The organism is Candidatus Methanogranum gryphiswaldense (assembly GCA_019262145.1).
GTDB lineage: Archaea > Thermoplasmatota > Thermoplasmata > Methanomassiliicoccales > Methanomethylophilaceae > Methanogranum > Methanogranum gryphiswaldense.
Map to the genome: position 1 here is coordinate 1092054 of CP076745.1, position 115343 is coordinate 1207396.

Consider the following 115343-nt stretch of genomic DNA (forward strand, 5'->3'; position numbering starts at 1 on the left):
ACCATTTGTAGCGTTCTCCCAGTCCTCATCACTTCCCATGCTGTTCTCAGGCCTTGTGGAAAGCTCGACATGGTATTTGAACCCGAATTTGGAATAAACCTCGTCCACAAGCCTTACCACACCTTTGATCTCATCTATGATCTGATCTTGCATCATGAAGATGTGCGCATCATCCTGAGTAAAGCATCTGACCCTAAACAATCCGTGGAGTGTTCCTGACCTCTCGTGCCTGTGGACCAATCCGAACTCCCCCATCCTGATGGGCAACTCCCTGTATGAGTGGGGCTCGTTCTTGTAAACCAATATGCAACCAGGACAATTCATCGGCTTCACACAGAACTCCTGATCATCGATGAGCGTCGTGTACATGTTGTCCTTGTAATGGTCCCAGTGACCTGAGGTCTCCCAAAGCTCCTTGCTGAGCATCATGGGGGTGCATATCTCCTTGTACCCTTCCCTTGTGTGAAGTTCTCTCCAATAGCTCATCAAGGTGTTCTTCAGGATCGTTCCTTTAGGAAGGAAGAATGGAAATCCAGGACCTTCATCCATCAATGCAAAGATCCCCAATTCCTTTCCGAGTTTACGGTGGTCCCTCTTCTTTGCCTCTTCAAGCATGTTGAGGTATGCTTCCAATTTATCCTTACTTTCAAATGCCGTACCATATATCCTGGACAGCATCTTGTTCTTCTCGCTTCCACGCCAATATGCGCCTGCGAGTGTCGTAAGTTTGAATGCCTTGACCCCTTTTGTGTACAAAAGATGAGGGCCAGCACAGAGATCGACGAACTCTCCCTGTTTGTAGAATGTTATCCTAGCATCCTCTGGAAGGTCCCTTACAAGCTCCACCTTGTAGATCTCTCCCTTGTCTGCCAGATATTTCAATGCTTCTTCTCTGGGAAGGGGATATGTCTCGATCTTCAAATTCTCTTTGATGATCTTCTTCATCTCTTCCTCTACTGCATCCAGATCCTCCTGTGAGAATCCTCCGTTTTTATCAAAATCGTAGTAAAAACCGTCATCGATGGCGGGTCCGATGGCCAACTTAGTCTCGGGGTAGAGCCTTTTTACTGCCTGTGCTAGGACATGCGCAGTAGTGTGCCTGAGAACCTTAAGTTCATCTTCACATTCCTCTACTCTGCCATCGTTGTATAATGCCTTCATTCGATTACCTCTTACTCTAAGTAAGCACACACTCGATTACTGTTATTTTATAAATAACTTGCAACGGCCAAAGGAAGAACTCAGATCTTCAACTTGATGTTATGATATTTCAAGGTAGAATTATCTCCAGCGGCCATAGCGATAAGTTCTACGATGTGGAGCACGGGGATGCCATTAGAAACCAAATCATATCTGGAAAAACACATTGGACATGCAACAATGACAACATCTGCACCTTCCATCTCCTTTTGTCTCTCCTTCATCAATCCTTCTGAGACCACTGGGATGGACTTCCCACAGCATCCGAACTTATTTTCGATATATTCGACGCCCGTTGCCTTTACGATCTTGACAAGATCGTCATATATTGTATCGTAATGGCATCCTGGTTCGATCGCTACCTTCAATGTTGTACTTTTCAAAACTTGTATCTTATCCGCATGTTTGACCATTAGATTCACAAAATTTATGGCATATACACCGGACCGATTCAATTCTGCGTCACATCCAGGACATATTGTTATTATGTTCTTGCCTGCCGAGGAATTGCCGATCTCATGCTTGTATGCATCCCTCTCTTTCTCAGTGAGCTGTCTGAAAGGAATTGGATATGTACAACATGAATTCTTAGGCAACTCCTGACATCCTTCCCCTACCGAGTTCAAAGCCAATGTGGCCGCATAGATCAAAAAAGGCGCCTTACTTTCAACGGTGCAACCTGACATCAAATAGTTGTTCCCTTCCCATTGTGGTTTAAGCTCAGAACGTGAAACATCTGATTGCGGCAACACAAACCCTGTCCTAAGAAAAATATCAGGAACCTTCGAACCAAGTGCCTTTGACCTCATAAAATGCATCACGTAAGTAGGGTCCGTGAAATCACATGATCTGGAACATTCGCCACAGCCAATGCATTTTACAACATTGCCATCCTCTCCTGACATTACGGCCATGGGATCGCATCCACCATAGCGTAATGATGGACAATTATCTTGACACAAGCCACATTTTATGCACTTTGTCATTAGATCTGAGATCTCAATTGGAACTTCCATAGACGTCAATGGCCTTCTAGATTATTTACACTCATCTCAAAAGTGCGAAATATATCAGACCCAAAATTATAACGACCAGAGCAACTCCCAGAGATACCATCTTGCCTTTGATCGCGCCCATCCGTACGACAGAGTTCGTCGGGACCTTTGAACCTCCCGATGCACCGCACTTGGGACAAAAACGCTCATCATCCGACATGAGAGTGCCGCACTTTTTGCAGAATTTTGCCATATGACAATAATATGTAACGAGATATATAAATTAAAAGCTAAAAACATAAATTTTTCAATTTATACTGGTGTTAAATATGATTCTGGCCAGATACTCTAATCAGAGATAAATATTATATAATGATAAATAAAGTACACAACCCGATGCACAAGGTATTCGCGATAAACGGAAGTCCAAGAAGGAACAAGAACACGGCCTCTATGCTTGACAGTTTCTTAAATGGGGTCAATGACATGGGAGACTTCGAAACCGAAAGGATCGACCTATTCGACTATAACATACGCGGATGCACAAGTTGCTTTGCCTGTAAGAGAAAAGACCCCGACACATATGGCAAATGTGCATTGAATGATGATGTCAGCGAAATAATTGAAAGGACCTGCAACGCAGATGGTCTCGTTTTCGGTTCTCCGATATATTTCAGCAATATAACAGGACAAATGCTTTGCTTTTTGGAACGATTGTTATACCCGCAACTCAGTTATGAACAGGATTACAAGATACTTACCAACAAAAAAATGCCAACAGCGTTCATATACACCATGAACGCCACTGAAGAAGATTCAATAAAATACAACTACCCGCTCGCATGGGAAACCATGGAAAATTACATTGACATCGTATTCTCCAAACCAGAACGCATATGCGCTTATTACACATATCAATTCGACAATTACGGAAGATACCATACCGGCGTATTCGATGAATCTGATAAGGCCAAATACAGAGATACACAATTCCCAGAAGATCTAAAGAAAGCATATTATTCCGGGGCCAAAATGGCAGAGAAGATCAAACTTGGCCCCGATTTCAATGATAAAGATAGATCAAGATTCAACCAGAAGGGTCAGCCTTCAGATCCTCAAGCGAATAATAACTCGCTTTTAGGTTCTTGGCGAATTTTTGGGCGTTGTGGGTCATAGAGTATGAATTCTCCGAATCAATTAGTATCCAATGAACATTGGGGATGTTGATCTTCAAAGCTATTCCCAATGCTTCATCGACTGGGTCTGTGACCTCATCGTCGGGGTCAAGACATACGTTCGAATTGCCATCGGTGACAAGAATGACGTAGCACTTCTCGTCCTTGTGCCTTTTAGTGAAAACTGTCATGTAATTATTCATATACAGTAACGCCGCCGACATTGGGGTCCTTCTGCCAACAGGAAGATTGTCCAAAAGACCGTATATGCACTCAACGGATTTCGTAGGTGGCAGAAGCATCTGTATGGCCGTAGAATTGAATGTCATGAATCCCACACGATCCCTTTTCACATAATGCTGCTTGAGTAAAGACAATATTGCTCCTTTTACAGCCATCATCCTATTACGAATTATCAATGAACCACTTGTATCCACCGCAAAAAGGAAAGTTGATGAGCTTCTTACCTCTCTTACCCTTTCCCTCAGATCCTGTTTTTCGATTATAACTGCCATATCGGCTTCAAGGCCCTGATGGCGCTTGACCTGATACACCGCTGCCGCACGAACGGTAGCATCAAATGCCAGATCTGGATTCTTATCATCGGTCACCCTAGAACCTACATACCTTCCACTTCTGCAATTGCTTTTCATGAAGGATCTTTTTCCCTTATCCTCAGCAGAACCGTGAGCCTTTCCTATTTCATTCTCAAAAAGATCTATGGCATCAAATGTCTCGCCGATCTTTGTTATCACATCTTCTATCTCGATGGGCTTTATCGCCGATCCCTCTGACTCGTCCCCTTCATTATCTGGCTGGGTCTCTGATACGGCCATACGTTCTCTATCTGAGTCATCGTGTATGGCTCTCTTGATGTGCGATTCTCCACAACCTAGAATATCATGTTCCACTTTTTTCTGATTGTCTACCCTGCGACCTTTTTTCACTTTACGTCTGTGGGCGAGACATAGTAATGATGCGTTCTCGATATCCTCTGTATCTACAAATGAGCGTCCTTCGAGGGCCGCCAGGGTCATTGAAACATTCATGACAGAGATGTCTCCGCGAAGACCATCAATATCCATACTGGCACATATTTTGGCTATGTTTGATATATTATCTTCTGTCAACCTTATTCCCTTGAGCAGGACCTTTGCATCCGATATTGTCTTTGAAAGGGTACTCTCTTGCTTAGAATATGTATTTAAAAATGCGTCTGGATCCTTCTCAAAATCCAAATTCCGTCTTAGTACCTCTTGTCTTCCATCCTGATCCTCCGGAAAATCGGCATTGACACATATGTCGAAACAATCCATGACCCTTGGATTCAAATAACAGTCATTGATGTTCATTGTCCCTATGAGCGTCGTATTGCATGCATATGATGTGGAAAGATTCTCTCTTTCCACTTTGACCTTGCCAATCAATACCGAATCCACCACTGAACTCAACATTCTTTGTTCGAATAGATTGACATCGTCCATGTAAAGAAAATTACCATCTGCACGACTCATCAGACCTTCTTCCAATACTATCTTTCCTTCTTTTATGGCCATCTCGATGTTCAAACAACCAAAAAGCTGTTCATCTGTCACATTCAACGGAACATTGACAATGCTCTTACCAGATATGTTCCCGAGAGAACGGGCCACCATGGTCTTACCGGTACCTGAATTTCCCTTGATCAATATTCCTTTGATCCTAGGATTCACTACAGAACACAGTAGAGCTTTTTTCACTTGTTCCATACCGAATACGGCCGAGAATGAAAAATTAGCAGGGCTCAATAGCCCAGACATATATCCAACTCCTTGTGATCGAAGATTACCTCCTCGAATGCACGTCTCTTCAAACGATGGGAAATTACCAGTGATGCTGTTTGACGAATGTCCTCTTTGGTCACTTCTGTCCTTCCCTCGAGAGCCGCATTGGCCTTAGCTGTCCGCATCATGGTTATATCTGCTCTGTGACCTTCCATGCCGAAATGTATCGACACCATGACCACATCGTGCACAAGATCGTCGCTTATCTTTACATTAGGTAATAATTCCCTTGCCTTGATGATCTTGTTGCGGAGTACATCAGTGTCTTTCTGATATTGTGCCAGATATGCCTCAGGATCAAGATCGAACTGCATCCTACGCCTAATGACCTCCATTCTGGTCTGTACGTCCTTCTCACCCTCAACATCAACAGATAACCCAAATCTATCAAGAAGTTGAGGTCTCAGACTTCCTTCTTCAGGATTCATTGTCCCGACCAAAATGAATTTTGCAGGGTGTGAAAAAGAAACCCCCTCTCTCTCAACATAATTCGTTCCCATCGCTGCAGAATCCAAAAGAAGATCCACAATGTGGTCGTCCAATAGATTGACCTCATCGACATAAAGGAGATTACCGTTTGCCTGTGCCAATACACCTGGTTCAAACTTCTTCTCACCGGTCTTCAACACATGTTCCAGATCTAATGTTCCAGATATACGGTCCTCGGTTGCGCTCAATGGAAGTTCGACAACACTCATTGGAAGTACTATTGATTCAAAGACCTCTCCTTTCGCCATTCTTTCACGGCACTGTATACACATCCTCTTTGGATATCTTGGATCGCAGTGGAAAAGACACCCCTTAACTGCTTGGATCGGAGGAAGGATCTGTGCCAATGATCTAACCGCTGTGGATTTTGCCGTCCCCTTCTCTCCTTTGATCAAAACTCCACCTATGCTTGGATCTACGATATTCAGAAGAAGCGCATTCTTCATTTTTTCCTGACCTACTACACGCACGAAAGGAAATAATACTTGCTCGTTTGACATCTTTAACATCTCTGTGCCAGTCAGTTAATATTTTGATTTACTGACTGATTTCTAAATAGCTGTTAAGTTTTCTTACCCTATATATAGATGATATTGTTAAAGAAAATTTTTATGAATTGCATTGACAAAATAAGATATCATACAAATAATTAAATAAAAATGTTATAAAAGAACTATAATAATAAATAAATATAAATACGATAACAGTACACCAGTCTTTTTAAATAGATATATTTAAATATTATTGATTAAACTCAAAAAATACCTATGAACTTTCAGATCATCGGTTAATTCAGGATGGAATGCCGTTACCAATTGATTTTTGAACCTTGCGGCAACGATCTTACCATTATACACAGAAAGAATGGTGACACCCTCACCTACCGATTCTATGACTGGTGCTCTAATGAACTCCATAGGTATCATTCCCAGATCGTCAAAATTAGATACTGTGAAAAAGCTCCCGAGTTGCCTACCAAATGCATTGCGCCTAACACTCATTGGAAACGTACCAAGATACCTTCTGTCATCATTGATGATGGTATCAGAAAGAAGGATCAGACCCGCACATGTACCAAAGACCGGTAGTCCGTCGATGATCCTCTGTCTGATGTCATCCAGCATCCCAAGGTCAGTAAGGAGTTTTCCGATCACTGTGCTCTCGCCGCCAGGTATTATGAGGCCGTCCATGTTTTTTTCTAGATCCGAAGGTTTCCTGATCTGGAAATGCTCTTGATCCAATCTATCGAGCATGGATTCGTGCTCTGCAAATGCACCCTGGACGGCAAGAACACCGATCCTCATTGTCCACGTTCCGCCATTATCGTTTTTATCTCTTGCTCGTTGATGCCGACCATGGCCTGTCCGAGGTCTTCAGAAAGTTCTGCCAGGATCGCAGGGTCATTATAATTCGTGACCGCTTTCACGATAGCGGATGCGCGCTTGGCCGGATCCCCTGATTTGAATATACCTGAACCGACGAAAACTCCCTCTGCTCCTAATTGCATCATCAATGCCGCATCGGCAGGGGTCGCAATTCCTCCAGCTGCAAAATTTACAACTGGAAGTCTGCCATTCTGATGAACATATCTCACAAGGTCCAACGGTACCTGTAATTGTTTTGCAGACTCGTAGAGCTCATCCTCAGATGTGCCCACCACTCTCCTGATCTCAGAATTCATGGCCCTCATGTGCCTGACGGCCTGAATTATGTCTCCCGTACCTGGTTCTCCTTTCGTCCTGATCATGGATGCGCCCTCGGATATGCGCCTTAAGGCTTCTCCTAGATCCCTTGCACCGCATACGAATGGAACCTTGAATTTTGTTTTGTCGATATGATACACATCATCAGCTGGAGAAAGAACCTCGCTCTCATCTATGTAGTCTATCTCGATAGCTTCAAGGATCTGGGCCTCAACAAAATGACCTATGCGTACCTTTGCCATCACGGGTATGGAGACCGCTTCCTGTATGCCTTTGATCATTTTGGGATCGCTCATTCTAGAGACCCCTCCTGCAGCACGGATATCGGCAGGTATCCTCTCAAGTGCCATGACAGCGCAAGCCCCCGCTTTCTCTGCGATCTTTGCCTGTTCAGGATTTGTCACATCCATTATCACGCCACCTTTCAACATCTGGGCCAATTCCTTGTTCAATCCATATCTTTCATCGGTCATATTCAACACATGATGTTAGTACAGACCAAGTATATGTATTTAATTGGATATTGATGTATAATAAAATACATTCAAAAACATAAAAACATCAAAAAATGAATTTTAAAAAGAAAAATAAGAAAATTAATTAAAAAGAGGGTTTCCCCTCAGTTTACTGACATTGAATCTCTTATTTTCTTATCCTTCAAGAACGTGGAGATCAAGAATGCACATAGGCATAACAAACATGCAACGAAGAATGCTGGCTTGAAAGCATCAACTATACTTCCGGGCAGCACCATCGGCAAGATTATACCTGCGGCGAATATCGACTCGATGATCGCAACACCGACAGAACTCCCTGCCTGTCTGAATGTATTGATTATCGAAGACATCAAACCCTCCTCATTGGTTTGAGAATAGCTCAAACTGAGATTGGTGGAAGCGACCAAACTGGTTCCTACACCTGCACCCATTATGAACAATGTTATCAGGATAAACATTAATGATGTCCCTTCATTGAAATGGATCATCATGAGGAAGCCTAAAGCTGATACAAGACATCCGATCGATAACATCTTGTTATTTATGCCAGTCTTGTCTGAGATCTTCCCTACAGTTGGACCGACGACCATCATTCCTATTGAGTTGGCCACAAGTATAAGGCCCATGTCCACTGTTGAATAACCCTTTACATATTCCAGATAATAAGGCAACAGTAAATAGGATCCAGCAACAGCAGCGAAGATCAACAGATTGACCAAGTTGCTACCAACGACATCCTTGATCCTCATGATCCTGAGAGATATGAGCGGGTCTTTTGCCCTCTGCTCCCACCATACCAACAATCCTGCAAATATAAATGCAGAAGCAAGAAGGGCAAGATTTCCATTAGAGAACCATCCGCCATTGGTACGAGCTGTGTTGAGATAATAGATCAGTGAGAACATCATTATGACCATTAAGATCACACCGACGACGTCCGACTTCTGCTTATTATCGCGTACCTCATTAACATTGGCCATACTCTTCAAAGACATCAGAATACAAACGATTCCGACAGGAACGTTTATGAAGAATATATAGGACCAATCGAACTGACAGAGAATCCCCCCTATTACTGGGCCGCAGGCTGTTCCAACTGATGAGGCTAAAGTGATCGCACCCACAGCTTTCCCTCTTATACCGGGCAGATATGATGTGATCATTGCCAATCCCATTGCCATTATCATACCTGCACCCAGACCTTGTATGATCCTTAGGGCGATCAATATGAACAATGTGGTTTGTCCATCACCACCTATCTTCATAGTCCCTGTTAGACCGATTATCAAAGACATTCCTGCAAATATGCCAATACCTAAAATGAACAGTTTCTTGTATCCAAGATTGGTCCCTAATTTCCCCCAAAGAAGTATGAAACAACATAATGAGAGCGTATATCCAATCAAAATCCAAGAGACATCACTGGACAGATTACCAAGATTCAGATCGGACCTTATCGTTGGCAAAGCCACCGAGACAATCGTAGCATCCAAAGATGCCATGAACGTTCCTAATACTATACTGATCAAAATCCATTTTTCTTTGGATGAGATCTTGGAAATGTTTGGATCACTGCCCATAATGTGATAACAGATTTGAATGGATTTAATTATATTGTACAATGAGGAAAATAATCGACACTGAATCATCACTAATATGACCTAAAAGTGTTAAGATCAAAAATAGAAATAATGCTTTTCTTGGTTTTAATGATTAAAAGAGCATAAAATTATAATCATCTCTCTAAGTACTTTACTCGTTTGTATAAGATATGCTTCTTGTTTCCAGCATCATTTCGTAGACTCTGCGTCCCTGACCTTCTTATCTTTTAAGACCATCGAAAACACAAATGCGAGGAAACACAGTACACATGCAACAAAGAATGCCGGTTTGAATGCACTGACCATACTGCCATTCAATACAAATGACGCAGCTATGCTTGCAGTGAATACCGCACCAAGAACTGCGACACCGACTGAACTTCCTGCTTGCCTGAACATATTGATTATTGATGACATGGAACCTTCTTCGTTATGTTCTGAATACCCCAATATAAGATTGGTGGTGGCAACCAACCCCATTCCGATACCCACTCCCATCAAAAATAATGTAAAAATAATGTATAAAAGCGATGTATATTCATCAAAACGGATCATCAATAAGAAACTGAATGCCGATATCAAACAACCTATCGACGACATCCTGTTATTGATACCTGTCTTATCTGAGATCTTTCCTACTGTTGGACCGACCACCATCATCCCTATCGATGTCGCCACCAGAATCAGACCCATGTCCACTGTTGAATATCCTCTTACTGTCTCAAGATAATAAGGTAACAGGAAATACGACCCTGAGAACGCAGCACAGATCAACAGATTGACCGCGTTACTGCCAACCACATCCTTTATCTTCATTATCCTGACCGATATGATTGGACTGTCTACTCTCTGTTCCCACCATATCAACAATCCAGTGAATATGAACGCTGTTGATAGGATGACAACATTCTCATCAGAAAACCACCCACTGTTATTCGCCGTATTTAGATAATAAATGAACGAGAACAACATTATGACCATGAAAACGACACCCAAACCGTCCAGTTTCTGCTTCTCCCCGCGTTCCTCCTTGACATTGGCCATACTTTTTACGGACAAAAGAATGCAAAGCAAACCTATCGGAACATTGATGAAGAATATGAACGACCAATGGAATTGACAAAGAAAACCACCTATTACTGGGCCGAAGGCCAACCCGACTGAGGATGCTAATGTTATCGTTCCGACCGCTTTTCCTCGTATGTTGGGAAGATATGATGATACCATGGCAAGTCCCATCGCCGTGATCATGCCTGCGCCTAGGCCTTGCAACATTCTCAGCAGTATGATGATGTTGAGGCCACCTATTTTCAAAACACCGAAAACTCCTATGGTCAACGACATTCCAGCAAAAATGATTACACCAAAAAGAAAAAGTCTCTTGTAACCATAATTAGTCCCTAACTTTCCCCACAACAAAATAAAACAACACAATGACAAAGTGTATCCGATCAATATCCATGATACATCGCTAGCCGGACCGGAGACCGTAAAATCGTGTTCTATCGTGGGCAAAGCTACAGCGACTATCGTGACATCCAAAGAAGCCATGAACGTTCCCAATACAATACTGATCAGGATCCATCTTTCTTTGGATGAACTTTTTGAAACGCTAGGATCGTTACCCACATTGTGATAACAACTGTGAATTGTTTTAATACTATTGTACAAAAAGGATTGGGGGTGGCCCCCAATTTGAATCAACCAGGTATTGTGAAATATCTAAGATTTAGAACCCCTTGTTTACACGCTCTTTCACAACGTCTGCAAGCAGTGCCCGCACATCTGTCGGACTTGACCTTAGCATATACCTTTCCTTCCTCACGGATTATGGACAGGGCATTTTCAGGACAAGCCTTGATACAGTGTCCGCATAATGTGCAATCCTTGACCTCGCCCATGATGATCGTCCCCGAATCCTCGAGTATGTTCACCTTGCGATTCTCGGTATCCGGAAGATCGGTACGTGCAAGCCTCTCTACAACGAGCTTCTTGGTCGGTTCAGACAGAGGAGGCAGATTGTAAATGTCCAACATGTTGTTGTATTCGGATGCTGGCATCCCGGTGCACCAAAGGGAGTATTCTATCGAATAGATATTTTTGAATGTTTCCGAGGTTGCGAACATGACATGAGTGGCCCTGAGTTTCTTGGCGAATTCGCGTAGATCGTCGAGATCCATCTTTCCCATCGCGATCTCTCTCGCCATTTCAATGGAGGTATTACCGAACTGCACGATGTGCTCAGCACCGGGTACTACCATTCCGATCTTCATTGCCTTAGCGGCATCCACATAGAGACCTGATGCTCCCGACATGTACGCTTTCTTAACATCGCCTGTCCATAATCCAGCCTCATGCAAGAGCGTAAGGAATCCAGCACGTAAGGCACCTATTGCCTTGCCTGCCTCGTCCACATCGGCCGATGATATGCAGATGTCATCCTGAAGATGGATCTTCCCATCAGGTGTGAGTATCTTAGGAGTATCGATGAGCCCTGTCTCCATACCACAATACAGAGTCGCTACGACCCCTGTTCCGGTGACACCTATTGCCCGACAGTTCATCTTTCCCTTCTCTACGGGTTTACCTGTTTTAGGATCGACAGTATCTCCTATCCTCTCTACCATGGCATCATCCAGGACCGTGCATTTCCATCCATCTTTGGTTATGTCCACATCACATATGGCTCCCGGAGCGGCCAACATACCTTTCTCTATCTGCTGTCCTTCAAGAGCGGGCCCTGCTGCTGCAGAACCTGTGAATATCTTTCCATTCACTATGAGCGCCATCTCTGCATTGGTACCGTAGTCCACTACAATGACAGGCTCCTTCTCACTGAGGATGTTGGTCATCTTCAGCATTGCAATGGCATCCGCACCAATCTCATGCGTCACGGCCGGGGGTATTACAAGTTCCGCATCCGGCATACCGACTATACCGAGATCGGATGCTTTAAGGACCTTTCCATTTCTTTCCGGAGGAACGACCCCGAGGTCCTTCAGCATATTCTTTCCCGCGTATGCAAGGTCCCTGATCTCTATATTTTCAAAAAGCGACAATTGGAATGTGTTGCCGCTTACACCGACCCTCCTTACTTTGGAGAGATCGATACCGAGTGTCGAGAAGAGTTGATTCACCGCACCGATTATCAATCCGTTCGCGACATCCTCTCCGGATTGGATCGCGAAATTCACATGGTCTATGACGTTCATGCCAGGTATCGGATGACGCTGTGTGATCGATGTCGCAAGTGTCTCTCCTGTGCCCATATCAATGGCCTGACACCGAAGACCGCTTGTCCCTATATCCAATGCAATACAATAGTCTGTCATGTTTTCATCTCCTACACTTCTTCTTGTCAGGGCATGAGAATGATGCACTTTGCACTGCCATGACCGATACTCCAATGTCCAAAGGATCGTGAATTATCGTTGCCTTTGAATAAGCCTCATCATCAAATGTATGTGGCACTCCGGGAGACGATATGATCGCCCCCTTTCTGATATTCCGACTGTCGATATGGGCCGGGGATGCGTTGAATATCAGATCGTGCGATGAGATCGCACTTTCTATATTGTCTGCGACCGTGATACCAGGATTGGATCTGGCGACCTTACCTGCTTTCTCCCCATCTATGTCCGCCACGACAACATTGGCACCTCTTGCCAAAAGCAAACCTGCGGCCCTGCTTCCTACTCTTCCGGCCCCCAACACAAGGACGGTCTTTCCCATCAGTCCCTTGGAAGCTCCATTCAGGGCAGCAACGTATCCCGCTGCTGTACAGAACGAATTGTTGGAATATTTCCTTGCTTTTGTATTATACGCGATAAATTCGTAATCGTCCGCAAGAAATACTATATTGGCATCTTTGGCCAATGCTTCTGCCAATCCCGTTACATCATAACCGGATGTAACGAATGCATCCATTCCCAGAGCACGGCATATATCTGCCACAGATTCCGAGAACCTTGTTATGACGCCCATTCCTGAGGTTATAGGCACCACACCGATGTTATAATCCTGCAGATCTATGGAATCAGGTGTTATCGCGACCGCGTCACATGCCATCTCCTTCGTTGTCATATTAGAACAGCGTACCAACATCTGGCTAACGCTTTCCAATGACTCTGATATGCCCCTCACGTCATCATCTGTAAGTCTGGTCATCAGATCATCTCCGGAGACCTGTCCACATATTCATCGAGTTCGCATTCGCTCATGACCTTGTTGATGAATTCCTTCCTCTTGACCAATACATCTGAGGAATTCTTACCGTGATTTATCACTGTGGCCCTCCACTCGTTCCTTCCAGGCATGTAATCGGTTATCACATCATCGGCACCGAACATCCCCTCGACGATATACGGCATATCAACATGACCGAATTCCTTCTCACCGCACGTGTAGAGATTGCCATCGCGAATGACATAATGCTCATAGACAGAACATCCGCCAGAATTGTATCTGCCTGTTTTTTCTCCAAGGGCCGAATGGACAAGCTCCTCCAACAGATTGATACCTGTGGCCGCCTGAATGGCAGCTGGCGTCTGACTTGGTATCCTGGCATCGATCTCCAGTACGCGGAGTCCTTTCTTTGTGTATATGGCCTCTACATCCATCAATGCACGGAGACCTATATTGTCCGCAATATCTGTGCCGATCCTATCAAAAATGATATTGTCCTCGTCGCTAAGGATATTAGGTTCGCATACTACCATCTTGCAATCGTAGTTGTAGTCTAGGACCACTTCGGTCGTGACATATGCCCTGGAAGAACTCCCGTTTCCTATGACCTCTATCGAAACGCTCTTCCCGGATACGAACTCCTGTTGTATCGGAGTATCGTTCAACTTCTCGACGACCTTCAATGCCTTGTGTCTCTCATCCTCGTTATTTGCAACATTTACACCGATACTGCCACTCTGTGAGGAGGGCTTGACAACTATTGGATAACCGCACTCGGGCCATGGTTGGGGAAGAGGCACTCCCAACTCAGCCATAATTTGATTGGACCTTTCCTTGGAGCATGATATCTCGTATGAATGCATATCGAAGAGAAATGGTTTCCCTGTCTCGGGAACGATCTTATTCAAAAGCTGTAATCCATCCAACTCTTCGAACGCTGGTATTACCACATCACAATCCGAGAATGTTCTCTTGGCCTGTTCTGGGTCCTTCAAAATATTACAATGAACAAACTCATCGGCCAACGAAGACGCTGGTGCCGATGTTTTCCTATCTAGGACCACAGTCTCAAATCCTGCCTTCTTGGAAAGGAATACTGCTTCCATCCCCTGAAGGGCCCCCCCAACAATGCCGATCTTCATCCTACTCTCTCCTCAGCTTCGATTCGTGTTCTGTAAGGAACGATCTATACTCCGAATTACTGGCAACATGTCTTCCCATGTTCTCTAGCATTTCGATGACATAATCGACGGAACGATGTCCGTCGTCGATATTCAGTTCTGGTTGTGCAACACCGGCCAATTCCTGGTGCGGTGGAATGATGGAAGTGATCACGTTAGCCCCTGCATCTATCCTTGTCTTCAGACCAGCTATGCCCTCGACATCCAAACTGGCCGGTATCAAACGATCCTGGAAGAGCAATCTCATGACCGCTATAGCCTTCAATTCCTCTGTGGAATCCTGAGGGACCAACCCCTGCATCGGAGTGCCTGCCTGAGGAACAAAGGTCATCGCACGTATCTGCTCACAACCCAATCCGCCCATGCAAAGGATCGCTTCCGCTCTATCACGAGGTGTCTCGCCCATTCCGACAAGCATACCGTCCTCGGTGAGAATTCCTGCTTGTTTTGCCCAGATCCTTTGATCTATCCTGTTCTGATAGTCCTGTTCCAATCTCAGATTTTGGAACAGATCCCTGTTGTATGTTTCCTGATAGCATGCAAACCAATCTGCACCAGCATCTCTCAGTTTGGGAAATGCCTCCTTATCGATGGCCCCGGGGGATATCATTATGCCTGTATCCACGGTATCCCTTACGCTCTGGACAAGATCTATCAGGTTCTCGTGGCCATTGACGTACATCCTCGGATCCTCGCCCATCGTCAGATCGACCAGATTGACACCGGCATCCTCTAAACTTGCGGATAATTCCAATACCTCTTCCTTGGTCTTCCTGTATCTTGGAAGCTCATTGGTACTCCTGTAATAGCAGAAAGCACAATTATTTTTACAGTAAGTAGAAAAGTATACGAATCCGTAGATGTAAACCTTGTTCCCGAAACGCCTATCCCTGACCCTTCTGGCAGCTGAGAATAAGGCATCAACCTCCTCTTTATCGGATGCTGAGATCAGCGCAATGACCTCGTTAAGATCTAACTGCTTCCCTTTCTCTGCATCATTGATCAGTTGAAAAACGTTCAAACCCTCACCTCAACTTATCTTGTAACCATTAAGATAATTCAGACTCCTGCCTGTCTTCTTCACACTTCCGTCCCCGTCCCTCATCATGACGAGACGCTCCAGACCGAATCCTACACCGCACCATGGTTCGTGTACATCGTGTGCAGGGTCCAGAACATGAGGCCCTACGGCCCCAGAAGATACTTCCTCCCCATCGACCAGGACATCGATCGTCTCTTTGTAGACATCGGATTCCTCTCTGGAAAGGGTGTAATCGATGCCGACCGTTCTCATCACAACATCGATGTAACCCTTGAGTTTCTCGGTCGCATCGCCTTGTGGACCCATATCCACCAGATTAAGCATGGTGAATTCTTCCAGATGATCATTGCTATGCGATTCGGCCCTGAAACAGGACCCTATCTCGAAGATCTTCACCGGACCATCCGTATGGTCCCTGAGTTTCCTCATGACATAGTACAGATTTGGTGCAAGCATGGGCCTGAGACACCTCTTATCATCGATGAAGAACACTTGTTTGTAGAGCGGATGATCTTCAGTTATTGTCATTTTAGCCAAAGCGGCCTTCGACATCATACATGGCGTACGTACTTCTATGAACCCCTCAGCTATAAGCGCCGCTGCGAGATCGTTCTCTAGTTGGACCAATCTGTTCTTACGAGGATTGATGACCATTTCTTTGATCCCTTTCTCGTTCTTTACGGTCAACTGTGACATTACCTTCGAGAAGACTCTGTCTCTCTCCGACTCGCTTTCAAATGTCGAATTATCACGGGGATCGTCACCGAATTCCCTTAGACGCTGGATCTGTGGGTCTGTAAATTTGTACTCCATGGTGATCACTTCAAGAATCGCTGACAATAACAAATGGCGAGAGACCGGGGTGTCGACCCCCGCTGGCTAGGTTCTAGAGACCCGCTGCTCGCCGGAGCGTCCCCCATTGTTCTATGCGAACGACGATATCGTTGATACAAGTGCCTTAAGCGACTCGTATCATCAATGCCTAGGCAGCCATATACATCTCCTCAGATATCGAGACCGCATTTTCTAAGCGTAGCAAGCGCTCTGTCGTAGACCTTCAGGTACTCGTTGGAAGGCACGACCTCTTTCACATCATAACAATCTTGGAATCTCTTCCCTGCCGGGGGATGGGGAACTCCTTCTCGTAGATACTGACCACATTGTTCAAGACCTTGTTGGTATCGGCGGTTCCCATACCAGCCGCTGCTGTGGCAGCCTCTCCCAACATCCTTGCCTCCATTCCTGTGGTCTTGTCCTTTACCACACCTTTAGAAGATGCAGCACCCGATACAAGCTCTCTTCCTGATACGGTGTCAGTGATCGCTTGGGCCGCGACCTCCAGCAGGCACATCTCCGTACATGGACCAGCCAGTGTGTAATATTGATTTCCCAACAATAGATTCGTATTCGCATCTATCGCACAGGCGGCATGAGCAGCTACCTGAAGGGTCTCCCTTGTAGTGGTAGTGCCCCACCTTATGTGAATGGGACCGTCCAAATGCAGATCACAGTTGAACAGCACGAAAGATGCGACCATGGTTGCAACATCGCATATTGCGGTCTCCTCGATACCTCCGCTGTATCCTCCAAATATAGGCATTTGTTCGATCATAATAGTATCATTGTTTGATACCCATCCTGCAAGCATGTTGAGCCCTCCCATGTCCATCTTCATCTCATTCAACTGAGATGCCTCGTGGAGATCGTAGGGGTTCAGACCGTAATCGGTCAATTCAGAAGAAAGACGCCCCGCTGCGGACAGCGGTGTCTGTGGACCCTATATGGACATACCAGGTCTCCCGACCATTGCACATGCCTCTCTGACATGCCTGATCTCTGCAAGTGTAGCTCTTATCTCCCAAGGTGTGTTGGTGGTGGCAGGATTACCGTTAACAGTGTTCAATACACCGCTTACCAAAGTGTCCACTCCCCTTTCCTGAGCATAACTCTGCATCATGTAGGGGAATATCTCCTCAGATACAGGTGCCCCGGTAGGTCCACCCTGAATGATCGGTCTCTTCTTTGAATCTCTGTGTCTGGATTTACAGACAACCCTGTCCTTACCCTTTCCAAGCTTAAGTTTGGTGGGAGCCGTCTTGAGACCGTCAAATACTTCATCCTCACTCAAAGTAAGGACTTTACCCAGATTCGTATTGTAAAAGCCAGTGGTTATGAGCATATCGACACCGGCCATGAATAGCCTGTCGATAAGGTCCTCATCCTCAGGAATTATGCCCGGTCCGAATTTGATGTTGTACTTCTCTTTCATCACCATGGCATTGGTTGGAACTGTAACATAGTCCCAGGTATCCTCACGGACCTTTTTGCCAGAGTTGAATCTGTTGAATGCTTCGAAGACATCAATAGTCCTGGCTGCTGTCATAATCAGAATATGGATTAGTTAAATATATAAGCTTTATGCATATAAAATCAGAAGTATTAAATATGTATTTCTAATACTAAACCACTTTAAGCAATTAGTATTTAAAACAATGGTATTAAAAATGATTAGGTCCCGGGAAACCCACTCGATCTATGTTATCTTGGAGGAAATTACATGCCTTCAGAGCAGATTTTTTGAGGGGCCGAAGCCCCCCAAATGTCCTCCCGGGGTGGACTGTTATTTTGTAAAAAGTTTGAACAAAGCACTCAGTGCTTAATGTGCAGTCCAGCATCACGGAGTGTTGCAAGAGCTGTATCGTAAACAGCCAAATACTCAGCAGTGGGCTTGACGGTCACAACATCATAACACTCGCGGAAGGTCTTACCCTCTGGTGCATCGTTGTAGTGCTTCTCGTAGCCAGAAACGAGGGTGTTGATGATCTCATTGAGATCGGAAACCTTCATTCCGGCAGCTGTCCTTGCTGCTTCTCCCATTACCCTTGCTTCCATTCCAGTTGTCTTGTCCTGAACCACACCCTTTGCGGCTGCGGATCCTGAAAGAAGCTCTCTTCCAGAACCTGTATCTGTGATTGCCTGAGTTGCTGTCTCGATGAGACACATCTCTGTGCAAGGTCCTGCCATCGGATAGTACTGGTTTGCGAGCAAGAGGTCGGTGTTCGCATCGACTGCTGCTGCTGCGTGTGCCGCTATCTGGAGTGTTTCTCTGGAAGTTGTTATTCCCCATCTTATGTGGATGGGTCCATCAAGGTGGAAGTTTCCGCTGAAGAGTGCAAATGATCCCAATGTTGTTGCTACATCGCATATTGCTGTCTCCTCGATACCTCCTGTGTATCCTCCGAAGATTGGCATCTGCTCGATCATTATGGTATCGCCGTTTGCTGTCCATCCAGTGAGCATGTTCAATCCGGACATGTCCATCTTGAGCTCATTGAGCTGGGAGCACTCGTGTGCATCTGTGATCCTGTGTCCTGCATTTACGCTGTCTGCGACGAGACGTCCACCTGTTGTCAGGGGAGTCTCGGGTCCCTATACGCCGAGTCCGGGGCGTCCGGCCCTTATCCTTGCTTCTTTGGTAGCACGGAGTTCTGCCATTGTTGCACGTATCTCGTAAGGGGTTCCTGATTTTGCAGGGTGTCCCTCGATCGTTGTCAATACACCGTTCACAAGGTCATCGACAACTGCCTCTTGGGCGTAAGACTGCATGACCTGCACGAATATGTCCTCTGATATGGGGGATCCAGTAGGTCCTCCCTGTATGATTGGCTTGACAGGACTGTTTCCATGTCTGGGATAGAAACGGGCAATGTCCCTTCCCTCACCGAGTATGAGCTTGGTTGGAGTTTTCTTTATTCCCTCCCAAACTTCCTCCTCGGTGACCTTCATAACACGTCCCAGATCTTGACAGTAATATCCGGTGTTGACAAGCATCTCAAGGCCGGCCTGGAACAGGTCGTTCTTGGTCTTGTTGTCTTCGGGAATTGTTTTCTTTCCGAAGTTGAGTTTGTATTTCTCTTTAAGTGCGGTTGCATTCTGTGGAATGATGGTGTAATCCCAGTCACTCTCAGGAACCCTCTTTCCCTTAACGAATCTGTCGTAAACGTCGTAAACTGTAAGTGGTCTTGTTGCTGCCATAATTAACACCTCACATGAAAGACTTGACAAGATCTACGATCTCACCAGCGGTCTTTGAATATCCATCTGCTCCGATATCATCGCACCACTGCTTGCTGCAAGGTGCACCACCGAAGATTGCCTTGTATGGGGCATCTACTTCTTTGATTGCAAGGACGAGTTCTCTCTGTCCTTCGAGCGTTGTGGTCATAAGTGCAGATCCTCCAATGACCTTTGCATCATTATCTTCTGCAGCATCAAGGAAGTCCTGTGCAGACACGTCTGGTCCGAGATCGATTACATTGAATCCTGCACCGCGAAGCATCGCACAGCAGACGTTCTTTCCAATCTCGTGGATATCTCCCTCGACGGTTCCCATTACTACTGTACCGCGAAGTCCTCCGGTTCCAGCTGTCATCAATGGTTCAAGGATCTTAAGTGCTACTTCCATTGTTTTGGAAGCTGCGACTACCTGAGGTAGGAAGATCTCAGCTCTATCGAATCTAACTCCGATGCTTTCCATACCCCTTCCAAGCCCGAACTCTACGATCTCCTTCACTGGGATCTTCTCATCGACTGCCTTCTGCGTTGCCTCCTGGACCAGCTTGATGTTCCAGGTTTCGACTGCGGTTTTAAGGTCCGCCAGAATCTTCTCTTTTGACATGTTCTTCCTCTCCTTGACCTGAAATGCACAGGCCTTCACCTCTCCAAGCGTCATCTTTTCGAAGTTATAATTTATTATCTTAATACATATATTTAAATTTTTTCTAACATAATTTGACCCTTAAGAATATAGTATATATATTTATGTATTTGATATTCTAATGGGTTTAAATATATGTTTCAAAAATAGCTAAATTCTAAACTGACCAAACATTGATAAAAACAAAAATAGAAAGAAGACGGCGTGAGCCGTCAGTTTATTGCTATTGTCTCAGATCTTAGAGACCATCTTTCTTGCAATGTAGAATCCGAAGATGCTAAACGCAACAATGACAATGATCCAGAGGTATTCCGATCCTGGAATTCCGCCGGAGAAATAGTCAACCAACGCTTGCCAATTCTCAGACATCTTATGCCCCCTTCACTTTTGCACAAAGTTCATCGTACTGTCCCTTTCCGAGTGAAGTGATCTTGTATTTGTTCAACAAGGCACCCTGCCTTAATTTACCACTTTCATCAACTTCAGATTCGACAGCCTCGATGAAACCGGAAGCCTGCAATTCAATCAGATCGAAATTTACATTATCTCTCTGAAAATTTGAGGTCATACCGTACTCATCCATCATCTGCTTTACTATATCGTAGTTCCACATTGTAGAACCGTCTGCGAGAACCTCGAGTAGACGGAACTTCAAAGGACGTCCTTTCATGAGATCCTTCATCATTCAGTCCCCCTTAGAGAATGCATTTCATCTGTCTTTTCAGTGAACAGCATGAATGTACCAGCGATACAAATTATGGCACCTACTATATACACCCATTCAAACGTTCCACAGAATATGAATATGAATATGACGGCCATTAGACCATATAGCGATCCCACTGCCTGTCCTCTTCCGACCCCTATCAATGGGAACGCCTTGTACCATGTGACATAACAGAAACCAAAAGTGATTCCCATCATCAACAATACCAGGAAAGTTGTAGGCTCGAATATTCCTGCAAATCCATCCAGTATCGGTACACCTGCAATGAGCAATATTGGAATCGCAATTACCCACCAGATGATACATTCCATAACGAATCTCAGCGTAAGTGCAACATCTGGCTCAGATACGTCGAGTCCCTTGGCAGCAACTGCTCCCTCAATTCCCCAACCTAAGATGGCCATCAATCCACCGATATAACCGAGTGCATTTGCATTACCGGACTGAAGATCGCTTATCAAACTGGTAGAGTAAACGACAATACCACCGATAAGGATCACGAACAGTCCTGACAACGCACGCTTCGAGATCTTCTGCTTCAACCATATGACCGAGAGTGTAACTCCGATGACTGGATAACAAAGTGCTGCAACTGCAGAAAATCCTGCTCCAATGAAATATGAAGCGATATAACTTCCCATAATTGCCATAGGTCCACCAAAAATGGCTCCCAGGAAGTAATACTTTGTACAACATCTAAGCTCAACGATCGATCTCTTCATTTCCTTAAATTTACCGAGCCCTGCACACCAGAACAACAGCGCAAGAACAACAAACAAAGCATTGATACCAGTGATCAAGACACACAAAAGGAGTCCTGCAACATTGGGGTCGTACATTGTTTCTAATTGCGTCAGAAGTGTAGTGAACGGAGTCAGGCTGAAGGATAGGTTACCAGGTATGTACCAGGCTCCCCAGAACACAGCACAGAGCAGTGCCATGATATATCCTAACTTGACACGCTGTTTCGTGTTATTTCTTTTTATTTCCTCAACATCCATTGTTTTTCCTCCAAACAATAAAAAAATTTGATGAAGGTGCCCGGAGGCACCTTCGATTAACATGTTTATTTTTTCTCGAAGGCAGCCGTGAATTTGGCTGTAGCATCGGATGCATTCTCAGTGTAGAGATCTGCACCGATCTCGTCTGCCCAGTGCTGAGTAACAGGTGCTCCTCCGACATTTGTGAGCAACTTGTTCCTAATACCGGCCTTCTTGAGTTTCTCCTCGAGTGTCTTCTGACCGACCATTGTGGAGGTCATGAGTGCAGATGTACCAACAGCGACTGGCTGGTACTTCTTGCAGGCCTCTACGATCTGGTCGAGGGGGATGTCCCTTCCGATGTTCTGAACATCGAATCCGGATACTTTCAGCATAATGGCGACAATGTCCTTTCCGATGGAGTGGATATCTCCCTCGATAGAACATATGACGACAGTTCCGAGTTCCGATTTGACTGTTTTTCCCCTCTTCTCGAGTTCAGGCGAGAGGATGTCCATCGCAGCGTTCATCGCTGCGGCTGCTGCCATGACGTGAGGCAAGTAGAGTTTCTTTGCTTCGAACAGGACTCCAACCTCGGTCATTCCTTTTGTAAATCCATCCTGGATGACCTCGACTATGTCGACATCGCCCGCAATGGCCCTCTTCGCTACCTCGACCGCCTCTTTATTGTTGTAGGTCATGACAGCGTGTTTTGCTTCCTTGATTATTGCTTCTTTTGACATTCTTATTCCTCCATGGTTCATGTTTACTGGCTAGCAAGGAATGCAGTGTCAGCTTTCTTGACGACAGCTTCCATTGCCTTTGCCTTGTCTGCGGGTATTGGTTCCACCTTGTGGTGTTTCATTACATCGACCACGATGTCATGTGCAACATCAACAGCGGCCTTGGAGCCTGCGGCTTTCCAATCTCCGATCATATATCTGTCGAATAGGAGGGGATCGGATGCGAGCTCAATGTTGTTCATTGTGGAGATATGTCCAATGAAGTCGTTTCCAACTCCGATCTCCTTTATGGCGGGAACAGCGAGTGTCTCATCTGTAACGAGGACACCCTCCATTGCTTTCCTCTCCATAGCTATTATGTCATTGTCTATTACCAGTTGTTCAAGCGAGAACGTTACACCAAGCTCAAGCATTCCAGATCCGTAGATCGTGTTGGCTCCAGCCATTGCGGGGAGAAGAGATGTTATTGTCTTCTCGTGTGCGGCTTGGGAGTCAGGAACCTTGGCGTCAGTCTACATACCGGCAACGTAAACGGGCAGTCCGTAGTACTGTCCGAGTTTCGCAACAGCCGCGCTGATTACACCCAATTCGGGTGATCCAACGGGTGCTGTTCCTCTCTTAAGGTCGAATGTCGTTGTTGAAGATCCGTACCATACGGATGCTCCGGGCTTTGCGATCTGTGCAAGTACGATACCAGCAAGAACTTCAGCGTTGTGTGTGACAAGTGTTCCTGCAAGGAAAACAGAAGATGATCCGCCGGCCATGGCCATTGAAAGGACATTGACTGGAATTCCGTACCTTGCTCCCTGTATGATCACCTGAGCTGCATTGTGGCTAAGTTCCAAAGGTGAGGTAGGACAGACAAGCATGGACATTATTGGTCTTGTGCGTGCAAGGTGTTCGTCTCCACCGTAGTAGGCCTTCAACATCTCCCAGTAGTACTTCACATGTGCAGCGACGGGGTCGATGTGATGGAAGTGCTTGACTGTGTTTGCGAGTGAGATGTACATCTCGTGGACATCCTCTGCTCCTTTTCCTGCCCAGTCCCTTGCGGAGACAGGGAGAGAGAAGTAGCTGATTCCGTCTGCCCAGTCACAAAGCTTTGCGACCTGTGCGAGGTCCGTGCTCGTAGAGTCACGGGTCTCGTATTTGCCATTTCCAAGGTAGTTACATACCTGGATACCTGTTCCGAAACAGGTGTAGTGCACACGGCCCTTCCATGCCTGCTCGATGGTATGATCTTCGTCCCTTCCGTAAAGATAGAACGTTTTTGGTGCAGATGCGAGTGCTTTGTTGATCAGGAAATCGGGGATCTTAACCATCCTCGTTTTGAAATCTACATCGCAACCGGCTTCTTTGAAGAGTTTAAGTCCCTCTTCGTCGGAAACCTGGACACCGTATGTGCCGAGAACATCCCTTGTTGCACGGTCGATTGCCTCAATTCCCTCTTCCGAGAACAACTCAAGTTTTAGTCCCTGCATCATGTTTTTTCCAGGATACTGTATTTGTTTCATTTTTCTTCCTCCTTTTTACTTTTTCTCTTCCCTCAGTTCTTCAGCATGCCTCTGAACTTATCACAGCTGTTGATCTTTATATCGAGAAGTTTCTCGATATTCATCTTGGCTGCGATTCCTCTTGGTGCCCCAGGCAATCCTGTGACCACACCGATCTTGAGCTCTTCTCTGAGCTCTCTCATGATGTATTCATCAGCGATATCCATCGCTGAAAGACTGAGCTTCTTTGCAACGTACTCTTTCGCCTTGTCGACCTTCATGTTCTTGGAATACTCCATCCTGGCGACCAAGTCACCAGCTGTTCTTATTCCACCCATTCCGGATGCCATAAAGTGGGGGACTGCCATACCGGCGGTGTCTCCCACCCCGACCTATATTCCGTCGACGTGAGCAATCTCTACCATTGCTTTGTTACACCTTGTGACTGCGTCAATAGGTGCTGTCTCGCACATCGGAATTCCTCCGACTCCCATTCCCATGTTAGCGTGAACGGGTATGTGTGACTGTTTTACACATTCCTTAGTGAATGTTACTGAACGAGCCAGGTTCCATGCAAGACTCCTGCTCGTGTTTGTGTTGACGACAGCTCCGAAAACGTTGGCTCCTGCCTTCTGTGCCATCTTACACTGCTGGTGAGGATACAATCCTGCAACGATATCCCCTTCGAATTCAATCATTCCGTGAATTCCCATGACGGATTCTCCCGCCATTCCAACGTTGATATACGCGTTAGGACAGGCCTTCCTCAAGGCCTTCACTCCGTTCAATGTACCAACACAGTCTGCGTCACCCGCAGATGCTGTTGTATCAAAGTCGAAACCATCAGCACCTGCTGCCATGATCCTTGTTCCTACGAACTCGATATCTCTTGCAAGGTGCTCTGCGGCTGCCTCGGATGCTGCCATGGATTCCTCTATTTTGTACTCCCTCATCAGGTCGGCGGGATTTCCATACGGTCCATCAGGAGCAAAGTAAAGACCCATGTTTGGCATTGCACCGTAGAAGTAAGGTGCGATGATCTCATTCTGGATCTCTTCCATAGCATGCATCTCGTTGGAGATGACTGGCTTGACTGGCTTGATGCTGTAATCGGCGTGCGCGAGCTCGAATGTATCGGCTCCTAATGCCCTCTCATGGAGAAGTGCTGCCTCCAGTCTTCCCATGTCAACACCGTTTCCGCTGTTTCCATTATCACCTGTGAAATCTAACTGTCCGATATCATAGGTAAGAACGACCTCTTTCCCAGGTTCGACTCCTACGACCCTGTTCTTGTCAGTGATTATCTCAAAAAGCTTCTCAAGCTCATTTGCATCGAGTGCGGGGATGGTTCCCATATCGCATGCATCGGCCATTCCTTCCTGAAGATCGGCCATGATCTCTTGTTTGTTCATGGTGACTCTCTTACCGTCACCCCTTCTTGTGTAGTACTCTATCATTAGATCGCCCCGATTATAATGCTTTGACTTTTCTGGTCGTTTCTGATGCTGTCTCTCCGTAGACGTCTGCTCCGATCTTATCGGCATACGCCTGTGTGACAGGTGCTCCTCCGACCATGACCGTAACTTTGTCACGGATACCCTCTGCCTTCAGCATCTCGATGATGTCCTTTTGTACAGTCATCGTGGTCGTCATTAGTGCAGACATTCCGCAGAATGTGCATCCACCTTTTACTTCATCGACGAATTGATTCTTTGGAACATCACGTCCGAGGTCGTGAACATCAAAACCGGCACACTGGAGCATTGTAGAACAAATTGATTTTCCGATATCATGGACGTCTCCTTCGACTGTTCCCATGACCACGGACGACTTTGCCTTAACGGCTACTCCGGATGCACGCATATCGGGTTCGAGGACCTCCATAGCGCTCTTCATACCGGCAGCCGCACTCAAAACGTGTGGAAGGAATAGTTTTCCTCTTTCGAAGAGGACACCAACATCCGTCATTCCATTTCCAAGTGCATCGATGATGTCATTGGGAGCCATTCCAGACTTCCTTGCTGCATCAACGGCTGCCTGAATTCCAGGTACCTTGTATGCTACCATTGCGTCGTGCAATGCTTTTTTTTCGTTCTCGTATGCCATTTTCTCTCCCTCTTAGCCGGACGGAGCTATACTCTAGTCCGACCGCTGTAAATAAAAAGGTGTTATCAGATATAAAAAGGTAACTTATTGTTTATAGAAATTATTAAATACTGATATACGAAAAATGACTTGGAAAGCAATTCTCTCTGAAACTAATATATAAATATATTGTTTTGGAACAAATTCAATATTGTAAAAAAAACATCCAACTAGGTGTACCATTTATTGTTCATTTGATGCTGGCTATTTTGTACACTAAATGACTGGACGATTAATATAAATATCATGAACTTTGGAAGACAAAATTGAGTTTAGATAGAAAACTATCAAGTACCATATACAAGATTATGGCTCATGGATGATGAAAAAAGCCCGGGCCAGGAGCTTGAAGAGAAATTGTTGGTCAAACCGAAGACCCTCGGCGAGATAGATAATTCACTTTTGGCAGAGGCCCAAAAATTCTGCGAAGGATACAAAGAATTCCTGAACAATAAGACCGAGCGCGAAGTTGTAGATTACACATTACCTATTCTTAAGAAAAAAGGGTACAAGGAATATGAACTAGGTAAAAAATATGCAACTGGAGACAAATTCTACGTCAATAACCGTGGAAAGAATCTGATAATGGTCACAGTAGGTAAAAAACCAGTATCTGACGGTCTAAGAATAGGTGTAGCCCATATTGACAGTCCTAGACTTGACTTCAAACCTAATCCACTCTATGAAGAAAGCAGCATGGCGTACTTCAAAACACATTACTATGGTGGGATCAAAAAATACCAATGGACCGCCATACCTCTTTCCTTACATGGTGTTGTAACACTCAACAACGGTAAGACCGTAAAGGTCACCATAGGTGAAGATGAAAATGACCCTATACTGTGCATTACGGACCTATTGCCTCACTTGGCTAGAGACCAAATGCTGAAACCAGCGACAAAAATCATTGATGCGGAACAGCTGAACATACTCATTGGATGTTGGCCATATAACGATGAAAAAGTATCATCAAAAGTAAAATTGAACATAATGAACATCCTTTCGGAGAAATACGGTATTGTAGAAAGGGATTTCCTTTCCGCAGAACTTTGTGCCGTTCCCGCATTCAAACCTTGCGACATCGGACTCGACAGATCGATGGTGGGGGGATATGGACAGGATGACAGCGTGTGCGCATACGCAGAACTCATGGCTGAACTCGATACTAAAAAACCTGAGTTCACAACGGTGACTGTATTCATTGACAAAGAAGAGACGGGATCCGACGGTGTAACAGGAATGAGGTCATTCATGTTCAGAGATTTCATTGAGGACTTCGTATCTGCATATGGTATGCAGGTCCGTCATGTATTGAAAAGGTCCATGTGCCTATCATGTGATGTCAATGCCGCCGTAGACCCCGCGTGGCCGGAAGTATTTGAGATGAATAATTGTTCATTCCTGAATCGTGGACCTGTCGTGTCCAAATACACTGGAAGCGGAGGGAAACATTCAACAAATGATGCTTCCGCAGAAACAATGGGTTTCCTTAAGAAGATACTCGATGAATCCAATATCCCCTGGCAAGTAGGAGAGCTTGGAAAGACCGATGTCGGAGGAGGAGGCACAATCGCCTCAGAGATCTCCATGCATAATCTGGACACGGTGGACATGGGCGTCCCCGTACTATCCATGCATGCACCGATGGAAATAACATCCAAAGCGGACGTGCTAATGCTGTACAAGGCGATATTCGCATTCTATAACAGCAAGAACATTAAACCTTGAACTTAAAAACCGCCGCAGAAATGCGGCGGTAAATATTAAAATTATTTCTCTCCATAGTAAATATTCACGGCGCTGAAATTCTTACTATAATATCTAGCATTTTTAAATCCTGCCTTTTTGAATTTCTCTACCATGACATTTCCATGAGGAAATCCTTCGACTGAAGAAGTTAACCAATCATAGGCAGGTTGCTTTCCGTCAATGCTCTTTCCCCTATCATATCTGCGAGCAATTCTAGTGACCCTGTGTTTGATATAAAACTCATAAAAATAACGTATGACCCTATTATCGGGTTTTGCCAGATCGGCAACAATGACTTTTCCGCCTGGAGCAAGCACCCTATACATCTCATCGATTGCCTTTTGGACATCGCAGACATTCCTTAACATATATCCTGATGTGACAATATCAAAAGAATTATCGTCATATTTGAGATCCAATGCATCGCCAACTTCAAAAACGACCTGCTTGGGAAGGCTCTTATCCTTCATTTTGATCTCTGCCAGCTCCAGCATCCTCGGCGTGATATCTACTCCGATCACATTGCCTTCAGCACCGGTTCTCTCAGCGACCATGAACGCGATCTCGCCGGTTCCAGTACCGATGTCGACGCATCTCTTACCTTCTAATGGCTCGACCTTTTTTAACATGAACTTATGCCATCCAGTGACCATTCCCATGGTCATGATGTCATTCATTTCGTCATAGTAGTCCGCGATCTCCGTGAATACATCTTTTACGTACTCCTCCTTCCCCTCGAATTGCGTTCCATTTGACTTTACTTCTTCGTTCATCAGATCGTCCCCGTGATTGCAATATATTCTAATAAATATCCTATGACCAATAATAATCCAAAATGCCAATTCAATTTGAATGACATCGGCACAAGAAGCCTGCTATTTTTTTCATTCTGAGGGGCCTTTTTACTATTTAAGAAAAGCAAATAGAGATCATATAGGGTTATGAATGCCAAAGCACATCCCCAAGGAACAACCCCTGTTAGAATTATCAACGCAAGTATCGGGAAAGATATCATGTTTAAAAAAATGTACAGACGCATACTGTTTTGATAAGATAAACGTCCAGATAATGTTCCCACTTTGGACTTCTTATCCTCATAGTAATCTCTGGTCTCATTACCACTTAGAACCGCGGTTATCATGAAGGCGTTCGGTAATGACATTATAATAACTTCCCATGAGTATCCACCTGTAAGTACCAGATACGTACCCACTGGCATTAACAGACCCATGAGTATGAAAACACCAAAAAGCCCCATTGAATGATATTTATACGAAACACCTATCGTATATAGAGCGGCCCCCCCGATACCGAGGATCCCAATCAATAGGATCTGCCAGCCCGCATACCATATGAACACAAGACCCAGTAAAGCAGTGATACCCAAACAGACGAGCCCCATGAGTAATATCTGCTTCGGTCTCATGATCCCTGAAACAAGTTCTGGGGACCTGGTATGATTCTCTTCAGTATCCGTGCCTTTCACATAATCCCCATATGTGTTCAACAGGTTCGCTGCAGATTGCAAAAGACAACCCCCTACCAGTATGAGAACGAATATCCACCAGCAGAACGAACCGTCCTTCCAAGCTACTGCCCCTCCAATGAGTATGGGTATTACTGCCCCGTGAAGCGTCCATGGCCTGAATGCATTGTACCATCCTGCCCTCACAGGCTTGATGTCTTCCATGCTTCCTTAAAGTCTAAGGTATTCTTATAATATACCAATCGTTTAACTATCGATTCGGATATTACCGCACCATGAAGATAAAGACACTACTTTGCAGCAGTGCTTTCATGATGAGCTTGGCCCTCATCATTTCACTTATAACCAATTTTGCTGGATGGTTCCCAGCAGATGTTCTGAATTCGACAATGAGGAGCAACATAACCATCTTGTTATTGGCAATAATGATGACGGTATCCCTTTCCAGGATCCCGACACAGAACCTAAAACCTGATAAGGCCATAATAAGGGCACTGTTTCTTGGATTGCTGGTTGCCTCAGCGATTCCAATTGTCGGATATATGTTACTTAAAAACGGGCAATATTCAAATTATGCTGTAGGCTGGGTCTTTATCGCTGCAACCCCTTTTGCTGCTTCTGTAGCACCACTTTCATTCATACTCCGCGGAGATATGGAGCATGCGTGCAGGTCCACCATATACGTTTACATTACAGCACTTGTCTGGATACCTCTTGTGATCTATCTCCTCATAGGCGAATACGTAAACATGGAGAATGTCATCCTGACCGTTATCGAGATAATAGGCGTACCGCTTGTACTTTCAAGACTGCTTACCAAGGTTCAGATACCCAAAGATGTTATGGCCATAACCTTGAATTGTATCATAGGTTTCCTTGTATGGTTATCCGTAAGTTCTACAAATTTCAAAGGACTGGGTATATCTATTTTCATAATATTCGCAATTATCGCGATATGCAGAACCTTCGTTCTTGGTAATGCTGTGGAATATGTTGAAAAGAAGAACGGTCTACATTGGAATCAAAGGGTCACAGATATCTTAATGACCTCATACAAGAACAAAGGTATCGCTATTGCACTTTGTGTCTCCGTATTATCGGGCCCTATGATCGGCTATGCGATGGTGGCGATCACAGTATCGATAGTGGTCGAGATATGCTGGGTCATATTCATGGATTCTGTACTTTTCTCCAGAAAGAGGATGAGACGTGAACTAAAACAAGAAGGCTCAGAAGTCGTCGATCTTTGATACATTCCTCGTTGACAGCTCGACGATCTTATCGTCCTTATCAACAGATCCCCAGAGCATCTCACTCTGGGGGTCATAAATCCTTTCAATCCTTACTTCCGGATTGCTGCTATTGGCGTAGCAATAGACGCAATTGTGAGAACATGTGTTATATGCACCTATGTCGACATTCTTGACACATCTGCAGCCTGCCCTAAGGGGCATGGACATATCTTCAAATGGAATGTTCAATGCACGCATTGTCTCTCTGTCTATGCATCCTCTCGGCTCGATACCAAACCTTCTAAGATCGCGGTCAGCACAACAATAGCTGAGTGTCATTCCGCATTTTGAAGCCATTGAGGACATCATCTGAGCCATGGCATCCTTCTCATCATTGGTAACGCCTCTTAAAATACCGGAATCGGTAAATCTTCCAAATTTACCATACATATCCAAAAAACTGAAAGTACACCTGTTTGTGTACCCTTCCAATTCCTTACAAAGAAGTTCAAATTTTTTCCTATGATATTCGAGACCCATCCGATCATTGAATATCACTGGATCGTACCTCCAAACCATACGATCCCTGCCTATCTTATCCGAGATCTTTTTGAAAGCATCGGCAATATCGGCCTTGAATGGAACACCTGGCTCTAACTCTCTACCATATGGTGTCATAGTTATCTGAAAGGTATACATATAGCCCATTGAACCTATCTCTTTCAAATAAGGTATTATCGGCCTTGGATCTTTGCTTATAAAAACTATGCAATCTATGTTCTTACGAGTTAGGTCTAACTTGTATACAACATTGTTAGCGACTGGATTGCGTACTAGGACATATCCCGCGCGAAGTCTGTTCATCATCCATTCCGCATGAAAAGCCGGAACATCGGTCCTTCTACTTGCACAGATGATCATATCTTGTAGGTTATCGATCTTTTCTTAAAATCATTTGCTAACATGTATCTAGACATCATCCTTCGTAAGGTACCAAATCATAATAAGAAAGGTCTAACTGAAGATTAAGATCTGAATATTCGTATATCACCCTATATGTGAGGCCATCATTGACACCCTGATAGATGTAAATGTCATAATCATCTTCTATTTGGTAAAAGATGTACACGTCCACTGTTCCATATATGTCGTTAGCTATTGATGCAGTTCCCGTTAGCGTATAATCTCCACTGTCATAATCATCATTGATAACAACAACATCGGTACTACTTTGGCTACTGTACTCATCATAAAACACACATGTACATATCACTGTCATGGAATGAGCAGTTGTAGACGATATCGTCTCGGAATATGTTCCGGTTATCTGATTACCGTATGTATCTTCTCCGGTCATAATGTATGAAAAAACGGTTCCTGCATCATAACTTGGCACATAATTGCCACTTTCTTCATCATCTTTGTCAATAAATGCAACTATAGCAAAAGCGACAATTATTATGGCCACTACAAATATTACAAAGATTACAATCCTATTATGGGATTTATTTGATGGCTGAGTAGACCTATCTGTTGATGTGGCCTCCTGAGGAACATTGTCCTGTTTTGCACCACAAATTGCACAAAACTTTTCAGAATCGTCAATATCTGCCCCACAATTGACACAGTGTCTTATCATATTCGGCCCGGCTATCGAATGACGTTGTCATTTATAATACATTATTGAATCCGCAACAGCAGAAAATAAGTATCGCAGTCTCCTTTCCACCAATCATGGTCTGCGGTATCCATACTTACATGACCGTGATCGGGATGATTAGCATCTCCGACGACGGGGAAGGAAACATCAATGGACTCTATCTTCCAAACTGCAATCTCCCTACTATGGCTGATAGAGTATCCGATATACTGGACGAGGCAGCAGGACAAATAGAAGAATATTTTTCTGGAAAAAGAAAATATTTTGAACTCCCTATCACGTATGACGGCACGGAATTTCAGAAAAAAGTATGGGTAGAATTATTGAAGATACCCTACAGTGAGACAAGAACATACTCCGAGGTCGCTATCTCAATAGGAAATAAGAACTCATATAGGGCCGTAGGTACCGCTTGCAACGCCAATCCTATGCCTATCATCATACCTTGCCATCGTGTCATAAGCTCCAGCGGGGTGGGTATGGGGTATGTCGGCGGTTCAATATTGAAAAAGAGACTTTTGAATCTGGAGTCTAATATATGATCGATGTTCAAGCCGAGATACAAAAAAGGGCTGATCCGAAATACAAAGAATTCAACACTAAGCTCGTGCCCGGGATCAAAAACTCATATGGGGTCAGGGTGCCACAGCTAAGAGAGATCACAAAAGAGATCTTAAAAGATGACTGGGAATGTTTCCTTGAATCAGAAAGTAAATGCTTCGAAGAGATCATGCTTCACGGACTTGTGATCGCGAACGCAAAGACCGACATCGAAAAACGCATGTTCTATATCAAAAAATTTGTACCTACGATAGATAATTGGTGCGTTTGTGATATATTTTGCGGAAAATGGAAATTGAATAAACAAGAAAAATCCATAATCTGGAATTATTGCAATGAACAACTAGATTCTGATGAAGAATTCAGAATGAGATTCGCAACAGTGATGATAATGGCGAATTTCATGGATGATCAACACATAGATGAGATCCTTGAATTAATGAGTATAAAATATCATCCTGGTTATTACTATCGTATGGGTGCAGCATGGTGCATATCGAACTGCTACATCAAATACCCAGAAAAGACGGAACCATACATCATATCTGGAAAATTCGATCCAGATATCATGAATAGGTCTGTACAGAAGATCTGCGATTCTTACAGAGTGGGAGAAGAGGAAAAGAAAAAATTAAGATCTGTGAAAAAAGAGATCCTCAACAGATCTCCTCGATCATCCTGAATATCTTTTCAGAATTCTCTTTTCCTATACGAGCGCCCTTACGCTCCAAAAATGCCCAACCTCTCTCTTCGCAATCATTCCTGAAATCAAGACTTGTGACAGCTATTACTTTTTCTTTCTCGAAGGTATTATGCTCCAACATCATTGCGAACATATCTTTCGGAACACACACAACGATCTTATCGAAAGGCTTGGCCACAAATTCCAATTTACCAAGATAATCTTTCGATGTCTGAACTCTTTCATAGTCTTCCTTACAAGACATTGTGTTCTCGTAAGGGGCTATCGTGTAATTACCTGGAACGAACCCGAAGTGTGATGATATGAGTCCGTACGAGACCTCGCACATCTTCTTATCATTCTTCGAAGCAGTATCTAATCTCGCGACCAATTCCTTGACCTCGGTCACACGCCCTCCGAACATCTCAAAAGCATTTGCGAGACCATCTTTAAGGAATACTGTCGAATCATTGGTGATAACAAGTATCAATTTCATATCGGCCTTTACCACTATCACACCTTCCTGAATTTATACGCTATATGACAACTTCCCTCATCGGAGACCATGCAAGGTCCCTTTGGACTCATTGGCTTGCAGGCAACTCCGAACATGGGGCATTCTTCGGATCTTATGATGCCTCTGAGGACCTCGCCGCATCTGCATCCTTTTGCTTCGGCCTCGACCTCTGGGGTCCCTGCCAAAATTTCCGCATGGATCTTTGTGGCATCATGTGCAGCATACTTCTCCCTTATCGCAAGAGCACTCTTGGGAATTATCGGGAACCCTCTCCATGCCCTGTCGACAGGTTCAAACGCGTCATCCATGAGTCTCCTGGCAATAGGATTACCATCGGGTTTTACCAACCTGGTATACTCGTTCTCCACATCGACGCGTCCCTCGTAGATCTGTTTTGTCAACATATAACAAGACATCAGTATATCCAAAGGTTCGAATCCTGCCACTACCTGCGGCATATGATATTTCATCGCGAACGGTTTGAAACATTCGTAGCCTGTTATCACAGCTACATGACCTGGCATTATCAGGCCGTTGACCTTTGTCTCCCCCATATTGAATATAGTGTCCAACACTGGAGGGCATATCCTGTGGCAACTGTAGATACTAAAATTAGCAGGTAATTTCTTCTGAAGGGGAACGGCCGTTGAGGGGGCCGTCGTCTCAAAACCAACGGAAACGAACACCAGTGGCTTGGTCTGCTCCAAGGCCATCTTAACAGCGTCCTCTATGGAATATACGATCCTTACATCGGCACCTTCTGCCTTTGCATCGAACAAAGAACCTATCGTGGTCGGAACACGCATCATATCTCCGAATGCTGTTATCGTCACCCCGCTCCGAGCAAGCGTGATCGCATCCGCGATTTCTTTGCTGGTCGTAACACACACAGGACATCCGGGACCTTGTTGGATAGTGATCCCTACATCCTCCAGCATCTCCTCGAGGCCGAAACGTACTATCGTATCCTGATGTGTTCCACACACATGCATGAACTTGCATTCCATTCCCATGTCCTTGATCGATGCGAGTATTTTTTTCGCTGTCTCTTCATCCCTATATTTGAACATCATTCCGCCTCTTCGATATCCATATTTTTAACGCAACATGTCTGTCCTTTGACGATATTTACCGAACCGCCGCATTTTGGACAGGCTAGTACAGGAATGAAATGTTCATCGGTGTACTCTCCAAAATTCAAAGTCCTTGCAGGACCTCTATAATTGCATATCTTGCATTCTAACTCTATATCCTCATCCTCGATGACGAGATTGGATCCTTCCAATATTGTACCTCTGGTAACGACCTCGTATGCAAATTCCATCTGCTCTTTTCCAAGATTGGTAAGTCTGCCAATAATAAAGGTCACAGAATGGACCGAGACCACGTTGTATTTCTCCAGTTCTTTCAATATCGCTCTGACAAGATCTGAAACAACAGATACTTCATGCACGAACCTGTATCGCACTAACCGTTTTAACCTTATCAGGTAATACAAAGATGAGACTGAGCAAAATCCGATATCTCACAAATAAAAGGTACAAAAACGTAATCAATTACGGCTATTGGATCCTTCATAATGATCGCACATCTCTTTGACAGGACACTTATCGCAACGCGGGTGATTGGGGAGACATACCATCTGCCCATGCCTTACCAAATATCTGTTTATATCTGACCATCTGTCCTCCGGCGTTATGGCCATTAGTTTGAATTCTGTCTCCTCAGGATTCTTGGTATGCACCAATCCCATCAGATTTGATATCCTATGGACGTGCGTATCGACGCATACTGACGGAATGCCCATAGCATAAGACCGCACACATGCTGCCGTCTTCCGTCCGACCATCGGCAAACTCGTTAATTCTTCGGTCGATCTAGGCACCACAGACCCGTATTCTTTCCTTAAGATCTTACAGCAATCCACTATCGCCCTCGCTTTCTGTTGCGGAAATCCTGCAGGACGGACCAGATCGGCGATCTCATCAGGATCTGCATAAGCAATGGCTTCTATCGAGTTGTATCTCTTGAACAGATTGTCCGATGCCTTCCTTGTGTTATCGTCGCGAGTCCTTTGGGAAAGTATTGTGGCCACAAGAACATGGAATGGATCGCATTCCCACTCCGGATTCAATCCCTCTGAGGACCTTCCCGGATAAGCACCACGATCGTATTCCTTAGATAAGATGTTCAAAATGAGGCATATGTCTTTCTCAACCATGTCAATGCTTCCCCCGCCATGTAAAAAGACCCTGTCACAAGGATCATCTCTTCTTCCTTCCTTTCGATCAAAGCCATTTGGATGGCCTCACCTACATTATCGGCATGTTCAACATTTGAAAAATACTCCGTCATTATCGGTAGAACACGGTCCATCGGCGCGGCACGAACAGAATCAGGGACGGTCACTATCACTTTGTCCGCGATACATGCAAGATTCTGAGAGATGTGCTCTATGTCTTTATCGCCGAGTACCCCGAATACCAGCAGGACCTTCCCATATAATTCCGAAATATCACTAACTAGATCTTCCGAACCAGCACGAGTGTGGGTCACATCGACCACCATTGGTAATTTTTTCAATCTCTGCATACGGCACGGCCACTCTACCATTGACAAACCTTTTTTGACATTAGACTTGATGTGCGTGTCGAATGTTCTCAACCTCGCAACAGCCTCGATCGCCAGCGCAGCGTTCCTTGCCTGATGCTTACCTGGTATGGACACTATGTATGACTCATCTTTATATCTGAAACGAAGGACATACTGACCGTTCTCTTCCACGATTATATCCTCCGACCGTATCTTCATCAATTCTACCAGCCGTTCATCTGCGACCCTTGATATCACGCCTAGTGCTGGTTCAGGATTAAGGGTGACACACGGGATGCCTGGTTTGATTATCCCTGCTTTCTCGAATGCGATCTTCTCCACCGTATCTCCTAAGAATTCGGTATGTTCCAAACTTATGTTGCATATCACACAAACATCAGGGATGATCACATTCGTAGCATCGAACCTCCCTCCCATACCTACTTCGATCACTGCGTATTCAACACCTTTCCTTTTGAAATGCAGGAATGCCAAAGCAGTGGTGACCTCGAAGAAGGTACATCTCATACCCTGATCGTCCATATCACGAACGATTGGCATTATCTCGGAGGCTAGATCGGATAATTCTTCGTCCGTTATCATTTGTCCAGATACCTTTATGCGCTCATTGAAATCTGTAAGATGCGGAGAAGTATACAGTCCCGTCCTGTATCCAGAGACACGTAGGATGGAGTCGATACACGCACATGTGGAGCCTTTCCCATCAGTACCGGCCACATGTACGCTGTGAAATTCTCTCTGAGGGTTCCCGAGCCTCCCGAGTAATTCAGTGATGTTCGTAAGGCCCAACTTTATACCGTGTACCTGAAGACCATAAAGCCATTCCAAGACCCCTTTAACGTCCATTTTAGTACCTCGGATAAGATCACAATTCAGAACGGATCTGTTCCACTAATTCTGAATACCTTACACCTTTCTCCTTACAGATCTTGTGTACGGCATCCATCATTCCAGAACCATATTGGGCGGCCTTTTTTCCTTTATTTGAAATGAATGGAAATCCCTGATAGAGTGCCACGTCCTTCAGCAACATCTTCCTGGAATCGGCATCCTTGGGCATTATTGCCTCGACCCCCAGACCTCTAACGGCGGACAATACACTTTCATCCAGGAACGGATACAATATCCTCTTACCAAAATGGTCTGCGACCTTTTTCTCATGTTCTAGTGTAGGTCCTATGAGTTTGGACATGTCCTCTGCCATCATATCAGTTAGCTCGTCCTTTCCTAGACCAACATATTTGGAATAACCTGCGAACAACTCATCTGAGCCCTGACCGCCGATGATCAAATCCTCTTTACAATTCTTGCACACATAAAAAGGCGGGGTCTCAAAGGCCAACATCAGAGGACTGGATGTCCCTGTGATGGATATCATTTCCTTCAAACTGTTTACAAGATCGTCCTCGTATATGGGGATGTATATCCAATCCATACCAAGTTTTTCTGACATCTCTCTGGCCATACGGACATCATATGATTCCCCATATCCCACTGTGTAAAGCACTACTGACTTTGCATATCTTCCGGTAATTGCCGCTACTATGCCTGAATCCAGACCACCGGAGAATGCGACCGCCACATCCTTCCCCTCTGTCAGTCTCTTCACAGCAGATTCCAACGCCGTACTGACCGCTTCGATATTGGATGCCATATCACTCCTAACGTACGTCGAAGATAAAACCCTATCTTCACAGTTTATTGAATGATAATAACGCAGATGCAATATTGGCAGAATTGATATCGACCCCGAATCTCTCCTTTAGAAAGACATCGGTCGTCGTGGCTGGATAGAATATTATTGGATCTCTTACCCCTTCGCCCTCTCCGATACATCTGACCTTCTGAGGATGCATGACGACCTTGGCAATATCTGAATCTGCATTGGTACTGAGTACGAAATCATCAGAAAGCCAGACAATATCAGTCCTGTCGATGTACTCTTCCTGTTTTCCGGCAGGGATATCGAATCCAACGATATTTCCGCGGTCATCCTCCATTGTCATCACATGATCTGTAGGAACCTCAAAATTGTAATCGCAGAACACAACTATGTGCATTGACCGCTCCTTACAGGCTGCCAGTGCCCTGTTATCCATCGGCATTCCAAAGGTTGTATCCTCGATGCAGCCCTCACGATCGAATATCTCCTCAACGACATCTTTGTCAGGGACAATGACCTTACGTATTCCGGATGCACTCGAAAGTGTCACCATGATCTTGTCGATATCCATGTAAGATAATCAAAACCTCAATATATAACATATCGAGCGTCAGTATTATCCGACATATAGATTAGTATACGGTTCGTAACATTCATTAATCTGAATGCTGATGCTATGACATGGACGGAGTAACCCGTATCGGCGTATCGCTGGAACCTGAATTATTGAAGGATTTTGATAAACTCATATCGAAAAAAGGGTATGTAAGCAGATCAGAAGCGATCCGTGATCTTGTGCGTGACTCCCTTGCCGAAAGTGAGTGGAAGAACGATAAAGAGTACATGTCCGGGGTCATAGTGATGATCTACGATCATGAGGTCACAGGCATCGGTGAGAAACTAACTGTACTTCAGCATGAAAAAATGCAGAACATAAATACGTCCATACATGTCCATTTGGACCATGACAGATGTATGGAGGTCATAATTGTAGAGGGAGAATTGGGGCACCTGAAAGAACTTACAAATGAGATCTCTGCCATAAAGGGCGTCCTGAGATGTAAGCTCACGATGGCATCACGTTCCACTGGACATATGCATCACATAGGCACCAGAGGCTGATTCTCAACCTTTTATCGGGACCTTTTCGGTCCCTTACAAGGTTATTTAACCGTTGAGCACGTCGAGGACGATGAATGAGAAAACTGATCATTACGGAAAAGGCTAACGCAGCCAGAAGGATCTCTACTATCCTTTCCGATGGAAAAACACATTCTGAATCCGGTGGTGGTGTCACCGTCCTGACCTTCGAAGCAGAAGGCGACGATTACACGGTGGTTAGTCTTAGAGGACACATTATAGAATTAGATTACCCCGAAGAATATAACGACTGGGGATCTAGTTCCCCCGTCGATTTAGTACGTGCACCCCAAGTCAAAACAGTACGTGTAAAGTCGATCCTGAACAAGATCGGCGAAATGACCAAGCTCTCAGACGAAATAATAATCGCTACCGACTACGATAGAGAAGGGGAACTTATCGGAATGGAGACCGTCAGGGCCGTAGACACTGATATGTCCAAAGTTAAAAGGGCAAAATTCAGCGCATTGACCAAAGGAGAAGTTGAAAAAGCATTCTCTGAACTGACAGACCCCGACACAAAACTATCTGATGCCGCAGAAGCTAGACAGATAGTGGACCTCTCTTGGGGAGCTGTTCTCACAAGATTGATCTCGTTATCCGCTGGACAAGTTGGTAAGAATTTCATGTCCGTCGGAAGGGTCCAAAGCCCGACCCTAAAACTTCTAGTCGAAAGGAACGAAGAGATTGAAAGCTTCATACCAGTTCCGTATTGGAGCATTGTCGGAAAATTCGGAATGCTAGCGTTCAGAGGGGAGCATAGTAAGAATCCTTTTTGGAATGAGAAAGAAGCTCACACGATACTTGCCAATGTAACCAAACACACAAAAGGCACCATCACAGAATACACTGTCACAGAAAAAGAAGAGTATCGTCCAGCACCTTTCGATACAACGATGATGCAGGTTGAGGCCAACAAAATAGGCATACCGCCGACCATGGCCATGAAACTCGCTGAGGACCTCTACACCAGCGGATATATCTCGTACCCGCGTACGGAAAACACAGAATATCCCAAAAGCTTAGGTCTTAAGACTGTCCTCGAAAAATTAAAAGAATCGTCTGATTTCAAAGCGGACGCGGAAGAGATCCTCAAACAAGAGAAGATCTCCCCTTCCAGAGGAAAAAGAAGAACAACGGACCATCCGCCAATATATCCTACGGCTGGAGCATCATCCGATAAAATGAAGGGTGACAAGTGGAAACTTTACGAACTGATCGTCAGAAGATTCCTAGCCACTGTAGGACCTAATGCAAAAGCACAGATAACAGATGTTGTAATAAATGTGGATGGCGAAGAATTCAACTCACAAGGTTACATACAATTGGAATCTGGATGGAAAAAATACTACAAAAAATACATCAAGGTCACAGAAAACCATTTACCAAAAATGAATGTGGGGGACAAAATCGACATTAGATCGATTGGCATCGAAAACTCCGAGACGAAACCACCCTACAGATACAATCAGGGATCGCTGATCCAAGAGATGGATAGACTCCAACTCGGTACCAAGAGTACAAGACACGATATCATCGGAAAACTCTACTCGAGGAATTATGTTCAGGGAAATTATTTAGTGCCCACTGCGAGTGGTACTGCACTTACCAAATCCCTTGAAAAACATGGCGGAGGCATTACAGAATCCGAAATGACCGCTAGACTCGAAGAAGACATGCTGATGATCAGTGAAGGGAAGTACACTCTCGAGGATGTTGTCAAAAAATCCCAAGACATGCTTTACGATGTCGCAGTGAAGATTTCCACTGAAAGCAACGATATTGGAAATGAGATCAAAGCAGCCTTAAGAAGTCAGCAATTTGTTGGTATCTGCCCATCATGCGGTAAGAATATGACCATTAAGAAATCTAAGAATGGCAACTTCATAGGATGCGATGGATACCCTGACTGTACACGTGCTTATCCCCTGCCGAAAGGAGCTATGATTCAAACGGTAGAGACATTGTGTCCTATTTGCGGCCTTTCACAACTAAAGATTGTACGTAAGGGCATGCCGCCCTCCATACAATGTATAGATCCGAAATGCAGCAGCAATACATCGAAGAATCACCTTGGACTGTGTCCTACATGCAAAAAAGGCACAGTGCGCATAATGTATTCAAAAACAGGAAAACGCTTTGCAGGCTGTTCAGAATGGCCAAACTGTACTCAGACATATCCTCTGAGACCCAGAGGCACCATTACTCCCACAGACATAACATGTGAAGCGTGCGGAGCACCGATGATACAGTTTGGAGCTATTGCAGAATGTATAAATCCAGATTGTACAACGAAAAAGAGGAGTGCACGTTCAAAAACTGTCTCTACAGCAGACAAGAATGAACGTATCGGCAAAGTTGTTGTGGTCAAGAAAAGCTCTGACGCTAAAAAACCTAAAACCACAACAAAAAAATCTGTTGTTAAAAAATCTGTAACTGAAGAATGAATATTATTTCTTCTTTTATAGGCAACATTTTTTTCATATTATTGAGTATAGACCAGATTTTTTGTACATACGAATAAATATATTCGTAATAATTAATTGTTACAAAAAAATTGAATTTGAAAGAATCACGGCATCAAATGAGACCATGCTTCATTTTCCTCGGAGGTCCCATCGAAATGACTGTTCATTTCATCGATCTCCGCAGATATCCTAAGGTTCCTGCAAGACACGCACTCAAGGTCCTTACCTAGTTTTTTCTTGAGTTGCATCTCGCTTTTATCGAGACCGACGATACGTCCGCAAGGACAATAGATCTTCATGAAGGATCTGGCGCCAACACTATCCAACGTGCAAACACAGCATGTTTTTGATTTTGAAGAACGACCAGACGGGACATCATTATTGACGATAGTTTCACTTCCTTCATTCATCGTAATATGGCGTAAATTCCCATCAAGACGCCTACCACAACCGACCTTCCTCTCAATCCACAGTAGGGATATAAGCTTTCTGTTACCACAGAAAATAGAGGTTCCTAAAACAGTACAAAGAGTACATAAATAAAAAAAATAAGACAATAATTCTTATATATTAGATATGAGGAGGTTTTGTATGTCTTCGGCGGATATTTTTTTCCGCCGAAGACTTGGAACTCAGATCCTGAATACTTTTGTACCAGGGAAGACTGCCTTGGCGTCGAGGTCTTCCTCTATCCTTAAAAGACGATTATACTTAGCCGTCCTTTCTCCACGCGCGGGAGCCCCTGTCTTTATCTCACCAGAACCCCACCCAACGGAGAGATCGGCAATGGTAGTATCCTCAGATTCACCGGAACGGTGGGAGACTATGACATTGTATCCGTTATCAAAACTCATCTTGGCCGCATCTCCGGCTTCGGATATCGTTCCTATCTGATTGACCTTAAGCAACAATGCATTGGCTGCACCGTTCTCTATACCCTTACAAAGACGCTTTGTATTTGTAACAAAGAGATCGTCTCCAACGATCTGCACTCTCTTACCAATCATTTTAGTAAGTTCTGATGTCGTCTCAAAATCATCCTCGAAAAATGGGTCCTCTATACTTATCAGAGGGAACTCCTCCGTGAGGTCCTTATAATGATCTGCAAGTTCTCCAGCAGAGAGCTTCATTGCATCAACATCATAAATGCCATTATTATAGAACTCCGAAGACGCTGCATCTATGGCCAAGAACACATCTTGCCCAGGAACGTATCCCGCACCAGAGATCGCCCCGACAATGGTCTCAAGAGCTTCAGAAACAGTGTTTAATGGCGGAGCGAATCCTCCTTCGTCACCTATGTTTATAGCGCCCGCACCATATTTTTTCTTGAGTATGGTTTTTAATTCCATGTATATTTCAGAAGATATCCTGAGACACTCAGAAAAAGAAGGCGCACCTGCAGGAATGATCATACATTCCTGTATCTTAAGATCTCCACCGGCGTGCTTTCCGCCGTTAATTATATTGAACATGGGAACGGGAAGCGTCACATGATCCTTTCCAATGTACTCGTATATTTGTTTGCCTTCGGCCATCGCCCCTGCCCTGACCGCGGCAAGAGACACAGCGACCGTGGCATTACCACCCAAACGAGATTTATTGTCTGTACCGTCGAGATCGATCATTGCATCGTCGATTGCCCTCTGATCTGTTACATCCATCCCGACTAATGTTCTAGCGATCTCACCACGCACATTTCCCACAGCTTTCATGACGCCTTTACCGCCGTATCTGCTTCCTCCATCACGGAGTTCGTGGGCCTCCCATGTTCCTGTTGACGCCCCTGAGGGTGCGATAGCACTTATCCTATGACCCTTAATGGTTATCTCAGCCTCAACTGTAGGATTTCCTCTCGAATCCAAAACTTCCCTTGCCCATACTTTCTCGATCTTCGTCATTTCTTTACCTCTGTAGGCTTGATTTCTTTAGGCGCGTAGTACTCCAAATGACTCTTCAGAATGTACTTGTCATTATCGGTAAATTCACGTGCATTAACTGATATCACCAGTGAAAAAGGCTTACCATACCTGGCCGATATTACCTCGTGAATCAACATAAATGTGGAATTTGTTCCATTTTTGTAGATCAAAGTATTCAAATTATCAAAAACTACCACAGGTTTTTTTGACTTGCTTATGAAATCGTTTATCTGATTGAGCATGGTCCCCAAATGGTACACATCGGAAAACTCATCGAAAGAAGATATCACCAGACCTATTGTCTCAACCTTAGAGCCTCTGAACCTTTCCTGCATCGTTTTCTCTTTTGCAGTTGTTATTATAAGCAGATTACAATCATCTGCTCCAAATGATGCAGTGACTCTGTAAACTTCTCTCGTATTGTCTTGAAAAAGAACATAGGATTTTCCAAATTCCAACCCCATTTCCTCAAGGGACTTGCCTAACTCTGGTTCGGCCTTTCTTCTGAATTTTCTTGATTCCTTTTTGTCGGGTTTAACGTTCTCCGCCTTGTCCTCTTCTATGTTGTTGATATCTTCTATCGCATCCAAAATATCAGACGACAGGAATGGCTTCGTTACTATTGCTTTTACATAATTATTATCGGAAGGGACCTTCTCTCCAGCACTTCTTAAAATAATTACTCTCGCCTTCTTTTCAGTTTGAATGTCACACATGGAATCGATGATCTTGAGGCCATTATTACCTTCAAAGTCAGCATCTATTATTACAAAATCATACCTTGGATCAAGGGCCATTCTAGCAGCGGTCTCAGAATTATCTTTGATCTGGACGTCATAATTAGCATCACTGAGTATTTCTTTTACGATCTGCCCGATTGCCAAATTATCTTCGATCACCAATATCTTCATAGATTGCCTCCTGACAGGCCATTACGTGAACCACCATCGAACTATAAAACAAATAGGTGATTGACAGAGTTGTTCATTACACATATACAGCATCCGCTCTAACAAAGAAAAACGGCCATTCGGCCGGAAATAAAATGAAACAGCTCTCACTGCTTCCTGCTCTCTTTTGCCTTGGGCCTGAGATTGCTGTAACCACACTTACGACATTTAGCTGCCTTTGGAGGGTTGGTCGCATAGCAATTCATGCAAACCGATTTGTCAAGGAGCCTGTGTTCGGCCTCTTTGAAACGCGCCATCTTAAATTCCTCTGGAAGGACGATTATATGTAAGTCTTATATAAGGTTTCTTAAACTTAATAGAACAAAGAACGCTGCTTTTTAAAATCAGATATCACATCTTTGCCATTACCAGATAACATTTCATGAGTCACAAAATCAGGATTTATTGAATTCACAAGTTCCAAACATCTTCTGTCTGTGAAAGGTCTATGCTGATCTATCATACTGACGTGCTGATATGAATCTCCCATTATCTTTTCGAATCCTTCGTCAATAGAAATGTCCTTCTCATCGAATGTATTCCTGTAATCCGCAGATGCACTGTAATGTAAATGCATCACCCTTATACGGTCTCTCATCTCCTGAGGGTACCTGTCTATTATCTTCATGGCTCCATCGATGGCCGAAGTCTCGTCTATGGCATCTGAAAGCCCGTTCATCAAGTGTCCGGTATCCAAACAGAAACACCAATTCTCGAACTCCATCTTATCCTCGATCAACCTATATTCCCAAGGTTCTCTCAATTTCAACCCTGACCACCATAGATTCTCAAAAGCAAGCCTGAATGGCGGTTCCCCGTTCTTATATCCAGAAACCACGGTGTTCATCATCTCTGCGAAAGCATAAAGGACCTTCCTGTCATCAGCGACGTATTTACGATGACATACCTGCTCAAGGTCTGTGCTTCCGGCATGTAATATACCGTATGCTGGGTCTACCAATGTGGCCTTACCGATCATCTTACGTATGTTGGATACCATCTCTTCCCGGTCTATTCCAAAAGTTATATAATCCAGATCTCCCCGAGAATACTTTTCCTTGTCCACATTACCTGTCCATCCCCTATACCAATCAACGGCATACGGAAGATGGACAGATGCTGAGTACGGGAGATAACACTCTGGTACATCATCATATAAGGTGAACAGTTCCAATCCGTCACACCCGACACTTTTCAAAAATTCGCCCACATCTACTTTTGAAAGCTCATCGAGGGGCTGAAATACAGAATAACTCAAAAGGTGTTTCATGATCTCTCTGGTCAGATCAACTCGAACGCTGCGTTCAAAGCCGCTTCTACGGCCACAGCCTTTGAATACCCTGCACCGATGATCAAAACATCGCTCTGTGTGATGCCTGTGTCCTTACGTATGGTATATGCGATCGCTGGGTCCCTTTCATCCAATATCCAATCCGGAGGGATCATCAGATTTCCGTCCCTGATTATTATAGTTGTACAACCGGCCGCACCTACCTTTATGCCGGCATCACGTTGTTGCATGCCGTTACCGATCTTATCGGAAACACCATACACAAGAACACCCTGCCAATAATCCCCTACAACTGACCCAGGGATCGCAGGAACCTCTACGACCTTTACCGGTATCTGGTGCAAGAATGTAAGCCCGGCTTTTGTAATGGAGATCCCTGTCTGTTTGACCAGTATAAAATCCCACTCTTTCAATGTGTCAATTATCCTGCGCATGCTTCCCTCACCGATTCCGATGAGATCTGCAAGACTTTTCCTACCCATCCTCCTTCCGTCGGAAAGAAGATGGAGTGCCCAATAGATGTTCGCGTCGTTAAAACGGAACATTGGACCGAATTGTGGGACCTCCATTATTTTCATTTTCTCAACCCTGACCGGAGAACGTTCTCAGAACGTCCTTACCTTTCCATTGACGATAAGCTCTGTAACTTTATCAACATTGTCAAGCCAGTCATTAGCGATCGCTTCTGCTTCAGATTTCCACTTGCCAAGCTTGGGATTGCTGTCAGCACCAACGGAGACTATGTCGATAGAACAGTTCAAAGGATGTGATACGGGCTTTCCGATCTGAGAAAGGATCCTTACGCGGATCTCTGCCTCGTCTGTGACCTTCTTTGCAATGTCGTCAGCCATTAACTTGGACATTATGTTGTAGATCTTTCCAATATGCGTTATCGGGTTCTTACCAGATGTTGCTTCCATGGACATCGGTCTGTAAGGTGTGATGAGACCGTTGCATCTGTTACCTCTTCCGACAGATCCGTCATCTCCCATCTCCTGGGACATTCCGGTGCATGTAAGGTAATATACGCCTCTCTTGTAATCGTCACCAGTGTTGATGTCCAGTTCTATGCTCACTTTCTCTTTTCCAACAACCTTGAGAGCATTGTCATAGATGGCACTGTGCATCTCTTTGATTATTGATTGGTATGCTGCCGCATCCTCGATGTATTTATCGACCATAGCACATGCGACCGTCAGAGTTATCTTGTTGTTGACCCTGGATGCCATTACTTTAACATCCTGTCCGGATGCTGGAATGGTTTTCTTCATCTTACCGTTGATGAACTCCTCGGTCTTGAGAACAACTGTATCTGTAACTGAGAACGGCGCATATCCTACTCCAAATGATGTGTCGTTTGCAAGGTGACCTGATGCCTTGTATACGCCTGTCAGATCATCGGAACCCATTCCGAGCCTTGCATCAAGGACAACTTCTGAATCAACATCCAGGTTGGGGAAGGTCTTGTCGAGGTATTTCCTTGCCGCTTTCAATGCGACTGGTTTGCATGGAAGGTCGATTACGTCCTTTCCAGTGTCGATCTTTGTTGTAGCGCGTCCTACAAGAAGGATGTACGAAGGGTCGATGATGTGTCCGCCGCCGAACTTGGTCGATGCCTGCCCTGCCGCGATCTGCGTCTCATCGGTATTGTGGTGGAGAACATATCCTACCTCTTTGATGTACATTCTACAAAGGGATTTACTGACTTCCTCTGCTAACGCGTCTGCGACAGAATCGGGATGTCCTATTCCTTTTCTTTCTACTATCTCTATCTGTCTCTGGGGAAGGGGTATCTCATTGACACCGCTCACATAGATATTCTTCTTCTTTTCTGCAGCCATGTTAATTACCTTCTGTACGTCATAATGACGAATAATTTGAAGTAAAGTTTTGTATCTGTTAATAATACATAAATAGAATTGACAATAATAATCATATAGGAATATTTTATACGTCATATATATGAAATTCCCGCCTGCATCCGATATACGGAAAATACGCAAAGGACTAGAAGTCACACAAGTTGAACTTGCACGTGCTTCCGGGATCAGTCAAAGCACCATTGCAAAGATCGAGAGGGGAAAGATCGCTGCAAGTTACGAGACGGTTGTACAATTATTCGAAACCCTAGAACGTATAAACGAAGAGAACAAGAAAGAACTCATGGCAGTAGACGTAGCGTCAAAGAACGTTGTGACGGTCCAGAGCACGGACAAAGTTCATGTGGCTACAGAACTCATGAGGACTACTGGTTTTTCACAACTCCCTGTACTTTTGGGAGAAACACCGGTGGGAAGCGTTTCAGAAAGAGGAATCTTCGATCTACTAAGATCCGGAAGAACAATGGAAGATCTTAAAGATGCAGAAATTTCCAGCATAATGGACGAATCCTTTCCAGTTGTCACAGAGAATACGTCTGTGTCTGCTGTAACAACGATGATGAGCGATTGTAACGCGGTTCTAGTGGCAAAAAAAGGAAAGATCGTGGGACTCATAACCAACGCAGATATGCTCAAACTAATTTGAGCCCACTCTTGTTCAAACGATACAGTTGAAGATCGTCTGCGATATATGAATCCTGGAATATCTCCCGGGCCTCATTCTCCACCACCTTGCGATCCTCGTAACGATTGCTGATGTGTACCAGGATCAGGTTCTTGCATTCTGCTTTTTTTGCGATCAACGCTGCCTGCTTGGAGGTTGAATGAAAATGCTTTGCTGCCAATGCACTCTCGCTCTCACAATATGTGGACTCATGGATGAGAAGATCCGCACCGATGGCTGCATCGATCGACTGATCACATGATGTGGTATCCCCGGAATAAACTACTTTCAAACCAGGCCTGGGCGGACCCATGACCATATCTGGAGTTATGCCGTTGACCTCCTGACCATCTTGAAGTTTCCCATAGTCTGAAGACTTAAGACCGAATCCTATGGCCCTATCCTTATCGAATTTACCTTTCTGGTCCTTCTCTTTTAAGACATAACCCAGAGAAGGAATGTTGTGCATGGTGGAGAAACAGGAAACGGTCAGGTCCTTGAATCCAACAACATCTCCTGCTTCCAGTTCTCTTATGTCCAGAGGGTAGTCTATCTGCCCTTCACATACGCTCAACATCATCTCCAAGGCTTTCTTGAACCCTGACGGACCGCACACTATCAATGGGTCCTTTCTGCCGGAGATGCCCATGGTCTGCAAAAGCCCTGGGAGCCCGAAAACATGATCTCCGTGCAGATGCGTTATGAATATCCCTGTTACCTTCATGAAGGAAAAGGGGGAGATCATCATCTGTCGTTGCGACCCTTCGCCGCAATCGAAAAGGATGATGTCCGAACCACCACGGAGTGCGATACATGGTGGCGACCTATCCCTAGAGGGCAAACTGGCACCTGTACCCAGGAACAGTATGTCCAACATCTTACATCAATACACCGAATCCAATTCCCTTGTGGCCTTGGATTCCTTCTTGTATTCCTTATAATGTTCCTTACAGAGATGAACGTTGCGTAGGTCAGAACTCTTGAGTTTTAGGTTAGTTTCCACAACCAGTTTTATGTTAAGAGACCTCTCAGCCTCTTTATCGCAACCTGCTATATCGCAGACCTTGATGTCAGTGGCGTGCTTTGCTGTTGCCATAACGGTAAATCAATCTACATCAGATATATTACTTTCCTGAAAAATAATATCTGGGTAGTTCGATAATATATGAGTCATGTTTAAATCGGTGTAAAATATACGCAAAAATATGACCAAGATTGCACCTTCCATGCTCTCTGCAGATTTTTCCAAATTCGGAGAAGAACTGCTCCGCATCGATAGAGCTGGTGCGGACTGGGCACACCTTGATGTCATGGACGGTATGTTCGTGCCGAATATCACAATTGGACCGTCTGTTATAAAATCGATCCGCCCACTTTCAAAAATACCCTTTGATGTGCACTTGATGATCGAGGATCCACTCAGGTACATCGATGCATTCGCGGCTGCAGGGTCGGACATGCTGACCGTGCATACTGAATCTAACGGCGATATCATGGCAGCTGTGAAAAAAATAAAAGATAATAACCTCAAAGCAGGCATCACACTGAACCCTCCGACACCGGTGAAAGATCTGGACAAATATCTGGATGAAGTGGATCTTGTACTCATTATGACTGTACAAGCTGGATTCGGCGGACAATGTTTCAAAAACGAATGCCTGAAAAAGATAGAATATGTCAAAGAATGGGCAAATGACCACAATCCAAAACTTGAGATCTCTGTGGACGGCGGCATAAACCGTGAGACCGGAAGAATATGTGTTGATTCGGGAGCGACGGTTTTGGCCGCTGGAAGTTCCCTATTCAAACTTAAGGACATGGCCTCTGAGATCGCACTTTGGAAAGGCTATACGCCAAACATAAAATGAGGTATTCTGATGGGAGTTAACCTGTCAGGGCTTGTGGAGCCCAAAACGATAGAATTATCGGATCTTCGCGGTAAGACCGTCGCGATTGATGCCTACAACATGATATATCAGTTCCTTTCTATAATCAGACAGCCTGACGGCAGCCCTCTCTGTGACAAAGAAGGCCGCGTTACATCTCAATTATCTGGCATCCTATACAGAACATCCAATCTCATCTGTCAAGGCATCGAACCGATATTTGTTTTTGATGGAAAACCCAACGAACTTAAGAAAGCCACATTAGATGAAAGGAAAGAAAGACGTGAAAAGGCCACTGCGGAATGGGAAGAAGCCAAAGAAGCAGGCGATATGAAAAAGGCATTCTCCAAAGCACAACAGACCTCCAGGATGACACCGGAGATCAGAGGGTCTTCGAAGAGCCTCATAAAAGCTCTCGGCCTACCAATGGTGGAAGCCCCATCCGACGGAGAGGCACAGGCGGCATACATGTGCAAAAAAGGTTCTGTATATGCCGCAGCATCACAAGATTTCGATTCGCTTCTCTTCGGTACACCGACACTCGTCAGGAACATGACCATAACCGGAAGGAGAAAGATACCCGGCAAGGAAATGTACAGGGATGTGTTGACCGAGCTGATATCCACTGAGGATTTCCTTACATCTCTGGGTATAACAAGAGAACAGTTAGTGGACATGTGCATACTTATGGGGACGGATTTCAATGAAGGTATCTCTGGAATAGGTCCTAAAAAAGGATTGAAACTGGTCAAAGAAATGAAAGATCTGGAACATATACTCCCACATCTTGACAAAGAGATACCCGAATACGAGGAGATACGCACCATATTCCTGAATGGCGAACATTTTGACGATTATCAACTCAAACCTGTAGAAATAGACAGGGCGGCCGTCTTAGAACTTATGATGCAATACGATTTCTCACCTGATAGAGTTAACGGAACGCTGGATAAGATCGAAAACGCCCGTAATGATGAATGCGCAAGAAAAAAACAAAGATCGCTGGATTGCTGGTTCTGATCCTGAAGCCCACTCTTTTCGCCTAAATTCCCTGGATTAAATATATAATCACGATGAGGATAGCCTATGCTACTGTCAGGCAAGATAGCCCTGGCATAATGGGGACGAGCGATGATAAAGCAGATCCGCGCTAATTATGATGCGCCAACAATAGAGAAAGAGATCCAGAATTACTGGAACTCAGTGAATGCTTACGAAAAAACCAAAGCACTGAGGGCGAACGGGGATAAATTTTATTTTGTCGATGGCCCACCTTATACATCAGGTAACGTCCACCTCGGTACTGCTTTGAACAAGACGATCAAGGACATACTCATCAGATATTGGAGAATGAAGGGATACAATGTTCGCGATCAACCTGGTTTCGACATGCACGGTCTGCCGATTGAGGTACAGGTCGAGAAAAAGATAGGTGTCCACTCAAAGAAAGAGATAGAAGAAGGAGGCATAGACAAGTTCGTAGATGCCTGCAAGAAGCATGCATATGCCCTTCAAGCAGATATGACCGAACAGTTCAAGGACCTCGGTGTGTGGATGGATTGGGACCACCCCTATCAAACACTCAGACTCGATTTCATGGAATCAGCATGGTGGACGGTGCAACGCGCATACGACCGCGGCTTGCTTAAGCCCTCCAACAGGGTCGTTACCTGGTGCCCTAGATGCGAGACCGCGTTAGCTGAGGCAGAAATAGAATATTGGGATGAGACCGACCCTTCGGTCATGGTAAGATTCCCGCTCAAGAACAATAATGACGTCTCGTTGGTCATATGGACGACCACACCGTGGACACTGCCGGCAAATATGGCTGTCGCAGCGCATCCCGAATGCGAATACGCCGAAGTAAGGCTCTCTGGACCCAAAGGAACAGAGACCGTGATCTGTATGGAATCACAGATAACTCACGTCGTTAAGAAAGGAGGATACGAGACCTCGGAGATACTCAGAAAAATGTCGGGCAAGGACCTCAAAGGTCTGGAATACATCCCGCCTTTCGAGATCGATCCCAAATATACAAGGCCTAATGAATGGACATTCAAGGTCGTGAATGCAGATTATGTCGAAAAAGACAACACAGGTCTGGTCCACACCGCACCTGGGTTCGGTCCTGATGATTATGAGACCGGAAAGAAACACAACATTACCCCATTCTGTCCCGTCGGAGAATCTGGAAGATACACTGATGAATTCCCGATGATGTCTGGTCGTAAGGTAAAGACCGTCAACGAGGACGTCATCCTGTATTTGAATGAAAAGGGGATTCTTTTCAACAGCGAAAAGGTGACCCACAGATACGGACATTGCTGGAGATGTAAATCCCCCATAATATACAGGAACACCCGCCAATGGTTCATCAATATCCCTGCTGTCAAAGACACGATGATGAGCGAAATTGATCGCGTAAAATGGACCCCTGAATGGGCCGGAGCCTCCAGAGAGAAGAACTGGGTGGAAGGCGCCAGAGATTGGTGCATAACCCGTCAGAGATATTGGGGAATACCGCTTCCTGTCTGGGAATGTAAATGCGGCGAGGTCAAGATAGCAGGACAGTACAAAGATCTGGAATCAGGAGATGGTTATACTCCAGGAATGGACACTCACAGACCTTGGATCGATAACGTGACATTCAAATGCCCTAAATGCGGCCAAACCATGCACAGGATCCCAGACGTACTTGATGTTTGGTTCGACTCCGGTGTGGCCTCGTGGGCAGAACTTGGATATCCTGCAAAGAAAGAGGAATTCGATGCATGGTGGCCTCCAAGATTCATAGTTGAAGCACACGATCAAACAAGAGGTTGGTTCTACACCCAATTAGGTGCAGGTGTCGTATCCTTCGACAAGGCGCCCTATGATGAGGTGATGATGCACGGTTGGATGCTGGACATGAAGGGTGAGAAACTTTCCAAATCCAAAGGAAACTCCGTCGATCCCTCAGAGATCATACAGAAGGTAGGAAGAGACCCATTGAGACTCTATATGGTGGAAAGCAACGCCCCTTGGGAAGATACGTCATTCCAATGGAATCCCAAGAACTCTAACCCCGAGAAGAACAGTGGGCCCAGCAACTCCAGAAAGACCCTTAACACATTCTGGAATGTGGTCAATTTCGCATCGACCTATATGATGATCGACGATTATGATCCAGATGCCCATACTTTGGGATCAGTGGATAAATATCTGAGGAATGAAGACCGCTGGATGCTTTCTAGAACTGAAAAACTGAAGAAAGCAGTGACGGAAGGCCTTGAAACAAAAGAATTGCACAAGGCGGCTCGTGCCATTGACAACTACATAATGGAGGATCTTTCCAGATGGTATGTACGTCTAGTCAGGGACAGAAGCTGGTCAGAGAATGAAGACGCTGAGAACGATAAGGTCGCATCTTACTTCATACTCCACCATGCTATCATGAACACCGCACTTGTTATGGCACCTTTCGTTCCGCATATCGCAGAAGAGGTATACCTCCATATGGGCGGCAAATTAGAATCTGTGCACATGGAAGATTGGGTCAACTGCAATGAAGAATTGATCAATGACGAACTTGAATACAGCATGTCGCTCATACAGGGTATAATTGAGATCGTGGCCTCAGAAAGAGCAAAGATGGGAAGCAAACTCAGATGGCCGCTGAAAGAGGTCTTCATCAGTGGCAACAACGATAAGGTGAACGATTCTATCAGGATTTTTGATGCTGTTCTTGCACAACAAGGGAATATCAAAACGATCGGATACATAAAACCCCAAGGATTTGCAGAAAGTACTGATATGGAACCTGTGGAATTCACCGAGGGTAGGATATTCATCGACTTTGAAGTGACCCCTGATATCGAGGCAGAGGGATATGCGAGAGAATTGATACGCAGGATCCAGCAGATGCGCAAGGATATGAAGCTCAATGTGGAACAGTACATAAACTGCGACATAAGGGCCGAACCATACTTGGTAGAATTGTTCGAGACCTGGAAGGATCACATCTCAACCGAGGTCAGAGCCAAGAAATTGGTATTCACGGACAGCCCTGACGGACAAGAGGTCAAGACCTGGGACGTTACTGGAAAGGACATCGAGATCGGTATCAGTTCAGCAGAACAATAAAAAACGGGGGGAAATCCCCCAACTTAATTTATTTTATCTCACGGATCAAGAAGTTTGAGAAGAACATCATATGTCTTTACGACCATCTTGGGATCTTTCTTTATCTCTTCTATCGTAAGCCACTCAAACTCTACATTCTCATTGTTCAAAACAGGTTCTGCAGAATCCAATCTGTATATGAATGGCGTGACCTCCCACAGAATGTTGCCTTCTCTCACAAAGAAAGGCTTCATCTCCTTGTCTGGTTTTCCAACAGGTATCTGAGTTTCCTCCATTATCTCTCTTATAGAGGCCTCGATCGGGGACTCCCCTGGTTCTATCTTGCCAGCAACAAGCGAGTGCCCTCCTGGAAACGACCTGGCCGTTTCCGGCCTGTGTAGGACCAGGATCCTCCCATTGACAACAATGGCAGAAGATACCGTCCTTATACAACTGACGCTCTCGATACAAACGGAACCATCGGTACCATTAACAGTAACAATATCTCCCTCCCTCAAAAGGTCTGTATCTATCATATCCACCATAGGGATCGACGAGATTACGGCTCCGGTCGTGACGATCGTCTCCGCCAGTTTATTTATGATCGCAACAGGCGCCTTACCATGAACCATCAGATCATACATTACGAACGAACCCACTGTACTTCCTTTTCCGTTGGTGAAAACAAAAACCTTACCTGAGATGTTGCTGCCTTCCCTGACCCTCAGATCTCCTGTAACGGTATCCACACCGCCAAGAAAACTGAATGCTTCGTCCAATTTTACGACCTTTCCCTTGACAAGTCCCTGAGATATCGCCCTTCCTTTGATCATCATGAGATCACCTTCAGAAGCGATGATATGTCATGGCACATCGCTTTTTGTGAACAGAGTGTGGGTAAATAATTGCCTGCTTTTGCAGAATCTGTTCCTGTACGCTGGAATGTTCCCTCTATCGGAGAAACAACCATGCATGTATCCGCCAATACAGGTCCGAACTTCTCCATTATCCTTACTTCCTCAGGACACTGATCTCTGATGGATGCAGACGTACAGAACCATATCTCAACGTCCTTGTTATTTTTCTTTTTTCCTTTGAGCAATGCAGCGATATCTTTCATCTCTTTGACAGTAAGATGTGGACATCCGAGAGCTATCAACTGAACATCATCTGCCGTATTGAGCTTATCGTATGCCTTCTTCAATTCCTCTTTGCCGATCTTGATGGTCTCCAGACCGGTGATGTCGAATTTGTTGGCCTCAGGCGTAACTCCTTCTACGTGGAACAATGCTACTGAACCAGATGCTGCCATTGCGGCGGCCATGGTCTTAACGTCCTCCAGAACTGGAGATATGCCTTTGAAATATGGTACGCCGCTTCCGATAGCCATACCGACCGCCTGACCAAGCATGGAATGACTGAATACAGATCCATCTATTTCAGCATCGATTATGACCGTGGGTTTCCTGTTCTCATCAAGATGAAGCCCATAATTCGCTGTCTTTCCTATTATTGCCGCGGCCAATGCCCCTGGACCCCCCTCACGGTTTGTCCTTGCTCCAATGTAACTATTTGCGAAAGAAAGAGCAGATGATTCTGCCCATGCGATATGATCCCCGAACTTGGGAACGTTGTCCCCAACATATGGTGTGCAGGAACATGTCGTCTTTATTCCCATACTGCCATAGAGTTCGATTATCTTGAGCTGTTTCTCAGCAAAATCAGACTTTATATGCATCTCTTTCCATCTTTTCCTGTCCATTCCCACAGGATTCAATGTTGACAATACAGATACCTTGGCGCCACTGGCCACAATATCCTCGAGATACTTCAGACCACCATCTCCGATGGTCTTATATGATGCTCCGGATAAATGTGCAGAAGTTATATTCACCAGATTCTTCGCACCATAAACCTTTCCAAGCGCAACGACCAATTCCATGGCCTTTTGCACACCTTCGCCTTTCTCGCCATCAAGAATTGACTGCTCTTCCTTGGTGAGTTCCATGAGACGGTGAATATCTTTCACTGATTAATTTGTTCTTATCAAGATCAAAGACCGCACATTTTGTTAACATGGATATATAATCGCGTTACAGAGACTGTGACGTTCATATCGGTAATAATTGTGGAAAAGGAAAAATAAGAGGTTTGACGAGTTTCCTTCACTTAATGCGAAATCACTCGAATTTGTTTCCAATTCCGCCACCGGCAATGATTGTACCGGCTGTGAGAATTGCTGTTGCGATTGCGAGACTGTCTGCTGAGACATCTCCTACTCCAACGAGCCCGACTCCAAGTTTTATGATGAAGGCGAGGATGATGAAGTAGATGATCGCGAAGATCAAATACAAGATGAACGCAGCTATTGCGTAGAGTATTCCTTTTACATCCATTCTAACACTTTCCTTACCTCAAGTAGAGGCAATAATAATTCAATTGTACAGTATTTAAAACTTTGTCTAAAAAATATGTAGCCAGACTTATAAAAATACTATTACTCCATTAATCCGACCCAAATACACACTCAAAATATTATTCATATTCCATCGTATTTTGATGCGTCTAAATGAACATTGCAGAAACTATTAAATTATTTTAAACCTAAAATATTGTAAAAATTCTCGATCATATTCAAAAATTTTCTTCCCAAAAAAATCAGAAACTATTATCCATTATCATTATACCTCCACAAGATGGACATATGGTCAACGGACAGAAAACAACTTTATCACATTGAGGGCAGAACATGAGTAAGTAATCTAATTTTATAAATTTAAACATTACCAAACACAGGAATATATGCTTACGCGACTCATACAAGTGAGCTCGCCGGGATTCGAACCCGGGTCTAAGGCTCCGGAAGCCCCTATGCTATCCAGGCTATACTACGAGCCCATTAAAAACGATGAAACCAAAAATGATTTTACTGGAAGATAGATAGTTTGCCAGGAGGTTAGATACTCCTCCCGGCGATCCTGAGGCTCCTCTTTGAGAGGGAGGGAGCCGAATGAAGATTCTTCCGATCATTCTTTCTTGCTGAACTCGGTGTAACCGCAGTTCCCGCAAGAAACACGATCCTTGTGCGTCGCCATGAAGACCCCGGGTCCACACTTCGGGCACGAGGGTTTGGTCCTGATTAACTTGATGCCGTCGATCTTGTACGCATCTTTCTTTGCCTTTGATTTTACCGCTTTTTTAGCTGGTGCTTTTGCTTTTGCTGCTGCTGCCATTCAAATCACTCCTTAGCGGGCGCCGCGGGTGCTGCCTCTTTCTCGATTCCATTCCTCTTCAAGAGATATTCACTCTCGAACTCGAGTGCTGCCTCTTTGGAATCGTAAACCTTTGCGTATCCTTCTGATTTCCCGATTCCGTAAACGGACTCGACCGAATCTATGACTACACAGTTTCTCTTTGTCTTGAGCTTCTTTGAAAGCTCTTCCGCGATTACATTCCTGCCGGGAGTTGACTGTCCGACATGCTCTAATGTGAAGTAAACCTCTGCTCTCTTCATCAGAGGGTTCTTTTTCTGCTCTTTAATTTCCATCTTCATTCTAACTCCTCCATTTGTTCTATGAGTAGTTCAATTTCCCTTTGGATGTCTTTGTCCGTGGTGATCAATTTCATCCCCACCCCTGGCCACCCATAGATTATATATGAGCCTAAAGGTGCAACGAGTATACATGGCATCGTAGCCAGATCCTCTTCTCCTTCGACACATATTATCCTTATGTGTTCCTCGAGGGCTTTCTTTATCGCCGATACGAGCTCCGCAGATATTGTACCTGCATCGTTCCTCGCGACGATCTCTTTTAGACCTTTGCTTTTGACAAAGGTCGCGAACTCGGTCATCTCGCGCCTTTCCGTCATCCCATCGTAGATGGAAAGCGTAGGTGTGATCCCGTGTTCCTTCACGACAAGCGATACCACGTCGCCTACCGTGATAAGCATCTGCTTACTGTCAAGTTTTGATAGTTCGTTCTCCAAGATGTCGTCTCCCAAGGATTTTTTGAACAGATCCCTTTTTTCTTCCGGGATCCTCTTACCCTTGGAAATCATCATCTTAACGAACCTTCAGTGCATATCTCCCATTTGCCGTGATTCCCATCTTTTGAGCGATATCGGATTTCTCGTGATCGATGACCGCGATATATCCCTGCCACTCTTTGGATGTGGACCCTCCGCAACGGGGACATGTATCATCCTCTGTGATGAAGTTACACTGTTTACACGCTCTAAGAACTGGCCCGACCATCACTCCTCGCCTCCGAGTCTGCTTTTACGGTCATCCTCAAGCCATTGAAGCTTTCCGAGTCCCGGCTGGCGCATGGTAAGCCCGATCTTACTGTCCTGGGGATTCTTCTCGTTGAGATCTACACTAACGATCCTTGCTTTGACGATATCTCCCACAACAAGCGTTCTTCCTGTATCTTTACCGACAAGCCTCTGGTTGACCTCATCGATGTCCACACGGTCATCCATGACCTGGCTGATGTGCAGAAGTCCATCCAACGGTCCGAACCTAACGAAAGCTCCGAACTTAAGGATCTCGACTACCACACCAACGATGATCTCATTATCCTTTGGCTTAAAGACAATCTGCTCATATTTTACCGTCTGATAGACCGCCCCGTCCCCGTGGACGATACGACCTGGCCCGACGGACCTAACATTCCTTATGAGAACTGTGACCGTCTTCTCCTCCGTTAGCCTACCCTCGTAGGTCTCCCAAGTAAGTGCATCAATCACTTTCGAAATATCCTCATTGAGCTCTACAGGAGGGATACGGACAATCCTCTCGGCCTCTGTTAACATGTACATGGCGGATCCTCTTGAATAATCCGATTATGCCCATCCTATATATAAAATTCGTGCGGAGAACATTTATTCACGCGTAAAAATGTATTGGGGGGAGACCCCCCCCTTAATTTGTTTACGGTACCACGAAGAGGACGGCTGTTACCAAACATATCGTCGATAACAACTTTACCAAGACGTGGATCGAAGGACCGGCTGTATCCTTGAAGGGATCTCCGATCGTATCTCCGACCACGGCTGCTGCATGTGCTGGAGATTTCTTTCCTCCATGAGTGCCGCTCTCGATATATTTCTTCGCGTTGTCCCATGCACCTCCTCCGTTGTTGAGGAAGTTGGCCATGAGTATACCAACGATCGTACCGACCATTATAAGCGCTCCGACCGCCTGATACGGATAGTCCTCGAAACCTTCTATGTTTCCAAAGATGATCCTGTAGATGACACCGAACGCAACTGGAACCACAATGGGCAACAATGCTGGAAGCACCATTGCTCTGAGTGCGCCACGTGTAGCGATATCAACACAATCCGCATAACTTGGTTCCTCTGTTCCTTCCATGATGCCTGGGTGCTCACGGAACTGTCTGCGAACCTCCTCAATCATCTCACCGGCAGCCCTACTGACCGCACGGATCGCAAGTGATGCGAAGAAGAATACCAGAACTGCTCCGACAAGTCCTCCGACAAATATCAAAGGCTGTCCAATGTTGACAACAAAGATTTCCTCACTTAAAGTGGTTCCCTTGATCTCCGCAACTATCTCGAAGAATGCAGCGAAGAGCAGGAATGCAGCAAGGGCTGCAGATGCCATAGCGTAACCTTTAGTAAGGGCCTTTGTGGTATTTCCAGATGAATCGAGCTTGTCGGTCCTTTTCCTTACCTCATCTGGCTGATTTGACATCTCTGAGATGCCCCCTGCATTGTCGGTGATGGGGCCGAAGGTATCCTCTGCAAGTATGAACGCGGAAGATGCGAGCATCGCAATGGTTCCTACCGCTGTTCCATAAAGTCCGAAGATCATCTTATTTTCAGTATCGGGTGCTGCAAAGTATCCAAGAAGATATGTTACCATTATGGCGACCACAATACAAACAACAGGAAGGACAGTAGACTCGAGTCCGACAGATATTCCCTCTATGACATTGGTGGCAGGTCCGGTCTCAGATGCCTGAGCGATATCCTTTACCGGCTTATGGTCACCAGTGTAGTACTGTGTGATGTAAACGATCGCGAGACCGAGGATGATACCAACTACTCCTGCTATCGTGAAGAAGTACCAGTTGTCACATTCTCCATGCAACAGATAATACGTCGTGATTACCAAGAACACGATCACGAGTGCGATCGTTAGGTAGTAACCCTTGTTGAGTGCCTTGCAAACATCTGCGTCCTCGCCAGGTAGCCTTACTACGAGAATTCCTACCAGGGAGGCGATCAATCCGAAGGCCATGAGGACCAATGGAAGATAGACCCAGTTGTTAGAAAGTCCAGCTACGCATGCTACTACTGCGGTACCGATTACCATGGCACCGATTATTTCAGCTGCCGTTGATTCGAATATGTCTGCTCCACGCCCTGCACAATCTCCAACATTGTCTCCTACCAGATCTGCTATCACGGCAGGATTTCTTGGATCGTCCTCAGGTATGCCTGCTTCGACCTTACCAACAAGATCTGCTCCGACATCTGCTGCTTTGGTGTATATGCCTCCGCCGAGCTGTGCAAACAATGCTGCAAATGATGCACCGAATGCATATCCCACAACTGCATGCAAAGTAGGTGTCAAAGACCCGTCTGCCGACTCACCTGAAAGAGCATTGAACAAAAGAACAACAGCAAAAAGTCCAACCAGACTTAATGCAGAAACAGCTATACCTGAAAGGGCACCGCCGCGGAAAGAACATTTGAATGCATCGTTGAGTGAGTTCCTTGCCGCACTTGCCGTCCTTATATTAGCGTTGACGGAGACCCTCATTCCGATAAATCCGGAAAGAATAGAGAATCCTGCTCCTATAAGGAAGGCCACTGCGACCTTTGGTCCGAGATAGTTCTGAAAACTAGGGACTAATCCTGCGACCGCAAGAATGACCGCAAGAATAATGCTCACAATTCCTATCGTTTTATACTGGCGCTTCAAATATGCCATTGCACCGGTCTCGATAGCGTCGGAGATCTTCTGCATCTCGGGGGTACCTTTGTCTTTTGACCAAAGGTCCCTGAAGAAATACAATGCGAAGAATACCGCAACTACCGCTGCGATAGGGATCATGAACAACATATTGTTCGTATCTAATACGTCAATTATCATCGTTTATACCCCATTTGGTTGTTTTTGGGATATGACAAGCTCGTATATAAGGCACACCAACATCACATGAAAGGGCCCTCTGAATGGCCCTTTTTGGACATACCTAATTCCATCTCAGACACTTTGTTATTTCTATCCACAAGGAACAATTCATTGTCTGCACCAATGTACCCTGGTCCCAAGGTTATCACGGGATTGATGACAGGAATATCGAACACTTTACCTGCTAAAAAAGAGCCTACATTACATGTCAACGAAAGTATGATGTCGATGTTTTCAGCGAATCCTTCTTCGGCTTTCTCGATCAGCTTCTTCTCCACACAAGATGCCGAAACAGCCCCTACGCTGACAACATCTATGCCATCCTTCCTAAGTGATTCCGCCAGCCTTTCTGCGGATTCAAGACCTCCAAGACCTTTTGATAATCTGGCACATGTATTGCAGGTCCAAATTGCCACCCTCTTACCTCTAAGATCTTTTATAAGCGCTGGGTAATCGCGATCCCTGACCATCATGATCATGAGATGAGGATAGTCAATTGATTATATAGGGAATAGCATTCGGATTTCGTGAATGTGATCGCTTTCTATTCACCCCTCATCACGAATGGCCTATATTCAAACAGCAGCGCCAATGCAATCATCCCAACCTGGTCGGTATGCATAATTGCAGGTACTGCATCAGCTTTATTGGAGATGACCGTTCCTGGTAACTACGATAATATTGCTGTACCGATAGGTGTCACTTCAATATTGTGCATTCTGGGAATGTGATCTCATGACATGGTATGTAATAGATGGAATGGATGGAAGCGGGAAGACCACTACTGCTTGCCTCCTCAAAGATATTCTCGAATCAAAAGATCATACAGTGAAGATAATAACGCATCCTGAAGAAGAACACATATTCGGAAAATTATCACGTAAGTGTCTTCTTAAAGAGGGCGGACCAGCAAAACTCTTCACCATCGTTTTCTTTATCCTCAACGTATCTGGGTCATTGATAAGAATAAAAAAATCTAGAACAGACGACGTAATATTTGTCAGATACACATTATCTGCATGCTATCTTCCTGAAAAATTGGTACCTTTTACATACAAGGCATTGACCGCTGTGCTTCCAAAACCAGACGTACTGATCTACAAAGATGTCGATGAAGAGATCGCTCTCGGTAGGATAAGAAAAAGAGGAAATAACTTAGAAATGTTTGAAAATATCGAGTCTCTGACAGAGACTAGAAAAAAAATGATCATGGTTTCTAAAGACTGGTACATCATTAATGCAAAGGATACTCCGGATGAGGTCGCAGATCGCCTGCAGACCATCATTCCGAAATGAATGCCCGATAAGTCAACACTTGCTGACCTTCAATGTCTTACGGACCAAAGCTACTATCTCCGAACCATTGGCCGAATATCCATCTGCTCCGATCTCGTCCGCCCACTGTTGACTGCAAGGCGCACCGCCGATCAATACTTTGGCCTTAAGATCCTCATTCCTGACACACTCGACGAGTTCTTTTTGAGCGACCAATGTCGTTGTCATAAGAGCCGATGCCCCGATCGCGATAGCATCTGTCTTCTTTGCTTTCTCAATGAATTCATCGGTCGTCTGGTCAGAACCGATATCGATGACATTGTACCCTGCACCGCGAAGCATGGCACAGCAGACATCCTTTCCGATTTCATGTATGTCTCCCCTGACGGACCCCATTATTATGTTGCCCATTGAAGATGTCTCACCAGCCTCCATGTGTGGCTCTAAGATACCGATGGCCAATTCCATGGCCTTGGAGGCGGCGACCACTTGAGGAAGGAATAACTTAGCCTCATTGAACTGCTTACCGATCGTTTCCATTCCTGCACCCAGGCCGTCCCTGATTATCTCTACAGGAGGAATGTTCATTCTGATAGCTTCGTTGACTGCATCTTCAGTCAATTTCATGTTCCAAGTTTCAACTGACCTGACCAAATCTGCCATTACATCTGCCTTATTCCTCATCACTCCTCCGCCCAACGGCTCAAAAGCACAATGACTGCTCATCTGCTGCATGTTCATACTCTTACAATTCATCGAAGTCACCTCTCTCAATTTATTTTCCATCCCGAGATCTAATTTTGTCATGATCGGATATGCACCCAATTCGTGATTGATTAGACGAATGTCTAATACTATATATATATTTTTGAGTAAATGTCAAAAATTGTTGATTATTTTAGTTAATACCTCGTAAAAAATTAACATAATATATACATATGTACAGTAAGAAATCAAAAAATCCAACGACTGATTTTCAAAACAGGACCGAGTTACAATATATTCGTAGCAGGCGAATTGTATATAATGGAGGAAGACTTGGATAGGCCTATACAGAGTTGACTCTACATGGCCAAGGCAAAATTAGAGCTTATACCAGTTGAAGATATCAAAGTAAGCAAAGGAATGACTGTCGACGATATGCTGAAAGCAATGGGGCACGCAGGCGGATTCACAGCCCAAAAACTTGCTGATGCAACAGATATCGCTGAATCGATGATTAAACAAAAGGATTGTTTGAAGATACTTTCATTCCCTGCATGCATTATGGCTACAGGTACTCGCGGCGTGATCGTTGACATGGTGAAAAACCACATGGTCGATCTTATCATCACAACGTGCGGGACTCTCGATCACGACCTGTCTAGAACCTTCGCCAACTATTACAAAGGCGACTTTATGATGGATGACGCAATGCTGAGAGATGAATACGAGATAAGTAGACTTGGAAATGTCCTTGTACCTGATTCTTGTTATGGGTTGGTCCTTGAAGATAACCTTCTGCCGATGTTCGATGAGATATTCAAAGACACTACTTCACTCACGACCCATGAGATCATCGATCAGGTCGGATCAAGACTCAATAACGAAGACAGTCTGCTGTATCAGTGTCACAAGAACAAGATACCAATTGTTGTCCCTGGTATAACCGACGGATCGTTCGGATGCCAATTATGGATGTATTATCAATTCCACAGAAAACTTAGAATCGATCTCTTCGGCGACGAACAAATGCTGAGCGAGATGACCAATGAAGCAAAGAACACCGGAGCGATCATAATCGGTGGTGGCATTTCCAAACATCACGTAATCTGGTGGAATCAATTCCGTGGCGGACTTGATTACTGCATTTACCTAACCACAGCAGAGGAATATGATGGTTCCTTGTCAGGAGCACGCATAAGGGAAGCGGTCTCTTGGGGCAAAGTAAAAGAAGATGCTAAGAAGATGACCGTAGAGGGAGATGCAACAATAACTCTCCCGCTGATATATGCAGGACTGGCCAACAGACTCCTGTAAGGGAAATTCATATGGCGAAGAGGATCTTAGCTCTCCCCGGTGACGGAGCCGGACCAGAATTGATATCGTCTGCAACATCGGTGATCGGTGCTGCAACGCAGGAAGTAGACATAGTCTTCGGAGATATCGGAACAGCTGCGTACAAAAAAACAGAACGTTACCTCCCTCAGGAAACCATGGACCTTGCTGTTGAGTCTGATGCTATCATCGCCGGAGAAGTAACGAAAAGACCTAACGATATCAGGTATCGCGACCCGTTAAAGGTCCTCAAGAAACAACTTAATCTTTATGCCATCATGAGAAAATTCTATCCACTTTGCGACCGCATAGGAACGAAGGGCGTAGACCTCATGATCATGACAGGCAATCCTGATTCCTTGCTGAATATCATTGAAAAGGAAAATCTGGACGGTGTGGTCGCTGAAAAATTCATTTCCAGTGATAATTGCAAAAATCTTTTCAAACTGACAATGAAGATGGCAGAGATCAAAGGCAGACACAATATAATGTGTGCACACATGTCAGAAATGTTCCCTTTCTCAGATGGGATGTTCGTAGACCTCTTTTACAAGGAATTGGCAGCATCAGAATTCATATTGAACGATGAACATGTAGACAGCATAGCATCGAAATTGATTTTAGATCCAGCATCTTTGGATGTACTGGTCTGCACAGATATCTATGGAACCACTCTTGCAGGTATCGCCGCAGGACTCGTTGGCGGTGCACACCTCACACCTGTGGGCAGCATAGGTAACACCCAGGGAATGTTCGAACCGATGCGCAGACCTGCACTCGATACGGTCGGTGGTATTGTCAATCCGACATCGGCCATTCTTTCAGGGGCCATGGCCATGGATCAGATAGGTATGCCGCGCATAGGTGAGAATATTAGGATCGCGGTAAGGACTGTCTACAAAAATGGTGATGTAACACCAGATGTAGGCGGAAAATCAACCGCCAAAGAATTTACCGATAGCGTGATCAAGGTTCTGAAGAATAATTCTTGACCTATCAAATAGAAAACATTATTTAGGGAAAGACCTAACGGCGTTTTAATGAAATGGAAGCAGGCATGCAAGACAGCAGCAGTGATCCATCAGGTGATCGTGATTGATACAACCTGAATTATACATATGTGTGCTTTTTATTCCTGCGGTCATCGGCGCCGCGATTTCTTTGATACCTTCAAAATCAAAGATCGTTAAAACTTTAAGCATGATATTCTGCGCCATCTCTTGTATCGCAGGTATAGCTGCATTCTTCGTAGCCAGCGAGCTTTCCTCTACCATTTACGTATTCAAACTGCAATCTCTTCTCGGAGTGTACAGCATTCAGTTCGATCAACTTTCTGCTTTGACCATTAGCTTCTCATCTTTGGTATATTTAATGGTCCTCATACACATGTGGAGATCTGGAACATCATACACCAACAAAATGTTCGGATTGGTCTGTATACTTTTCATTGCCTGTTCTGTAGCCATGTGCGCGAACAGCATCATACTCCTGATGATATCCTGGGAATTAGTCACTCTGACAACCTTCCTCATGACCAAAGGAGCAGATGAGAATTTCAGATGGAAATACTTCGTCATCACTCATTTCGGTGGACTCATTATAATGTCCGTATTTGCTGCAATGTGGTACGTATCTGGAACCGAAATACTATCAGATATGAGCATAGGACCTCTTGTAGGTTCCATGACCTCCGCCGTCATGATACTTTTACTCTTCATAGGATTCGGTACAAAACTGGGACTCATGCCTTTCCATGCATGGATGCCAGATCTATACAATTCCGCGCCAGTGCATTCGGTCGCATTCCTTTCTACAGTCTGCTCCAATGTCGCCATACTGCTTCTGATCAAGAGCTCGTTCCTTTGGATAGGGATACCAGATAACATCACGATGATGTTCATGATACTCCTTCTTGCTTCGGTAGGTGCCATATGGGGGGCAATGGAATCACTCATACAAACAGAACCAAGACGCATACTGGCATATTCAAGTATGGAAAATATGTCCATGGTCATCCTTTGTCTTTCCATGGGAATGATATTCGCAGTAACCGACTTCGACAAGAATCTCCTTCCATTGATACTCGTTGCGGCGATACTGCATACGATCAACCACTCTTTCTTCAAATCATTGATGTTGCTGAATGTGGGCACCATAGAAAATTCGACCGGAGAACACTCCATCAACCGTATGGGCGGACTTGCAAAATTCATGCCGTTGCTTTCAGTGTTCGCACTTGTAGGTACCCTTTCGATGGCCGCCATACCTCCTCTTAACGGATTCGTAAGCGAATGGCTAATGATCAAGACCGTCGTAACTGCAGGAACAGGCGAATCGATATTGAATATCGTACTGCCGCTCATAATAGCAGTACTTGGTGTTTGTGGAACTATGGCCGCAGTATCATATGCCAGACTTTATGGTTTTATATTCCTGGGACGCCCCCGTTCTGAAAGTATGAAGAACGCGAAAAAAATGGACAAGGTCACGGCCCTTCCTCTGTTCATCTTGTCTGGTGCATGCATATTACTAGGTGTATTCGCAATGCCTGTCATATACGCTATAATAAACAGCATCTGTAGCACATTGGGTATAGAATATACCACAGGCAGTATTGTATCAGATGCGCTCAAACCAATAATGATCGCGGTGATACTTGCATCGATATGCATAATCCTATACCTATCGTTCAGATTACTGAAGAAAAATAAGAGAAAAACACCAACATGGGATTGCGGTATAGAACTTGACCAAAACATGCAATACTCCTCCGAAGGATTCACCCAGCCTCTCGTAAAAGTATTTCATCCGATATATGGCGACGAGAGCGAGATAAAAGATGTCATTGGAGGAATGGATACATTCAAGATCAGCTTCTTAGAGCCTTTCTCATACTACATACTCAGACCGATAGGAAGATCCGTAGAATGGCTTTCCCTCAAGGTCGGAAAGATACAGACCGGTAACATCCAATCATATCTGGCATATCTAATGATCACTCTTCTCATAATTCTATTGGGGGTCAGATTCTTTTGATGGAATTCATTGTTACAGCTTTGCAGGCGATATTCCTCATCGCAATATCCCCGCTGATAACGGGAATTATAAGGAAATTCAAAGCCTGGATGCAACACCGCGAAGGGTCTGATATATTCCAGCCATACAGGGACCTCATTAAATTGTTCAAAAAAGATGAGACCATCTCTGAAAGTACGACTTGGTTGTTCCGTTTCATACCTTACATCTGCTTCTCAGCTATGACATTTTTGGCATTCATGGTCCCTGTATTCTTTGTAGAGATATTGGCACCATTTGATGACCTAATAACCATGGTATACCTTTTCACAATGTACAGATTCTGCATGGTCTTGGGAGGGCTGGAAGGAGGCTCTGTATTCGGAGGAATGGGAAGTAGCAGGGAAATGATGATGTCCGTACTTATCGAACCGGCACTTTTACTTTCTCTGATGACCGTATGCGTCCTCAGTGGGGCTGGTACCGATATAAGCAACGTACCAACACTTCTGATGTCTATGGGGATTTTAGCATTCTGCCCGGCACTTTTACTCGCCGCTGCATCTTTCATAATAACCCTTGCTGCAGAGAATGCAAGGATCCCGTTCGATAACCCCGCAACACATCTCGAACTTACAATGGTGCATGAAGGAATGCTCCTTGAATATTCGGGAAGGAGCCTGGCACTTATGGAACTCTCTTCGATGATGAGGCTCACAATATTCATGACAATGTTGGGTACCCTGTTCCTGCCTTGGGGCATATCTATAACCACACAACCACTGGACCTTGTTGTAGGTCTTGTCACAATAGTGGCCAAACTTGTGATATTCTCATTTGCATTGGCCCTACTGGAATGCTCTTCGACCAAATTCAGACTGTTCAAAGCACCGAACCTTCTGACAGCATCGTTCGTAATTGCGTTGCTGGCAATAATTTCGCTGTATATACTGTGAGGGAAAAAAATGGATCCGACACTCTACGAGAATCTTATCGATATCTGTGCAATATGCATGCTTGTAATATCGGTCATGGCAATAGCATCCACGCACATGAAGAAACTTGTACAGTTCTTCGCTGTCCACTCTCTTTTCCTATCCATATTGGCATTCGTTGTCGCATACTATACTGGAAACTATCACATCTACATCATATTCGTACTGACACTTGTACTGAAGGTATTCCTTATCCCAAAATTCCTTGACTACACAATAGAAAAGATAAACATGGAAAAGGAAGTGAAATCCCAGATCGGCATTCCGGGAAGCCTACTGGTATGTTTGGTTCTGGTATTTATCGGATATCTTGTAGCCGATCCCATGCTAGACTCCCTTTCAACAGTTGGAAGAAATTGCTTTGCCATATCACTGTCAATAATCTTCATTGGAATGTTCATGATGGTTTCCCGCAGAAATGCACTTACAGAATCGATTGGACTTCTGTTGATGGAGAACGGACTTTTCTTAGGAGCGATGACAATATCCTATGGTATGCCACTCATTGTCGAATTCGGAGTATTCTTCGATGTCATTATAGCGGTCGTAATAATCGGGATATTCGCATACAGGATCAATCGTACTTTCAACTCCATTGACACATCATTCATGAGGAGGCTGAAAGATTGAGCTATGAAATAGAAGCCATCCTCCTGATACCTCTACTGGCAGCGATACTATGCGGTATCGCCCCCAAAGAACGCTTCATATCATGGGTATCAATAATCCTCTCAGCAGCCGATATGATCATTACAATCGTGATATGCGGCCCTATATTCCTAGACGGGACCACCATACAATACAGTATATGGTACGTTGATGGTCTTTCAGCAATCTTCCTAATGGTAACATCCACCGTGGCATTCATGGTGTCGATGTATTCCCATGGCTATCTCGGGTTTGAAAGAGAAGAGAAAAAACTGACCATGAAGTCTGAAAAACTCTACTATCTCTGCCTGAATCTTTTTGTCGCTGCCATGCTTGCGGTGTTCACCGTCTCATCTGTAGGCATAATATGGATCATCATCGAAGCAACCACCTTGATATCGACATTCCTTGTAGGATTCTATCGTGACGAACAATCAACAGAAGCCTCCTGGAAATATCTGATAATCTGTTCTGTGGGCATAACACTCGCACTTGTGGGTATCTCGCTGGTATACGCATCCGCGGTCGGTGTGATAGGAGATGAGTCATCTGCACTCGATTGGCCTGTGCTGGTATCTGTGGCCTCTCAGTTGGATCCTGTATTATTGAAAACGGCCATGGTGATGATAATAGTTGGATTCGGCACAAAAGCAGGATTCGCACCAATGCATACCTGGTTGCCCGATGCACACAGTCAAGCACCGACACCGATAAGCGCGTTATTGTCAGCAACATTGCTGAACTGTGCACTCTTTAGCATTTTGAGATTCTACATCATCTCTGAAATTGCGATACCTGGATTTGCATCGACGCTCTTACTTATTTTCGGATTTGTATCATTATTCATTGCAGCTATGTTCATACTAAATTCCAAAGACATGAAACGCATGCTGGCATATTCAAGTATAGAACATATAGGATTGATATCTATCGGATTCGGCATCGGGACCTCTGCATCGATATTCGCAGCATTGTTCATGGTCGTGGCGCACTCTCTTACAAAGCCAATATTATTTTTCTGCGCAGGGAATATATTGCAAGAATACAAGACAAAAGACATGACTTTGATCCGCGGACTGAACAAAAATATGCCTTTTACTGCGATCATGCTGTCCATAAGTACTCTGGCAATAGTCGGTATGCCTCCATTTGCAGTGTTCATAGGTGAATTCGCATTATTATTATCAATGATGGGTGCAGGCATGTGGTTCCTTGCAATTTTGATGGTCATACTTTTGATAATCATATTTGCTGGTTTTACACTACATATATACCCTATGCTGACCGGAGAAACGGATAAAAAAACACATGACCCCAAAGGTCTGATACGCGCTGCACCGTTTGTCATTCTCACAACAGCCATTGTAATCTTTGGACTCTTTGTTCCAGAAAGTGTAACAAGTGGATTCAACATGGTGGCAGAAAACATATTCGAAGGTGTGATCTGATGGAAGATGTGGACGTCCAAATAAACGATCTTAGCAATGAGATCTACAACATGATGCTGAACGGTTTTGGACTTGTCTGCATGTACGCCACAGAAAAAGAAAGTGAACAACGCTCGATACAGACCATTCTCAGAAAAGGAGGAAATGTTGTACATATGACGACAATCCTAAAATCTGATAGCTATTCTGCTTTATCTCTTGGTATCCCTCAGATCAGACCATATGAACGTGAGATGCAAGAGATGAGCGGACTCGACCCCATAGGCCTTAAAAACCATCACGGACCTCAGAGACTCCAATGGGGTTACGTGAATGCACATCCTCTCCAAAAAGAACCGCTTCCAAATGAAAGATGTGCCTGTCCGATACCTGGTAACAGAATGTCTGGGGACGGTGTGTTCGAAATACCCGTCGGACCGGTCCATGCGGGAATAATAGAACCTGGACACTTTAGATTCTCGGTCGCTGGAGAACCTATATTGAAAATGAGGACCCATCTAGGATACACATATCGCGGTATCGAAAAACTGATGGAATCCTCGGCATCAGTGGATCGCACCAGAATGGTAGAACGGGTTTCCGGAGACACCTGTGTCGCCAACGCTTTGGCATATGCACATGCCATGGAAGGCGATGCAGAGATCCCCTACCGCGCAAAACTTTTAAGGACCATATTCGCAGAACTTGAAAGGATATATTGTCATTTCGGAGATATCGGAGGAATGGCCTTGGATACTGGATTCTCGGTACCTGCTGCGTATGGTGCAGGACTGAAGGAAAAGGTCCTAAGACTTAACGAACACATCGGCGGTCATAGATTCCTAATGGGAACAATAGTGCCCGGAGGAGTTCGCAGGGACATAACGAACGAAAGTTTAGAAGCAATAGAAAACCGTATTCTCAAAATAAGTTTTGATATAGAGGATCTCATGGATATGCTCACAAACTCTTCTTTCTTCCTGGATCGCGCTGAAACCACAGGTATACTCACTCATGATGATGCTTTGAAATATCGTGCACTTGGACCATCTGCCAGAGCGAGTGGCGTCAAGACAGATGTAAGAAAAGAGGTACCGTATGATGCCTACAAGGACATAGGCATGAGGATAATCTCCCATGATTCCGGTGATGTTTATTCCAGGTTATTGGTAAAAGCAGGAGAGATCGTTGAATCGACCAGTATAATAAACCAATGTTTGGACAAAATGGAAGATGGCCCTCTCAGAACAAAAATAAGAATAAAAGATGGATTCGGCCTTGGTCTTGTGGAAGCTCCGAGAGGAGAGCTCGTTCATGCCGTGAATATCATCAACGGAAAGATCTGGAGATACAGGATCAGAGACCCCTCGTTCATAAACTGGCTTGCACTTGAGATCTCATTACCAGGAAACATAATTCCTGATTTCCCGCTTATAAATAAAAGCTTCAATCTTTCCTACAGCGGAAATGACCTATGAGGTTACCATGTACAGAAAAAGCATTGCTAACATGATATCGAATACAAAACCGTGCGAATCATATCAGATAATGGAAAGCAAGAGGTTAGATATGCCTATGCCTGATGATCTGTGCGATTTGTGCGGAAACTGTGCAAAAGCCTGTTCTGGACGCGCGATCAATGTATCTGACAGATGGTCTGTGGATCTTGGTAAATGCGTATTCTGTCGTGACTGTTATGACGTATGTGAACACATTGTTGCCAACCCCGCTCCCCATTATGCACTTAAAAGAGAGGACCTTATTTTCTTTGCGAAAGAAGAAAAGGATGTTGAAGGCCGTTTGAGCGCAGAAAAAACATGTGGCCTAAAGAATTCGGTCGCTATCAGAGAATTAGATACCGGTTCATGTAATGCATGTGAAAATGAAGCGAATGCCATGAGTAACAAATATTATGACATGGCACGTTTCGGTATTGAGATTAAACCCTCACCCAGGCATGCAGATGCCCTCCTTGTCACAGGACCGATGACGCGTAATATGTTGATAGCTGCAAAAAAAACATATGATGCTGTCCCTGAGAACAAACTTGTGATCGCTTGCGGAACGTGCGCTATATCAGGTGGTCTTTTTGTTGAGGGGGATGTTATTGGAAAAGGAATAAATGACACACTACCTGTAGACATCTATGTGGTCGGTTGTCCTCCAACGCCTAATGGCATCATCGTAACACTTATCAAAGCATTAGGGCTTCGTCATTGAACAACAATAACTGTGCATTTTGCGTTACGAACAACAGCGTCAGACACACTACCAAGAACCGCTCTATCGAAGAATGTTTTATCCGAACGTCCTACCACTATGGCATCACATTCAAACCTCTCCGCAGCCTCCAATATTCCTTTTGCCGGAAATCCAGACCCCATAACGACTTGAACATCTGCACCGCGGTCTCTCGCAACTTTCTCAGCATCACTGAGAAATTCTTCAACCTTTGCAACTTCATTGTCATGGTCTAACTTGTCTTTGGACGCTATATCGGAGAAAATGTAGAGCTTTGTCTTATAAACCATCGAATAACCGATGGCGTATTCCAAAGCCTTTTTCGTATGTTCCATTCCATCATATGCTACCAATACTGACATGCAAACAACTCCGGCCGGGACCGATACTCAGTCCATTATATCACAGTATTTACCAATTTCTAATAGCTAAAAAATTAATCTCACAAAAAAAGACCTATTTGATGATTAATATAATATTTTGTAACTCTGGTAGACAATATTGAATGAAGAATGTTTTAGAAAGAGAACAATTTATTTGGATCTCGTTTGCATTAAAACTGAAAAAACAACTTTCATTTTATCTCACATAAGACAACATCCGCTACAATCGCCCCTGTAGCATCAACAAGATCTTTCGAACCCAAGCATATGGTACATCCTATCCTTCCACCACTTACGTAAACCTTATCATGATTAAAAACAGAACAATCTATTACGATCTTACAAGCTTTTTTTATACCTAGCGGACTACACCCCCCACGAACATAGCCTGTAATCTTATTGATATCCTTTACGGGAATCAACTCGATGAATTTTTCATCCAATGCTTTCGCAACCTTTTTAAGATCCACTTCAGAATTTGCAGGCACTACGATTACACAGTATTTCTCACTCTTTCCTTGGCCCACCAATGTCTTATATGTAACTTCTGTAGGTATCCCCGAAATCTCAGAAGCATGTATTGCGTCGATGAATTCTCCGCATTCATATAGAATTACACTGTATTCGACATGTTGCTGATCCAGTATTCTCATTGCGTTGGTCTTTTGTTCACTCATTAAAAGTAAAATGTATCTCAAATATAAAATATTAAAATCGAAGATGAAACATATTCAATAATAAAAAATCTCAAAACTATATCAATAAATCTTGATCGCTATGTTCAAACAAATTATAAGAACATCTTCCTTGCAAGTTCCAGATCTTTCTGTGTGTTCACATTCACAGCGAATTCCTTACTATCTGTCTGATAAAAAGATTCCATGAGATAATCCCCATCAAGGGTCTTCTGCCTATCCATTATAGATATACCTGAAACCGCCCAATTTTCACCATACCTGCTCATTACGAACGAGGGTTTTATTCCTAAACTTTGAACAATTCTACAGCTCACCAATGCAATGAATGATTCCATCTTTACCGGATCAAATGATCCAATAAATGCGTCTAACATAGGCGTGGATATCAACGGTATGTCGGAAGGACATGTCAGAACGAAATCTCCTCCCATATGAGAGAACGATTGATGAAGATCGTCCATAAAACTCTCCCCTGATGTCCTAATTGTCTCTATTCCCAACGTTTTAAGAAACTTTTCTGTCTCAAGAGTGTTGTCGCTGACAGATACCAGAACCCGATCTATGTATCTTGAATTACAGAGGGCCTCTACGACCCTCTGTACTGATGGTTTGCCCCCTATGATCTGCATGGGTTTCTCTACACCGCATACACCCATGCGGGAACCTTTACCACCAGCATTAATCAAAGCTTGCATCAAAACATTCCAAGTCCAAATCCAGCTATCATCATGAAGAACAAGATGACTGCACGAGATATCTCATTGGTAGCTCCAAGAACATCCCCATTCACAAAACCGATCTTTCTATTTGCAATCTCCGCGATACCAATGCCGGCAAGAACGGAGAATACAAGACCAACCACCAACAATACAAGACACTTCCACATCATGTCTGCAGAATATATCTCAAACCCAGTGATCAGCTGACACGCCCCCCCTCCTATGAGCAGGGCCACAACCGCCAATGCAAATGCGAGAACGGATGATATGATGATGGAATTGAAATTCGTCTTGCTTACCTGCTTTGCGGCCATTCCGTTTCCGGGTTCTCCCCATGCCGCTGCCGCGACCATTGCATTCTTTATCAGCACTTCTGCAGGCCAGAACAACACCACAAGCAAAGTACCCATAGAGGTCAGCATGGATACTGTGATAAGTACCACGATCAAAGCTACACCAAATCCTCCAGCACCGATGGCTGTATCTTTGAGCGCCTTGACGCGTTTCTCTCTATCTCCGGTAGCAACCAACGCGTCACCGAAATCGACGAGACCATCGAAATGCAGGAATTTGCTTACAATATAGACTGTTGCCAGCATCATAACAGATACAACAAATGCGTTGAATCCTATGCCCCAAAGTATAAGGCCCACGATGGCGGCAAAAAGGCCCACAAAAAGTCCTGCGATAGGGGCCAACCAGAAATTATTATCCATCGAATCGACATCGTGTTCATTGACATCTACTCTGATGATCGTGAAAAATGATATCATTGCCTTTAAAGAGCCGAATATGGGTCCTATTGACTTCTTACTGCTGCTCTTCTTCTTTTCACTATCATTCGATTCAGATTTTTCCTCTTTATCATCACTAGTTGACGGTGGAACTGTTTTAACAGTATCCTCACTACTTTCTTTACTTTTACCACCGACAACTACTTTTGGTGTACCCAAGGGTAAGCTTCCTTTAGTATCAACAACATCTTCTGGTTGATTATCTTCAATCATAGTAAACACCGTGGAATCACATTTTTTGTATTATAATATTCTTAATTTTGGACAGAACACAATAAAGAACTCTTATCGAATAGATCTGTGTATATTGATGACATTATACCACCGATAAGACCGCATATCATATCGTCCATGAACGGTCCTAACTTTCCAATTATACCTGGTTTGTACCTATCGAAACGATGGAACTCGAATATCCCGCGAGTTCCAGCTATATATTGAGCTATCTGCATGCCGATTATCTCGTCTGCGATCAGATGGATCGGGTCCGTCTTGAACATTCCCCTGGGCATCGAACATATGCAATCCTTATTTCCAAGGTCTTCCAATTCTATGGCTGCAAGTATCAAAGATGACACATTTATGTCCTGACACAAGATATCGAGCTTCTCATCGAACAGACGGCGCAACATCCTATCATCCCATTCAGGATTTGGAACATATATCTCCATCGCGGCATCCCACATACTATCACGTGTTATCCCTGACTTTGCCAATTTATCCACAAAATTCCCGACAACTGGATAATCTCCGCGCTTTACAAGATTGGATATCACTCCAGCCTTCACCGATCTGGCCATTGATATGCCCAATGGGACCCCGGTGCCTGCGAAACTCTCCTTTGCGTCCCCAACCGGTGACACGATAGCTATTGAATCAGAGGTCGTCCCTGTTTCCTTATAACCTAGGGCGTTCAGTGCCGCGGTCTTTGCTTCGATCATGGGCATCATTATGTTTATCTTTCCCTCATCGGTGAGCGAAAGAGGAGATATACCTATGATATTGATGGTTCCTCCAAGCAGTGCTTTGTACCTTTCCATTGATATTTTGAAACGTTCTTCCCAATTCTCAAGGAGGTCGCCGGCTACCACCTGGTTGCTAAGTCCTGCCGTGATCGCGGCGAATGTGTTCACTCCGCCATAATCAGATTCCGTGGTTGTGAAAACATACTTCACCTCAGCGGCCGTCATCATCCCTACCGCATCCTCGGGGAGCCCCAGTTTATCCCTTTGCTGTCTTATCAAAGCCCACGGGTCATCACAATGGAAATGGTGGGGCACTTGCATTATGAAAAGTGTATCGGTGATCGTGTGCCCTCCATTCAGAACTGCGCTGCTGAGTACCTCCATCCTCTCTGTTAGATGAACGACGGCTGTGGCGAGTTCCCCCTCTTCTACGATTTCCGTACCCCTTACATACTTCATATTATCCCTCCAATAAGACCAGAAATGAAATTCTCAAACAATAACTGCACTTGTATGCCTATTACAGCGTACAAAGGCATCATCACTATAACGACAAATAGAATGGATGTCAATTCGACAAGATGATAACACCTAGTGATATCATCGATCGTCGGCATATTTCCCTCACCCATCACATATACTCCCCTTTTCTCCATCGATATCCCCAATGCCGCGGCACAGGCGGTCATCGGATATCCGCTATTGGGGCTGGGTGTCTTTGTATGCTCCTTCTTTGCAGCCTGAAGTATCGAAGGATGGTCCTTAAAACCCATTATCTTTGCAGCTAGAACAACGAAATATGGTGATATCCTAGCAGTTAAAAATCCGAGAACATCATCGAATTTAGCTGGGAAAAATCCAAGATTTCCATACTTTTCATTCAAATAACCCCACATTGCATCCATAAGATTGGCACATCTGAACATTATCGCACCTGGAAGTCCCAAAAGACCACCGAAGAACGTGGGTGACATTGCACTGTCCACTAAATTCTCGGTCACTGTTTCACAGCATGACGACGCTATGTGCTCGGCATCCATTCCTTTCGTATTACGACTGACGATCATCTGTACCTTTGCCGCAGCCTCTTCTACTCTGCCATTGCGAAGGTCCTCTTGAATGGGGATGCAGTGTTTTCTGAAAGAGAATATCGCGAAGGTTATCTTCAAAAATGCTCCGCATAAAACTATCCAAACTATCTCACTGAGCGTGAAGACTATTCCGTCTGTGATTATGAATGTTATATCGAACTTCTCAACTATGAGGCGAACTGCAGTAATGAATGTTATCGTTGAGAATAAGATGAGCAAAAACACAAACATGTAAGAAAAGAACCCCCATAACTTGGCTGTCTTGCCCCTGTTCTTTATGTGTGAATCTATCCATCCCAGTATATTCCCTAACCATCTCAAAGGATGTATCGAGTTCGGAAGTTCTCCTATGAAACGATCTATGAGGAGAGCGACCAATATTATCAATATCGCATCTACCCAGACCTGCATATTAAGACCTCAGCTCTTTCAATGATTTTTCAACCGCTTTCACAAATATCTCATTCCTTTCACGGTCTTTGACACTATATCTGACATACCATTCAAAATATGAACCAAATGAAGCACAATCTCTGACCATGACCTTGTTCTTGAGCATAATTTCCTTGAATTTTGAACATTTTACGCCAAGTGGTCTCAGGGAATTGAAATAAAAGAATGAATCAGAAACATTACCTGCGGGGAATCCGAGATCGTTGAGCTCCCTATTCATTATTTTGGATTCGACACCCATCATTAAAGCTGCTTTGTGAACATAATCCATTCTTTCTCCGATGAGGACATTTGCCACGGTTTGTTCCACTTGTCCAACATTCCACGTCATTCTGACCTTTTCCATCTCAGAAACGAGAGGCTCCGATGCGAACCCGAATCCGATCCTTATGCCTGGTATGGCAAAGGACTTCGTCAAAGAACCTGCAACAACAAGATTATCGTATTCTTTTACCAGTCTGGAACATGTAACATCCTTATAATTGGGAAGCAATTCCAGAAGTGTTTCATCCAAGAATACAAGGACATTATTATCAGAACACTCTTTTATTATGCTGACGATCTTGTCCTTGGATTCAACACGTCCAGTCGGATTATTTGGATTGCATATGTAAACGGCTTTGGCACCATCATTTATACCGTCTGTCAATTTTTGACGGTCCATATAGAAATCATCCTCTTCGCGAAGATCGTTCCACCATATCTTTGCACCGACTATCTTGCATTGCTGTGCATATTCTGCAAAAGATGGTCTGCCTAGTATGACGATATCGCCTGGAGTAAGAAAAGTGTTGGGGAAATTACGTATTATATCTGAAGATCCAGCACCGATCATGACATTATGGTCGCTGACACCGAAGGTGCGTGAAATCGTGGATTTTAACTCTGCACATGAATCATCGGGATAATGACCTATATCTTCCACAGCGGACATCATTATTTCGCCTATATCCTCAGGTGGACCGAAAGGATTTAGGTTATGACTGTAGTCCTCTATATCATTGAGTTTCCAGGCCTGTCCTCCATGAACGGTCTTTGGCAATTGCGCCAACGTCCCCCTTGCCCTTATTGCCCCGTTTCTCATGTTATCCCCTTAACGCTGAAAGTTACCGAGATATACCCTATTGAATATACAAACATTTAGTAAAATAAAATCAGCCTAAATGCATATGTTTGTATTGCTGGCTATTGTTGGATGTAACTGGTGGTTATATCATCCAATATTTGATAGATAACGATAAAAGTATATTATCAACAATTATCATTCCTAAAACATGGCAATATTATCGGACAAAGACATATTGAAAGGAATGGAATCCGGATATCTCGGAATAAGCAACTACCATGAAAGAGGACTTACACCTAACGGATACGATCTAAGGATCGCAGAGATATCGATAAGAGGGGACCTTTCAATAAAAAAAGAAGGTACTGTGAAAATACCTCCCAGAACAATGTTCTATGTTTCAACGATCGAAAGAGTCAAAATGCCAACTGATTGCTGTGCCCAGCTATGGATGAGGACCACATGGATAAGAAAGGGATGCATAGGCGCATTCGGAAAGATCGATGCTGGATTCGAGGGCACTCTGACATTAGGAGCATACAATGCCACAGATGATTTTGTTGAGATCCCCATCGGTGAAAGATTCTGTCAGATGATATTCGAAACACTTACTACCGCCTCGGAGAAGGATTACTCGGAGAGAAGCGGACATTACCAAGGACAGACAGGAATTACACTTAACCCTGTGAATAAAAAATGATCAGCCGCGAATGATGTCTAGAACATAGACACTCATGGTCGGTGAATAGGTCTTAAGCTCAGAAACTCTTTCAACTTCCATTTTCAATCCGTGGTGTTCCATACGATGTGCCAGACCTTCCTTGAAAGATTCGAAATCTACACGTTCTATTATCTTGTATAGATGCACCGTACCTCCTATCTTGGTTTTCATCAGAGCATACTGAAGGAACTGATCGGCCATCTGAGGGAGATTCATTATCACACGGTCCGCATCTGGAAGTGTCATTATGACCTCTTTCGCATCCCCTGTTATCGGCATTAGGTTTGATATGTGATTCAGATCGGCATTCATTTTTGCAAAATGCTCTGCCTCAGGATTGAGGTCTATCGAATAAACCACACCTGGCTTTGCCGTCCTGCATATCACGGTCCCGAACGGTGCGACCCCTGCGAACATGTCTATTATTGTCTCTCCCTCTTTCACAAGAGATGCTATCCTCGATCTTTCCGTACAAAGCCTGGGATTAAAATAAACTTTAGCGGGATCTGTTATCATTCTGACCCCAAATTCCCTGTGCATTGTTTCTGATGTTCCAATACCAGCTATCTGTTCCAGATCTCTGATCCTGAAATCCCCCTTTACACCATGATCCAACATAACGACCCTAATATTCGGCGTAACCGATATCAGAGCTTTTCCTATCTCACATTTGTGATCCATGAGATCATCGGTCAATTTGACTAAAAGAACGTCTCCGATGACATCGTGTGAATTTGGAAGCTGCTCTTTCAACTCATCTGGAATATCAAGAATCTCTCTATAATCTGTCTCATGACGTTCCTGTATCTTCAATTCTGCTTCCACTACCGGAAAATCACCATAGGATCCCGAAAGGATAGGTATCAAAAGACAGTCGCCATCTGGACATATCTTAACATCCAGATTCAAGAGCCCCTTCTCTCTGAGAACAGACCTGACAGATTCTCCGTCCATCTTCGGCACGCGTATGCATCTTACAGTCTGACTCATCTTGATGCCTCGGATCATTCATCCTTTATGATCTCTTTAGGTGCACCGGCGAAATCAACAAGTGCATAGGATTCCATGAAATGGAGATTTCCAGGAAGGACCAGAGTATGTAATGGTGATCCAAGGTCCATTTTTAAAAGATCTTGCGGATATCCAGCAAATATCTTTTCATTTGTGGATCCTACCTGACATGCAACACATAGAAGGGTCTTTTCTGTTATCAGGCCTTCTTTCCATTTCTTCTCTCCTTCTATGAGCCATTCTATTGCCTGATGAGCTGTCATATATCTCAACTCATCAGCACGTATATCGAGAAGTATCATTGTGTGGAGTCCTCTGTCATGATTCTCCTTGATATGGTCATATGGTGATTTCGGTTGATAGTTCATCTCCAAAAAGGGTAACGTAACGGTTCTTCCGAATTTATACGGCTGAAGTCCCAGTGAGGTTGGACACGCCCCGAATATCGATACACCGTGGAATACCTTGACCGGAATTCCTTCTTCAGAAGCTTGTATCCTTAGGTCCACATGAGTTGTTGCCAACATTGTGTCTCCGGCTGTGACGAACCCAACCCTCATCTTCCTTGCATCTGCAAGAATATCCTCTGATTCCTCTACCTGTGATCTGTAGACGACGTTGATCTTCTTACCTAAGACCTCTTCAAGCGCCTTAACGTCTGTGCCTATTAGTGTGGACGTGTAGAATTCAGCGTATATCTTGTCGCATTCTTTGAGCGCATTGAGGGCTTTTACTGTCATACCATCGATACCTGAAAGGCCCAAACCTGCAAAAACGAGTTCAGATGTCATCGGCTCATTATTGACATCATACAATTAAACGATTCGGTAAAGAAAAGATTGATGGTCCGGGTCTCCCCGGACCAATGAAAAGTTTACTTGTTAAGGGTCACAAGAGCATCGACTGCCCAACAGCCCTTGCCCTCCTTCCCTACTATGACTGGGTTGATCTCGAGTTCGTGGATCTCTGGATTCTCTTCAGCTATCGCGACGAGTCTCTTGATCATATCCTTCATAGCATCTATGTCGGCAACTGGTAGTCCTCTGGCACCAGACATGAGCCTGTATGCCTTTGTGGACGTTATCATGTCGTCGAGCTGTTCCTCGGACATCGGAACATGCACCTGTGCGATCTCCCTGAGGATCTCAACATAGATACCTCCCAATCCGAACGAAACGACCGGACCGAACTGTGGGTCGCGGATCATGGAGAGGATTACCTCCTGACCAAAGACCATCTGCTGTATGGAAACTCCGTCGAGCCTCGATGTGGGTTTCGCCTTTCTGCAATTTGTCATGATCTTATTGAACGCCTCCGCGGCCTCCTCTGGTGTCTCCACTCCGACAACCACACCTCCGACATCTGTCTTGTGTGCGATGTCTGGAGAAAGGATCTTCATGACCACTGGGTATCCGATCTTATTGCATGCAGTGACGGCTTCTTCCGAGGATTTGACCGTAGCCTCGCCTGGAACGGGCATTCCGTATGCCTTGAATATCTTCTTACCCTCTGACTCTGAAAGTCCATGCCTTCCTTCTGCAAAGGCAGCATCGATTATCTCCTTGGTCTTCTTCCTTCCGTCGACCTTGGGGACATCGAGGGCCGTTCTCTTCTGTTCCTCCTTAAGCGTGTATTTTCTCAGGATCGACAAAGCACGCACGGCTCTGTCGGGGGACGGATAGGATGGGATCCTTCCTGCTCTGAGGATCTTGTTAGCCTCTTCGCACTTGTTTCCTCCTGCAAAACAGCAGGTGGTGGGTATCGGGATGTCATCTCTCATTTCAACAAGGATCTTGGCAATGTTGTTGAGGTCCGCTGTATCAAGAGGCGATCCCATGACGACGAGCCCACCGACCGATGGGTCCTTTATCACTGCCTCTATCGCGCCCTTGAAGTATTCGGCCTTTGCATCTCCCCTTACATCAATTGGATTGGTGAGTCCTGCGATAGTGGGAACCGCCTTCTTTATTGCCTCGATGGTCTCCGGTGCAAGTTTTGCCGCTTCTATATACGGAGCATCGAATGCTGCGTCTGCGGACATGACCCCAAGTCCACCGGCATTCGTTATGATCGCGATACCGTTCTTCTTCATAGGGCTGCATGTGCTGAAAACCTGCAACGCATCGCAGAATTCATCAAGATCCATTGCTCTGTGTATGTTGAGTTTCTTGAAGATCACGTTGTTCACTGCATCGGAACCTGCAAGGGAACCTGTGTGTGAGGACGCCGCCTTCGAGCCAGCCTCGGTCTTTCCTGACTTGAACATCACTATTGGCTTCTTCTGAGGCATTCCCTCCACAGCCTTTATGAACTGATCGCCTCTGGATATTCCTTCGAGGTACATTCCGATGACCTTCGTTTCTGAGTCATTGGCAATTATGGAGAGCATGTCTGCTTCATCCATATCGCTCTTGTTTCCAAAGGTAACGAACTTAGAAAGCCCCAATCCACTGAGACGGAACCAATCAAGAATAGATGATCCAACAGCTCCGGATTGTGAGAATATCGCCACATTACCAACGGCAGGACGAATATGTGTGAATGTTGTGTTGACACCGGCCTTGGGATTCATCAGACCGAAACTGTTGGGCCCAAGGATCCTCACATTTGCTTTCTTGGCAGCTGCAAGCAACTCCATCTCAAGCTCTGCACCGGCTGGACCTTCCTCCTTGAATCCTGCCGTCAAGATCGATGCGACCTTTATTCCCGCTTTGCCGAGATTCTCCATCTCAGCTATCACCTGTGTATTCTTGACCGCCATGACGGCAAGGTCCACGGGTGCTCCGATATCAAGGACGGACGGATAGGCCTTATATCCCTGTATCTCCCCACCCTTGGGGTTAACGGGATATAATTTTCCCTTAAATCCTGCGTCGATCATGTTCTTTACGAGCATACCGCCTAATTTCGTAGTATCCGAGGAAGCACCAATTATGGCTACCGAATCGGGGGATAAGAAGTTCTTCATGAATAGGGGGAATGAAAATGTGTTTAATAAACTTAACTGTGTCGAAAATCATTTTTAACGAATTTCATAAATATATCTACGAATATCGTATTTTTAACTATTTAATTCCTCGAAATTCGATAAAATTCGACAATAAATAGATTTTTTTTGCCTATATAGCAATTTACGACTTTTAAATACGTCAATTGTCGTAACTATATTAATTGAGAATGTTTGTGTATTTTTTTAAATACTAGATGCATATTGCATACCGCTGAATCGGTCAAGGGACGCGATTTCATGAACGCCATAGACACGATACAGCACAAAGCGATCCTATCCCTATTTATTAGGGCTCTTGCGGTAGCAACGATGAGTCATCGTAGCCATGACCGGAAGCCAACGTAGGATCCGACACACACTCCCGGCGTCAGTCAGTATCTAGAGACCGATGTCATCATCGGACCATGAAAGGATTTGTTAGCGCCCGGGAGACAATTTCATCCCCCGAGCAATTTGTTTTATGAATACCTCCACATGATGATACCATCGATCTGTAGCTTTTTATCGATCCAATAATTGAACAACGGTATTTCTTCAAATGGCATTTTTTAATTATATTTCATCATAAATAAAGACAAATTTTCCTCAGCCACTCCTCTGCTTCACTTTGTTGTGAAAATTTAGATTCCAATGCAGCAAAATCAACACCATGCCCTTTTCCTGTAGGGTCGAATCCAATTATTATATGACACAACTCATGATATAAACAATAGTCCAAAACGAAATCTGGAATCATATCCGTGTCAAGCTGTTTTGATATTGTGATCACTTTCATTAAAACCGAACATGTACCTACCTTGCGTACTGACGGTTCCTTTGTCCACGAAAGACATAATGTGGGGTCTTCTTTCACAAGTCCTATTCCAATGAGTCTTTTATATGAATCTGTGAGGTCCTTGAATTCTCCCTGATGTGACCTCATTATATTCCTACTTCTTCTGATGTATACCGATTGTTTTGACTCGGCAAACCCTGGCGCCGTGACCCATGCACACATCTCTTTAGAATACGAATCCTCCCCTGTACCCATTATTCTGGAAAAAATTGACATGGAAAGTCCCTTTATCACTTCCTCAGGAGCATCGGCCAAATAATCAGATACCTTGAATTCTGCCCATTTGTAACTTCTCTGCCAACGTACCTTGAACTCTTTAAAGGCCATGAATTCTGCCTGAACCTTATCAAATCCAAAACCACTTCCAACTTCCGTGAATATCTTATTCAATGTCTCTTCCGATACCATTTCTGTATATCTCCCAACGGCCTACACCGTATGGCTACAAGATCGGCCAAAATAGAACATTAAAATGGCCCATTACAGTTATAATACGCAAAGTTTCTTTTTATGGAATTATATGAGCCCTCTATGGAAACAGATCAGAAGGACCGTGAGATAACGGACAAGATCCTCAATGCAATAGAAAAGAAATATGGTTTCATACCGATGATCAATCAGATACTTTCCGAACGCCCGGACATGTTCATACCCGCCATAGGTCTTAGCAAAGCTATATTAGAAAATCCGAACTCATCTTTCGAACCTAAATACAGATACCTTTTGGCCATATCGGCCGCCTCAGCACTAGGATCGCAATACTGCATAGATATCCAAATAAAACATGCATTGGATGCTGGAGCCACAAAAGAAGAGATAATGGAAACTCTGATGATCGGATCATATATGACAATGTCACGCTCCCAGTCCATCGCTTTGCGTGAATATGATAAACAATTCAACATAACAAAAAAGTGATTTCCTAGGGGTTACTAAGCGTATTAAATACTTGCGAACTATTCAAAGATTGATAAGTATGGTCACGATTACGCCCGATGCAGAAAAATTCATCGACGAACTCATGGAAAAGAACGGGAAGGTCGGATATGGTATCAGGATCTACCTTTCTGGTTTCGCATGCTCTGGACCTCAGTTCGGAATGTCCTTCCAACAGCAGGCCGGAGAGAATGAGAAGGTCGACAAGTCAGCCCCGAGCTTCGAAATATATTACGACGCCGAAACAGAACAGGCGCTGAAAGATTGTGTCATCGAATTCGTAGATGACCCCAATTTCGGGACTGGTCTTAGTATCCGTAATCCCAACTTCAGCGGTTGCGCCTCATGCGGCGGCGGATGCCACTAAATACTCTTTCGGGGGATTCGGTCATCCCCCAGACAACCTTTTATTGTTTCTTTCATTAACACTTACGATGAGATACATCTCCCACCCTAGGATCGTTCCCGACAAAGTCGAAGAACGCAGATATCAATCTACCATGGCCAAGGGATGTCTGGACAACAATACCTTGATAATCTTGCCCACCGGCCTCGGAAAAACGATTGTGGCACTCTGCGTTACGGCTGATTTACTCGCAAATGGTAAAGTACTGATGCTGGCCCCGACCAAGCCCCTTGTGGAACAACATTCAGAATTCTTTTCAGAAATGCTTGTAGATACACGCATCGGCATAATGACCGGACTTATGAAACCTGATATTAGGGCTGACATAGTGAACAACAATGATGTTATCGTCTCTACTCCGCAATGTATTGCCAATGATCTAGAATCAAAAAAATATGACCTCACGCCATTCAGCCTGATAATATATGATGAGGCACACAGAGGAACCGGGAATTATTCGTACGTGACGATCGCAAAGTATTGCACTTCCAAAATAAGGTGCATAGGCCTCACTGCATCGCCCGGAAGCGATATCAAAAAGGTCGAAGAAGTGTGTGAGAACCTTTCCCTTTCCAAAATAGACATGAGGAATGATGAGGATCCAGACGTATCGCCTTATGTACATGATACTTATGTAAAAAGGATAGAAGTTAACATGCCCAAGGACCTCACAGATGTGGTGTGTATCTTTAAAGACCTTCTTAATCATTATTTCGGAGAGCTTGCATCATTGCATCTAACTGACCCGAACTGGCCGGTTTCTACCAAACATATGCTGGTGGTCGGAGAATCCCTTCAAAAAAGACTCGCAAGAGGAGAGAAAACGGCGATAATATTCAGAGGCCTGACTGTTCAGTCGATGTGTGTCAAACTCCTTCATGCAATAAATCTTGCAGAAACGCAGGGCATGACCGCTTTGAGAACATATATGAACAAACTTAACGAAGATGGCGGCCCGAATGGGTCAAAAGGCGGAAAAGAACTTGTCAGTCGCAAAGAATACACTGATGCCTGGAACATTGTAAGGGATACAAAAGTGGAACATCCAAAGATCTCCAAGGTCATGAGCCTTGTGAGTCAGATACTCAACTCCGAGAATGGTACCAAAGTGATGATATTCACACAATACAGGGATACATGCGAACTTTTGGTAGAAAAGCTATCATCCATACCAGAGGCAAAGGTTGCCAAACTCATCGGCCAATCCAATGGTGGATTAAAGCAGAAGGAACAGATCGGTGTACTAGATGATTTCAGATCTGGAAAATACAATGTCATAATATCCACATCCGTAGGGGAAGAAGGGTTGGATATAACGAGTACCAATGCAGTGATATTCTATGAGCCAGTACCTTCAGAGATAAGAACCATACAAAGACGCGGACGTACAGGAAGAAAGAACGACGGAGAGGTATTCGTCCTTGTGGCCAAGGGAACAATGGACGAAGTATTCGAAGAATCCAGCAAAAAGAAAGAGGCTCTTATGCGTTCCAGACTAGAAACCTTAAATGAAGTTTTAAAAAAGAAGAATCCTAAGCCATTCATTTCCAAAGGTCAGAGGACGATGGGCGAATTCTGATATCTGGAACACAACAGTGTAAAATATTGAGATGTGGATTCGGCCATTATGCTTTATTCTGAACTCGCAGAGCAATTCGACATCCTGGAACAAACAAGCAGTCGTTTGGAAATGACGACTCAGCTTTCGTTGTTCTTCAGGAAGGTCGATCCGAAAGAGATCAGGATAATCATTTATCTCTGTCAAGGAAAACTCCACCCTGATTTTTACGGTATAGAGCTCGGAATGTCCGACAAACTTGTATTGAAAGCGATATCATCTACCACTGGAACATCTCCTGAGAAAACGGAGAAGATGTGGATAGAACAAGGAGACTCAGGCACAGTAGCTGAGGGTCTCATAGGTATCAAAAAACAGATGACGCTATTCTCGGAGTCCCTTACACTTGAAAGAGTTGTGAAAAATCTCCTTGCGATAGAGAACGCAGACGGAAAGGACAGCCAAACAAAAAAGACAAAATATCTGGCACAATTGCTTCATGACTCTTCACCCATAGAGGCAAGATACCTCTGCCGGATAGTAACAGGAAGGATGAGGGTCGGGGCAGGGTCCATGACCCTATTGGACGCACTGGCCGAAGCCTTCGCAACAAAGAATGACCGGTCCGATATCGAGAGAGGATACAATATAACCTGTGATCTGGGACTTGTAGCAGAAAAACTTGCAATAGAAGGTTTGCAAGGCATACAGAAAATGCAGGTCACGATTGGCAATCCTATAAAGGTCATGCTAGCCGAACGTCTACCCTCGATCACACAGGTGATTGAAAAAATGGGCGGAAAATGTGCAATGGAATACAAATACGATGGGATCAGAGTGCAGGCCCACATCAGTAAAGACTCCGTAAAGCTCTATTCACGCAGACTGGAAGATCTGACATCCAACTTTCCTGACATAGCTGAGGCCTTGAGGAACCAATGCAAATGCACAGAGACCATAATAGAAGGAGAATGCGTGGCCATTGACAATAAGACCGGAGATATGCTCCCTTTCCAAACCGTTACCCACAGGCGCAAAAAACATGGCATGGAGGAAGCTATTAAGGAATTCCCTGTCAAGATATTCATGTTCGATATCATTTACGCAGACAACGCCGACATGTCTATGTATCCATATCCAGAAAGAAGAAGGATATTATCTGAATCCTTCGACCTGAAGGAACAAATCGATATGACCACCATGAAGGTCGTGAACTCTCCTGAGGAGGGGGAGGAATTCTTCAACGAAGCACTTGCCGCGAAATGCGAAGGGATAATGGCAAAATCATTGTCTGATGATTCAGTATACCGGGCAGGTTCCAGGGGATTCCTCTGGATAAAATACAAGAAAGATTATGAGGCCGCCCTAACAGATTCGTTCGACCTTGCTGTGGTCGGTGCCTTCTTCGGAATGGGAAAAAGAGCCGGAAAATATGGAGCGCTCCTCATGGCCTCATATGATGACGAGACTGGAAGATTCGGGACCGTCTGTAAATTGGGGACCGGATTTGACGACGAATTCCTGGCTAAAATGCCAGAACTTCTGGATGGATACCTTAGCAATGACAAACCCTCTTCTGTGGATGCAAAGATGATCCCGGATGTGTGGTTCGATCCCACTGTCGTATTGGAGGTAGTTGCAGCAGAGATCAGCGTGAGTCCTATACACACGGCCGCAGAAGGGATTTTCAGCAAAGATTCGGGATTGGGGTTGAGATTCCCGCGTTTCACCGGACGTATAAGGGATGATAAAGGTCCGGAACAATGCACAACTGTCCATGAGATATGCGAGATTTATGAACTTCAAGAGAAGAAGGACACACATATTTCGGAATGAAGACTGATTTCCCGCGAAACGTTTAAAATATAGATAACGTTCAGAGCATCATGCAGACCTACGTTGTCGAGAAAACCGATAAGAGCATTACAGTTGGTTTCAAGGACATCAACCTCACTATCATCGCCCCCCTCATCAAAGCGCTTGATGATGACAAGAATGTCGAGATCGCCAGGTTCATCGATAAACATCCTGAACTGTGCGACAGACAAATCTACGTTAAGGTCAAAAAAGGTAAGCCTGAAGACACACTTAAAAAAGCCTTCAAGACCATCTCCGAGTATTACTCAGACATAAACGAGTGAAACTCATATGCAGTACAGGTACTGCAGGACAGCTGAGGCCAACATCGGCATGAATTTTTACATGACGTCGATGGATGGCACCGGAGGACGTCTAAAGACCCTCCCCGAGGATTTCATCGTTACAGAGATATCTGATCCTCCGGAACCGAAAGAGAACGGTAAATTCGTGATCGCTGAGGTCACTACTAGGAATTGGGAGACGAACAGACTCATCAGACTCATGTCAAGGAACATGGGAATATCTAGAGAACGCATAGGGTTCGCAGGCACGAAGGATAAGAGGGCCATAACCACACAGTTGATGTCCTTTGAGATGCCGATCGAAAAACTCCAGGACGTGAATCTGAAAGATGTCGAGATAAAGAATGCCTATCTCGGAAAAAGGAACATCCAAATAGGCGATCTCATCGGTAATTCTTTCAAAATACGGGTAAAAGAATGCGATGCACCCCCCGAAAAGATCGAAGACACGATAACATCTGTGATTTCTGAGATCAAGAAAATGGGAGGATTTCCAAATTATTTCGGGGTTCAAAGATTTGGAGTGATACGTCCCATAACTCACATCGTTGGAGAATCACTCGTACGTGGCGATATCGAAGGAGCTGTCAGAAGATATCTCTCAGATCCGTCTGAATATGAGGAAGAGGATGTCCGCAATGCGAGGATGGAACTCGTATCAAGAAATGATTGGAAAGAACTTGTCAAAATAATGCCAGACCAACTGTCTTTCGAAAAGATGATGGTGTTTCATCTTGCCGATAACCCTGATGATTGGATAGGGGCCATAGATGTACTTCCAAAAAATCTGCAGATGATGTTCGTTCATGCCTATCAGTCCTATCTTTTCAATATGATGCTCAGCAAAAGAATGGAAATTGGACTCCCGCTCAATGTTCCAGTGGTCGGCGATGTCGTTATACCATTGGACTCCAACAAGATACCTCTGCACGAGAACCCCATCATATCCACAGAAAAGAATATAGATCTTGTAACAAGACAAGTGCGTGCCGGACGGGCATACATAACAATTTCATTGTTCGGCAGTGAGAGCCTGCTGGCAGAAGGCCAGATGGGAGATATAGAAAGGGAGATCATCAAAAAGGAGATGATCAAAGCGGAAGACTTCATAGTTCCGGGACTTAACCATTGCAGTTCAAAAGGCAGCAGAAGGGAAATAATCTGTCCCATCAAAGATATCGGATATGAGCTTAACGACGACGGTTACAGCATATCCTTCTCACTTCCAAAGGGCAATTATGCCACATGCCTCATGAGAGAATTCATGAAATCAGAGATGGAAAGATATTGATCAAAGATTTTCTTTGAAGGCCTTGGCGTGATATATCCCGATATGCATCGTTTTGACCATATCTTCGACGGTCATATCCTTGGTCACCACCGATGTGACCTTGATATCAGCGAGAACACGTTTGTCCGTCTTGGTCTTCATGACCTTATAGATATAAGCAACAAGCAACTTGGCCTCGTCTGAATCCTTAGTACCGCCTGCAACAAAGGCGCACGGGATAGGTATCACAGGATCATTCTCTAGATCATTGCAGTCTCCTTTGATTATGGCATTCATAGAGAGCGTTTCCATACGGTCGAACTCCGGCGTACCAGGAAGGATATCACCGTACTCGGACATGTTAGAAAGATACTTCAGTATGGAATTCGCCATATCCTTTTCAATATCCAAGGCAACAACGAGATCTGGATCGCTGAGAGGTAGTCCGGAAGTATATGCGCGTCTGAGAACACGCTCCGAATGTCTCTTGACTGCATCCGGAACCTTAGCTGTAACTGTTGATTTAACGACCTCTTTTGTCTTTACGTGCTGAGAAAGATTATTTGCATCCTGTTTGAGTCCCACAGAATCCATGGCCTTTACCATTATATCCTGTGATTGCTGGCTCTTATCTGTGCATTTCAGATATTGATCATACATGGACTGTACCTCATTGACGTTCTTTTTTTCCGCAAAAACCTTGGCACGTAATGAGATGGTCATTGCCGATTTATCGGAAACATACAATGTTTCAATGCTTTTTTCTGCAGCCTGCAGATTACCAGTAATAAGTTGACATGCCGTCAAATGTTTATATGCATCAGAATTCTTTGGATCTTTGATGACAGCAGATGTGAAACTGTTTATTGCAAACTCATAATTCCCCAACTTCTCTTGCATCAATCCAAGTTTAGAATATACAATGGATGTTTCTTTCCCACCGTTCAAAGCAGAATTATAACAAACCGATGCGCCGCTAAGGTCCCCCATTCTATATTTGAGATCTCCATTCGCCTCGCATATCTCAGGTAGATTTCCATTTTTCTTAATGACCTCCGATAAGAAAGCATCAGCGCTTCTAAGGTCCCCTGCTTTTTCATATATCTCCGATCTCAACAATATATATTTTGAATTCAAAGGATCCAATGTCAAAGCACGCTCGATTGACCTAGTAGATCCCTGAATATCGCCAGCTTTTAACAAAGAACGAGCTATCTGATATGAGGATTCTCCATCGGATACCTCTTTGACCTTACATTCCACCGTTGCTTGTTCTTTCTTCTTGTTCAACGTATCCTGCATTTCTAGATTCAATCTATTTGCCGAATTGACGTCCCCCACTCTGGTATAAAGGTCGATCAGGTCCGTCTTTATCATACGGTTATCAGACTGTATATTCAATATTGTCTCACAAACATTGATGGCACCCAAAATATCACCGAGTTCTGTCAATATTTCCTTTTTCTCCAAGAGCATAGGTATGGAATAAGGGTCCCTGATAACTGCATTATCAACTGTGGAGATGGCCTTTCCCTTTTCACCTCTAGAGATGTATTTTCTAGCAAGGATCCCAACAGTCTCTGCATCTTTTGGATCTATGCAAATTATCCTTTCTGATATGTTGATCAACTTATCATCCATTGATGCTGCAAGATATATGTCCCTCTCAACTTTCAGAATGTCCTTATTACCTTCATCTGCCATACATGCCAGTTTCAAAAAATATAATGCCTCTTCGAACTTTCCCATAGAAGCGAAGATCATCCCTTTTTTTACCAATGCATAAGAAGAATCTGGAGAAAGCTCTATCACTCTATTGAGAGATTCTACAGCACCATTGAGATCTCCTTTCTTTTCCTGCACAGATGAGCAGGAGATCCAGAATTCCGGTTCATTGAGATCCATAAGAACAGCTTTATTGAACGCTTCCTCTGCAGAATCTAGGTCTCCGATCTTCTCATCAGCCATCCCCTTGGAATGCCATATTATTGGATCTATTGGATCCATTGCAGCTGCAGAAGCATAAGAGGCCGAAGCTTTGAGATACTCACCAGAATGGTATTCGGCATTTCCTTTTAACTTTTTGACCTTGAGATTGTTACCGTATCTCTTCTCGTATTCATTGCATACCTCGATCGTTTCCTTATATCTGCTCTCGATGATAAGAGAACTTGCAAGGTCTATCAGATTCTTGGGACCTACATCCACATGAATGGTTGACTCAACATTGTTTCCATCTTTAACCTTGCTGGACAGTATCAGGGTCTTTGCCATCACCCCTGAAGCCTCTTCGTTCATAGGGTCTATGTTTAAGATCTTCTTGCATATCCTGACCACCCCTTCATTGTCCTTTTTGACTGAAAGTATATTCATCATCGATAACAAGGCGTCCACGTTCTCTGGTTCCGACCTGAGCACTTTTTCTATCTCTTTCTCTGCCCTGTCCATCTTACCAATGTTGATTAGGACATCGGCATACTGTATCCTACATGCGCTTTCTCCCTGATTCTTGCGCAGGACCTCGCTGGCAATATCCAAGGCCGCATTGTAGTTTCCTTTCCCGACCTGTATCTTAGAACTCAGGATATTGGTCTCCATATCGTCAGGGTATATTGTCGATATGCGCGAGACCACTTTCAAAGATTCATTGTAATTCTCCCAATCATAAAGGAGTCTGGCACATTTCTTATAAGAAGAAAGTTCGATACTTTCTGTATCTAGATATCCTACAATGCATTGGACGGCTTCATCTGTCATTCCACATGCATGGTATGTTTGGATCAGCCCCTTGACCACCATATCGGAACATGGATCGAGGGCTTCGGCATCCCTGTACAGTGCGAGCGAACGGTCGTAATTCTTATCACGAGAGTATGAGTCCGCTGCCTCGCACAGAATGTATACACAATTCGGCTTACTGGCCAGAATGCCCTCATACATCATCTGAGCTGAATGCCAATCTCTTTCATCCATCGACATCCTCGCAGATGCAAGCAAGAACTCTGGATTCTTGTCCCTGTATTCTTCAGAAGATATCATTTCACGAGTGGCATCATCTCTGCGGCCTCTGTACCAGTCATGGTAAATGTTATAGAGTTTCTCGGCCACTCCTTTTAGATCTGTGCTTCCGCAAGGTATTGGTTCCTTTCCTGACACCAGCAACTCAATGTTGCGGCGATACATCCAACCGCCAGTAGGGTCTATGATCTCAATGAGCTCATAGAACATCGCATATGTCGGATCACTGCATCTTGCACGTGTCAATTCCTTTCTCGCCTTGGAGAAATCCCCTTCTGCGATTGCAATTCTCGCACGAACACAACATATGAATGGAATGTTTCCTGTCTTGACATGGGATTCCATTTCTTTAGCCGAATCCATGTCGTTTATGCTCAAAAATATCATTGCAGCCGTGAGAGGTGGCATACAATCCTCAGGTCTGCGTTTTGAAACCAGGTCTTTTATGAGTTCTTTACGTTTAGAACATTTACGTTCATTCACAATTTGAATGGCCTTCACCAGTATATGTGAATCAACGGTACCACTGTGTTTTAGGATTATATCCAACCACTCTATGAACTGATCGTCGGTCCTCCAAGACCCAGTCTCCAATGTCTTCCAGACCCCTAACCCATATTTATCCTGGAAGACAGGCATAATTTCCATGGTTCCGTATTATTCAAACTATAAATAAACGTAGCTTTCAAAAGCATTGAATGAAACGATTATATACAATCACTAATTTACGAGTGACATTGCAATCGTAATCTAGCTGGTTAGGATTCGAGCCTTCCAAGCTCGTCGCCCGGGTTCGAATCCCGGCGATTGCACTCATCTTGTTCATCTTTGTTTCGCATGATATCAATTTTGGTTCATTAACGAATTTACAATTTCACTGATAGGGTCGTTCGAATCATCTCAATTCATTCTCAAAAATTTCAGTATATAAACAAATCAATTCATACGCCGTTGGATTATATCCATTAAATATCATTTCGTAATTGTAACGTCATCCAAAAGACAGAGTGTATCGAACACACGGTGGGAATAACCAATTAAAACATTGAAACCCCCTCTTAAGGATACAAGGTGAATGAAATGACAGACAATTTTCCGATAGATGTTGTCGGCCTAAGGAAGGAATACAAAAACTTCGTGGCCGTAGATAACCTCGATCTGAAAGTAGAACGCAATAGCTTTACGGGGCTGTTAGGACCCAACGGTGCAGGTAAAAGTACCACACTTAAGATCCTCACAAATCTGATAAATGCTACCAGTGGAAATGCGTATCTCAATGGAATAGATGTCACAAAGGACCCCAAAGCAGCATTGATAGGTGTAGGAACTGTAGTGGAAACACCAGAATTCTATGGCTATCTCACTCCAAAGGAGACCTTTTCTTACATCGGTGAAATATTCGGAATGACCAGTGAAGCAATATCCTCTGAAACCGACGAGATATTGGAAAAAGTAAAGATGGTAGAGTGGGGCGACAAAAAACTTAGCACATTCTCAAAAGGAATGAGGCAAAGGATAGCTTTGGGATTGTCTTTGATGAACAGTCCCAGTATAATCATTCTTGATGAACCCACTTCCGGACTTGATCCAAGAGGAATGGCCGAGACCAGAGAGATATTGAAGAACATAAGGAACACCTCAAAGGACCTTACAATACTGATGAGCTCACATGTACTGCATGAAGTGAATGATCTGTGCGACCATGTGGCGCTGATCAATCACGGAAAAATGTTGATACAGGACAAGACAGAGGCAGTCACACATCTGAACAAGATCCGTAAACTCAGTTTGAACTTTATCGGAGGTCCGACAAATTCAACTGTGGAAAAGATCTCTGGCCTTCCAAACGTGACAAAGACATCTATCGAAGCAAGAACACTTGTGGTCCTCTTCGAAGGAGATGACAAAGATCAAGCAGATTTCTTCGACAATGTCTCCAAACTCAGTGTTGGCGCATATAACTTGAATGAAGAAGATGCTCTAGAAGCGGTCTATTTGGATATGATCAAGGAGACGAGGTGATTCACTTGACAGAATTGAATAAGAAAGATGATCTCAGACAGTCAAGGGTCGTAATGAAATACGAATTTAGAAAACATCTCGAAGGAAAAAAGATCCTGCTATTCGGAGGATTGATTGCAGCTGTACTGTTATTACTGACTGTCCTTCCTTATGTATTCGGTGACGGACTTCCTAAAGATGCTTCCGACCTTGGTTCTCTGTACCTTATGTTCGGCAGTCTCATAGTACTCATTGCAGCAACATTGTTCACCTCTGGTGCAATTGCTTCTGAGTTCGAAGAAAGAACTGCACTGATACTCTTCACGAAACCGATCAGGAAATGGTCCATATATCTAGGAAAGTATGTTGCATCATGTCTGCTAGGAATAGCCTTCATGGTTGTGTATTACGCAATTGTATGTGCAGTATCCTTGGCCGTAACGGGCTCGATACCTCCACATTTCGCTGCATCCCTCGGACTGACCGTCTTGTACGTGGTATCCACAAGTGGAATAGCTATGATGATCAGCTCGTTCGCAAAGAAAAGCAGTACTGCGGCCATATTGACATTCATAACGCTGTTACTTCTCATATCGATCGTAACTGGTGTGCTGATGATGTACAACGTGGACACCTGGTTCATGTTAGATGATGCCTCAAATCACATCTCTACTAGCGTAACTGGCGAATCCGGTACCGGTACTGCGGCTGGAGTCATGGTCGTCTGGGCATTTATAACGACTACCCTTGGATACTTCATATTCAAGAAGAGAGAATTCTAAACATTTTAGGGGGACTCCCCCATTTTCATTTTTATTAGTAAAAAATGCTACAATTATCTACATGTGTGAATATTGCCGGAAGGATCAACTTCAACGAAAAATAGAATGAGTTTATATAAAACACCAAAATCAAAAACCATATTTTTAAAATCCCATCATTCAAAAAATGCCCATCCTCATTGAACATAGAAAATCAATATCTATCGGTTTCCCATAACCCCATCAGATATCATGAAGACGCCTCAGCAAAGAATGGAAGAATACGGGGATATCAGAAACGACATATGGAAAATCTTTGAGAGCAAAGGTTACTATCCGCAAGAAATGGCTGGTCCTCTGAGCAACATGATAGTAGAACTTTGTGTGATAACCTCTGACAAACCGCTCATGGATATCAACACGATCTGCAAGACCATGACCTCAGATGTGAAGAACATGCTGAAAATGGTGAAAGAAGAGAACAATAATGTCGAGTGATGAATTCGATGAGCTGAGTGCTTCAACATTCAAAATGTAGTGAAAATATGGTCTCTTTCGTCGAACAGATAAAAAGATTCATTGTTGGAACGATAGTGGGCATAGCCTCGATGCTTCCGGGTGTCAGTGGTGCGATAATAGCGGTATGTTTTGGCGTATATGAACGCTTAGTTGCAGATCTGGCCGACCTGAGACACAGGCTCACAACTGATTTTGTCTTCATATTGGTGATAGGACTAGGTATCCTATTCGGCATGGTGGTATCCGCATTCGGATTGGATTACCTGATGGATCAATACCTGGTTCTCGCCTTGTTCTTATTCCTTGGTCTGATTATCGGGCAGATACCGGAGCTCTGGAAAATAACAAAACCAACACCTGAAAAATTCAATAAATACAACATCGTTGCCGCTGCCATAGGATTCTCAGTAATGCTTGTGCTATTAAAGGTGGGGATAGCAGAAGATGCAGTTGTAGGACACAACATAGAATCGTATATTTGCCTCGTGTTCGTAGGAATAATATTCGCAATATCAAAACTGGCACCGGGAATAAGTGGCTCAACGATACTTCTCGCACTTGGTCTTTATCAACCATTGATGAATGCCATTACCCATTATGATTGGGCCCTTCTTTTTCCCCTCCTCCTGGGACTGATCATTGGTCTCATCGGCTTTGCAAAAGTGATTAACTACGCTCTAAACCATCATAGAAAATCCACATATTGTGCAATATTGGGACTGACCGTTGGGTCTGTAGCAGTCATACTTAGTTATGCTTATGCAGATATCACATCATCTCTTGATGTCCTTGGCGGAATAATGGCCATGATCATTGGAATAGGGATGAGTATGCTGTTCGTCAAAATAGGAAAGATCTCCTGTAATAACGATCAAACTTGATTAAATTCCTCAAATACGTTTATATGGGATTTAAACAATACTATTAACATGTTCTGTCCAGGCTGTGGTCGTTACTTAAACAGTAATGTAATGGAGTGCCCATATTGCAGTGCAGATATCACAGCCCGTGTTCAATCTCGTACAGAGATGATGGAAAAATCCAAAACGCCCGGAATAGAACTGAATAATAAAACTGAAGATCCGCCAAAATCACCCATAAAAAATATCAAAAAAGAACCTTTATTAGATTTCAGTAATAGATTTTTCTTTTTCGCATTCATTTCCAGCATAGCATTGGCGTTATGCATGTTCTTGCCCTGGACCATCTGGAATGGAGGGGACGTACACATAACATACAATGCCATAGACATGCTATCTTTCAAATGGGAAAGTTCATCCTTACTGAGTAAATATCTTCCAATGATCGTTTCTATGTGTGGTATTGTATCCCTATTAGGATTATTGTTGCGCAACAGAAAATCATGTACGGTTTGTGTCTCTTTCGCTTCCGGATTATTTTCTTTGATCCTTATATTCATATTCGCCATTATGATCTATCTGGGCACAGGTCTGAGCCCTTATTATGGACTTGGAATTGCACTGATCTTTTCACTGATACTTACTATGTGCACCCTCAACATTGCTGAGGGCTTCAAATGTTATAGAAAAAAGAAAAAACAACTAAACTAAAAATCAAAAAAATATTGACTGAATCAAACAAATTTTAAGAAAAAATTCCAACTATCAACAAAGAAATTACTACGATAGATGCCATTTTAAAATCTATAAAAATTAACGAACGAGCAGGACGGAAATTGGATGGATGGGAGTCCCGCTCATTCTTAGAAGACCGAACATCGGGGGATGCTTACGGTTCTTCTAGATACAAAATCTACTATGGAGTATTTAATCCAAACCAAGAGGTCACCGAAGATGACCGAAAGTGCTGACCCCTCATTTTACCTTGTGACGTGTCTTCACAGCGATACCTCTTTTCAGTTCGGTCATCTCCCTTCCGGACATCATTGCAACGCCCACTCCCTTGACCTCTCCGTTACAAACTATCACTGCCTCATCACCAATACGGATCCTTGGGTCCGCTTTTACAACACCGACAGCAAAAAGATTGCCCTTCATTTCGAAATTCATCATCTCTACTGTGAATAATCCTGACGCGGCCATTACTTCTGCTCCTTCAAAAGTGAGAGACACCATCCCTCTCTCCGGAGTGAGCATTCCAAGTTGGATCTTCTTGGTCTTATCATTAATATCCTCTCTCATGAGCTTCCAATAAGGGAATTTTCCAATAGCGTATGTATTGTCGTTCATGAGTAGGTCTGCAGCCTCTTTTCCAAATTGATAAACGAGTACAGCCCTCATAGCCTCCCTGCGTTCAACATAATAGTCTACAGGCTCCATGTCCTTGGTGTTTCTCCTGAGGGCCTCATCGAGGTTCCTTAACGATGCAGGAGAGGTCGGATCACCGACAACTGTGAATTCCATATCAGCGAGACCTTCGACAAGCTCACGGTCATCGATATGACATATGATTCTGTCATAACCTTGCGATATGATCTTTGACAGCATATCTCTGATCATCCTCTTCTCCTCACATTTCCATTCTCCTGTGACTGGAATGTCATATGAGTTCGCAGGATAGTACACATCAAGTTCTCTGGGCACTATGCCGAGCGGTGATGTCACTATAACCTCGTGTACAAGTGTGTCGTGGGATGCTGTGTGGATCGCTGACGCGAAGGCCTTATGGGTCTTTGAAATGTGATATGGCTTCTTTGCGGAACATGGAAGGATCAACAGAACACGCTTATGCTCTGGTTTTACATATGAGTCCATAATCCTCTCCCTGTATCTTATCAGGTCCGGTCTACGCAATGACTGTGTCGTATTACAAGAGAACCTACATCCAACTGTGGAACATGCCTCTTCCTGATATGCGAACCCTACACGATCGAATATCCTCAGAAGAGCTACAGAGGACGGCGAAGACGTTGCCCTCTGGTCGACAAGTTCTCTTAAACGCTGGGCCATGGTGAAAGTTATTATCTTTTCACGTTCGATCAGCATTTCTTTGCAATTTATGTCAGAAACATCCGTGCCTGTTAGGACGTCCCCTTCAGGGATCAGCTTTATTCCATTGATGCCTGCTGCTCTTGGCAACGAATCATCAAAGATATCCACTCCCATGTAAGCATACAATGCCATCGTAGAGGGTTCAGCAAGACCAAGAATGCACAGAAGCCTGTTGTATCCTATCTTTTCTCTTATGGCGATTATTGACTCGATGGCCTTCCTTGGCTCTCTCCTTAATTCATAACCATTAGAAATTACCACAAGTTCAACATCGTCCGGGATCTCTTCCTCTCCGGTGAATGGTAGCCTTGTTACTAGGACTCCGTCCATGCATAATGTTTCTATACTCATTCCTGAAGAAGCCGTGATGAACAATTTGGTATCGATGGGCATCTCAGAGCCCATGACCACAAGTTTCCTAATATTTCCTTCCTGGATGTATATGGGGTCCTCTGAAGGACCATCATAAGAGGATATCACCGCCGGTGTTCTGACAAGGGCCTCCCCTCTCTTAAAGTCGCAAACTCTTCCTCTCTGTGATCTGCCGATAACATCCAGCATAATACCTCCTAATAGGCGGTCACTAATTAATATTACCGCGTACCAACCTAGCAAATAGACAAACTGTTAAATCGTGGCGGGAGAATAGAGTGTCATGGACTTTTACGACAAGGACCTGGTGTCCATCCGCGACCTTGACAGAGAACACATTGAGTCTCTATTGGACCTCTCGGAGGAAATGATCCCCTACGCCAGAGGAGAAAAGGTCGAACGCATGCTTGACGGAAAGGTTTTGGGCAATCTATTTTTTGAGCCCTCTACCCGCACAAAACTATCTTTCGAAAGTGCTGCCTGCAGATTAGGTTGCAGCGTAATAGATGTTTCCGAGATGTCCATGACATCCATATCAAAAGGCGAGACTCTTGCTGACACCATCAGAATGGTGGATGCGTACTGTGACGTCATCGTCCTCAGACATCCCCACGAAGGAGCTGCCAGACTTGCCGCTAAATTCTCTGAGAATCCGGTCATAAACGCAGGCGACGGAGCTGGTTCTCACCCCACACAGACACTCCTGGACCTATTTACGATGAGAAAGGTGAAAGGTTCACTAGACGGTCTGAACGTCGTCCTTGTAGGGGATCTGAAATACGGCCGTACCGTACATTCCCTTGCCGATGCCCTCACAATGTTCGGTGCAAAACTTACACTTGTAGCACCAGAGACACTTCAGATGCCTGACGACATATATCATCATTTAAAAGAAAAAGGATGCAATCCCAAAAAGACCTCTACACTGGAAGATGTCATAGGTCAGGCAGACGTCCTATATGTCACACGTATACAAAGGGAGAGATTCCCAGACCCTGCTGAATACCAGAAGGTCGCAGGAACCTATAGGATCGACAATACTATGCTTAGGGAAGCAAAAAGCGACATGATCGTGATGCACCCCCTACCCAGAGTGAATGAGATCGCATATGAGGTGGATTCGACCCCTCATGCAATGTATTTCGAACAAGCATTCAACGGGGTCCCGGTCAGAATGGCCATACTTCGCGCTATACTCAGAGGCATTTAAATGGCAGACGGAAAAATCGTAGAAACAAAGATACCTCCAATCAGGAACGGAACAGTCATCGATCACATATCCAACGGTCAGTCTTTGAATGTCCTCAAGATCCTAGGGGTCAACGAGAACAACATCGACTCCGTGATAAGCATCGGAATGCATGTACCTTCATCCAAATGTAACTCTTGGAAAGATGTGATAAAGGTGGAGGACCGTGAATTAGACCCTCAAACTGTAGATAAGATCGCACTTATCGCACCAGAGGCCACGATCTCGATAATCAGGGATTATTACATAGCTGAAAAATTCAATGTAAGACTTGAGGACCATATCGTAGGTCTCGCAAAATGCAGCAATCCCAACTGTATAACCAACAAGGGAGAGCCGATCGACCCTGAATTCATTGTGGAAGAACGTTGCCCTCCTAAGCTCAGATGCGTTTATTGCGACAGGATACTTACGAACATCTCCGATAATCTACTCTGAACATGTTGATACTTCTTGTAGCAGGCATGCCTGGTTCCGGTAAAGAGGAGTTCTTGACCGTGGCCAGGTCGATAGATATCCCTTTCCTTAGGATGGGAGACATTGTTAGGGATTCGTATTCCTCCAGGTCCCCATCCGATACGAATCTTAGCGTTGGCGATTTTGCCTCCTTAGAAAGAGAAAGACATGGAAAGGATATCTGGGCCAAGCGCGCGCTACAAAAAATGTCTGGAGATATTTTCCTTGTTGACGGATGCAGGAGCCTCGATGAGGTGGCATCATACAAAAGACTGAGCGATAATGTACGCATAATAGCAATACACAGTGCACCGTCTGTCAGATACATTAGACTTTTAAAAAGGGCCAGAAATGATGCGCCGAACAACCTCAATGAATTCGATGCCCGTGACAGCAGGGAGATGTCATGGGGACTTGGAAACGTCATAGCGCTAGCCGACATCATGATCGATAATTCTTCTACCCTCGAAGACTTCCACATAAGATCCGGTGAACTTCTGGAGAACATCAAATGAGATTTACTACTGCACGTCTATGCGGTGGAGAGGCCCTGATGGCCATATCGGCCGATATCATGGATATCGATATGACCAAAGCAAAAGGCTATCTGATGTCCAAAGGATATAACATCAAACAGTCCGACGACCTTATGATCGTCTTTGATTGGAACGGCATGGAAACGACCTTATACCCTCAGGGAAAGGTCATGTTCTTCCCCCTCCAGGATAGAACCTCTTGCATAAAATATGCAACAGAAATCCTTGATGCCTTGATATAAATTCATTTTATATTAGAAGGATATAGGCCCCTATGGTGGCATTGATAGAAGCGGCAATAGTGATATTCATATCACTCTTACTGTCGATATGCGGCTGGAAATTCAAGATGCTCACTGTCGGTGGTGCTATAGCCGCATTCATTACTGGCTCTATTGTCGGACTCACTAGCAACCTTGAATGGTTCGCCCTTCTGATATTATTCACTGTATCCGGTCTTATAGCAACCAGGATCGGATTTGATAGAAAACTGAAAAAGGGGATCCAAGAAGGAAAACACGGGGAGAGGACCCATCTAAATGTCCTAGGTGTTGGAATACCCCCCTGCATAATCTCCGTGATATATCTTTTGGCAAATGGACAATATTCATTTGAATTGACTATTGCCTTCATAAGTACGATGGCCGTCTCTGCGGCAGACACAATAGCAAGTGAGATCGGTACTAAAGATGAAAGAGTATGGTTGATTACAACCTTCAAACGTGTTAAGCCCGGAGTAAACGGAGGGATATCCATCTTTGGCACAGGCATATCCATACTTGCATCTCTGGCAATATCCATTATCGGATGGCTTATGATATATCATACCATAGAGATCTACATCTTGATCCCCACTTTTGCAGGCCTTGTTGGTAATATGTTGGATAGTCTGTTGGGTGCCACCTTGGAAGATGGTGGATATATCTCTAAATACACCAATAATTGCGTGACATCGTTGATGGGGGCTGCATTCGGTGCAGCGGTCGCATTCATCATTTGAGTCCTGTACAAATAGGGACTGTCGAATGCATGGACGCCTTAGAACAATGAGGTTTGTTTATATTTGGGTTCAAACGCCCGCAAATACGCGAAGACCTCTTCGGGCTTCCAAAGAATGCCATGTTGCTTACATGTCTCCTTGAAGATAATCGTCAGACGATCATTGTTTAGACTATTGCATGAATACATATTTCCAAAATAACGAACATATCTTTCTTTCATTCCAGGGAAAAGATTGTCCAACTGGGCATAGAAATATTCCCTGTCACCCTCCCGAAGCGTCGTGCCGAAACCAAAACACATTATCCCATGTACCTTTGCCCTTATGCAATAATCCAATAATCCTTGTAAATTCTCCTCGGTATCGTTTATGAATGGTAGGGTCGGACATAGCCATACCACCGTCGGTATCCCATTGTCCCTCATAACTTCCAGAACATGGAACCGCTCCGATGTCGTAGATACGTTTGGCTCGATCTTGCGACACAGGTCCTCGTCATAAGTGGTCAAAGTGATTTGAACAACACATTTTGTTTTTTCATTAATGGCCTTCAAAAGGTCCAAGTCCCGTAGTATCCTGGATGATTTGGTCAAGATCGTCATACCGAATCCGTAACGCTTGATCAACTCAAGACATTGACGAGTGACTTGCAATTCCTCTTCCAGAGGGATGTACGGGTCGCACATCGCCCCTGTACCGATCATACAAGGTTTCCTTTTCCTACGCAACTGTTCTTCCAGAATATCCGGGGCATTGCGCTTGACCTCTATATCCTCGAAATCATGATCGATCTGATAACATGAACTCCTGCTATCACAGTAGATACAACCGTGGGAACAACCACGATACAGATTCATACCGTTCTGTGGCGACAATATCGTCTTGTAATCACCATAATGATATGCGACTGCCTTATCTTTCACGACCAAGAATAGGCAACGGCATTAAAAGAAATATTGGGAGGGGTCGCGCCCCTCCGTTTGATCAAAGCTTACAAAGTTTCAAAAGATAATCCCAACGAGCGTCGAGCTTCTCTTGCATTTCTTCCACAACAGGCTCCCATCTCTCGTTCATAAGGTGCTTGTACCTTCCCTGAGATGCGATCCACTCTGTAATGGGCTTCTTTTCGACCTTTCCCTCTGCGATCTTAAGACTCTCGGGCGACAAGGTGTAATCCGTACCGTTCTCTATCTCATACAGAGGCCATACACATGTATCGACCGCAAGCTTGGATATGTTTATGGAATCTTCTGGCTGGAACCTCCATCCTCTAGGACATGGACTGAGGGCGTTTATGAAACTCGGCCCTCCGCATTCAAATGCCTTGTGAGCCTTTGTTATCATGTCCCTCCAAGCATGTGGTGCAGCTTGTGCCACGTAAGGCACTCCGTGCATTGCAACGATCTTGGTCATGTCCTTGGAATATTCCTTCTTTCCATAACAGACGCTTCCAGCACACGATGTGGTCGTGGATGCGCCCATACCGGTAGCGGAGGACCTCTGAATACCTGTGTTCATGTATGCTTCGTTATTCAGACATACATACAACATGTGGTGTCCTCTCTCCATGGCTCCGGAAAGTGCTTGCAGACCTATATCGTACGTTGCCCCATCCCCGGCAAAGGTAACAAACTTGATGTCCTTGGTGATCTTGCCTTGTCTTCTCAATGATTGATAGGCCGATTCTACTCCTGCACATCCTGCTGCTCCATTTCCAAATGCCGTATGGATGTATGGGACATTCCAGGAAGTATATGGGAAGATGGTCGTAGAAACTTCGAAACAGCCTGTGGCACATGTCACAACGACATCCTTCTCCGTACCCATGAGGATCTGTCTGGCAATTATTGATTCTGCACATCCAGCACAAAGCCTGTGCCCACTTGCAAGCCTTACAGGTATCTTGTTGAGATCCTTCAATGAAAGTGTACTCATTCTCTCACCCCCAAATAATTGATACGCTTGGCCTTTCCTTCCTTCACGTCCTTATAGACAGACACGAAATCGGATACCATTGTATCGGCTCCTCCCAATCCATAGATGTAGTTGTACATCTTGGGCATCTCTCCTTCGTTCTCAAGAGCGGCAGCAACAACTTCGGGGAACATCGGCCCATATGAACCTATGCTCAGATGTCTGTCCATTACGATGACCGACTTCTTACCCTTCATGACCTTTGCAAGGTCGCTGATCGGCCATGGCCTGTATAGACGTGGCATTGCAACACCGACGTGCATTCCCTCTCTGCGAAGTTGATCCACTGCTTCCTTCATCGTTCCGAATGAAGAACCTAGGACTATCGCTATGCAGCTCGCATCGTCGCACATGTATTCCTCCACAAGATTGTATTCTCTTCCTGATATCTGCTGGAACTCCTTGAATACCTGCTTTGTGACCTCCAATGCCTTATCCATGGCCTTTACGGTCTGATACTTATGAGGGAAATAGAACAATGGACCGTCCATGAGGTTATGGGAGACCGGGTGCTCAACATCAAGCAGCGGATAAAGCGGCTTGAATTCTCCAACGAACTTCTTCACAGCGTGAGTGTCCAAAGGTGTCATCCTCTCGATAGCGTGTGTAAGTATGAATCCGTCCAGATTCATAAGACACGGAAGCTGAACCTCGTGATGTTCCGCAATCCTCGGTGCAATTATGGAAAGGTCGTACGCCTGCTGGACATTCTCTGCGAATAGGGACATCCAACCTGTATCCCTTGCCGACATCACGTCTCCATGATCGTTGTTTATATTAATCGGCCCGCTGACGGCCCTGTTTGCAACAGCCATTATGATCGGCACGCGCATTGACGCAGCTATCGGGAGTACTTCCCACATATATGCCATTCCCTGAGATGCCGTAGCGGTGAATGTCCTTGCACCTGCAGAACAAGCAGTTACACAAAGTGTCAGTGCGCTATGCTCAGACTCTACACATACGAACTCCGTCTTGACCTCTCCGTTTGCAATATATTCCGCAAACTTCTCAACGATGATCGTTTGAGGTGTGATCGGATATGCAGCGCAAACATCGGGGTCGATCTGTCTCCACGCGAGAGCGACCGCACAATCTCCGTTTATAGCAATATCGCTATGCTTTGCTGGTGTCATCTCATTCCTCCCCTTCGACCATTGTGATAGCCTTCTTGGGACATGCCTTCGCACATATCCCACATCCCTTGCAGTGGGTCTTCTTTATACCCACTACCTTGTCATCCTTCACTAGGATGCAATCGTCTGGACAGTATATCCAACATGTCAAACAATCAATACACTTATCAAGATCTATTACCGGAAGCATACTTCTCCAGTCGCCGGTCTTGAATTCCTCAGAGGATCCGGGCTTGATTACACGGTCCCCTATGACCAAATCCTTATAATTGGCTAAATTGACCATTAACGCACCTCCTCATATGCTCTCTTGAGAGCTGAAAGATTCTTTACTATCATCTTATCAGATAATTTTCCTGTGAACTTGGTCGTTATATGGTCTTCGAGTTCACCATATGAAATGATGGGAGAGATCTTAACGAGCGCACCCAACATTGCTGTGTTTGCCATAGGCATACCTATTTCCTCGGTTGAGATCCTCGTAGCATCGACAGCATGGCAATCTACCATGGTACCAATGGCCTTCTTGAGTTCCTCGGGAGTACCTGGGTAATTGGCCAGGATCATGCCCCCTTTCTTGATTCCCTTTGCAACATCTACCTTTCCGATGAGTGTGGGATCGATAACAATAACGATGTCAGGCTCATAGACCTGAGTATGTACTCTGATAGGTTCCCCAGATATTCTAGCGAATGCCCTTATCGGTGCTCCCATCCTCTCCGGTCCGAATTCGGGGAAAGCCTTGACATATTTCCCTGCATAGATGGCGGTCTCAGCGAGAATCTCGTTTGCAGTGACGACTCCCTGTCCACCTCTTCCGTGCCAACAAATTTCCGTGTCCATGTTGAACCAACTTGGGGGTTAAATGTACATATCCGATTTAAAGCCTTGTATGTATTATCTCGATTTTCACTGTTTAAGAGAGAATATACTGAATAAAACACAAAAATATGCACCAGTTTATACGAATTTAGAAACAATAATACGAATTTCGAAAAAATAGGGATACTATTTTACTGTACCTGTGTGCTGTCTTGATATTCGAATGAAAAGACATACAAAACGAATAATAACTTGCATTTTTCCTACCAATAATTTTGTTGGTCTAGCAAGCAATAATAAAAATAACCCTATTAGGGGCCGTATAGGAAGCCGTGGGGGCTTTGTCCTTGCGCATTAGAAACCCCTTCCTTAACAGGGATTCCCATGGACAGAAGAATAATTGATGTTAATGAACTGCGCGTGACCGATGTACCCATTGTTGGTGGTAAAGGAGCGAATCTTGGAGAACTTACATCTGCAGCATTCCCTGTACCCAATGCATTCGTTCTCACAACGGTCTCGTACGACTATTTTTTGACCAAAAGCAGAATTATGAACAAGATCGATGAGGAACTCAAAAAGATCGATAAGAATTCTGACCAGAGCCTTACAGATGCATCTGGTAGGATCAGGAAACTCTTTGAAACTTATGAGATTCCTGCAGACCTCAAAAAAGAGATCATCTCGAATTACAACCTTTTGTTCACAAAAGGAAAGATGGGTTTCGTCGCTATAAGATCGAGTGCGACAGCTGAAGATCTTCCTGATGCAAGTTTCGCAGGACAACAGGAAACATATCTCAATGTGAAGGGAAACGACGACCTATTCGATAAGATCAGAAAATGTTGGTCCTCACTCTTTACTGCAAGGGCCATATCCTATCGTGAGAAACAAGGATATGCCCACAAAGATGTGAAATTGGCTGTCGTTGTTCAAAAGATGGTAAATTCTGAAATTTCAGGTATAATGTTCACAGTAGACCCGCACAATGGTGCTAAGAACATCATTATCGAAGCAGGATATGGGCTCGGTGAAGCGATCGTGGGAGGAGAAGTAACTCCTGATACGTACGTTATAGACAAAAGCAAAATGTCCATCTCCAAAAAGAGAATTTCTGTGCAAAAGTGGAAATATGTAAGAGGCCCAGATGTTGGATGCGTCAAAGAGGATGTCGCTGCAGACCTGGAAAAGGCCCAAAAAATATCTGACAATCGCATATTAGAGATCGCAGAACTAGGACGTCAGGTAGAGATCCACTATCAAAGACCGATGGATATGGAATGGTGCATAGAGGATGACAAAGTATATCTTGTACAGGCCAGACCGATCACTGCGATCGGAAATACTGGAGCAGATACGATCAAAACAGAGATATCTTCCAGTGAAGAGGTCATTCTCAGCGGACTTGGAGCAAGCCCAGGAATGGCTAGCGGAACTGTCTGCATCTACGATGAGACGATGAGTTTGGATGTTGTAAAGGACGGGGATGTCCTCGTTACAAAAATGACCATGCCGGATATGGTACCTGCAATGAGCAGGTCCGTTGCCATAGTGACTGACGAAGGCGGAATGACCTGTCATGCCGCCATAATATCCAGGGAATTGGGTACACCTTGTGTCGTAGGAACCGGACATGCCACTGAGAAACTAAAGAACGGAGATATCATCACTGTCGATGGAACAACAGGATCAGTTTACAGAGGAGAGATCAAAAGATCGACTGAACCCTCCTCACCATCCGAGACAGTGAACGCATCTTGCTACGAATCCGTGCCTATCACAGGAACAAAGGTCCTGGTCAATATGAGCATGCCCTCCAAGGCTGATGAGATCGCAAAACTTCCTTGCGACGGTGTAGGGCTAATGAGATCCGAATTCCTTTTCACCAACTACATAGGAGAACACCCGTGTGCCATCATCGAAGATGGACGCTCCGAAGAACTCATACAAAAATTGGCTGAAGGTATCTCTAAAGTCGCCAGAGCATTTTACCCAAGACCGGTAACTCTCAGGACATCGGACTTCAAAACGAACGAATACCGTGATATGAAAGGCGGTATGGACTTCGAACCTAATGAGGACAATCCCATGATAGGATGGAGGGGATGTTCGAGATACGTCTCTGACTCTTATCGTGATGCATTCATATGCGAATTGAAAGCCATAAAGAAAGTAAGGGATGAATTCGGGCTGAAGAACGTACACATAATGCTCCCGTTCGTAAGAACAATATCGGAAGTTCAACAGATCACCGAAATGATGACATCGGTAGGACTTAGAAGAGGCCTTGATCTGAAGCTTTATTTCATGGCCGAGGTCCCCGTCAACATCTTCATGGCAGAAGAGTTCTGCAAATACTGTGATGCTTTCTCGATCGGTTCGAACGACCTCACTCAGCTCATTCTCGGATGTGACCGCGACTCAGACCTTCTAGGAAAGATGGGTTACTTCGATGAAAGGAATCCTGGTGTGAAGGCTGCCATCTCCTATCTGATCAAGGTCGCACACAAGAACGGGAAAACGGTCAGTATCTGTGGACAGGGACCGTCAGTTTATCCAGAATTCGCTGAGTTCCTTGTTGAAGAAGGAATAGATTACATCTCCCTCAACCCTGATACTTTCGTGAAGACCAAGAGGATAATCGCTTCCGCAGAACAAAGAATAATGCTGAGGAACCTCAAGGAACTTAAGAACAAACAATAAACCAAAATGGGGGCGAACCCCCCTTCTTATTAATATAATTATATCAACTGAGAATTAGCGCACATACAAGTCAGTTGTCTGATATCGGCTTGCTGTTCTCCATCAATCTCTGATTGATCCCGTCTGCCTGTTCCTTTGGAAGTAACATGGTCGTGACCTCCATGAAGGGATGCTTTGAACCTTCGATTATCTTTACGTCGTCCAAGGTCCGTAGACCCCATTTCTCTGCTGTCTTCTCCAAACCTAACGGTACCTCTAAATTATTGGGTTCCAAAACTATGGCCTTGAAGGTCTTCAGACCTAATTTCTTGGCAGCCATGACCCTATGATGACCGTCCACGACTAGATATCCTTTGAGTCTCTTTATTACGATCAAAGGCTCATTTAAACCTCTTTTGATCTCATATTGCCTTCCGATGAGCTCGTCCATATAGACCTCTTTCTGCGTAGGTATCAATTGATCGATAAGGACGTCCTGGTTTGATACCCTGAGCTTTATTCCGTTCTGCTTCTCCATGAAATTCTTGACGGACATTACTTTCCCCGGTCTTGATTTTTCGATCTGAGACCTTACTATGTCTATATTGGAGATTATACCGACGAGTTTACGGTCCTCATCCACTACTGGGAGATTCCTGAGTCCGTACCTAAAAAGAATGCGCGTAGCATCATCTATTGACATTGAAGGGATAGCACAAAGCGTACCGCGACTCATTACCTCTCTCATCTTAGCATTAGGGGTATCAATATGCCTAAGAAGCTCCTTCGCAGAGACATATCCTAAAAGATAACCGTTCTCGACTATGGGGAATCCGTGAAAATTTGAACTTATGATCTTCTGCCTTACCTGCCAGACCGTCATATCTGGTGAAACACACTGGACGTTACGGATCATGTATTCGCCGACTGTCGCATCTGCCATTTTTATCATCTAGGTGATACGCACGCATGTGTTAATATTTTCCCGATGCGCACCTACCTATTATAGATACTCTATATAGAACAACGATAACAACCGTGCAATAATTGGTCAAACTTATCAAATCGAACGAATTTTAAGATCAAAATATTAACTGGATGTATAATATATCCTAAAAACCAATACTTTTTTAATAGACAATCTGGGTGGCTTAAATATTTTCAATTGTTAAAAACTAACCATTAAATACCACCGCTTAATATGGTGTTTTGTTGCCCTGGTAGTGTAGTGGCCTATCATGAAGCCCTGTCGAGGCTTCGACACGGATTCGAATTCCGTCCAGGGCGCTTTTCCATTCCTTAATTGCATATCTGTTTGTTTTATTCAGAAATTTGTCAATACAATAATTGTCATTATTGCGCATAATATGACACGAATCAAAATTAATTTTTATATACATACAATAAAACTCTTAAACGTTTAATAACACGAATTACATATTTTTATACTTCCAATCTATCTCGAATGACAGTGATAACACTGAATGCTAAAGTTTTAACAATTGCAATATTAGCTGCGATGATTGCATCCAGCATATGTTACATTGACATTGGAAACTCTAATGGTGAAAGTAATGAACCCTTCTACATTACAGATTCTAACGGAAATGTTGTCGAATTCGAACAAACATCCGAACATGTGATTATCCTTGGTTATGGATATGCTCTAAGCACAATTGACCTTGGATGCGAAGAAAACATTGTAGGAGTGGATTACTATACTGCTAAATACCTGGTAGAAGCAGGAGAAACACAATTTGAAGACCTCGATATCGGAAATTTCTACAATTCCGACGGATGTGTCCAAATAGCGACCGCCATACTTCAGATGAGCGAGGATGGAACATTCGATCTTGAAACCGATTGGATTATCGCACCTAGCTACTCATACATAACTAAAAGTGGTGGACTTATCGATATTCTCAACGAATACATTGGAGAGGGAGAATACAATCTAATAACACTAGTAGGAACAGCCACCTCCTACGACGATGTAATGGAAGTCATCGATGACCTCGGACAGATCCTAGGTGCAGATTCTAGCAGCATCCTGGAAGAGATGGAATATGTGCAGTACACCATCACTAAGACTGTAGAAGATAACGATCTGTCAGGTGCCGCAGCCATCCAAATCAGTTCAAGTGGAAAAGTATACAACACAAGTCTAATGACTTCGATTATTACAGAGATCCTCAACGGAGTCAATGCAGGAAATAACGGTGGCACAGTCACAAGTTACAGTGCAGACTACAGTGCCATACTCCAGATGGCATCACAATATGAGAACACTGTGATATTTGTGGACAGCAGCTACTCTGGAATAGCGGATCTAAAAAATTACCTATCTGATTATGACGTCGTTGTCATAGAGCATCAATGGGATAATATCTGCCCAGAAGTTACAAATTGTCTTTGGGTGATGGCGTGTGCCTTATATCCTGACTATTTCACAGGTGACGTTCCGACAGTTCCAGCAGAAGAAGACAACACTTTGCTGTATCTAGGGATCGGTATTGCTGCTGCTGTAATAATTGCAGTGGTAGCTGTAATATTGATCAGAAAACACTGATAAACTCTTTATCATAAAATCCGCTGAGGGGTCGATGGAAAAAAAGAAAGGACGTATCCGCACATTGGTGGCAATCATCGTTTTGATTGTCATAACAATGACGGCAATACTCTTGGACCTCGGATGGGCCAACTGGCCCCTCAGCATCTCAGAAGTCATAGACGTTCTGCTAGGTGGAGGTTCCACTGTGAACAGGACCATCGTCCTTGACATCAACCTTCCAAGGGTGGTCATGGGACTGTTCGTAGGAGCTGGATTAGCAGTCGCAGGAGCTGTGATGCAGGCCATATTCAAAAATCCAATGGCCTCACCCTACATACTCGGTCTTTCCAACGGAGCGGCCCTTGGCGCAGCAATAGGCATGGTATTCACAATCTCCTTCATCCCGATCGCTATTACCGTACCGGTACTTGCATTCATTTTCTGTCTTGGAACTATGATACTAGTATATTCCCTTTCAAGAGTAGGTGGAACCACCCAAACTGAAACTCTTCTATTGTCAGGTATTGCTGTAAGCGCTCTCCTATCGGCATTGGTCTCACTTATGACGTTCCTTGCAGGTGACCAAATGGAAGGGATTGTCTTTTGGACTATGGGAAGTCTTTCAAAAGCTACGTGGTCAAATCTAATGTTCGTGATACCCGTTATCTCCGTTGGTATCTTCATAATGACCACGATGTCCAGAGAGATCAATGCGATGATGCTGGGCGATGCCCATGCGATGGATCTCGGCGTGGATGTTCGCAGAGTCCGTATATTGCTCCTGGTCTGTACCACACTTGTTGTTGCTGCCGCAGTATCATTTGTCGGTGTGATCGGATTCGTAGGACTTGTGATCCCACACGTAGTTCGTTTGATAGTGGGACCAGACAACAGAATAGTGATACCCATCACAATTTTTGCAGGCGCCTCATACCTGGTGATCTGCGATTACATTGCTCATTGCATGTACGGCATTTCCGGTGTATTGCCAATCGGAATAATCACGGCTATAATCGGTGGTCCTTACTTCATCTACCTGTTGCGTAGAAGAAAACACGAGGTGGGATGGAATTGACACTAAAAGTAAGAGACCTCAAATTTTACTACGATAAGAAAATAGTACTTGATGGTATTGACCTTGATATCAGAGAAGGAGAATTACTTGGAATACTAGGCCCGAATGGTTGTGGAAAGACAACTCTATTAAAAAATCTGAATAAGAATCTTTCACCACATGAAGGATGTGTTT

116 protein-coding genes, 3 tRNA genes and 2 pseudogenes (2 of these 121 cut by a window edge) are annotated in these 115343 nt (G+C 44.3%); 44 read left to right on the forward strand and 77 right to left on the reverse strand.

Annotated elements, in window-relative coordinates; genetic code table 11:
• The 3 genes from thrS to KRP56_05565 form a co-directional block, all read right to left on the reverse strand.
• On the reverse strand, positions 1-1161 hold the 5' portion of the coding sequence (gene thrS, locus KRP56_05555) for a threonine--tRNA ligase (GenBank protein ID UAL07305.1). Its footprint begins 597 nt before the window's first position; the window shows 1161 of its 1758 coding nt (coding positions 1-1161); the start codon lies at positions 1159-1161; its stop codon lies off the left edge, out of view.
• Positions 1162-1241: 80 nt separating this feature from the next.
• Positions 1242-2216 (reverse strand): (Fe-S)-binding protein, encoded by a 975-nt coding sequence (locus KRP56_05560; protein ID UAL07306.1) that lies wholly within the window; start codon positions 2214-2216, stop codon positions 1242-1244.
• Positions 2217-2247: 31 nt separating this feature from the next.
• Positions 2248-2448 (reverse strand): zinc-ribbon domain-containing protein, encoded by a 201-nt coding sequence (locus KRP56_05565; GenBank protein UAL07307.1) that lies wholly within the window; start codon positions 2446-2448, stop codon positions 2248-2250.
• 143 nt (positions 2449-2591) lie between these two features.
• Between KRP56_05565 and KRP56_05570 the strand changes: the two genes are divergently transcribed.
• Positions 2592-3371 carry a flavodoxin family protein gene (locus KRP56_05570; protein ID UAL07308.1) on the forward strand — a complete coding sequence of 260 codons (780 nt, stop codon included), beginning with the start codon at positions 2592-2594 and terminating at the stop codon, positions 3369-3371.
• Here KRP56_05570 and KRP56_05575 read toward each other — a convergent pair.
• The 23 genes and pseudogenes from KRP56_05575 to KRP56_05685 form a co-directional block, all read right to left on the reverse strand.
• Positions 3283-5169: a VWA domain-containing protein gene (locus KRP56_05575; protein ID UAL07309.1), complete on the reverse strand. Its 1887-nt coding sequence runs from the start codon at positions 5167-5169 to the stop codon at positions 3283-3285. The genes KRP56_05570 and KRP56_05575 overlap by 89 nt on opposite strands.
• Complete coding sequence (locus tag KRP56_05580) at positions 5154-6182, reverse strand: ATP-binding protein (protein ID UAL07310.1); 1029 nt, start codon at positions 6180-6182, stop codon at positions 5154-5156. The genes KRP56_05575 and KRP56_05580 overlap by 16 nt, the downstream gene beginning before the upstream one ends.
• Before the next feature lie 234 nt (positions 6183-6416).
• The gene (pdxT, locus tag KRP56_05585; GenBank protein ID UAL07311.1) at positions 6417-6986 is read right to left on the reverse strand and encodes a pyridoxal 5'-phosphate synthase glutaminase subunit PdxT; all 570 of its coding nucleotides are present in this window, start codon (positions 6984-6986) and stop codon (positions 6417-6419) included.
• Positions 6983-7858 (reverse strand): pyridoxal 5'-phosphate synthase lyase subunit PdxS, encoded by an 876-nt coding sequence (pdxS, locus tag KRP56_05590; GenBank protein UAL07312.1) that lies wholly within the window; start codon positions 7856-7858, stop codon positions 6983-6985. The genes pdxT and pdxS overlap by 4 nt, the downstream gene beginning before the upstream one ends.
• Positions 7859-8004: 146 nt before the next feature.
• Complete coding sequence (locus KRP56_05595) at positions 8005-9462, reverse strand: MFS transporter (protein UAL07313.1); 1458 nt, start codon at positions 9460-9462, stop codon at positions 8005-8007.
• A gap of 210 nt (positions 9463-9672) precedes the next feature.
• Positions 9673-11112, reverse strand: a complete 1440-nt coding sequence (locus tag KRP56_05600) for an MFS transporter (protein UAL07314.1) — start codon at positions 11110-11112, stop codon at positions 9673-9675.
• Positions 11113-11183: 71 nt separating this feature from the next.
• A complete protein-coding gene (locus tag KRP56_05605; protein UAL07315.1) occupies positions 11184-12815 on the reverse strand; it encodes a methylamine methyltransferase corrinoid protein reductive activase in 1632 nt (543 codons plus the stop codon).
• Positions 12816-12819: 4 nt separating this feature from the next.
• The gene (gene pylD / locus KRP56_05610; protein ID UAL07316.1) at positions 12820-13650 is read right to left on the reverse strand and encodes a 3-methylornithyl-N6-L-lysine dehydrogenase PylD; all 831 of its coding nucleotides are present in this window, start codon (positions 13648-13650) and stop codon (positions 12820-12822) included.
• Complete coding sequence (gene pylC, locus KRP56_05615) at positions 13650-14804, reverse strand: 3-methylornithine--L-lysine ligase PylC (protein UAL08473.1); 1155 nt, start codon at positions 14802-14804, stop codon at positions 13650-13652. Before pylC ends, pylD begins: the two co-directional genes overlap by 1 nt.
• 7 nt (positions 14805-14811) lie before the next feature.
• Positions 14812-15870 (reverse strand): methylornithine synthase PylB, encoded by a 1059-nt coding sequence (gene pylB, locus KRP56_05620; GenBank protein UAL07317.1) that lies wholly within the window; start codon positions 15868-15870, stop codon positions 14812-14814.
• 9 nt (positions 15871-15879) lie between these two features.
• Positions 15880-16704, reverse strand: a complete 825-nt coding sequence (locus KRP56_05625; protein UAL07318.1) for a hypothetical protein — start codon at positions 16702-16704, stop codon at positions 15880-15882.
• A 191-nt stretch (positions 16705-16895) separates the two neighbouring features.
• Positions 16896-18274, reverse strand: a pseudogene (locus KRP56_05630) (monomethylamine:corrinoid methyltransferase).
• A 266-nt stretch (positions 18275-18540) separates the two neighbouring features.
• A pseudogene (locus KRP56_05635) lies at positions 18541-19926 on the reverse strand (monomethylamine:corrinoid methyltransferase).
• A gap of 10 nt (positions 19927-19936) precedes the next feature.
• Positions 19937-20569, reverse strand: a complete 633-nt coding sequence (locus tag KRP56_05640) for a cobalamin-dependent protein (GenBank protein ID UAL08474.1) — start codon at positions 20567-20569, stop codon at positions 19937-19939.
• A gap of 270 nt (positions 20570-20839) precedes the next feature.
• A complete protein-coding gene (locus KRP56_05645; protein ID UAL07319.1) occupies positions 20840-20977 on the reverse strand; it encodes a hypothetical protein in 138 nt (45 codons plus the stop codon).
• Between the two features lies 1 nt (position 20978).
• Entirely contained in the window at positions 20979-21293 is a 315-nt protein-coding gene (locus KRP56_05650) for a hypothetical protein (protein ID UAL07320.1), read from the reverse strand.
• On the reverse strand, positions 21290-22336 hold the full coding sequence (locus tag KRP56_05655) for a DMT family transporter (GenBank protein ID UAL07321.1): 1047 nt from the start codon (positions 22334-22336) through the stop codon (positions 21290-21292). The genes KRP56_05650 and KRP56_05655 overlap by 4 nt, the downstream gene beginning before the upstream one ends.
• 65 nt (positions 22337-22401) lie before the next feature.
• Positions 22402-23058: a methyltransferase cognate corrinoid protein gene (locus tag KRP56_05660; GenBank protein UAL07322.1), complete on the reverse strand. Its 657-nt coding sequence runs from the start codon at positions 23056-23058 to the stop codon at positions 22402-22404.
• A gap of 23 nt (positions 23059-23081) precedes the next feature.
• Positions 23082-23525: a trimethylamine methyltransferase family protein gene (locus KRP56_05665; GenBank protein ID UAL08475.1), complete on the reverse strand. Its 444-nt coding sequence runs from the start codon at positions 23523-23525 to the stop codon at positions 23082-23084.
• Positions 23526-23570: 45 nt separating this feature from the next.
• Entirely contained in the window at positions 23571-24572 is a 1002-nt protein-coding gene (locus KRP56_05670; GenBank protein UAL07323.1) for a trimethylamine methyltransferase family protein, read from the reverse strand.
• Positions 24573-24604: 32 nt separating this feature from the next.
• Positions 24605-24919: a hypothetical protein gene (locus tag KRP56_05675; protein UAL07324.1), complete on the reverse strand. Its 315-nt coding sequence runs from the start codon at positions 24917-24919 to the stop codon at positions 24605-24607.
• A 24-nt stretch (positions 24920-24943) separates the two neighbouring features.
• Positions 24944-26008, reverse strand: coding sequence for a [dimethylamine--corrinoid protein] Co-methyltransferase (gene mtbB, locus KRP56_05680; protein UAL07325.1), 1065 nt, complete (start codon positions 26006-26008; stop codon positions 24944-24946).
• Between the two features lie 13 nt (positions 26009-26021).
• On the reverse strand, positions 26022-26657 hold the full coding sequence (locus tag KRP56_05685; GenBank protein ID UAL07326.1) for a B12-binding domain-containing protein: 636 nt from the start codon (positions 26655-26657) through the stop codon (positions 26022-26024).
• Positions 26658-27011: 354 nt separating this feature from the next.
• On the opposite strand from KRP56_05685, the gene KRP56_05690 reads away from it, so the two are divergent.
• Positions 27012-28424 (forward strand): aminopeptidase, encoded by a 1413-nt coding sequence (locus tag KRP56_05690; GenBank protein ID UAL07327.1) that lies wholly within the window; start codon positions 27012-27014, stop codon positions 28422-28424.
• Between the two features lie 41 nt (positions 28425-28465).
• Here KRP56_05690 and KRP56_05695 read toward each other — a convergent pair whose 3' ends face one another.
• Together KRP56_05695 and menA are read right to left on the reverse strand one after the other, a co-directional pair.
• A complete protein-coding gene (locus KRP56_05695; protein UAL08476.1) occupies positions 28466-29221 on the reverse strand; it encodes a ubiquinone/menaquinone biosynthesis methyltransferase in 756 nt (251 codons plus the stop codon).
• Entirely contained in the window at positions 29218-30135 is a 918-nt protein-coding gene (menA, locus tag KRP56_05700) for a 1,4-dihydroxy-2-naphthoate octaprenyltransferase (GenBank protein UAL07328.1), read from the reverse strand. The genes KRP56_05695 and menA overlap by 4 nt, the downstream gene beginning before the upstream one ends.
• 71 nt (positions 30136-30206) lie before the next feature.
• On the opposite strand from menA, the gene KRP56_05705 reads away from it, so the two are divergent.
• Positions 30207-31181 carry a Na+-dependent transporter gene (locus KRP56_05705; GenBank protein ID UAL07329.1) on the forward strand — a complete coding sequence of 325 codons (975 nt, stop codon included), beginning with the start codon at positions 30207-30209 and terminating at the stop codon, positions 31179-31181.
• Here the strand turns inward: KRP56_05705 and KRP56_05710 are convergent.
• Both KRP56_05710 and KRP56_05715 read right to left on the reverse strand, forming a co-directional pair.
• Complete coding sequence (locus KRP56_05710; GenBank protein UAL07330.1) at positions 31161-32084, reverse strand: DUF1848 domain-containing protein; 924 nt, start codon at positions 32082-32084, stop codon at positions 31161-31163. The two genes, KRP56_05705 and KRP56_05710, sit on opposite strands and share 21 nt — an antisense overlap.
• Before the next feature lie 55 nt (positions 32085-32139).
• Positions 32140-32802, reverse strand: coding sequence for a zinc ribbon domain-containing protein (locus KRP56_05715; GenBank protein ID UAL07331.1), 663 nt, complete (start codon positions 32800-32802; stop codon positions 32140-32142).
• Between the two features lie 95 nt (positions 32803-32897).
• Between KRP56_05715 and KRP56_05720 the strand changes: the two genes are divergently transcribed.
• Both KRP56_05720 and KRP56_05725 read left to right on the forward strand, forming a co-directional pair.
• Positions 32898-33365, forward strand: coding sequence for a methylated-DNA--[protein]-cysteine S-methyltransferase (locus KRP56_05720; GenBank protein ID UAL07332.1), 468 nt, complete (start codon positions 32898-32900; stop codon positions 33363-33365).
• Complete coding sequence (locus KRP56_05725; protein UAL07333.1) at positions 33362-34066, forward strand: DNA alkylation repair protein; 705 nt, start codon at positions 33362-33364, stop codon at positions 34064-34066. Before KRP56_05720 ends, KRP56_05725 begins: the two co-directional genes overlap by 4 nt.
• Here KRP56_05725 and KRP56_05730 read toward each other — a convergent pair.
• The 7 genes from KRP56_05730 to KRP56_05760 all read right to left on the reverse strand — a co-directional run bounded on the left by KRP56_05730 (position 34041) and on the right by KRP56_05760 (position 39430).
• Complete coding sequence (locus KRP56_05730; protein ID UAL08477.1) at positions 34041-34562, reverse strand: hypothetical protein; 522 nt, start codon at positions 34560-34562, stop codon at positions 34041-34043. The genes KRP56_05725 and KRP56_05730 overlap by 26 nt on opposite strands.
• A 17-nt stretch (positions 34563-34579) precedes the next feature.
• A complete protein-coding gene (gene hypD, locus KRP56_05735) occupies positions 34580-35653 on the reverse strand; it encodes a hydrogenase formation protein HypD (protein UAL08478.1) in 1074 nt (357 codons plus the stop codon).
• Entirely contained in the window at positions 35653-36036 is a 384-nt protein-coding gene (locus KRP56_05740) for a hydrogenase/urease maturation nickel metallochaperone HypA (GenBank protein ID UAL07334.1), read from the reverse strand. Before KRP56_05740 ends, hypD begins: the two co-directional genes overlap by 1 nt.
• 99 nt (positions 36037-36135) lie before the next feature.
• Positions 36136-36804: an endonuclease III gene (locus KRP56_05745; GenBank protein ID UAL07335.1), complete on the reverse strand. Its 669-nt coding sequence runs from the start codon at positions 36802-36804 to the stop codon at positions 36136-36138.
• A complete protein-coding gene (locus KRP56_05750) occupies positions 36774-38042 on the reverse strand; it encodes a bifunctional folylpolyglutamate synthase/dihydrofolate synthase (protein ID UAL07336.1) in 1269 nt (422 codons plus the stop codon). Before KRP56_05750 ends, KRP56_05745 begins: the two co-directional genes overlap by 31 nt.
• A 19-nt stretch (positions 38043-38061) precedes the next feature.
• Positions 38062-38850 (reverse strand): asparagine synthase, encoded by a 789-nt coding sequence (locus tag KRP56_05755; protein UAL07337.1) that lies wholly within the window; start codon positions 38848-38850, stop codon positions 38062-38064.
• A gap of 37 nt (positions 38851-38887) precedes the next feature.
• On the reverse strand, positions 38888-39430 hold the full coding sequence (locus KRP56_05760) for a hypothetical protein (protein ID UAL07338.1): 543 nt from the start codon (positions 39428-39430) through the stop codon (positions 38888-38890).
• A gap of 110 nt (positions 39431-39540) precedes the next feature.
• Here KRP56_05760 and nikR point away from each other — a divergent pair, with 110 nt between their 5' ends.
• Both nikR and KRP56_05770 read left to right on the forward strand, forming a co-directional pair.
• Positions 39541-39981, forward strand: coding sequence for a nickel-responsive transcriptional regulator NikR (gene nikR / locus KRP56_05765; GenBank protein UAL07339.1), 441 nt, complete (start codon positions 39541-39543; stop codon positions 39979-39981).
• A gap of 74 nt (positions 39982-40055) precedes the next feature.
• Positions 40056-42446 carry a DNA topoisomerase I gene (locus tag KRP56_05770; GenBank protein UAL07340.1) on the forward strand — a complete coding sequence of 797 codons (2391 nt, stop codon included), beginning with the start codon at positions 40056-40058 and terminating at the stop codon, positions 42444-42446.
• A gap of 125 nt (positions 42447-42571) precedes the next feature.
• On the opposite strand, the gene KRP56_05775 is transcribed toward KRP56_05770, so the two are convergent.
• From KRP56_05775 to KRP56_05805, 7 genes are all read right to left on the reverse strand, one after another.
• Positions 42572-42877: a hypothetical protein gene (locus tag KRP56_05775; protein ID UAL07341.1), complete on the reverse strand. Its 306-nt coding sequence runs from the start codon at positions 42875-42877 to the stop codon at positions 42572-42574.
• 222 nt (positions 42878-43099) lie between these two features.
• Positions 43100-44368, reverse strand: a complete 1269-nt coding sequence (gene eno / locus KRP56_05780; protein ID UAL07342.1) for a phosphopyruvate hydratase — start codon at positions 44366-44368, stop codon at positions 43100-43102.
• The gene (locus KRP56_05785; protein UAL07343.1) at positions 44365-45300 is read right to left on the reverse strand and encodes a response regulator; all 936 of its coding nucleotides are present in this window, start codon (positions 45298-45300) and stop codon (positions 44365-44367) included. Before KRP56_05785 ends, eno begins: the two co-directional genes overlap by 4 nt.
• 146 nt (positions 45301-45446) lie before the next feature.
• Positions 45447-45596: a 50S ribosomal protein L40e gene (locus tag KRP56_05790; protein ID UAL07344.1), complete on the reverse strand. Its 150-nt coding sequence runs from the start codon at positions 45594-45596 to the stop codon at positions 45447-45449.
• A gap of 56 nt (positions 45597-45652) precedes the next feature.
• Entirely contained in the window at positions 45653-46612 is a 960-nt protein-coding gene (locus tag KRP56_05795) for a sugar phosphate isomerase/epimerase (GenBank protein ID UAL08479.1), read from the reverse strand.
• An 8-nt stretch (positions 46613-46620) separates the two neighbouring features.
• Positions 46621-47175 carry a hypothetical protein gene (locus tag KRP56_05800; GenBank protein ID UAL08480.1) on the reverse strand — a complete coding sequence of 185 codons (555 nt, stop codon included), beginning with the start codon at positions 47173-47175 and terminating at the stop codon, positions 46621-46623.
• A 60-nt stretch (positions 47176-47235) separates the two neighbouring features.
• Positions 47236-48471, reverse strand: coding sequence for a methionine adenosyltransferase (locus KRP56_05805; GenBank protein UAL07345.1), 1236 nt, complete (start codon positions 48469-48471; stop codon positions 47236-47238).
• Positions 48472-48625: 154 nt separating this feature from the next.
• Between KRP56_05805 and KRP56_05810 the strand changes: the two genes are divergently transcribed.
• A complete protein-coding gene (locus KRP56_05810; protein UAL08481.1) occupies positions 48626-49156 on the forward strand; it encodes a CBS domain-containing protein in 531 nt (176 codons plus the stop codon).
• On the opposite strand, the gene rnz is transcribed toward KRP56_05810, so the two are convergent.
• Together rnz and KRP56_05820 are read right to left on the reverse strand one after the other, a co-directional pair.
• On the reverse strand, positions 49143-50051 hold the full coding sequence (gene rnz, locus KRP56_05815; GenBank protein UAL07346.1) for a ribonuclease Z: 909 nt from the start codon (positions 50049-50051) through the stop codon (positions 49143-49145). The genes KRP56_05810 and rnz overlap by 14 nt on opposite strands.
• A gap of 6 nt (positions 50052-50057) precedes the next feature.
• A complete protein-coding gene (locus KRP56_05820; GenBank protein ID UAL07347.1) occupies positions 50058-50270 on the reverse strand; it encodes a hypothetical protein in 213 nt (70 codons plus the stop codon).
• 109 nt (positions 50271-50379) lie between these two features.
• On the opposite strand from KRP56_05820, the gene rpe reads away from it, so the two are divergent.
• From rpe to ileS, 3 genes are all read left to right on the forward strand, one after another.
• Positions 50380-51042 (forward strand): ribulose-phosphate 3-epimerase, encoded by a 663-nt coding sequence (gene rpe, locus KRP56_05825; GenBank protein ID UAL07348.1) that lies wholly within the window; start codon positions 50380-50382, stop codon positions 51040-51042.
• A gap of 9 nt (positions 51043-51051) precedes the next feature.
• Positions 51052-52080 carry a flap endonuclease-1 gene (gene fen, locus KRP56_05830; protein UAL07349.1) on the forward strand — a complete coding sequence of 343 codons (1029 nt, stop codon included), beginning with the start codon at positions 51052-51054 and terminating at the stop codon, positions 52078-52080.
• Between the two features lie 111 nt (positions 52081-52191).
• Positions 52192-55182 (forward strand): isoleucine--tRNA ligase, encoded by a 2991-nt coding sequence (ileS, locus tag KRP56_05835; protein UAL07350.1) that lies wholly within the window; start codon positions 52192-52194, stop codon positions 55180-55182.
• A 38-nt stretch (positions 55183-55220) separates the two neighbouring features.
• On the opposite strand, the gene KRP56_05840 is transcribed toward ileS, so the two are convergent.
• The 11 genes from KRP56_05840 to KRP56_05890 form a co-directional block, all read right to left on the reverse strand.
• Positions 55221-55997, reverse strand: a complete 777-nt coding sequence (locus KRP56_05840; protein UAL07351.1) for a DUF126 domain-containing protein — start codon at positions 55995-55997, stop codon at positions 55221-55223.
• Positions 55994-57169, reverse strand: coding sequence for an aconitase X catalytic domain-containing protein (locus tag KRP56_05845; GenBank protein ID UAL07352.1), 1176 nt, complete (start codon positions 57167-57169; stop codon positions 55994-55996). Before KRP56_05845 ends, KRP56_05840 begins: the two co-directional genes overlap by 4 nt.
• 172 nt (positions 57170-57341) lie before the next feature.
• The gene (locus tag KRP56_05850) at positions 57342-57557 is read right to left on the reverse strand and encodes a hypothetical protein (protein ID UAL07353.1); all 216 of its coding nucleotides are present in this window, start codon (positions 57555-57557) and stop codon (positions 57342-57344) included.
• Between the two features lie 428 nt (positions 57558-57985).
• Positions 57986-58059, reverse strand: a tRNA-Arg gene (locus tag KRP56_05855).
• Between the two features lie 128 nt (positions 58060-58187).
• Positions 58188-58394, reverse strand: a complete 207-nt coding sequence (locus KRP56_05860; protein UAL07354.1) for a 30S ribosomal protein S27ae — start codon at positions 58392-58394, stop codon at positions 58188-58190.
• A 5-nt stretch (positions 58395-58399) separates the two neighbouring features.
• The gene (locus tag KRP56_05865; protein UAL07355.1) at positions 58400-58714 is read right to left on the reverse strand and encodes a 30S ribosomal protein S24e; all 315 of its coding nucleotides are present in this window, start codon (positions 58712-58714) and stop codon (positions 58400-58402) included.
• On the reverse strand, positions 58711-59223 hold the full coding sequence (locus KRP56_05870; GenBank protein UAL07356.1) for a DUF359 domain-containing protein: 513 nt from the start codon (positions 59221-59223) through the stop codon (positions 58711-58713). Before KRP56_05870 ends, KRP56_05865 begins: the two co-directional genes overlap by 4 nt.
• Position 59224: 1 nt before the next feature.
• Positions 59225-59419 (reverse strand): DNA-directed RNA polymerase, subunit E'', encoded by a 195-nt coding sequence (locus KRP56_05875; protein ID UAL07357.1) that lies wholly within the window; start codon positions 59417-59419, stop codon positions 59225-59227.
• Complete coding sequence (locus tag KRP56_05880; GenBank protein ID UAL07358.1) at positions 59416-59982, reverse strand: DNA-directed RNA polymerase; 567 nt, start codon at positions 59980-59982, stop codon at positions 59416-59418. The genes KRP56_05875 and KRP56_05880 overlap by 4 nt, the downstream gene beginning before the upstream one ends.
• A gap of 112 nt (positions 59983-60094) precedes the next feature.
• On the reverse strand, positions 60095-62287 hold the full coding sequence (locus KRP56_05885; protein ID UAL07359.1) for a sodium-translocating pyrophosphatase: 2193 nt from the start codon (positions 62285-62287) through the stop codon (positions 60095-60097).
• Positions 62288-62349: 62 nt separating this feature from the next.
• On the reverse strand, positions 62350-62808 hold the full coding sequence (locus KRP56_05890; GenBank protein UAL07360.1) for a hypothetical protein: 459 nt from the start codon (positions 62806-62808) through the stop codon (positions 62350-62352).
• Between the two features lie 48 nt (positions 62809-62856).
• Here KRP56_05890 and KRP56_05895 point away from each other — a divergent pair, with 48 nt between their 5' ends.
• Complete coding sequence (locus tag KRP56_05895; GenBank protein ID UAL07361.1) at positions 62857-63060, forward strand: hypothetical protein; 204 nt, start codon at positions 62857-62859, stop codon at positions 63058-63060.
• A gap of 4 nt (positions 63061-63064) precedes the next feature.
• The gene (locus KRP56_05900; GenBank protein ID UAL07362.1) at positions 63065-63625 is read left to right on the forward strand and encodes a thymidylate kinase; all 561 of its coding nucleotides are present in this window, start codon (positions 63065-63067) and stop codon (positions 63623-63625) included.
• 12 nt (positions 63626-63637) lie between these two features.
• On the opposite strand, the gene KRP56_05905 is transcribed toward KRP56_05900, so the two are convergent.
• The gene (locus KRP56_05905; GenBank protein ID UAL08482.1) at positions 63638-64288 is read right to left on the reverse strand and encodes a cobalamin-dependent protein; all 651 of its coding nucleotides are present in this window, start codon (positions 64286-64288) and stop codon (positions 63638-63640) included.
• Between the two features lie 384 nt (positions 64289-64672).
• On the opposite strand from KRP56_05905, the gene KRP56_05910 reads away from it, so the two are divergent.
• The 8 genes from KRP56_05910 (at position 64673) to KRP56_05945 (ending at position 73946) form a co-directional block, all read left to right on the forward strand.
• Positions 64673-65623 (forward strand): deoxyhypusine synthase, encoded by a 951-nt coding sequence (locus tag KRP56_05910; protein ID UAL07363.1) that lies wholly within the window; start codon positions 64673-64675, stop codon positions 65621-65623.
• Between the two features lie 11 nt (positions 65624-65634).
• Positions 65635-66633, forward strand: coding sequence for a hypothetical protein (locus tag KRP56_05915; protein UAL07364.1), 999 nt, complete (start codon positions 65635-65637; stop codon positions 66631-66633).
• Between the two features lie 103 nt (positions 66634-66736).
• Positions 66737-68677: a hypothetical protein gene (locus tag KRP56_05920; protein ID UAL07365.1), complete on the forward strand. Its 1941-nt coding sequence runs from the start codon at positions 66737-66739 to the stop codon at positions 68675-68677.
• Positions 68677-69612, forward strand: coding sequence for an NADH-quinone oxidoreductase subunit H (locus tag KRP56_05925; protein UAL07366.1), 936 nt, complete (start codon positions 68677-68679; stop codon positions 69610-69612). The genes KRP56_05920 and KRP56_05925 overlap by 1 nt, the downstream gene beginning before the upstream one ends.
• 9 nt (positions 69613-69621) lie before the next feature.
• On the forward strand, positions 69622-70281 hold the full coding sequence (locus KRP56_05930; protein UAL07367.1) for a hydrogenase: 660 nt from the start codon (positions 69622-69624) through the stop codon (positions 70279-70281).
• Complete coding sequence (locus KRP56_05935; protein ID UAL07368.1) at positions 70278-71747, forward strand: hydrogenase 4 subunit F; 1470 nt, start codon at positions 70278-70280, stop codon at positions 71745-71747. Before KRP56_05930 ends, KRP56_05935 begins: the two co-directional genes overlap by 4 nt.
• Complete coding sequence (locus KRP56_05940) at positions 71747-73204, forward strand: hydrogenase large subunit (GenBank protein ID UAL07369.1); 1458 nt, start codon at positions 71747-71749, stop codon at positions 73202-73204. The genes KRP56_05935 and KRP56_05940 overlap by 1 nt, the downstream gene beginning before the upstream one ends.
• 7 nt (positions 73205-73211) lie before the next feature.
• Positions 73212-73946, forward strand: coding sequence for a hypothetical protein (locus tag KRP56_05945; protein UAL07370.1), 735 nt, complete (start codon positions 73212-73214; stop codon positions 73944-73946).
• On the opposite strand, the gene KRP56_05950 is transcribed toward KRP56_05945, so the two are convergent.
• The 7 genes from KRP56_05950 to KRP56_05980 form a co-directional block, all read right to left on the reverse strand.
• A complete protein-coding gene (locus KRP56_05950) occupies positions 73940-74329 on the reverse strand; it encodes a universal stress protein (protein ID UAL07371.1) in 390 nt (129 codons plus the stop codon). The two genes, KRP56_05945 and KRP56_05950, sit on opposite strands and share 7 nt — an antisense overlap.
• A gap of 212 nt (positions 74330-74541) precedes the next feature.
• Entirely contained in the window at positions 74542-75027 is a 486-nt protein-coding gene (gene ybaK / locus KRP56_05955) for a Cys-tRNA(Pro) deacylase (protein ID UAL07372.1), read from the reverse strand.
• 113 nt (positions 75028-75140) lie between these two features.
• Positions 75141-75743, reverse strand: a complete 603-nt coding sequence (locus KRP56_05960) for an NTP transferase domain-containing protein (GenBank protein ID UAL07373.1) — start codon at positions 75741-75743, stop codon at positions 75141-75143.
• Entirely contained in the window at positions 75743-76774 is a 1032-nt protein-coding gene (cobS, locus tag KRP56_05965) for an adenosylcobinamide-GDP ribazoletransferase (GenBank protein UAL07374.1), read from the reverse strand. Before cobS ends, KRP56_05960 begins: the two co-directional genes overlap by 1 nt.
• Before the next feature lie 41 nt (positions 76775-76815).
• Positions 76816-77985 (reverse strand): bifunctional adenosylcobinamide hydrolase/alpha-ribazole phosphatase CbiS, encoded by a 1170-nt coding sequence (gene cbiS, locus KRP56_05970; protein ID UAL07375.1) that lies wholly within the window; start codon positions 77983-77985, stop codon positions 76816-76818.
• Positions 77982-79028 carry an adenosylcobinamide-phosphate synthase CbiB gene (gene cbiB, locus KRP56_05975; protein UAL07376.1) on the reverse strand — a complete coding sequence of 349 codons (1047 nt, stop codon included), beginning with the start codon at positions 79026-79028 and terminating at the stop codon, positions 77982-77984. The genes cbiS and cbiB overlap by 4 nt, the downstream gene beginning before the upstream one ends.
• A 1-nt stretch (position 79029) precedes the next feature.
• Entirely contained in the window at positions 79030-80154 is a 1125-nt protein-coding gene (locus KRP56_05980) for a histidinol-phosphate aminotransferase family protein (protein ID UAL07377.1), read from the reverse strand.
• A 190-nt stretch (positions 80155-80344) separates the two neighbouring features.
• Between KRP56_05980 and dcd the strand changes: the two genes are divergently transcribed.
• Positions 80345-80836, forward strand: coding sequence for a dCTP deaminase (dcd, locus tag KRP56_05985; GenBank protein ID UAL07378.1), 492 nt, complete (start codon positions 80345-80347; stop codon positions 80834-80836).
• Here the strand turns inward: dcd and KRP56_05990 are convergent, their stop codons facing one another.
• From KRP56_05990 to KRP56_06005, 4 genes are all read right to left on the reverse strand, one after another.
• Entirely contained in the window at positions 80837-81847 is a 1011-nt protein-coding gene (locus KRP56_05990) for a class I SAM-dependent methyltransferase family protein (GenBank protein ID UAL07379.1), read from the reverse strand.
• A gap of 14 nt (positions 81848-81861) precedes the next feature.
• On the reverse strand, positions 81862-82659 hold the full coding sequence (gene dph5, locus KRP56_05995) for a diphthine synthase (GenBank protein UAL07380.1): 798 nt from the start codon (positions 82657-82659) through the stop codon (positions 81862-81864).
• An 83-nt stretch (positions 82660-82742) separates the two neighbouring features.
• Positions 82743-84836 (reverse strand): acetate--CoA ligase family protein, encoded by a 2094-nt coding sequence (locus tag KRP56_06000; GenBank protein ID UAL07381.1) that lies wholly within the window; start codon positions 84834-84836, stop codon positions 82743-82745.
• 604 nt (positions 84837-85440) lie between these two features.
• On the reverse strand, positions 85441-86121 hold the full coding sequence (locus tag KRP56_06005; protein ID UAL07382.1) for a hypothetical protein: 681 nt from the start codon (positions 86119-86121) through the stop codon (positions 85441-85443).
• A 123-nt stretch (positions 86122-86244) separates the two neighbouring features.
• On the opposite strand from KRP56_06005, the gene KRP56_06010 reads away from it, so the two are divergent.
• From KRP56_06010 to truD, 6 genes are all read left to right on the forward strand, one after another.
• Positions 86245-86631 (forward strand): carboxymuconolactone decarboxylase family protein, encoded by a 387-nt coding sequence (locus tag KRP56_06010; GenBank protein ID UAL07383.1) that lies wholly within the window; start codon positions 86245-86247, stop codon positions 86629-86631.
• 58 nt (positions 86632-86689) lie between these two features.
• Positions 86690-87016, forward strand: a complete 327-nt coding sequence (locus KRP56_06015; protein UAL07384.1) for an iron-sulfur cluster assembly accessory protein — start codon at positions 86690-86692, stop codon at positions 87014-87016.
• 67 nt (positions 87017-87083) lie between these two features.
• Positions 87084-88634, forward strand: coding sequence for a DEAD/DEAH box helicase family protein (locus KRP56_06020; protein ID UAL07385.1), 1551 nt, complete (start codon positions 87084-87086; stop codon positions 88632-88634).
• 48 nt (positions 88635-88682) lie between these two features.
• Positions 88683-90449, forward strand: a complete 1767-nt coding sequence (locus KRP56_06025) for an ATP-dependent DNA ligase (protein UAL08483.1) — start codon at positions 88683-88685, stop codon at positions 90447-90449.
• A 50-nt stretch (positions 90450-90499) separates the two neighbouring features.
• Positions 90500-90754, forward strand: coding sequence for a DNA-directed RNA polymerase subunit L (locus tag KRP56_06030; GenBank protein UAL07386.1), 255 nt, complete (start codon positions 90500-90502; stop codon positions 90752-90754).
• Positions 90755-90761: 7 nt separating this feature from the next.
• On the forward strand, positions 90762-92066 hold the full coding sequence (gene truD, locus KRP56_06035; GenBank protein UAL07387.1) for a tRNA pseudouridine(13) synthase TruD: 1305 nt from the start codon (positions 90762-90764) through the stop codon (positions 92064-92066).
• On the opposite strand, the gene KRP56_06040 is transcribed toward truD, so the two are convergent.
• Positions 92067-95711 (reverse strand): tetratricopeptide repeat protein, encoded by a 3645-nt coding sequence (locus KRP56_06040; protein ID UAL07388.1) that lies wholly within the window; start codon positions 95709-95711, stop codon positions 92067-92069.
• A gap of 91 nt (positions 95712-95802) precedes the next feature.
• On the opposite strand from KRP56_06040, the gene KRP56_06045 reads away from it, so the two are divergent.
• The 6 genes from KRP56_06045 (at position 95803) to KRP56_06070 (ending at position 99915) form a co-directional block, all read left to right on the forward strand.
• Positions 95803-95875 (forward strand) — tRNA-Gly (locus tag KRP56_06045).
• Positions 95876-96143: 268 nt separating this feature from the next.
• On the forward strand, positions 96144-97085 hold the full coding sequence (locus KRP56_06050) for an ABC transporter ATP-binding protein (GenBank protein UAL07389.1): 942 nt from the start codon (positions 96144-96146) through the stop codon (positions 97083-97085).
• Positions 97086-97090: 5 nt separating this feature from the next.
• On the forward strand, positions 97091-97846 hold the full coding sequence (locus KRP56_06055; GenBank protein UAL07390.1) for an ABC transporter permease: 756 nt from the start codon (positions 97091-97093) through the stop codon (positions 97844-97846).
• A 231-nt stretch (positions 97847-98077) separates the two neighbouring features.
• Positions 98078-98323, forward strand: a complete 246-nt coding sequence (locus tag KRP56_06060; GenBank protein UAL07391.1) for a hypothetical protein — start codon at positions 98078-98080, stop codon at positions 98321-98323.
• 47 nt (positions 98324-98370) lie between these two features.
• Positions 98371-99225, forward strand: coding sequence for a DUF368 domain-containing protein (locus tag KRP56_06065; protein UAL07392.1), 855 nt, complete (start codon positions 98371-98373; stop codon positions 99223-99225).
• A 48-nt stretch (positions 99226-99273) separates the two neighbouring features.
• Complete coding sequence (locus tag KRP56_06070; GenBank protein ID UAL07393.1) at positions 99274-99915, forward strand: hypothetical protein; 642 nt, start codon at positions 99274-99276, stop codon at positions 99913-99915.
• Between the two features lie 264 nt (positions 99916-100179).
• Here KRP56_06070 and KRP56_06075 read toward each other — a convergent pair whose 3' ends face one another.
• Positions 100180-101877, reverse strand: coding sequence for a DUF5591 domain-containing protein (locus KRP56_06075; GenBank protein UAL07394.1), 1698 nt, complete (start codon positions 101875-101877; stop codon positions 100180-100182).
• 94 nt (positions 101878-101971) lie between these two features.
• Between KRP56_06075 and pyrB the strand changes: the two genes are divergently transcribed.
• Genes pyrB through KRP56_06100 form a run of 5 tightly spaced genes read left to right on the forward strand, consistent with a single transcriptional unit; the run spans position 101972 to position 104929 of the window.
• Positions 101972-102898 (forward strand): aspartate carbamoyltransferase, encoded by a 927-nt coding sequence (gene pyrB, locus KRP56_06080; protein ID UAL07395.1) that lies wholly within the window; start codon positions 101972-101974, stop codon positions 102896-102898.
• Positions 102899-103375, forward strand: a complete 477-nt coding sequence (gene pyrI / locus KRP56_06085; GenBank protein UAL07396.1) for an aspartate carbamoyltransferase regulatory subunit — start codon at positions 102899-102901, stop codon at positions 103373-103375.
• Between the two features lie 2 nt (positions 103376-103377).
• The gene (locus KRP56_06090; protein ID UAL07397.1) at positions 103378-103908 is read left to right on the forward strand and encodes an AAA family ATPase; all 531 of its coding nucleotides are present in this window, start codon (positions 103378-103380) and stop codon (positions 103906-103908) included.
• Positions 103905-104171, forward strand: coding sequence for a hypothetical protein (locus tag KRP56_06095; GenBank protein ID UAL07398.1), 267 nt, complete (start codon positions 103905-103907; stop codon positions 104169-104171). The genes KRP56_06090 and KRP56_06095 overlap by 4 nt, the downstream gene beginning before the upstream one ends.
• Positions 104172-104203: 32 nt before the next feature.
• Positions 104204-104929, forward strand: a complete 726-nt coding sequence (locus tag KRP56_06100; GenBank protein UAL07399.1) for a DUF92 domain-containing protein — start codon at positions 104204-104206, stop codon at positions 104927-104929.
• Positions 104930-104967: 38 nt separating this feature from the next.
• Here the strand turns inward: KRP56_06100 and KRP56_06105 are convergent, their stop codons facing one another.
• From KRP56_06105 to KRP56_06125, 5 genes are all read right to left on the reverse strand, one after another.
• On the reverse strand, positions 104968-105786 hold the full coding sequence (locus KRP56_06105; GenBank protein ID UAL08484.1) for a radical SAM protein: 819 nt from the start codon (positions 105784-105786) through the stop codon (positions 104968-104970).
• A gap of 127 nt (positions 105787-105913) precedes the next feature.
• Entirely contained in the window at positions 105914-106864 is a 951-nt protein-coding gene (locus KRP56_06110; protein UAL07400.1) for a pyruvate ferredoxin oxidoreductase, read from the reverse strand.
• Positions 106861-108039 carry a pyruvate ferredoxin oxidoreductase gene (gene porA / locus KRP56_06115; protein UAL07401.1) on the reverse strand — a complete coding sequence of 393 codons (1179 nt, stop codon included), beginning with the start codon at positions 108037-108039 and terminating at the stop codon, positions 106861-106863. The genes KRP56_06110 and porA overlap by 4 nt, the downstream gene beginning before the upstream one ends.
• A gap of 1 nt (position 108040) precedes the next feature.
• Entirely contained in the window at positions 108041-108325 is a 285-nt protein-coding gene (locus KRP56_06120) for a 4Fe-4S binding protein (protein ID UAL07402.1), read from the reverse strand.
• Complete coding sequence (locus KRP56_06125; GenBank protein ID UAL07403.1) at positions 108325-108882, reverse strand: 2-oxoacid:acceptor oxidoreductase family protein; 558 nt, start codon at positions 108880-108882, stop codon at positions 108325-108327. Before KRP56_06125 ends, KRP56_06120 begins: the two co-directional genes overlap by 1 nt.
• 363 nt (positions 108883-109245) lie before the next feature.
• On the opposite strand from KRP56_06125, the gene ppsA reads away from it, so the two are divergent.
• Complete coding sequence (gene ppsA / locus KRP56_06130) at positions 109246-111564, forward strand: phosphoenolpyruvate synthase (GenBank protein ID UAL07404.1); 2319 nt, start codon at positions 109246-109248, stop codon at positions 111562-111564.
• A gap of 70 nt (positions 111565-111634) precedes the next feature.
• Here ppsA and KRP56_06135 read toward each other — a convergent pair whose 3' ends face one another.
• Entirely contained in the window at positions 111635-112486 is an 852-nt protein-coding gene (locus KRP56_06135) for a CBS domain-containing protein (protein UAL07405.1), read from the reverse strand.
• Between the two features lie 271 nt (positions 112487-112757).
• On the opposite strand from KRP56_06135, the gene KRP56_06140 reads away from it, so the two are divergent.
• The 4 genes from KRP56_06140 to KRP56_06155 form a co-directional block, all read left to right on the forward strand.
• Positions 112758-112830: transfer RNA gene (locus KRP56_06140), tRNA-Asp, on the forward strand.
• A gap of 178 nt (positions 112831-113008) precedes the next feature.
• Positions 113009-114112: a hypothetical protein gene (locus tag KRP56_06145; GenBank protein UAL07406.1), complete on the forward strand. Its 1104-nt coding sequence runs from the start codon at positions 113009-113011 to the stop codon at positions 114110-114112.
• A gap of 34 nt (positions 114113-114146) precedes the next feature.
• Complete coding sequence (locus tag KRP56_06150) at positions 114147-115169, forward strand: iron ABC transporter permease (GenBank protein ID UAL07407.1); 1023 nt, start codon at positions 114147-114149, stop codon at positions 115167-115169.
• On the forward strand, positions 115166-115343 hold the 5' end (the start) of the coding sequence (locus KRP56_06155) for an ABC transporter ATP-binding protein (GenBank protein ID UAL07408.1). 611 nt of this gene lie beyond the right edge of the window; the window shows 178 of its 789 coding nt (coding positions 1-178); it begins with the start codon at positions 115166-115168; its stop codon lies beyond the right edge, outside the window. Before KRP56_06150 ends, KRP56_06155 begins: the two co-directional genes overlap by 4 nt.

Coding starts and splice junctions, on each gene's coding strand:
- KRP56_05655 (UAL07321.1), bottom strand. CDS start 22,336: ATGGATGTTGAGGAAATAAAAAGAAATAACACGAAACAGCGTGTCAAG.
- cobS (UAL07374.1), bottom strand. CDS start 76,774: ATGATTGAAGATAATCAACCAGAAGATGTTGTTGATACTAAAGGAAGC.
- KRP56_05565 (UAL07307.1), bottom strand. CDS start 2,448: ATGGCAAAATTCTGCAAAAAGTGCGGCACTCTCATGTCGGATGATGAG.
- pdxT (UAL07311.1), bottom strand. CDS start 6,986: ATGAGGATCGGTGTTCTTGCCGTCCAGGGTGCATTTGCAGAGCACGAA.
- KRP56_05670 (UAL07323.1), bottom strand. CDS start 24,572: ATGAAACAAATACAGTATCCTGGAAAAAACATGATGCAGGGACTAAAA.
- KRP56_06015 (UAL07384.1), top strand. CDS start 86,690: ATGGTCACGATTACGCCCGATGCAGAAAAATTCATCGACGAACTCATG.
- KRP56_06125 (UAL07403.1), bottom strand. CDS start 108,882: ATGGACACGGAAATTTGTTGGCACGGAAGAGGTGGACAGGGAGTCGTC.
- pylD (UAL07316.1), bottom strand. CDS start 13,650: ATGACCAGACTTACAGATGATGACGTGAGGGGCATATCAGAGTCATTG.
- hypD (UAL08478.1), bottom strand. CDS start 35,653: ATGTTCAAATATAGGGATGAAGAGACAGCGAAAAAAATACTCGCATCG.
- KRP56_06090 (UAL07397.1), top strand. CDS start 103,378: ATGTTGATACTTCTTGTAGCAGGCATGCCTGGTTCCGGTAAAGAGGAG.
- KRP56_05915 (UAL07364.1), top strand. CDS start 65,635: ATGGCGAAGAGGATCTTAGCTCTCCCCGGTGACGGAGCCGGACCAGAA.
- KRP56_05575 (UAL07309.1), bottom strand. CDS start 5,169: ATGTCTGGGCTATTGAGCCCTGCTAATTTTTCATTCTCGGCCGTATTC.
- KRP56_06020 (UAL07385.1), top strand. CDS start 87,084: ATGAGATACATCTCCCACCCTAGGATCGTTCCCGACAAAGTCGAAGAA.
- KRP56_06030 (UAL07386.1), top strand. CDS start 90,500: ATGCAGACCTACGTTGTCGAGAAAACCGATAAGAGCATTACAGTTGGT.
- ileS (UAL07350.1), top strand. CDS start 52,192: ATGATAAAGCAGATCCGCGCTAATTATGATGCGCCAACAATAGAGAAA.
- KRP56_06025 (UAL08483.1), top strand. CDS start 88,683: ATGCTTTATTCTGAACTCGCAGAGCAATTCGACATCCTGGAACAAACA.
- ppsA (UAL07404.1), top strand. CDS start 109,246: ATGGACAGAAGAATAATTGATGTTAATGAACTGCGCGTGACCGATGTA.
- KRP56_05705 (UAL07329.1), top strand. CDS start 30,207: ATGAAGATAAAGACACTACTTTGCAGCAGTGCTTTCATGATGAGCTTG.
- KRP56_05950 (UAL07371.1), bottom strand. CDS start 74,329: ATGTCAGTATTGGTAGCATATGATGGAATGGAACATACGAAAAAGGCT.
- mtbB (UAL07325.1), bottom strand. CDS start 26,008: ATGATAGAGTACTACACAAGAAGGGGTGACGGTAAGAGAGTCACCATG.
- KRP56_06105 (UAL08484.1), bottom strand. CDS start 105,786: ATGAATCTGTATCGTGGTTGTTCCCACGGTTGTATCTACTGTGATAGC.
- KRP56_05905 (UAL08482.1), bottom strand. CDS start 64,288: ATGAGGAATAAGGCAGATGTAATGGCAGATTTGGTCAGGTCAGTTGAA.
- KRP56_05805 (UAL07345.1), bottom strand. CDS start 48,471: ATGGCTGCAGAAAAGAAGAAGAATATCTATGTGAGCGGTGTCAATGAG.
- rnz (UAL07346.1), bottom strand. CDS start 50,051: ATGTTGGACATACTGTTCCTGGGTACAGGTGCCAGTTTGCCCTCTAGG.
- KRP56_05750 (UAL07336.1), bottom strand. CDS start 38,042: ATGGACGTTAAAGGGGTCTTGGAATGGCTTTATGGTCTTCAGGTACAC.
- pyrB (UAL07395.1), top strand. CDS start 101,972: ATGGACTTTTACGACAAGGACCTGGTGTCCATCCGCGACCTTGACAGA.
- menA (UAL07328.1), bottom strand. CDS start 30,135: ATGGAAGACATCAAGCCTGTGAGGGCAGGATGGTACAATGCATTCAGG.
- cbiB (UAL07376.1), bottom strand. CDS start 79,028: ATGCAGGTCTGGGTAGATGCGATATTGATAATATTGGTCGCTCTCCTC.
- KRP56_05660 (UAL07322.1), bottom strand. CDS start 23,058: ATGTCAAAAGAAGCAATAATCAAGGAAGCAAAACACGCTGTCATGACC.
- KRP56_05940 (UAL07369.1), top strand. CDS start 71,747: ATGGAAGATGTGGACGTCCAAATAAACGATCTTAGCAATGAGATCTAC.
- cbiS (UAL07375.1), bottom strand. CDS start 77,985: ATGAAGTATGTAAGGGGTACGGAAATCGTAGAAGAGGGGGAACTCGCC.
- KRP56_05625 (UAL07318.1), bottom strand. CDS start 16,704: ATGGAGTACAAATTTACAGACCCACAGATCCAGCGTCTAAGGGAATTC.
- fen (UAL07349.1), top strand. CDS start 51,052: ATGGGAGTTAACCTGTCAGGGCTTGTGGAGCCCAAAACGATAGAATTA.
- KRP56_05710 (UAL07330.1), bottom strand. CDS start 32,084: ATGATCATCTGTGCAAGTAGAAGGACCGATGTTCCGGCTTTTCATGCG.
- KRP56_05865 (UAL07355.1), bottom strand. CDS start 58,714: ATGAAGATGGAAATTAAAGAGCAGAAAAAGAACCCTCTGATGAAGAGA.
- KRP56_05910 (UAL07363.1), top strand. CDS start 64,673: ATGGCCAAGGCAAAATTAGAGCTTATACCAGTTGAAGATATCAAAGTA.
- KRP56_05605 (UAL07315.1), bottom strand. CDS start 12,815: ATGACAGACTATTGTATTGCATTGGATATAGGGACAAGCGGTCTTCGG.
- KRP56_05675 (UAL07324.1), bottom strand. CDS start 24,919: ATGGCAGTCCCCCACTTTATGGCATCCGGAATGGGTGGAATAAGAACA.
- KRP56_05755 (UAL07337.1), bottom strand. CDS start 38,850: ATGGCATCCAATATCGAAGCGGTCAGTACGGCGTTGGAATCTGCTGTG.
- pdxS (UAL07312.1), bottom strand. CDS start 7,858: ATGACCGATGAAAGATATGGATTGAACAAGGAATTGGCCCAGATGTTG.
- KRP56_05715 (UAL07331.1), bottom strand. CDS start 32,802: ATGATAAGACACTGTGTCAATTGTGGGGCAGATATTGACGATTCTGAA.
- KRP56_05760 (UAL07338.1), bottom strand. CDS start 39,430: ATGGATATCGACAAGATCATGGTGACACTTTCGAGTGCATCCGGAATA.
- KRP56_05870 (UAL07356.1), bottom strand. CDS start 59,223: ATGATGATTTCCAAGGGTAAGAGGATCCCGGAAGAAAAAAGGGATCTG.
- KRP56_05900 (UAL07362.1), top strand. CDS start 63,065: ATGACATGGTATGTAATAGATGGAATGGATGGAAGCGGGAAGACCACT.
- KRP56_05880 (UAL07358.1), bottom strand. CDS start 59,982: ATGTACATGTTAACAGAGGCCGAGAGGATTGTCCGTATCCCTCCTGTA.
- KRP56_05860 (UAL07354.1), bottom strand. CDS start 58,394: ATGGCAGCAGCAGCAAAAGCAAAAGCACCAGCTAAAAAAGCGGTAAAA.
- KRP56_06095 (UAL07398.1), top strand. CDS start 103,905: ATGAGATTTACTACTGCACGTCTATGCGGTGGAGAGGCCCTGATGGCC.
- ybaK (UAL07372.1), bottom strand. CDS start 75,027: ATGAGTGAACAAAAGACCAACGCAATGAGAATACTGGATCAGCAACAT.
- porA (UAL07401.1), bottom strand. CDS start 108,039: ATGACACCAGCAAAGCATAGCGATATTGCTATAAACGGAGATTGTGCG.
- KRP56_05945 (UAL07370.1), top strand. CDS start 73,212: ATGTACAGAAAAAGCATTGCTAACATGATATCGAATACAAAACCGTGC.
- KRP56_06135 (UAL07405.1), bottom strand. CDS start 112,486: ATGGCAGATGCGACAGTCGGCGAATACATGATCCGTAACGTCCAGTGT.
- KRP56_05580 (UAL07310.1), bottom strand. CDS start 6,182: ATGTCAAACGAGCAAGTATTATTTCCTTTCGTGCGTGTAGTAGGTCAG.
- KRP56_06040 (UAL07388.1), bottom strand. CDS start 95,711: ATGGAAATTATGCCTGTCTTCCAGGATAAATATGGGTTAGGGGTCTGG.
- KRP56_05770 (UAL07340.1), top strand. CDS start 40,056: ATGAGAAAACTGATCATTACGGAAAAGGCTAACGCAGCCAGAAGGATC.
- KRP56_05645 (UAL07319.1), bottom strand. CDS start 20,977: ATGTCTGAGAATTGGCAAGCGTTGGTTGACTATTTCTCCGGCGGAATT.
- KRP56_05775 (UAL07341.1), bottom strand. CDS start 42,877: ATGAATGAAGGAAGTGAAACTATCGTCAATAATGATGTCCCGTCTGGT.
- KRP56_05685 (UAL07326.1), bottom strand. CDS start 26,657: ATGGCATACGAGAACGAAAAAAAAGCATTGCACGACGCAATGGTAGCA.
- eno (UAL07342.1), bottom strand. CDS start 44,368: ATGACGAAGATCGAGAAAGTATGGGCAAGGGAAGTTTTGGATTCGAGA.
- KRP56_06060 (UAL07391.1), top strand. CDS start 98,078: ATGAAGACGCCTCAGCAAAGAATGGAAGAATACGGGGATATCAGAAAC.
- truD (UAL07387.1), top strand. CDS start 90,762: ATGCAGTACAGGTACTGCAGGACAGCTGAGGCCAACATCGGCATGAAT.
- KRP56_05560 (UAL07306.1), bottom strand. CDS start 2,216: ATGGAAGTTCCAATTGAGATCTCAGATCTAATGACAAAGTGCATAAAA.
- KRP56_06065 (UAL07392.1), top strand. CDS start 98,371: ATGGTCTCTTTCGTCGAACAGATAAAAAGATTCATTGTTGGAACGATA.
- KRP56_06005 (UAL07382.1), bottom strand. CDS start 86,121: ATGGTATCGGAAGAGACATTGAATAAGATATTCACGGAAGTTGGAAGT.
- KRP56_06120 (UAL07402.1), bottom strand. CDS start 108,325: ATGGTCAATTTAGCCAATTATAAGGATTTGGTCATAGGGGACCGTGTA.
- KRP56_05690 (UAL07327.1), top strand. CDS start 27,012: ATGGATGATGAAAAAAGCCCGGGCCAGGAGCTTGAAGAGAAATTGTTG.
- KRP56_06145 (UAL07406.1), top strand. CDS start 113,009: ATGACAGTGATAACACTGAATGCTAAAGTTTTAACAATTGCAATATTA.
- rpe (UAL07348.1), top strand. CDS start 50,380: ATGACCAAGATTGCACCTTCCATGCTCTCTGCAGATTTTTCCAAATTC.
- KRP56_05990 (UAL07379.1), bottom strand. CDS start 81,847: ATGAGTCAGACTGTAAGATGCATACGCGTGCCGAAGATGGACGGAGAA.
- KRP56_05725 (UAL07333.1), top strand. CDS start 33,362: ATGATCGATGTTCAAGCCGAGATACAAAAAAGGGCTGATCCGAAATAC.
- KRP56_05840 (UAL07351.1), bottom strand. CDS start 55,997: ATGATGATCAAAGGAAGGGCGATATCTCAGGGACTTGTCAAGGGAAAG.
- KRP56_05845 (UAL07352.1), bottom strand. CDS start 57,169: ATGGAACTCACCAAGGAAGAGCAGTCAATTCTTGATGGCGAGAAAGGC.
- KRP56_05850 (UAL07353.1), bottom strand. CDS start 57,557: ATGGATGTAAAAGGAATACTCTACGCAATAGCTGCGTTCATCTTGTAT.
- KRP56_06150 (UAL07407.1), top strand. CDS start 114,147: ATGGAAAAAAAGAAAGGACGTATCCGCACATTGGTGGCAATCATCGTT.
- KRP56_05650 (UAL07320.1), bottom strand. CDS start 21,293: ATGATGAAGGATCTCATGAAAGGACGTCCTTTGAAGTTCCGTCTACTC.
- KRP56_05890 (UAL07360.1), bottom strand. CDS start 62,808: ATGATCATGATGGTCAGGGATCGCGATTACCCAGCGCTTATAAAAGAT.
- KRP56_05980 (UAL07377.1), bottom strand. CDS start 80,154: ATGAGAAACGGGGCAATAAGGGCAAGGGGGACGTTGGCGCAATTGCCA.
- KRP56_05960 (UAL07373.1), bottom strand. CDS start 75,743: ATGCAAGCTTTGATTAATGCTGGTGGTAAAGGTTCCCGCATGGGTGTA.
- KRP56_06100 (UAL07399.1), top strand. CDS start 104,204: ATGGTGGCATTGATAGAAGCGGCAATAGTGATATTCATATCACTCTTA.
- KRP56_05820 (UAL07347.1), bottom strand. CDS start 50,270: ATGGCAACAGCAAAGCACGCCACTGACATCAAGGTCTGCGATATAGCA.
- nikR (UAL07339.1), top strand. CDS start 39,541: ATGGACGGAGTAACCCGTATCGGCGTATCGCTGGAACCTGAATTATTG.
- KRP56_05800 (UAL08480.1), bottom strand. CDS start 47,175: ATGTTCCGTTTTAACGACGCGAACATCTATTGGGCACTCCATCTTCTT.
- KRP56_05730 (UAL08477.1), bottom strand. CDS start 34,562: ATGAAATTGATACTTGTTATCACCAATGATTCGACAGTATTCCTTAAA.
- KRP56_06010 (UAL07383.1), top strand. CDS start 86,245: ATGGAAACAGATCAGAAGGACCGTGAGATAACGGACAAGATCCTCAAT.
- KRP56_05925 (UAL07366.1), top strand. CDS start 68,677: ATGGAATTCATTGTTACAGCTTTGCAGGCGATATTCCTCATCGCAATA.
- KRP56_05790 (UAL07344.1), bottom strand. CDS start 45,596: ATGGCGCGTTTCAAAGAGGCCGAACACAGGCTCCTTGACAAATCGGTT.
- KRP56_06000 (UAL07381.1), bottom strand. CDS start 84,836: ATGAAGAACTTCTTATCCCCCGATTCGGTAGCCATAATTGGTGCTTCC.
- KRP56_05595 (UAL07313.1), bottom strand. CDS start 9,462: ATGGGCAGTGATCCAAACATTTCCAAGATCTCATCCAAAGAAAAATGG.
- KRP56_05885 (UAL07359.1), bottom strand. CDS start 62,287: ATGATAATTGACGTATTAGATACGAACAATATGTTGTTCATGATCCCT.
- pyrI (UAL07396.1), top strand. CDS start 102,899: ATGGCAGACGGAAAAATCGTAGAAACAAAGATACCTCCAATCAGGAAC.
- KRP56_05640 (UAL08474.1), bottom strand. CDS start 20,569: ATGTCAAAAGAGAAGATTCTGGCGGACCTTAAAACCGCAGTCGAAACC.
- dcd (UAL07378.1), top strand. CDS start 80,345: ATGGCAATATTATCGGACAAAGACATATTGAAAGGAATGGAATCCGGA.
- KRP56_06050 (UAL07389.1), top strand. CDS start 96,144: ATGACAGACAATTTTCCGATAGATGTTGTCGGCCTAAGGAAGGAATAC.
- KRP56_06075 (UAL07394.1), bottom strand. CDS start 101,877: ATGCTGGATGTTATCGGCAGATCACAGAGAGGAAGAGTTTGCGACTTT.
- KRP56_05785 (UAL07343.1), bottom strand. CDS start 45,300: ATGAAGATATTGGTGATCGAAGATAATTTGGCAATCGGGCAGATCGTA.
- KRP56_05570 (UAL07308.1), top strand. CDS start 2,592: ATGCACAAGGTATTCGCGATAAACGGAAGTCCAAGAAGGAACAAGAAC.
- dph5 (UAL07380.1), bottom strand. CDS start 82,659: ATGACATCTGAACTCGTTTTTGCAGGTTTGGGCCTTTCAGGTATCGAT.
- KRP56_05930 (UAL07367.1), top strand. CDS start 69,622: ATGGATCCGACACTCTACGAGAATCTTATCGATATCTGTGCAATATGC.
- KRP56_05745 (UAL07335.1), bottom strand. CDS start 36,804: ATGGTTGAGAAAGACATATGCCTCATTTTGAACATCTTATCTAAGGAA.
- KRP56_06070 (UAL07393.1), top strand. CDS start 99,274: ATGTTCTGTCCAGGCTGTGGTCGTTACTTAAACAGTAATGTAATGGAG.
- KRP56_06110 (UAL07400.1), bottom strand. CDS start 106,864: ATGAGTACACTTTCATTGAAGGATCTCAACAAGATACCTGTAAGGCTT.
- KRP56_05720 (UAL07332.1), top strand. CDS start 32,898: ATGGTCTGCGGTATCCATACTTACATGACCGTGATCGGGATGATTAGC.